This window comes from Chryseobacterium sp. CCNWLW53, from assembly GCF_037083525.1.
Classification (GTDB): Bacteria; Bacteroidota; Bacteroidia; order Flavobacteriales; family Weeksellaceae; genus Chryseobacterium; species Chryseobacterium lathyri.
In genome coordinates this window covers 664,481-779,823 of the sequence record NZ_JBAOJR010000003.1, presented here as the reverse complement: position 1 = coordinate 779,823, position 115,343 = coordinate 664,481, and the positions used below count along the sequence as shown (strand labels likewise).

Annotated in this window: 112 protein-coding genes and 1 riboswitch (2 of these 113 running past the window's edge); of the genes, 48 read left to right on the top strand and 64 right to left on the bottom strand. The window is 38.0% G+C overall.

Annotated elements, in window-relative coordinates:
- On the top strand, positions 1-755 hold the 3' portion of the coding sequence (locus tag V6R96_RS12690; protein ID WP_111956864.1) for a dicarboxylate/amino acid:cation symporter. The gene continues 445 nt to the left of window position 1, outside the view; the window shows 755 of its 1,200 coding nt (coding positions 446-1,200); the start codon falls outside the window, past its left edge; the stop codon is at positions 753-755.
- A gap of 202 nt (positions 756-957) precedes the next feature.
- Here the strand turns inward: V6R96_RS12690 and V6R96_RS12685 are convergent, their stop codons facing one another.
- Both V6R96_RS12685 and V6R96_RS12680 read right to left on the bottom strand, forming a co-directional pair.
- A complete protein-coding gene (locus V6R96_RS12685; protein ID WP_111956862.1) occupies positions 958-1,341 on the bottom strand; it encodes a DUF779 domain-containing protein in 384 nt (127 codons plus the stop codon).
- 432 nt (positions 1,342-1,773) lie between these two features.
- Positions 1,774-3,303 carry an aldehyde dehydrogenase family protein gene (locus V6R96_RS12680; protein WP_336378744.1) on the bottom strand — a complete coding sequence of 510 codons (1,530 nt, stop codon included), beginning with the start codon at positions 3,301-3,303 and terminating at the stop codon, positions 1,774-1,776.
- Positions 3,304-3,483: 180 nt separating this feature from the next.
- On the opposite strand from V6R96_RS12680, the gene V6R96_RS12675 reads away from it, so the two are divergent.
- Positions 3,484-4,416, top strand: a complete 933-nt coding sequence (locus V6R96_RS12675; RefSeq protein ID WP_336378745.1) for a helix-turn-helix domain-containing protein — start codon at positions 3,484-3,486, stop codon at positions 4,414-4,416.
- A gap of 70 nt (positions 4,417-4,486) precedes the next feature.
- On the opposite strand, the gene V6R96_RS12670 is transcribed toward V6R96_RS12675, so the two are convergent.
- From V6R96_RS12670 to V6R96_RS12625, 10 genes are all read right to left on the bottom strand, one after another.
- Entirely contained in the window at positions 4,487-5,815 is a 1,329-nt protein-coding gene (locus tag V6R96_RS12670) for a hydroxymethylglutaryl-CoA synthase (protein WP_336378746.1), read from the bottom strand.
- Between the two features lie 149 nt (positions 5,816-5,964).
- Entirely contained in the window at positions 5,965-8,475 is a 2,511-nt protein-coding gene (locus tag V6R96_RS12665) for a M1 family metallopeptidase (protein WP_336378747.1), read from the bottom strand.
- 11 nt (positions 8,476-8,486) lie between these two features.
- Positions 8,487-8,717, bottom strand: coding sequence for a hypothetical protein (locus V6R96_RS12660; protein WP_111956852.1), 231 nt, complete (start codon positions 8,715-8,717; stop codon positions 8,487-8,489).
- A 1-nt stretch (position 8,718) separates the two neighbouring features.
- Positions 8,719-10,041 carry a serine hydrolase domain-containing protein gene (locus tag V6R96_RS12655; RefSeq protein ID WP_336378748.1) on the bottom strand — a complete coding sequence of 441 codons (1,323 nt, stop codon included), beginning with the start codon at positions 10,039-10,041 and terminating at the stop codon, positions 8,719-8,721.
- A 197-nt stretch (positions 10,042-10,238) separates the two neighbouring features.
- Positions 10,239-11,033 carry a thymidylate synthase gene (locus V6R96_RS12650; RefSeq protein WP_336378749.1) on the bottom strand — a complete coding sequence of 265 codons (795 nt, stop codon included), beginning with the start codon at positions 11,031-11,033 and terminating at the stop codon, positions 10,239-10,241.
- Positions 11,034-11,197: 164 nt separating this feature from the next.
- On the bottom strand, positions 11,198-11,638 hold the full coding sequence (locus V6R96_RS12645; RefSeq protein WP_336378750.1) for a hypothetical protein: 441 nt from the start codon (positions 11,636-11,638) through the stop codon (positions 11,198-11,200).
- Between the two features lie 159 nt (positions 11,639-11,797).
- Complete coding sequence (locus V6R96_RS12640; protein WP_336378751.1) at positions 11,798-13,144, bottom strand: alpha-amylase family glycosyl hydrolase; 1,347 nt, start codon at positions 13,142-13,144, stop codon at positions 11,798-11,800.
- Between the two features lie 423 nt (positions 13,145-13,567).
- Positions 13,568-14,158, bottom strand: a complete 591-nt coding sequence (locus tag V6R96_RS12635; protein ID WP_111956848.1) for an IS1096 element passenger TnpR family protein — start codon at positions 14,156-14,158, stop codon at positions 13,568-13,570.
- A 134-nt stretch (positions 14,159-14,292) separates the two neighbouring features.
- A complete protein-coding gene (locus tag V6R96_RS12630) occupies positions 14,293-15,324 on the bottom strand; it encodes a cell wall metabolism sensor histidine kinase WalK (RefSeq protein ID WP_111956847.1) in 1,032 nt (343 codons plus the stop codon).
- Between the two features lie 46 nt (positions 15,325-15,370).
- Positions 15,371-16,048: a response regulator transcription factor gene (locus tag V6R96_RS12625; protein ID WP_336378752.1), complete on the bottom strand. Its 678-nt coding sequence runs from the start codon at positions 16,046-16,048 to the stop codon at positions 15,371-15,373.
- A gap of 197 nt (positions 16,049-16,245) precedes the next feature.
- Here V6R96_RS12625 and V6R96_RS12620 point away from each other — a divergent pair, with 197 nt between their 5' ends.
- A complete protein-coding gene (locus V6R96_RS12620) occupies positions 16,246-18,885 on the top strand; it encodes a TonB-dependent receptor plug domain-containing protein (RefSeq protein WP_336378753.1) in 2,640 nt (879 codons plus the stop codon).
- Positions 18,886-18,920: 35 nt separating this feature from the next.
- The gene (locus tag V6R96_RS12615) at positions 18,921-20,144 is read left to right on the top strand and encodes a hypothetical protein (RefSeq protein WP_336378754.1); all 1,224 of its coding nucleotides are present in this window, start codon (positions 18,921-18,923) and stop codon (positions 20,142-20,144) included.
- 142 nt (positions 20,145-20,286) lie between these two features.
- Here the strand turns inward: V6R96_RS12615 and V6R96_RS12610 are convergent, their stop codons facing one another.
- From V6R96_RS12610 to V6R96_RS12580, 7 genes are all read right to left on the bottom strand, one after another.
- Positions 20,287-21,525: an amidohydrolase gene (locus tag V6R96_RS12610; RefSeq protein ID WP_336378755.1), complete on the bottom strand. Its 1,239-nt coding sequence runs from the start codon at positions 21,523-21,525 to the stop codon at positions 20,287-20,289.
- A gap of 84 nt (positions 21,526-21,609) precedes the next feature.
- Positions 21,610-22,521, bottom strand: a complete 912-nt coding sequence (locus tag V6R96_RS12605) for a helix-turn-helix transcriptional regulator (RefSeq protein ID WP_336378756.1) — start codon at positions 22,519-22,521, stop codon at positions 21,610-21,612.
- 199 nt (positions 22,522-22,720) lie between these two features.
- A complete protein-coding gene (locus tag V6R96_RS12600) occupies positions 22,721-24,055 on the bottom strand; it encodes an amidohydrolase (RefSeq protein ID WP_336378757.1) in 1,335 nt (444 codons plus the stop codon).
- A gap of 374 nt (positions 24,056-24,429) precedes the next feature.
- Positions 24,430-25,716 (bottom strand): glutamate-1-semialdehyde 2,1-aminomutase, encoded by a 1,287-nt coding sequence (hemL, locus tag V6R96_RS12595; RefSeq protein ID WP_111956835.1) that lies wholly within the window; start codon positions 25,714-25,716, stop codon positions 24,430-24,432.
- 73 nt (positions 25,717-25,789) lie between these two features.
- Positions 25,790-26,851 (bottom strand): glucosaminidase domain-containing protein, encoded by a 1,062-nt coding sequence (locus tag V6R96_RS12590; protein ID WP_111956833.1) that lies wholly within the window; start codon positions 26,849-26,851, stop codon positions 25,790-25,792.
- 16 nt (positions 26,852-26,867) lie between these two features.
- Positions 26,868-27,776, bottom strand: coding sequence for a pyridoxal-phosphate dependent enzyme (locus V6R96_RS12585; RefSeq protein ID WP_336378758.1), 909 nt, complete (start codon positions 27,774-27,776; stop codon positions 26,868-26,870).
- A gap of 359 nt (positions 27,777-28,135) precedes the next feature.
- Complete coding sequence (locus V6R96_RS12580; RefSeq protein ID WP_223559932.1) at positions 28,136-28,462, bottom strand: hypothetical protein; 327 nt, start codon at positions 28,460-28,462, stop codon at positions 28,136-28,138.
- 40 nt (positions 28,463-28,502) lie between these two features.
- On the opposite strand from V6R96_RS12580, the gene V6R96_RS12575 reads away from it, so the two are divergent.
- From V6R96_RS12575 to V6R96_RS12565, 3 genes are all read left to right on the top strand, one after another.
- Positions 28,503-28,685, top strand: coding sequence for a DUF5522 domain-containing protein (locus V6R96_RS12575; protein ID WP_048502239.1), 183 nt, complete (start codon positions 28,503-28,505; stop codon positions 28,683-28,685).
- Position 28,686: 1 nt separating this feature from the next.
- Positions 28,687-29,214, top strand: a complete 528-nt coding sequence (locus tag V6R96_RS12570; RefSeq protein WP_111956827.1) for a DUF4136 domain-containing protein — start codon at positions 28,687-28,689, stop codon at positions 29,212-29,214.
- A gap of 325 nt (positions 29,215-29,539) precedes the next feature.
- A complete protein-coding gene (locus V6R96_RS12565) occupies positions 29,540-31,066 on the top strand; it encodes an endonuclease (protein ID WP_336378759.1) in 1,527 nt (508 codons plus the stop codon).
- 74 nt (positions 31,067-31,140) lie between these two features.
- On the opposite strand, the gene V6R96_RS12560 is transcribed toward V6R96_RS12565, so the two are convergent.
- From V6R96_RS12560 to namA, 14 genes are all read right to left on the bottom strand, one after another.
- On the bottom strand, positions 31,141-31,794 hold the full coding sequence (locus V6R96_RS12560; protein ID WP_111956823.1) for a hypothetical protein: 654 nt from the start codon (positions 31,792-31,794) through the stop codon (positions 31,141-31,143).
- 64 nt (positions 31,795-31,858) lie between these two features.
- Positions 31,859-32,515, bottom strand: a complete 657-nt coding sequence (locus V6R96_RS12555; RefSeq protein ID WP_336378760.1) for a hypothetical protein — start codon at positions 32,513-32,515, stop codon at positions 31,859-31,861.
- Positions 32,516-32,527: 12 nt separating this feature from the next.
- Complete coding sequence (locus V6R96_RS12550; protein WP_336378761.1) at positions 32,528-33,343, bottom strand: hypothetical protein; 816 nt, start codon at positions 33,341-33,343, stop codon at positions 32,528-32,530.
- Positions 33,344-33,351: 8 nt separating this feature from the next.
- Positions 33,352-36,015 (bottom strand): OmpA family protein, encoded by a 2,664-nt coding sequence (locus V6R96_RS12545; protein ID WP_336378762.1) that lies wholly within the window; start codon positions 36,013-36,015, stop codon positions 33,352-33,354.
- Between the two features lie 11 nt (positions 36,016-36,026).
- Entirely contained in the window at positions 36,027-36,515 is a 489-nt protein-coding gene (locus tag V6R96_RS12540) for a DUF4280 domain-containing protein (RefSeq protein ID WP_111956815.1), read from the bottom strand.
- Positions 36,516-36,517: 2 nt separating this feature from the next.
- Positions 36,518-37,558: a hypothetical protein gene (locus V6R96_RS12535; protein ID WP_336378763.1), complete on the bottom strand. Its 1,041-nt coding sequence runs from the start codon at positions 37,556-37,558 to the stop codon at positions 36,518-36,520.
- 17 nt (positions 37,559-37,575) lie between these two features.
- On the bottom strand, positions 37,576-38,616 hold the full coding sequence (locus tag V6R96_RS12530) for a hypothetical protein (protein ID WP_336378764.1): 1,041 nt from the start codon (positions 38,614-38,616) through the stop codon (positions 37,576-37,578).
- A gap of 55 nt (positions 38,617-38,671) precedes the next feature.
- A complete protein-coding gene (locus V6R96_RS12525; RefSeq protein ID WP_336378765.1) occupies positions 38,672-40,090 on the bottom strand; it encodes a DUF2235 domain-containing protein in 1,419 nt (472 codons plus the stop codon).
- Between the two features lie 51 nt (positions 40,091-40,141).
- The gene (locus V6R96_RS12520; RefSeq protein WP_336378766.1) at positions 40,142-41,116 is read right to left on the bottom strand and encodes a DUF2931 family protein; all 975 of its coding nucleotides are present in this window, start codon (positions 41,114-41,116) and stop codon (positions 40,142-40,144) included.
- A 64-nt stretch (positions 41,117-41,180) separates the two neighbouring features.
- On the bottom strand, positions 41,181-41,351 hold the full coding sequence (locus V6R96_RS12515; RefSeq protein WP_157963379.1) for a hypothetical protein: 171 nt from the start codon (positions 41,349-41,351) through the stop codon (positions 41,181-41,183).
- Between the two features lies 1 nt (position 41,352).
- The gene (locus V6R96_RS12510) at positions 41,353-43,284 is read right to left on the bottom strand and encodes a phage baseplate assembly protein V (protein ID WP_336378767.1); all 1,932 of its coding nucleotides are present in this window, start codon (positions 43,282-43,284) and stop codon (positions 41,353-41,355) included.
- A gap of 153 nt (positions 43,285-43,437) precedes the next feature.
- Positions 43,438-43,842, bottom strand: a complete 405-nt coding sequence (tssD, locus tag V6R96_RS12505) for a type VI secretion system tube protein TssD (protein WP_111956803.1) — start codon at positions 43,840-43,842, stop codon at positions 43,438-43,440.
- 184 nt (positions 43,843-44,026) lie between these two features.
- The gene (locus V6R96_RS12500) at positions 44,027-44,320 is read right to left on the bottom strand and encodes a DUF2752 domain-containing protein (protein WP_336378768.1); all 294 of its coding nucleotides are present in this window, start codon (positions 44,318-44,320) and stop codon (positions 44,027-44,029) included.
- Between the two features lie 8 nt (positions 44,321-44,328).
- Positions 44,329-45,381: an NADPH dehydrogenase NamA gene (namA, locus tag V6R96_RS12495; protein ID WP_336378769.1), complete on the bottom strand. Its 1,053-nt coding sequence runs from the start codon at positions 45,379-45,381 to the stop codon at positions 44,329-44,331.
- A 98-nt stretch (positions 45,382-45,479) separates the two neighbouring features.
- On the opposite strand from namA, the gene V6R96_RS12490 reads away from it, so the two are divergent.
- From V6R96_RS12490 to V6R96_RS12480, 3 genes are all read left to right on the top strand, one after another.
- Positions 45,480-45,962 (top strand): cytidine deaminase, encoded by a 483-nt coding sequence (locus V6R96_RS12490; protein WP_111956797.1) that lies wholly within the window; start codon positions 45,480-45,482, stop codon positions 45,960-45,962.
- Positions 45,963-46,295: 333 nt separating this feature from the next.
- Positions 46,296-46,471: riboswitch (cobalamin riboswitch) on the top strand.
- Positions 46,472-46,501: 30 nt separating this feature from the next.
- Positions 46,502-48,343 carry a TonB-dependent receptor domain-containing protein gene (locus tag V6R96_RS12485; RefSeq protein ID WP_336378770.1) on the top strand — a complete coding sequence of 614 codons (1,842 nt, stop codon included), beginning with the start codon at positions 46,502-46,504 and terminating at the stop codon, positions 48,341-48,343.
- Positions 48,344-48,356: 13 nt separating this feature from the next.
- Positions 48,357-49,400, top strand: a complete 1,044-nt coding sequence (locus V6R96_RS12480) for a hypothetical protein (RefSeq protein ID WP_336378771.1) — start codon at positions 48,357-48,359, stop codon at positions 49,398-49,400.
- A gap of 155 nt (positions 49,401-49,555) precedes the next feature.
- Here the strand turns inward: V6R96_RS12480 and V6R96_RS12475 are convergent, their stop codons facing one another.
- From V6R96_RS12475 to V6R96_RS12425, 11 genes are all read right to left on the bottom strand, one after another.
- Positions 49,556-50,977 carry an HD domain-containing protein gene (locus V6R96_RS12475; protein ID WP_336378772.1) on the bottom strand — a complete coding sequence of 474 codons (1,422 nt, stop codon included), beginning with the start codon at positions 50,975-50,977 and terminating at the stop codon, positions 49,556-49,558.
- Positions 50,978-51,022: 45 nt separating this feature from the next.
- Positions 51,023-51,367, bottom strand: coding sequence for a nuclear transport factor 2 family protein (locus V6R96_RS12470; RefSeq protein WP_336378773.1), 345 nt, complete (start codon positions 51,365-51,367; stop codon positions 51,023-51,025).
- 107 nt (positions 51,368-51,474) lie between these two features.
- Positions 51,475-52,023 (bottom strand): L-threonylcarbamoyladenylate synthase, encoded by a 549-nt coding sequence (locus V6R96_RS12465; protein WP_111956789.1) that lies wholly within the window; start codon positions 52,021-52,023, stop codon positions 51,475-51,477.
- Positions 52,024-52,308: 285 nt separating this feature from the next.
- Positions 52,309-52,659, bottom strand: a complete 351-nt coding sequence (locus tag V6R96_RS12460; RefSeq protein WP_336378774.1) for a transposase — start codon at positions 52,657-52,659, stop codon at positions 52,309-52,311.
- 260 nt (positions 52,660-52,919) lie between these two features.
- Complete coding sequence (locus V6R96_RS12455; RefSeq protein ID WP_336378775.1) at positions 52,920-53,426, bottom strand: DinB family protein; 507 nt, start codon at positions 53,424-53,426, stop codon at positions 52,920-52,922.
- 99 nt (positions 53,427-53,525) lie between these two features.
- Complete coding sequence (locus tag V6R96_RS12450) at positions 53,526-53,987, bottom strand: GNAT family N-acetyltransferase (RefSeq protein ID WP_336378776.1); 462 nt, start codon at positions 53,985-53,987, stop codon at positions 53,526-53,528.
- Between the two features lie 4 nt (positions 53,988-53,991).
- Positions 53,992-54,474: a DUF4440 domain-containing protein gene (locus V6R96_RS12445; protein WP_111956781.1), complete on the bottom strand. Its 483-nt coding sequence runs from the start codon at positions 54,472-54,474 to the stop codon at positions 53,992-53,994.
- 19 nt (positions 54,475-54,493) lie between these two features.
- Positions 54,494-55,636, bottom strand: a complete 1,143-nt coding sequence (locus tag V6R96_RS12440; RefSeq protein WP_262484397.1) for a cystathionine gamma-synthase — start codon at positions 55,634-55,636, stop codon at positions 54,494-54,496.
- Between the two features lie 11 nt (positions 55,637-55,647).
- Positions 55,648-56,208, bottom strand: coding sequence for a hypothetical protein (locus tag V6R96_RS12435; protein WP_336378777.1), 561 nt, complete (start codon positions 56,206-56,208; stop codon positions 55,648-55,650).
- Positions 56,209-56,239: 31 nt separating this feature from the next.
- Positions 56,240-56,566, bottom strand: a complete 327-nt coding sequence (gene gldC / locus V6R96_RS12430) for a gliding motility protein GldC (RefSeq protein WP_111956777.1) — start codon at positions 56,564-56,566, stop codon at positions 56,240-56,242.
- A 195-nt stretch (positions 56,567-56,761) separates the two neighbouring features.
- Positions 56,762-57,745: a gliding motility protein GldB gene (locus V6R96_RS12425; RefSeq protein ID WP_336378778.1), complete on the bottom strand. Its 984-nt coding sequence runs from the start codon at positions 57,743-57,745 to the stop codon at positions 56,762-56,764.
- Positions 57,746-57,797: 52 nt separating this feature from the next.
- Between V6R96_RS12425 and V6R96_RS12420 the strand changes: the two genes are divergently transcribed.
- The 6 genes from V6R96_RS12420 (at position 57,798) to V6R96_RS12395 (ending at position 61,215) form a co-directional block, all read left to right on the top strand.
- Positions 57,798-58,439 carry a leucine-rich repeat domain-containing protein gene (locus V6R96_RS12420; protein WP_111956773.1) on the top strand — a complete coding sequence of 214 codons (642 nt, stop codon included), beginning with the start codon at positions 57,798-57,800 and terminating at the stop codon, positions 58,437-58,439.
- A gap of 8 nt (positions 58,440-58,447) precedes the next feature.
- Positions 58,448-58,975 carry a GNAT family N-acetyltransferase gene (locus V6R96_RS12415; protein WP_336378779.1) on the top strand — a complete coding sequence of 176 codons (528 nt, stop codon included), beginning with the start codon at positions 58,448-58,450 and terminating at the stop codon, positions 58,973-58,975.
- A gap of 154 nt (positions 58,976-59,129) precedes the next feature.
- Positions 59,130-59,924 (top strand): NAD(+) synthase, encoded by a 795-nt coding sequence (nadE, locus tag V6R96_RS12410; protein WP_111956769.1) that lies wholly within the window; start codon positions 59,130-59,132, stop codon positions 59,922-59,924.
- A gap of 22 nt (positions 59,925-59,946) precedes the next feature.
- On the top strand, positions 59,947-60,462 hold the full coding sequence (locus tag V6R96_RS12405; protein WP_336378780.1) for a ribonuclease domain-containing protein: 516 nt from the start codon (positions 59,947-59,949) through the stop codon (positions 60,460-60,462).
- A gap of 65 nt (positions 60,463-60,527) precedes the next feature.
- On the top strand, positions 60,528-60,836 hold the full coding sequence (locus tag V6R96_RS12400; protein ID WP_336378781.1) for a GIY-YIG nuclease family protein: 309 nt from the start codon (positions 60,528-60,530) through the stop codon (positions 60,834-60,836).
- A gap of 64 nt (positions 60,837-60,900) precedes the next feature.
- Complete coding sequence (locus V6R96_RS12395) at positions 60,901-61,215, top strand: barstar family protein (RefSeq protein ID WP_336378782.1); 315 nt, start codon at positions 60,901-60,903, stop codon at positions 61,213-61,215.
- Between the two features lie 184 nt (positions 61,216-61,399).
- On the opposite strand, the gene pafA is transcribed toward V6R96_RS12395, so the two are convergent.
- Positions 61,400-63,046 carry an alkaline phosphatase PafA gene (pafA, locus tag V6R96_RS12390; RefSeq protein ID WP_223559959.1) on the bottom strand — a complete coding sequence of 549 codons (1,647 nt, stop codon included), beginning with the start codon at positions 63,044-63,046 and terminating at the stop codon, positions 61,400-61,402.
- 103 nt (positions 63,047-63,149) lie between these two features.
- On the opposite strand from pafA, the gene V6R96_RS12385 reads away from it, so the two are divergent.
- The 11 genes from V6R96_RS12385 to V6R96_RS12335 all read left to right on the top strand — a co-directional run bounded on the left by V6R96_RS12385 (position 63,150) and on the right by V6R96_RS12335 (position 70,830).
- Positions 63,150-63,929: a hypothetical protein gene (locus tag V6R96_RS12385; protein ID WP_336378783.1), complete on the top strand. Its 780-nt coding sequence runs from the start codon at positions 63,150-63,152 to the stop codon at positions 63,927-63,929.
- A 9-nt stretch (positions 63,930-63,938) separates the two neighbouring features.
- Complete coding sequence (locus V6R96_RS12380) at positions 63,939-64,331, top strand: VOC family protein (protein ID WP_336378784.1); 393 nt, start codon at positions 63,939-63,941, stop codon at positions 64,329-64,331.
- A 22-nt stretch (positions 64,332-64,353) separates the two neighbouring features.
- Positions 64,354-64,887 carry a GNAT family N-acetyltransferase gene (locus V6R96_RS12375; RefSeq protein WP_336378785.1) on the top strand — a complete coding sequence of 178 codons (534 nt, stop codon included), beginning with the start codon at positions 64,354-64,356 and terminating at the stop codon, positions 64,885-64,887.
- 118 nt (positions 64,888-65,005) lie between these two features.
- A complete protein-coding gene (locus V6R96_RS12370; RefSeq protein WP_336378786.1) occupies positions 65,006-65,590 on the top strand; it encodes a TetR/AcrR family transcriptional regulator in 585 nt (194 codons plus the stop codon).
- A gap of 69 nt (positions 65,591-65,659) precedes the next feature.
- Positions 65,660-66,397, top strand: coding sequence for an SDR family NAD(P)-dependent oxidoreductase (locus tag V6R96_RS12365; RefSeq protein ID WP_336378787.1), 738 nt, complete (start codon positions 65,660-65,662; stop codon positions 66,395-66,397).
- Between the two features lie 169 nt (positions 66,398-66,566).
- Positions 66,567-66,800 carry a bacteriocin-like protein gene (locus V6R96_RS12360; RefSeq protein ID WP_111956751.1) on the top strand — a complete coding sequence of 78 codons (234 nt, stop codon included), beginning with the start codon at positions 66,567-66,569 and terminating at the stop codon, positions 66,798-66,800.
- Between the two features lie 153 nt (positions 66,801-66,953).
- Positions 66,954-67,853 carry an NAD(P)H-binding protein gene (locus tag V6R96_RS12355; protein ID WP_336378788.1) on the top strand — a complete coding sequence of 300 codons (900 nt, stop codon included), beginning with the start codon at positions 66,954-66,956 and terminating at the stop codon, positions 67,851-67,853.
- Between the two features lie 16 nt (positions 67,854-67,869).
- Positions 67,870-68,784: a helix-turn-helix transcriptional regulator gene (locus tag V6R96_RS12350; protein WP_336378789.1), complete on the top strand. Its 915-nt coding sequence runs from the start codon at positions 67,870-67,872 to the stop codon at positions 68,782-68,784.
- A 103-nt stretch (positions 68,785-68,887) separates the two neighbouring features.
- Positions 68,888-69,484, top strand: a complete 597-nt coding sequence (locus V6R96_RS12345; RefSeq protein WP_111956745.1) for a hypothetical protein — start codon at positions 68,888-68,890, stop codon at positions 69,482-69,484.
- A 1-nt stretch (position 69,485) separates the two neighbouring features.
- Positions 69,486-69,734, top strand: coding sequence for a redox-active disulfide protein 2 (locus tag V6R96_RS12340; protein WP_111956743.1), 249 nt, complete (start codon positions 69,486-69,488; stop codon positions 69,732-69,734).
- A 160-nt stretch (positions 69,735-69,894) separates the two neighbouring features.
- Positions 69,895-70,830 carry an alpha/beta hydrolase gene (locus tag V6R96_RS12335; RefSeq protein ID WP_336378790.1) on the top strand — a complete coding sequence of 312 codons (936 nt, stop codon included), beginning with the start codon at positions 69,895-69,897 and terminating at the stop codon, positions 70,828-70,830.
- Between the two features lie 83 nt (positions 70,831-70,913).
- Here V6R96_RS12335 and V6R96_RS12330 read toward each other — a convergent pair whose 3' ends face one another.
- The 3 genes from V6R96_RS12330 to V6R96_RS12320 all read right to left on the bottom strand — a co-directional run bounded on the left by V6R96_RS12330 (position 70,914) and on the right by V6R96_RS12320 (position 74,724).
- Entirely contained in the window at positions 70,914-71,840 is a 927-nt protein-coding gene (locus tag V6R96_RS12330; protein ID WP_111956739.1) for a malate dehydrogenase, read from the bottom strand.
- A gap of 116 nt (positions 71,841-71,956) precedes the next feature.
- Positions 71,957-72,508, bottom strand: a complete 552-nt coding sequence (locus tag V6R96_RS12325) for a biliverdin-producing heme oxygenase (RefSeq protein ID WP_336378791.1) — start codon at positions 72,506-72,508, stop codon at positions 71,957-71,959.
- 26 nt (positions 72,509-72,534) lie between these two features.
- On the bottom strand, positions 72,535-74,724 hold the full coding sequence (locus V6R96_RS12320) for an ATP-binding protein (protein WP_336378792.1): 2,190 nt from the start codon (positions 74,722-74,724) through the stop codon (positions 72,535-72,537).
- Positions 74,725-75,295: 571 nt separating this feature from the next.
- Between V6R96_RS12320 and V6R96_RS12315 the strand changes: the two genes are divergently transcribed.
- The 5 genes from V6R96_RS12315 to V6R96_RS12295 are packed head-to-tail and all read left to right on the top strand — an operon-like array spanning position 75,296 to position 81,277.
- On the top strand, positions 75,296-76,456 hold the full coding sequence (locus V6R96_RS12315) for a porin (protein ID WP_336378793.1): 1,161 nt from the start codon (positions 75,296-75,298) through the stop codon (positions 76,454-76,456).
- Between the two features lie 21 nt (positions 76,457-76,477).
- Positions 76,478-77,908, top strand: coding sequence for an anion permease (locus V6R96_RS12310; RefSeq protein WP_223559973.1), 1,431 nt, complete (start codon positions 76,478-76,480; stop codon positions 77,906-77,908).
- Between the two features lie 16 nt (positions 77,909-77,924).
- The gene (locus V6R96_RS12305) at positions 77,925-78,581 is read left to right on the top strand and encodes a succinate dehydrogenase cytochrome b subunit (protein ID WP_336378794.1); all 657 of its coding nucleotides are present in this window, start codon (positions 77,925-77,927) and stop codon (positions 78,579-78,581) included.
- Between the two features lie 11 nt (positions 78,582-78,592).
- A complete protein-coding gene (locus V6R96_RS12300; RefSeq protein WP_336378795.1) occupies positions 78,593-80,509 on the top strand; it encodes a fumarate reductase/succinate dehydrogenase flavoprotein subunit in 1,917 nt (638 codons plus the stop codon).
- 12 nt (positions 80,510-80,521) lie between these two features.
- The gene (locus V6R96_RS12295; RefSeq protein WP_336378796.1) at positions 80,522-81,277 is read left to right on the top strand and encodes a succinate dehydrogenase/fumarate reductase iron-sulfur subunit; all 756 of its coding nucleotides are present in this window, start codon (positions 80,522-80,524) and stop codon (positions 81,275-81,277) included.
- Between the two features lie 87 nt (positions 81,278-81,364).
- On the opposite strand, the gene V6R96_RS12290 is transcribed toward V6R96_RS12295, so the two are convergent.
- Positions 81,365-82,324 (bottom strand): hypothetical protein, encoded by a 960-nt coding sequence (locus V6R96_RS12290; RefSeq protein ID WP_336378797.1) that lies wholly within the window; start codon positions 82,322-82,324, stop codon positions 81,365-81,367.
- A gap of 63 nt (positions 82,325-82,387) precedes the next feature.
- Positions 82,388-83,401: a nucleoid-associated protein gene (locus V6R96_RS12285; protein WP_111956908.1), complete on the bottom strand. Its 1,014-nt coding sequence runs from the start codon at positions 83,399-83,401 to the stop codon at positions 82,388-82,390.
- A gap of 386 nt (positions 83,402-83,787) precedes the next feature.
- On the opposite strand from V6R96_RS12285, the gene V6R96_RS12280 reads away from it, so the two are divergent.
- The 4 genes from V6R96_RS12280 (at position 83,788) to V6R96_RS12265 (ending at position 84,965) form a co-directional block, all read left to right on the top strand.
- Positions 83,788-83,949 (top strand): hypothetical protein, encoded by a 162-nt coding sequence (locus V6R96_RS12280; RefSeq protein WP_223559978.1) that lies wholly within the window; start codon positions 83,788-83,790, stop codon positions 83,947-83,949.
- A 4-nt stretch (positions 83,950-83,953) separates the two neighbouring features.
- Positions 83,954-84,310 (top strand): hypothetical protein, encoded by a 357-nt coding sequence (locus V6R96_RS12275; protein WP_336378798.1) that lies wholly within the window; start codon positions 83,954-83,956, stop codon positions 84,308-84,310.
- Positions 84,311-84,389: 79 nt separating this feature from the next.
- A complete protein-coding gene (locus V6R96_RS12270; RefSeq protein WP_336378799.1) occupies positions 84,390-84,521 on the top strand; it encodes a hypothetical protein in 132 nt (43 codons plus the stop codon).
- A 48-nt stretch (positions 84,522-84,569) separates the two neighbouring features.
- A complete protein-coding gene (locus V6R96_RS12265) occupies positions 84,570-84,965 on the top strand; it encodes a hypothetical protein (protein WP_111956717.1) in 396 nt (131 codons plus the stop codon).
- A gap of 340 nt (positions 84,966-85,305) precedes the next feature.
- On the opposite strand, the gene V6R96_RS12260 is transcribed toward V6R96_RS12265, so the two are convergent.
- A complete protein-coding gene (locus V6R96_RS12260) occupies positions 85,306-85,824 on the bottom strand; it encodes a thioredoxin family protein (RefSeq protein WP_336378800.1) in 519 nt (172 codons plus the stop codon).
- A 346-nt stretch (positions 85,825-86,170) separates the two neighbouring features.
- Here V6R96_RS12260 and V6R96_RS12255 point away from each other — a divergent pair, with 346 nt between their 5' ends.
- Positions 86,171-86,521 (top strand): SH3 domain-containing protein, encoded by a 351-nt coding sequence (locus tag V6R96_RS12255; protein WP_336378801.1) that lies wholly within the window; start codon positions 86,171-86,173, stop codon positions 86,519-86,521.
- Positions 86,522-86,603: 82 nt separating this feature from the next.
- Here the strand turns inward: V6R96_RS12255 and dnaK are convergent, their stop codons facing one another.
- Positions 86,604-88,502 carry a molecular chaperone DnaK gene (gene dnaK / locus V6R96_RS12250; RefSeq protein WP_111956710.1) on the bottom strand — a complete coding sequence of 633 codons (1,899 nt, stop codon included), beginning with the start codon at positions 88,500-88,502 and terminating at the stop codon, positions 86,604-86,606.
- A gap of 257 nt (positions 88,503-88,759) precedes the next feature.
- On the opposite strand from dnaK, the gene ppk1 reads away from it, so the two are divergent.
- The 5 genes from ppk1 to V6R96_RS12225 all read left to right on the top strand — a co-directional run bounded on the left by ppk1 (position 88,760) and on the right by V6R96_RS12225 (position 96,019).
- Positions 88,760-90,832: a polyphosphate kinase 1 gene (gene ppk1 / locus V6R96_RS12245; protein ID WP_336378802.1), complete on the top strand. Its 2,073-nt coding sequence runs from the start codon at positions 88,760-88,762 to the stop codon at positions 90,830-90,832.
- The gene (locus V6R96_RS12240; protein WP_111956706.1) at positions 90,829-91,713 is read left to right on the top strand and encodes an exopolyphosphatase; all 885 of its coding nucleotides are present in this window, start codon (positions 90,829-90,831) and stop codon (positions 91,711-91,713) included. The genes ppk1 and V6R96_RS12240 overlap by 4 nt, the downstream gene beginning before the upstream one ends.
- A gap of 270 nt (positions 91,714-91,983) precedes the next feature.
- Positions 91,984-92,637 carry an NAD-dependent epimerase/dehydratase family protein gene (locus tag V6R96_RS12235; protein ID WP_336378803.1) on the top strand — a complete coding sequence of 218 codons (654 nt, stop codon included), beginning with the start codon at positions 91,984-91,986 and terminating at the stop codon, positions 92,635-92,637.
- Positions 92,638-92,642: 5 nt separating this feature from the next.
- A complete protein-coding gene (locus V6R96_RS12230) occupies positions 92,643-92,789 on the top strand; it encodes a hypothetical protein (RefSeq protein WP_336378804.1) in 147 nt (48 codons plus the stop codon).
- Positions 92,790-92,980: 191 nt separating this feature from the next.
- Positions 92,981-96,019: a choice-of-anchor I family protein gene (locus V6R96_RS12225; RefSeq protein ID WP_336378805.1), complete on the top strand. Its 3,039-nt coding sequence runs from the start codon at positions 92,981-92,983 to the stop codon at positions 96,017-96,019.
- Positions 96,020-96,223: 204 nt separating this feature from the next.
- Here the strand turns inward: V6R96_RS12225 and V6R96_RS12220 are convergent, their stop codons facing one another.
- The 4 genes from V6R96_RS12220 to V6R96_RS12205 form a co-directional block, all read right to left on the bottom strand.
- Complete coding sequence (locus V6R96_RS12220; protein WP_336378806.1) at positions 96,224-97,792, bottom strand: SPFH domain-containing protein; 1,569 nt, start codon at positions 97,790-97,792, stop codon at positions 96,224-96,226.
- 30 nt (positions 97,793-97,822) lie between these two features.
- Positions 97,823-98,389, bottom strand: coding sequence for an NfeD family protein (locus V6R96_RS12215; RefSeq protein ID WP_111956696.1), 567 nt, complete (start codon positions 98,387-98,389; stop codon positions 97,823-97,825).
- A 200-nt stretch (positions 98,390-98,589) separates the two neighbouring features.
- Positions 98,590-98,838, bottom strand: a complete 249-nt coding sequence (locus V6R96_RS12210) for a NifU family protein (RefSeq protein ID WP_002977212.1) — start codon at positions 98,836-98,838, stop codon at positions 98,590-98,592.
- A gap of 45 nt (positions 98,839-98,883) precedes the next feature.
- Complete coding sequence (locus tag V6R96_RS12205; RefSeq protein ID WP_111956694.1) at positions 98,884-99,993, bottom strand: Mrp/NBP35 family ATP-binding protein; 1,110 nt, start codon at positions 99,991-99,993, stop codon at positions 98,884-98,886.
- Between the two features lie 156 nt (positions 99,994-100,149).
- Between V6R96_RS12205 and V6R96_RS12200 the strand changes: the two genes are divergently transcribed.
- Both V6R96_RS12200 and V6R96_RS12195 read left to right on the top strand, forming a co-directional pair.
- Positions 100,150-100,605: a hypothetical protein gene (locus V6R96_RS12200; protein WP_336378807.1), complete on the top strand. Its 456-nt coding sequence runs from the start codon at positions 100,150-100,152 to the stop codon at positions 100,603-100,605.
- Between the two features lie 216 nt (positions 100,606-100,821).
- Complete coding sequence (locus V6R96_RS12195; protein WP_336378808.1) at positions 100,822-103,623, top strand: GH92 family glycosyl hydrolase; 2,802 nt, start codon at positions 100,822-100,824, stop codon at positions 103,621-103,623.
- 119 nt (positions 103,624-103,742) lie between these two features.
- Here V6R96_RS12195 and V6R96_RS12190 read toward each other — a convergent pair whose 3' ends face one another.
- The 3 genes from V6R96_RS12190 to V6R96_RS12180 are packed head-to-tail and all read right to left on the bottom strand — an operon-like array spanning position 103,743 to position 106,335.
- Positions 103,743-104,342: a hypothetical protein gene (locus V6R96_RS12190; protein ID WP_336378809.1), complete on the bottom strand. Its 600-nt coding sequence runs from the start codon at positions 104,340-104,342 to the stop codon at positions 103,743-103,745.
- A gap of 13 nt (positions 104,343-104,355) precedes the next feature.
- Positions 104,356-105,078, bottom strand: coding sequence for a phytanoyl-CoA dioxygenase family protein (locus tag V6R96_RS12185; RefSeq protein WP_336378810.1), 723 nt, complete (start codon positions 105,076-105,078; stop codon positions 104,356-104,358).
- A 6-nt stretch (positions 105,079-105,084) separates the two neighbouring features.
- Positions 105,085-106,335, bottom strand: a complete 1,251-nt coding sequence (locus V6R96_RS12180) for a dicarboxylate/amino acid:cation symporter (protein WP_111956684.1) — start codon at positions 106,333-106,335, stop codon at positions 105,085-105,087.
- Positions 106,336-106,557: 222 nt separating this feature from the next.
- Between V6R96_RS12180 and V6R96_RS12175 the strand changes: the two genes are divergently transcribed.
- The 3 genes from V6R96_RS12175 to V6R96_RS12165 all read left to right on the top strand — a co-directional run bounded on the left by V6R96_RS12175 (position 106,558) and on the right by V6R96_RS12165 (position 109,537).
- Positions 106,558-107,046 (top strand): BON domain-containing protein, encoded by a 489-nt coding sequence (locus V6R96_RS12175; RefSeq protein WP_111956682.1) that lies wholly within the window; start codon positions 106,558-106,560, stop codon positions 107,044-107,046.
- 7 nt (positions 107,047-107,053) lie between these two features.
- Complete coding sequence (locus V6R96_RS12170) at positions 107,054-107,473, top strand: SH3 domain-containing protein (RefSeq protein WP_111956680.1); 420 nt, start codon at positions 107,054-107,056, stop codon at positions 107,471-107,473.
- Positions 107,474-107,677: 204 nt separating this feature from the next.
- Positions 107,678-109,537, top strand: coding sequence for a CocE/NonD family hydrolase (locus tag V6R96_RS12165; RefSeq protein WP_336378811.1), 1,860 nt, complete (start codon positions 107,678-107,680; stop codon positions 109,535-109,537).
- Between the two features lie 204 nt (positions 109,538-109,741).
- On the opposite strand, the gene V6R96_RS12160 is transcribed toward V6R96_RS12165, so the two are convergent.
- The 3 genes from V6R96_RS12160 to speB form a co-directional block, all read right to left on the bottom strand.
- Positions 109,742-110,353 (bottom strand): alpha-ketoglutarate-dependent dioxygenase AlkB, encoded by a 612-nt coding sequence (locus V6R96_RS12160; RefSeq protein WP_336378812.1) that lies wholly within the window; start codon positions 110,351-110,353, stop codon positions 109,742-109,744.
- Positions 110,354-110,639: 286 nt separating this feature from the next.
- On the bottom strand, positions 110,640-111,488 hold the full coding sequence (locus V6R96_RS12155; protein WP_336378813.1) for a methylated-DNA--[protein]-cysteine S-methyltransferase: 849 nt from the start codon (positions 111,486-111,488) through the stop codon (positions 110,640-110,642).
- A gap of 69 nt (positions 111,489-111,557) precedes the next feature.
- Positions 111,558-112,415, bottom strand: coding sequence for an agmatinase (gene speB, locus V6R96_RS12150; RefSeq protein WP_111956672.1), 858 nt, complete (start codon positions 112,413-112,415; stop codon positions 111,558-111,560).
- A 159-nt stretch (positions 112,416-112,574) separates the two neighbouring features.
- On the opposite strand from speB, the gene V6R96_RS12145 reads away from it, so the two are divergent.
- Positions 112,575-113,234, top strand: a complete 660-nt coding sequence (locus tag V6R96_RS12145; RefSeq protein WP_336378814.1) for an HAD-IA family hydrolase — start codon at positions 112,575-112,577, stop codon at positions 113,232-113,234.
- 137 nt (positions 113,235-113,371) lie between these two features.
- Here V6R96_RS12145 and V6R96_RS12140 read toward each other — a convergent pair whose 3' ends face one another.
- A complete protein-coding gene (locus V6R96_RS12140; RefSeq protein WP_111956668.1) occupies positions 113,372-114,763 on the bottom strand; it encodes an arginine decarboxylase in 1,392 nt (463 codons plus the stop codon).
- Positions 114,764-114,873: 110 nt separating this feature from the next.
- Positions 114,874-115,343, bottom strand: partial view of a tyrosine-protein phosphatase gene (locus V6R96_RS12135; RefSeq protein ID WP_111956666.1) — the 3' portion only. The gene runs 406 nt beyond the window's last position; the window shows 470 of its 876 coding nt (coding positions 407-876); the start codon falls outside the window, past its right edge; the stop codon is at positions 114,874-114,876.

Sequence of the window (115,343 nt, the reverse complement as noted above, 5' to 3'; positions counted from 1 at the left end):
TTGCTTTTATGACCGGATTTGCAGCCCGCAAGGCCGGAGAAAAAGGACAGCCATTCAGGGTTTTTATCGCTTCCGGATATGAGGTAATGAAAGAGCTTCTTTTATTGATCATGAAGCTTGCGCCTATTGGTCTTGGAGCTTATTTTGCCTATCAGGTAGCCACTTTGGGACCTCAGCTTTTTGGCTTTTATGCTAAACCTTTAGGACTTTATTATATTGCAGGAATCGTTTATTTCTTTGTCTTTTTTTCCCTGTATGCTTTTATGGCGAACGGGCAAAAGGGGATCAAAAGTTTCTGGACAAATGCAGTCTACCCCACTCTAACTGCTCTGAGTACCTGCAGCAGTTTTGCGACCATGCCGGCGAATCTTCAGGCTGCCTCGAAAATAGGTATTCCGAATTCCATTGCCAACCTGGTTATTCCAATTGGAACCACATTGCATAAGAACGGATCTTCCATGTCATCCATTATCAAGATATATGTTGCTTTTCTGATCATTGGGAAAGACTTTTTTGACCCTGCAAATTTATTGCTGGCACTAGGAATCACTGTTTTTGTAAGCATTGTAGCCGGTGGAATTCCGAACGGCGGGTATATTGGTGAAATGCTGATGATTTCGGTTTATAAACTGCCACAGGAAGCTATTCCGGCTGTGATGATTATTGGGACGCTGGTGGATCCTTTAGCTACGGTTCTTAATGCTGTGGGAGATATAGTCGCTGCTATGTTTGTGAACCGGTTTGTCAAGGTCTGATGGGATAAAGAGAAAAAGAATAAAGAACAAAGAGAAAAGAATAAAGAGCAGATATAATACATATTTATACGATTGGTTCAAATCTATACTTATAAATCCTCTTGATCTGCGATAGTTTAAATAATTATTTTCTGAGTGATTAAGTTGATCTGATATGTCTTCTCTAGCCGATTGTTTCAAAGGTCAGTTGATAGTCAATATTCTATTCGCTACGTTTTACTGGTTCCAGATGTTCATATTCTTCTTTGGTGAAAAGTCTGTACTGGACTTTGAATGTCTTGCCTAAAGGAGTTTCCAGAGAAAAACCTCCCGGACCGAATCCATCTGTGACATCCAGTGTAAAGTGGGAATATTTCCAATATTCAAATAAATCGCGGTCTATCCAGAATTCATGACCGTTGATGGTTCCTATCATAGCATCATTCATTCTCGGAAAAAATCCGCCTTTCTCAAAGCATTGTGGCTGAGTGCCTTCACAGCATCCGCCGGCCTGATAAAACATCAGGGGGCCGTATTTATCTTCCAGTTGATAAATAACATCAAGCGCTTTTTCTGTTGCTGATAATCTGGATATTGTCGCTTCCATTTCTTTCTTTTTAAACGAGTTGTTTCTATTAAGGTACGAAGATTAATTGATCAACTCTTTCTCTTAATATATTTTTTAATCGCAAAGGCAAAAAAGTTTTTATCTCATGCTGTTTTAGGACGCAAAGATTTTATCTATGATACAATTGTATACTGCTGTCATTTTGAACAATTTTACATGTCAAATCGTAAAAATTATCATCAGCATATGGTCCTCTGCTTTACCTCAAATCTCTGATTTTATTATGTATTAAAATGCAAACTGTAATTCCAGAATAATGGCTAAGTTTTCGCGTGAGGGATTGGAAGGGCGGCGAGGAACGAGCCGGTGCGGAATGAAATGGAGCACCGAAACAAAGTGAAGCCCTGGAAAAGCCCGACCGTTTTGCCCCGGCTCTGCCGGGGCAAACGGGCACGCCCTAATATTTAAAAATTAAAAGAAACCTAATTTGTTTTTGTTGTAGGAGATCAGCATATTTTTGGTCTGACGGTAGTGGTCAAGCATCATTTTATGATTTTCTCTACCGATTCCCGACTGCTTATACCCTCCAAAAGGCGCTCCTGCAGGATAGGAATGATACTGATTCACCCAAACTCTTCCCGCCTGGATCTGGCGCGGAACATTGTACAGCTGGTGTGCATCTCTTGTCCAAACTCCTGCTCCAAGACCATAGATGGTATCATTGGCGATTTTTACAGCTTCTTCTTCATCTTTGAAAGTCGTAAATGCCAGCACAGGACCAAAGATCTCTTCCTGGAAGATTCTCATCCTGTTGTTTCCTTTGAAAATGGTAGGCTGGATATAGAATCCATCTTCTAAGTTTTCTCCTACATTGTTTACGTCACCACCTACAAGAACCTCAGCTCCTTCTTCTTTTCCTAACTGAATGTAAGACAATATTTTATCTTTCTGGATCTGGGAAGCCTGGGCACCCATCATCACGGTTTTATCAAGCGGATTTCCTACTTTGATCGCTTTTACTCTTTCGATTACTTTTGCAATGAATGCGTCTGCTATATCTTCCTGTACCAACAGTCTTGAAGGACATGTACAAATCTCTCCCTGATTAAGGGCAAAAAGAACAGCTCCCTCAATTGCTTTATCAAGAAATTCATCATCAGCATCCATTACGGAACTGAAGAAAACGTTTGGAGATTTTCCGCCTAGCTCAAGGGTTACCGGAATAATATTTTCTGTAGCATACTGCATGACAAGACGTCCTGTAGCTGTAGAACCTGTGAATGCTGCTTTTGAAACTTTAGGATTAGTCACTAAGGCTCTTCCCAGCTCCGCTCCGAAGCCGTTGACAATATTAATAACACCTGCAGGCAGCAGATCGCCTATAATTTCCATTAAAACCAAGATGGAAACCGGAGTACTTTCAGCGGGCTTTAATACAACACAGTTCCCTGCAGCTAAAGCCGGGGCCAATTTCCATACGGCCATCAATATTGGGAAATTCCAAGGGATGATCTGGGCAATTACTCCCAACGGTTCGTGAACGATCAACGAAACAGTGTCTTTATCCAGTTCGTTGTGAGAACCTTCGTCTGCACGGATCACGGAAGCAAAATATCTAAAATGGTCTATAGCAAGAGGTAAATCGGCAGCCAGCGTTTCTCTTACCGCTTTCCCGTTGTCGATGGTTTCAACAATGGCAAGGTATTCAAGGTTCTGCTCGATCCTGTCTGCAATTTTGTTTAATATAACGCTTCTTTCTGTAGATGAAGTGTTTTTCCAGGTTCGGAATGCTTTGTCTGCGGCATTTACGGCCAGCTCCAGATCTTCTTTGGAAGAGTGTGCTACTTGGGTAAAGTTTTTACCATTCACCGGCGAAACTACATTGAAATACTGTCCGTTTACCGGAGGTGTAAATTTACCGTCAATGTAATTATCATATTTGTTTTTGAATTCAGGCCACTGAAAAGCGGTTTCTGATTTCGGTTCTGTCATAGTGCTCATATTAATGTAATTTTATTTTTTTCGTAATGCCAAATTACATTTCCAGATGAAAAAGTGATAGCACAATCGTGTAAAAAAATATCACAATAGTGCAGATGGTTAATTTTATAATTTTATTAACAACAGTCTAGGGCTAAAATTTATATATTTGAGTAATTGGGTCTTACAAAATGTTTAGAAATGAATAACAATAATAAATTTTTATTAAATACTCCTGAATTAAAGAAGGAGAGCCAGTTATTGAACCTTGTTGAAAACCAGACAAAATTCAATCTAAACAACTGTGAATTTAACATTTATGAAACCCACAAAACAGCTTTCGGTGTGAAACTTCACTTTGAAAACATCGCATTTACAGCAATGCTAAGGGGCAAAAAGCATATGAAGCTGGATAATAAAACAAATTATTTTGATTATTTTCCCGGTGAAAGCATTCTCGTTGCACCCGGTGAAACCATGGTCATTGATTTTCCTGAGGCAGACGAATCTCCTACCCAATGTATTTCTTTAAGCCTTAATCCTGAATTTATAGAAAATTCGCTTAATTATTTAAATTACAGTCTTCCCAAAGTGGATGAAACTTCCCAATGGAATATCAAGCTGGATGAATTTTTCCTGTTTAATAACAAATCCTTAGCGTCTGCTACCAACAATATCATGAGGATTGCAATGGACGACAATTCCCAGAAGGATATCATGGCAGATTTTGCTTTGAAAGAACTTTTGATCAGACTTATGCAGACGCAGGCCAGAAGCATGGTTGAAAAAAATATTGCTAAAAATAAATCCAGGATAGGTTTTGCCGTTGATTATATCCGTAAAAACCTGCATCAGAAGCTATCTATCGACAGTATGGCAAAACTGGCTTATGTAAGCAAGTCCAATTTCTTTAAAATGTTCAAAGATGAGCTGGGAACTTCTCCCAACGATTTTATCCTGCAGGAAAGGATCAACAGAGCAAAGGAGTTACTCGCAGGGCAGAACAGCATTAAGGAAACTGCTTATCAGACAGGATTCTCGGATACAAATTATTTTACTAGAGTTTTCAAGCATCTGGTAGGTGTTACACCGAAAAATTATCAAACCTCATCAGTATTTTCTGAACATTATTAGATCATAAAGTAATATTTTAAATAAAAAAGCATTCCCAAAACGGAATGCTTTATACCTTATGAAAATAAGTTTAATCTTTATAATGATAATATCTTGCTCCTTTCAAAACAGGATTATCAGTTTCTACTGAGGTCAGTCCGAAACCTTTATAATTTTTATTAACGGAAGTCTGAAGCTGTTTTCTATGAAGTTTTTCATAGGTTTCAAAATCAACTGCCGTTCTGTTTTTTAAATTTTCAAATAAATTCCATTTGGCAGCCGCAGTTTTCCAGTTTTTGGATATTTTTCCGGCAAAAACTTTGGATTTCGAGCCGCTTCCGTATCCTAAAAAGCCTATTTCTGCACCTGCCAGCTCTTCTCCTTTGTCAAAAGCAACCTGTATTGCAGAAAGGAATGCCATAAAGATGGAAGCTGTATACATATTCCCTATTTCTGAGGAGGCCCGCTGAGACCTTTCGATCTTTTCACTGATAAAATTGAGATAGTCTTCAGATTTCGCAACCGTTTTCTGCTCGTCAGAAGTTTCATAAGGAAGTCCCTTTTCCAGGCTATAAATTTCTGTGAAGACTCTTTTTCCGTGGAAGGCATACGGAAGATGGAAAATAAGGTATTTCCAGGCTTCATAAGGCTTATCTTTTCCTGTAATTTCTTTATAATGCTGGTAAGCTTCCCTGATCCTGTCCTGATAGCATTGGTTTGAATACTGCCCGTCAAAAACCGGCTCATCCGTAAAGATCTCAATTTTATCCGGGAAAGTTTCGGGAGCTGAATTCAGATCTTCTTTGCTGTAGCCTCTTCTTGGTTTAAAAAAGTCAAAAACACCTTCGGTAGCTACTCCCCAGTTATTTTCAATCTCCAAAAGATCCGGTTTTGATGAAACAAGCAGGGCCACTGCACCTCCTCCCTGGGTATATTCACCAGAAGAAGCCAGCTCGTATTTGGCATAATCGCTGGCGATAACTACTGCTTTTTTATCGGGATTCACCCTTACAAAGTCAAGGGAATTATGAAGGGCATCTACCGCTCCGATACAGGCGAAAGTCATATCCACCACATCGCAGTTCCTGAAACATCTTTCGCCAAATTCTTTTTCCAGAACTTTCTCTATCATCTGCATGGCATAGGAAGCCGTAGGTTTTGCAGCATCCAGGGCACTTTCAGTTCCCAGATAAATCCTGGCTATATCTTTAGGATTGAGATTATGATCTCTGATCAGTTTCAACAAAGCTTCTGCTGCAAAGGTAGCGGCATCTTCATGAACATCAGGAAATCCCATTTTATGCAGTCCTAATCCTTTTTCCAGTTTTGCGGGTTCAATTCCTCTTTTTTCCGCCAGGTCTTTGATTTCTAAGTACAAAGACGGCACATAATAGCCCGCAGCCTCAATTCCAAAAGTCATTTTATTCTTAATTTTTATACGAATTTATAAAATGATGTTTGAATAAGCCCTCATTTCTAAGGCATAATTTGTCTTTTAAATACAAAAATCATAAAAAAACCGCTGTTCGATACAGCGGTTTTATATTCTTGTCAATTTTAATGATCTGTTTATTTAAAATCTTCAATCGCTTTATTGATGGCATCAATCTGTTTGTTGATGCTTGCAGCATTCTGAGGATTCTGTCTCAAAAGTTCCATTTTTTTACTTAAACCGTCTTTCAGCATCTGGGAAATCATCATTTTTACCTGAGGATTATCTCCCATTTCACCTTTTGCATGGCTGATTATTTTGGTAATGTTCTCAGTAGCTTTTAGATTATCTGAGCTCATAATCCAGTTATATCCTTCTTCTGCAGATTTACCCAATTCCGGATTCTGGAACTTAATAAATGGATAAAAGGCTACAAGCGGAGTGATATTGGACATCTGTGAAGTTACTTTATTCTTTACAATCACCGGAAGCAACTGGCTCAATAATTCGTCTGAAGCCCCTTCAAGGTCAATTTTATCCGCCAGTGTATTAGCTTTTGACGGGTCAATAGCTACAACAGCGCTTAATGAAGTTCCTTTTACAGCATTGGAGACAGCGTTTACTCCTTTTTCAAAAATTGGAAGATATTTTTTATCCTTAGTTTTAGCCAATGCGGAAATGGCAGCAGCCTGAACTAATGTTTTCGGGTCGTTAGAGGCTAATTTTTCAACATCTGCCCCCAAAGCCTTCATCTGTTCAGGATTTGAAAGATCCATCAACTGGAGCGCTTTGATTCTTGTTCTGAAGTAAGGATCTTTTAACGCAGCAGCCAGTAATTTTGTAGCAGCAGGGTTTTTGCCTACCTGATCTTTTATAGCGGATAAAGCTTTATATCTGCTCTTAAATTCTTTGGAGTTGGTGAACTGCAACAGGTTCTGCTCCGGAGTTTTGGTGTCTGTGATATCTGCCAGTAAAATTCCGTCTGCGTTGATGTTCACAAGATCAGGAGTTTTGGAAACATCAAAGTTAAATGTATTCTTCGCTTCAGCATTTACCCATACGTTATATCTTTTCGGCTTCCCGTTGTCATACACATCGATAGCAAGAGGAAACTCAAAAGGCTGCTCCTGTGTCTGGTTGATCGTTACGGCCACCTGCTTTTTTACCGGCTCGAAAGTAAATGAGTAATTGATCTTTGGGTTTCCGCTTCCGAAATACCATTGATTGAAGAACCAGTTCAGGTCTTTCCCTGAAACTTTTTCAAAGGAAAGTCTTAATTGGTGTGCTTCTCCATTCTGATACTCATTGGTTTTCAGATAGTCGTTCATTCCGGCAAAGAAAGCATCATCACCGAGATAATTTCTCAGCATGTGAAGAATTCCACCTCCTTTCTGATAGGTCACAAGATCAAAAACATCTTCACGGGAATCGTAATTGAATCTCACGAGGTTTTTCTTGAAATCAGCAGGATTGTGGATATACATATTCACATCGGTCATCTGGTGGTAGTCTGCCTGGTCTTTTCCATATTTATATTCATTCCAAAGGTATTCGGAATAATTCGCGAAAGATTCGTTTACGGTAAGGTTGCTCCAGCTTTCTGCCGTCACAAGATCCCCGAACCAATGGTGAAATAATTCATGGGCAATGGTATCTTCCCATTTGTTTTCATCGATCAGCTGCCCCGGCTTCTGAAGGATATCGCTTCCATGTAGGGTTGCTGTTGTATTTTCCATGGCACCACTCACATAGTCTCTTCCTGAGATCTGTGCATATTTTGCCCAAGGATAATCATAACCCATCTTTTTGGAGAAAAACTCGATCATTTCCGGAGTATTTCCGTAGATCTGTTTAGCATAAGGTTCGTATTCTTTTTCGATATAATAATCTACCGGAATATTTTTCCATTTATCTTTAACGATGGCATATTCTCCTACGCCCATGAAGAACAGATAAGTGGCATGTCTTTTATCCATTACCCAATGGTCTGTTCTTAAATTATTTCCTTCTTTCTGTGAATCTTTTAGAATTCCGTTGGAAAGCGTTACATATTTATCAGGAACGGTCATATAGATCTCCTGGGTAGTCTTCTGATTCGGTTTATCGATTGTTGGGAACCATGCAGAAGAAGATTCTGTTTCCCCTTGTGTCCAGATTTGTGTAGGCATATCCGGATCCTGTCTCTGTGCATTGACGAAATAAAGACCTTTGGCATCATTGATGGCCATACTTCCTTTCTGTTTTACTTCATTAGGTCGTGCGGTATATTTGATGTACACCGTATATTCCTGATTTTTCTGATAGGTTTTGTCCAGATTGATTTTCAGGATGTCATCTTTATATTCATATTTCAGAGGTGATCTTTTTCCGTTGTTGTCAAGAGCTACTTCATGAATCAGCATTCCTTTTGCATCAAGTGTCAACTCATTGGAAGGGTAGAAATACGGAGAGGCTGTCAGCCATTCTTCCCCTCCCATCTGTTCTTTCTGATAATCAAAATTGACTTTAAGCTTAGTATGTTTAAGTTCCGTTACTTTCGTGTGTGTGGCTCTGTAAGCCTTTTCCCTTCCTGAAGTTTCGGTCTGTGCTGATACGTTCGCGGAAAAGAAAATTCCGAGTATAGCAATGGACAAAATCGCCTTTTTCATGTATTACTGTATTATTTTTTAGAATTATTTTTTGTTATTATATCAAAAATATCATTAACTAAGGTCTCGTAGTCTCCTTTTTTGAGCTGTTCCTTGGTTTTGGCAAAAGCTTTTTTCAGTTCACTTTCGGGGTTTTCATCATCAACGATCTCTGCCGAAGCTACACCTTTCAGTTGTAGAACTGCATTTTGAAGTGCTGCAAGGTCTGCATTGTCTTCTGTATTGATTTTTAAATATTTCATTTTATTGTTTCTTAAAGGTAAAATTATTGGCTCCTTGTGAGAAGTCCATAGTTCCTTTCTCAGCATTGAACTTCATTTTAATGCCTGCCATTTCAAACTTAAATTCGCTTTCAGAGACTGCTTCCAGTGGAAATGCGCCCTGTCCTGTAGCCTGCCCCATCAGCTTTCCTTCTTGCTGAAATATTTTTATATCCAATGGAAAGCCTTCTGTCTTGTAAAGCCCTTCATATTTTTTCAGAATTTCAGCTGCTACAGAAACTTCTTTAAAATTAGGCATTTTAAAATCTTTTCCAATAGCTGTCTGGATCATTTTGATCGAAATATCGTTATTATCATAGTCTGATTGATTGGTGATGGCACTCACTGCTACTTTCAGCTCAGGAAAATAATACAGTACTGATCGGAACTGATCAATTCCCCCGTTATGTCCATACCCCGAATATTTTTCAAAAGGTACCTGTGCAATTCCATAGCCATAGCCGTCGATAAAATTTTTCATCCGGGAAAGGCTGGTTTTATTGATGAGCTTTCCGTTTTCCAGAGCAGTGATAAACTTCAGAAGTTCTGTAGGGGTAGAAATGATATTTCCTGCACCAACAGGAATGCTCATATCTGTTTCCTGCCACGGCTGATAACTTCCACCGGAGTAGGTATAAGAAAGGGCCTGGTTTTTGGAAGGATCAATCTTTCCGCCCACTTCCGTCAGTGTTAACTTCAGAGGATTTGTAATTTTAGCCTTAAGCAACTGTGCATAAGTTTTTTTATAGACCTTTTCCAGTATAAAGCCCAGCAGAATATAATTTGAATTGCTGTATTCATATTTTGTTCCCGGAGAAAAGTCGCTTTTATATTTTTTGATGATTGACACCAGGGATTGTTCTGTCTGAGCTGTTGTATTATAGCTCCAGTACTCCTGTTCATCCGTTAGATTATGAATTCCGCTTCGGTGCTGTAAAAGATTTTCGAGGGTAATTTTATCTGCATTTTCTATTTCCGGATACCAGGTGGAAAGTTTAACATCGAGGGATAGTTTTTTTTCTTCAACAGCCTTCATCACAAGTACTGCGGTAAATGTTTTGGAAATAGAACCTATTCTGTATTGGGTATTGATATTGGCTTTCTGCTGTTTTGCAACATCGGAGAATCCTGTAGTTTTCAGAAAAGTAGATTGTCCGTTTTCTGCAATAGCAAAACTTCCCATGACTTTATGATGAACAGAAAGTGAATCAAGATAATCCATTAATTTCTGTTTATTTGCACTTTGAGAAAATGCCATACATGAAATACTTGCTGTCGCCACAAAAAACAGTCTTTTCAGAATCATATTATTAATTTTCCAATCAGTAGTAAAATTAAGGATTCTGTTACAACAGTACGTACCGGAAAGTTATCTATAGTCTTCAGAAGAAATCAAGATTTCTCAGTTGTGACATCATCTTATGTTCATCTTTACACAAACTGTCTTTTTTTGAGATAAAAAAAGTGAAGACCTTGCTTCACTTTTATATTTCATACGATTAATTAAATTGCCACAGGAGCTTTGATTCCCGGATGCGGATCATAATTTTCCAGGGTAAAATCTTCAAAATTAAAACTGAAAATATCTTTTACCTCAGGATTCAGCTTCATAACCGGAAGTGGTCTAGGTTCTCTGGAAAGCTGCTTATTGACCTGTTCAAAATGATTGTTATAAATATGAACATCTCCGAAACTATGAATATAATCTCCTACTTCCAGATCGCAAACCTGAGCCACCATCATCAGCAACAAGGCATAGCTTGCAATATTAAACGGTACTCCAAGAAATACATCAGCGCTTCTCTGATATAACTGCAGCGACAGTTTTCCATCTGCTACATAAAACTGGAACAAAGCGTGACATGGCGCAAGGGCCATATTGGGTATTTCAGCGGCATTCCAAGCGGAAACGATCAGTCTTCTTGAATCGGGATTCTTTTTGATCTGGTCTATTACTTCAGTGATCTGATCTACTATTTTTCCATCGGCTCCCTGCCAGCTTCTCCACTGTGCGCCGTAAACAGGTCCCAGATCACCGTTTTCATCAGCCCATTCGTCCCAGATGCTCACTCCGTTGTCGTTGAGATATTTGACATTAGTATCGCCATTCAAAAACCAAAGCAATTCATAAATAATAGATTTCAGGTGTACTTTTTTTGTGGTCACCATCGGAAAGCCTTTTGACAGATCGTATCTCAGCTGGTACCCGAAAACACTTCTGGTTCCCGTTCCCGTTCTGTCCGTCTTGTCTGTTCCATTGTCTAAAATATGCTGTAAAAGTTCCAGGTAGTTCTGCATTTTGAGAGTGCTTTTTATGGTTCAAATTTAGAAAAATTTAAACGATTTACGGGTATCATGGATCATAAAAAAGCATCCATTTCCATGAATGCTTTGTTTATTAGAGTCTTTGATCTTCAATCAAAAGAAGTAAATTTTACCTTCAAAATTCAAACAGGATAATTCTACCAGATATGCTGAATAGTCTGGACCATGTTATTAATGGCAAAAGTCTCCCCCTTTTTTTTCCCTGACATGGCTTTCACAAGGGGTGATTCTACAGAAACTGTCATCACTTTTTGTTTTTCAGAAGTAATTTCGCCCACAGATACAGCAACATAAAACAAACCTTTATCTGTTTTGACCAAAGCTCCGATCTGAGCTTTATCTGAAGGTTCAACTGATATTTTTTGAATAACAGATTGCTGATTTAAAGATTCATTAAGCTGCCGCTGAAGGTTATTGATTTCCTGCTGAAGCATTTCGCGGCCTGTTTCATATTTGTCGCCCATGGAACTTTTGGTATCATTATTAGAAGCGCGGGTTTCTGCAATCAGGTTTTCAAAAGATTGTATTTTTTCTGTAAGCTTTGCTTTTATGATGTTTAATAATTCCTGTTTGTTCATATCATGAAGTTTCGTGTAAATTTTGGCTAAAACCGGTTACAAATATGCATAAAATAAGCGGGCTAAAGCCCGCCCCTATTGAATATTTTAGAAGATTAATATTCTTTTAAAAATAAAAGGAATATAAATATTTCTGATTTTTAATGTTTAATTTCTGATTTATTTTTCAAAAACTGCATAGTCTGAAACTTTGAATGTGAAATCTTTCCCGCTGTCAAAATCTCTTTTGGTCTTGTCAAAAACATTACGGAAAACTCCTGAAAGATTCTGGTCCTCAATGGTAAAGTTTACAGGTTCTTTTGACATGTTCAGGACTACCAACACTTCATCTTTTCCGTTCTTTCTGACGTAAGCCAGAATTTTGTCGTTGGCTGTGGTATTTAAAAGATAGGTAGATACGTTGCTATCTCCGCCTCTTAATGCAGGATTGGAGGCTTTCAGTTCCAGCAAAGTTTTATAAAATTCTGCCATCTGGTAGGTATTGGTCCATTTGATGACATCTTTTTCAAAAAATTCAAGCCTTTTCATATTGGGAAGTTCCTGGCCTGAATATAACAGGGGAATACCATTCCATGTTGCAGAGAATACAGCCATAGGTTTGGTTATTGCTCCATACTTTTCGTATTCTGTTCCGTTCCAGGAATTTTCATCATGGTTGGCTGTAAACCAGGCTCTCATGGAAGCATCTCCGATATTGGAATATTTTTGCAACAAATCTTTAAGTTCCTGAAGAGGCTCATTTTTCTTATAATAGTCTGCAGATTTATGCATCCATTTCCATGAATAGCTTGCATCAAATACTTTTCCGTATTCGGGGCTCTCGATTTCATCAAATTCTCCCAGCCAGAAAAGAGGCTTTATTTTTTCGACTTCCGGGCGTGCCTGCTGCCAAAAATCCACTTCTACCCAAGAGGCAAGATCGCATCTGAAACCGTCAATTCCCGTTTCCTTTACCCAGAATTTCATGGCATCTATCATCGCCAATCTCATTTCCTGGTTTTTGTAATCCAGCTCAATAATATCATCCATTCCTGAAGCAATATGAAATTTTCCATCAGGATCTTTCAGATAGAATTCCGGGTGTGTTTTTGTCCAGACATGATCCCAGCCGGTATGGTTGGCCACCCAATCTATGATAACTTTAAAACCCAACCGATGGGCCTCGTTCACCATATGTTTGAAATCATTCATGGTTCCAAATTCGGGATTAATGGACGTGTAATCTGAAGCTGCATACTGGCTTCCAAGGCTTCCCTTTTTGTTTTGCTGGGCAATGGGGGTTATGGGCATGAACCACAGGGTTTTGATTCCCATTTTTTTCAGACGTGGCATTTCTTTTTCAAATGCTTTAAATGTCCCTTCCTGTGTATATTGTCTTAGGTTTACTTCGTAAATATTGGTCGTGTGCTTCCATTCCTTCGGCAGATCCATAGTGTTTTGAGTGTTTTGAGTGGCACAGGAAACAATTCCCAGGCCAATTATTGCTAATAGAATTGATTTCTTCATTCATCTATTTTTAGCAAAAGTAAGGAATGTTTTTTTGTTAGAAGCAGAGAACGTGAAGAAGTGAGAAAGGTAAAATGTGAATAGTCAATGGTGAATTTTGCTTCGCAAAGTAATTTAAGTTTGAAAAAGTGAACGATGAATAAGAGGCTGTTTAGATTTTTAAAATCTCGCAGATTTAACAGATTGCGCAGATTTTTATAACTGAAATAAATCTGGTCAATCTGCGAGAGGAATATGTTTCTTTAATAATTATTCTGCACCAGAATTTTTATTGAATAAAATTTAAACAGGTTCTAAGAAATTTTAAAAATTACAGATCTTTAAAATTCATGATTCACTTGCGAAGCAAAATTCACAATTTACCTGCAACAGCTGACATAAAAAAGCCCCGGACAGAATCCGGGGCCTTATATTGTTCAGATGTTATCTTTCATCATCGTTATCATCATCCTCTTCGAAAACATCGTCATCGTAGTTTTCTTCTTCTTCATCATCGAAACTGTCGTCATCCTCATCTTCAAAATTTGTACTTCCTCCAAAGTCATCCTCGAAACTGAAATCATCATCCATCAATGGCATTGCTGATCTTTTCTTGGATCCTCCGCCTTTGCTTGGTGCCTTTAACGGAACGTTTCCAAATCTGTATACCGTGATAGGATAATTAACTCCTTTTGTTTCTTCGATGATTTCTACAAGCTCACAATACAGTTCCCAAAGATCAAGAAGCCCATACTGGAACTGAGCTTTGTCGCCTACATTTCCAAAAGCTTCATCAATGTACACGTCCGACATAATTTCGCCATCACCATCGTCACTCATATCTTCCAGGGGAACGCTTTTAATTATTGTTCCGTCGTCTTCCAACATATTAAAAGTGGAAAGTTCGTCTCCTTGCAGACTGAACGCACTTTTAATTCCCAAATGTAAGTTCCATAGTGATTGTTTTCCCTTTACTTCAATATCACGGAAAATATCCTCTTTCGCATCTAATATTACGCGGATCTTGTAAACCATATCAGTTTCTTAAATTACTTTTTTGCCTTAATTATTATGATAAATCTCTGTTGCAAATATATAATAAATGACATGTGACAAAAAAATATTTCAGGATTTTTTAAAATATTTTTTTTTCTTACATTTTACCAGAATTATTTGCTTTTTTCAAGCATGAAACTGAATTTAGTGCCTTCAAGATAGACACTTTCTACGGTAATATTTTCGTTATGGGCTTCCAGAATATGCTTTACAATAGCCAGCCCAAGGCCGGAACCACCTTCTCTCCTACTTCTGCTGGTTTCGACACGGTAAAATCTTTCAAAGATTCTCGGAAGAGCTTCAGCTTTAATTCCCATTCCGTTGTCGATCACCTCAATCAGTACCTTATTTTTAAGAACACTGGTTTTTACGGCTACTTTTGCTTCCTGCCTGTTGGCATAATGAATGGCATTGGAAATCAGGTTAATGAAAACCTGTGAAATTTTCTGCTTATCGGCATCTACAAAAATCTGTGGATGAAGGGTCTGGATCTGCAGGGTGGCATTATGTTTTTCTGCTTCAAATTCAAGAAGCTCAAAAATTTCTTTGATCAGAAGGTTAACATCAAATCTTGATACCGTAATACTGATTTCTCCTGCCTCAAGGCGGTTGATCATATCCAGGTCTGTAACGATTGCGATCAGCCTTTCTACGGATTTATCTATCCTTTCCAGATATTTATCGCGGATGGTAAGATTGTCAACACCTCCGTCTCTGAGGGTCTCTACATATCCCTGAATGGAAAACAGCGGTGTTTTAAGCTCATGGGAAACATTTCCGATATATTCTTTACGGTAGCTTTCCATTTCCTTCATCATATCGATTTCCGTTATCTGCTGCTGGTTAAGATCGGAAAACCTCTCACCCAGTTCTTTAATGGTAATATTCTCGTTATTGTCATGAACAATTTCCTGCGGAAGCATTTGTGAAAGACCGCGAACCTGCTTTTTCCCGTAATAATTGAAAAGAAGCTCGAGGACCACATAATTGATCATAAAAATGAGGATGAGGCAGGTAAAAAGGCCAATCTTAAAAAAAGGTGTCTGGTAATAGATATCCTTCAGTGAATCAAAGATGATCACTAAAAGAAACATCACCAGTGTCAGAAGACACGAGGCGACGAGTGTAAGTCTGTAAAATTTCAATTTTACAAGTTTTTATAGGTTTATGTAAAGGTAGGAATTTAAAGTATTAAACGATAAGCTTATACCCGATTCCTTTTAATGTCTGGATGGTATTAATTCCCAGTTTTTCTCTCAGTCTTCTGATGTGGACGTCAATTGTTCTTTCTCCTACGATCACATCATTGCCCCATACTTTTTCCAGAATTTCTTCTCTCTTAAATACTTTTTCAGTATTTGAAGCAAGAAGATAAAGCAAATCAAACTCTTTTTTAGGAAGAAGGAACTGCTGTCCGCTTTTGGAAACTCTGAAATTGTCTTTGTCGATCACTAAATCACCAATTTCAATCAGTTTAGCATTATCAGAAACCTGAGAAGTCAGCTTCAATAAAGCATTCACTTTAGAAATCAGAATTTTCGGCTTGATCAGCTTTACGATGTAGTCATTGGCTCCGGCCTGAAATCCTGCCAACTGAGAGAATTCTTCGCTTCTTGCAGAAAGAAAGACAATAAGTGTTTTCTGCAGCTCTTTTACTTTACGGAGTTCCTGGCAGGTTTCGATACCATCTTTTTCGGGCATCATAACATCTAACAGAATAAGATCGGGAATGATCTCTTTGGCTTTATCTATTCCTTCGTTACCGTTTGTGGCTGTATAGATATTATAGCCTTCTTTTTCCAGGTTGTAAGACAGAATCTCTAAAATATCCAGTTCGTCGTCTATTAAGAGTATTTTCTTTTGGTTCATTTTCAATTTTTACAGAGTCAAAGTTAATAAATTTTAAAGCACAGATGAACAAATCTATTATCGTTCATATAAAGTTAACAATAACCTGCTTTTATTAATGTTTAGTTAAAAAAAAATTAAAACAACCTAAACCATTTACCCCACTAATCTTTTATTCCTTTGCACCGAAAGAATCTAGTAATAAAGTAGGTAAAATAATGAAAATTAATAAACTTAGCATTGCAGTCATATTTTTATCCGGATCCATGTTTTACGCTCAGGAAACGAAGCAGGACACGATCATTAAGGAGAAAAAAATTGATGGCGTAGTAATCCAGGGAAGCAGCAACAAGAAAACTGAAACTGCTGTATTAGGAGAACAAAAAAAAGCGGTTATTCAAAAGCAGGCTGTAAGTGCTGAAGAGATTTCCAGAAAAGGGATCTCCAACGTGGAACAGGGACTTACGAAAGTAACGGGAATCACTACAGTAGAAGGAAGAGGTCTTTTCGTAAGGGGTCTTGAGGAACGATACAATTATTTATTGATCAACGGTCTTGGATCACCTTCCAACAACCCATTCCAAAAGATTATTGCCCTGAAGCAGTTCCCAACAGATGTGGTAGGAAAATTAAATATTTATAAAACCTTCAACTCCAACCTTTACGGAGATTTTGCAGGAGCAACTTTTGATATTGAAACACTAACGATCGACAAGCCTTTTACGAAGATAGAATTCAGTGTAGGGGTAAATACTTTAAGTACATTCAGAAATAACTTTAAAGTAGCTGAAGGTGCAGACGGAATGAACGGGTATTTGGGATTGAACTCCAGAGACAGAAGGCTTCCTGACGAAATCAGAAATGCAAGACCGGATAACTATAAATTTACGCCTGATCAGGCTTTAAATTCATTCAAAGATTCATGGAATGTGGACAATGTAAAATCAATGCCAAATACAAGCATTGGATTTACAACCGCCCAAAAAGTGAAAATGGGTGAGACTGGAAATTTAGGAATTTTATTCTCTTTAAACCAGGGTAGCAAATTTGAATATAAGGATGGTGATAATAACCAGTTCAAAGGACAGGGAAAAGGTTCATTCATCGAAAACATGAACTTTCTTAATCGTAAACAGTATAATTACGAGATAGAATCTTCGGTTTTATTAGGTTTAGGATATAAAAATAAAGGAACCAATGTTAATCTAAACGCTATTTACTTACAGAATGTCAATAATATCATAGAAGACAATTATGGTTATAAAGACGGACAGGTTCTTAACAAAACCACTTTCTTTAGAACTAATCAATTAGATGTTTCAAGATTTTTAGATTTACAGTTAACTGCTTCTCAGAAAATAAATGAAAGACATCAAATCAAAGCCGGAGCCAGTTATGTAATCAATAATTATCAGCAGCCGGACAGAAAAATTATAGAGGGTAACCGTATTGATCCTACTACAGGAGCAACTCTTTCTGACGGAAATATCGCCATGCGTTATGGAGGAAATAACATTATCCGTCAGTATTTAGATGTAGATTCCAGGTTCTATGGTTCAGCTTTTGCGGAATATCAATTGTCTTTAGGAGAAAAAGGAGACAGAAAAGATTTTCCTATTCAGATTGCATTAGGGTATAACGGGTTCTCTGACTTCAGAAAAACTTCTTACCGATTTATCTTCGGGCGTACAGCTAATTCTTCAGCTCCTTTTGTGATCAATATTGATACTCCTCAGGACGTTTTTAATGCTTCTCTTAGAAATGGAGATCTATATTACCAGGAAGGTTCTGACGTTTCACAATTCTACTCAAGCTTCTACCAGATTATCAACGGAGGGTATGCCAACGTTAATTTAAAACCTAATGATTCTTGGGATATCTTATTAGGTGCAAGATATGAGAATGACATGACCCTGATCCGTTATTCTGACCAAAGTGCTGACAATAAAATCAACCTGGATAAAAACAAAGACTTCTTCTTACCTTCATTATCGGTAAAAAAAGCTCTTAACAATAAAAACAATTTAAGGTTCTCTTTCAGTAAGACCGTTACGCGCCCTATCCTTATTGAGACAATGCCTATTACCTATATTAACCCGGATAACGTAAATATTGTTGGTAATCCTGAAATTAAAAACAGTGAAAATTACAATTTCGATTTGAAGTGGGAATATTTTCCAACCAATAAAGAAATGTTTGCTGTAAATCTATTTGCGAAAAGAATTGACAATGCCATTGAGCGTTCGTTGGTAGCTTCAGGAAATGCAACAGGTTCTACCATTACTTTCTTCAATGCAAAAAAAGCAGATTTATTCGGGATAGAATTAGAAGGGATCTTCAGTTTAGGCAGAATATCTGATGCTTTAAGAAGCTTTACTTTAGGAGCTAATGCCACTATTATGCATTCGGACGTAGAAAGAAGCCAGGATCAGTTAAATATGGAAAGACCTGACTGGTTTGATATTACTGGAGAGACATTACGCAAAAGAGGTTTACAGGGAGCTTCTCCTTATACCATCAATGCTGATTTGAAATATGAACTGAAAGACCGTAACAACTTAGCCCATACATTCTCTTTGGTTTACAATGTATCAGGAAGCAAAATCTATGCAACAGGAGGTGCCGGTACCGACAACTACTATGAAAAGCCATTCAACCAGGTTGATTTTGTATACCAGGGACAATTAACGAAAAACTGGAATGTGAAATTTGCCGTACAAAATATTTTAGACAGCAAATATAAAATCTTAATTGGTGACAAAAATTATCTCCCTACTAATTTTGAACAGGGTAATAACACACTTACAAACTACTACAGAGGAACTACCTTCAACCTTACCGTAGGGTATACATTCTAAAAATAATTTAATAAAAAATAAAATAAAGTATAAAAATGAAAAGAAGAGTTTTATCATTATTATCGTTAACAGCCGTGTTAACATTAGCCTTAAATTCATGTACTATCGAGGTAAATGATGGCCTAGGAGACGGTACTACAGTTACTACTCCGGGAACTACTGAAAGTGTATTAAGCGGAAGCGGAACATTATCAGGGACTATTTCAAAAGATATCCTTATTAAAAAAGGAAACTATACATTAGACGGAATTGTAAAAATTACGAATAACGCTACAATTACTATTGAGGCAGGAGCTACTTTCAATGTAGTAACTTCCAAAACAAGTGGTTTGGTAATTCTTCAGGACGGAAAGATCAATGCTGTAGGTACAGCTGCTGAACCAATTGTATTCACAACTTCTACTAAAACTCCTGGTGACTGGGGTGGTATCACGATTTACGGAAGAGCTCCTATCAAAGCTGTAAACGGAAATACTCAGGCTCTTTCTGAGGACGGAAACAATGTTTACTACGGAGGAACTGATGCCAATTCAAACTCAGGAACTATGAAGTTTGTAAGAGTGGAATATGCCGGTAAAAAAATTGGTGATGGTACTTCTGAAACCAACTCTATGACGTTCTACGCTGTAGGAGCAGGTACTACTTTGGAGAACCTTGTAACGTATAAAGGAACAGATGACGGTTATGAATTCTTTGGAGGTACTGTAAGTGCCAAGAATATCGTTTCTTATGGAAACTATGATGATTCTTTTGACTGGCAGGATGCATGGAGCGGGCAGAACAATACCAACTGGTATGCTTTCCAGACAGGTACCGGTAACTTCGGAATGGAGATTGAAGCTTCTGGTAATGCTGACAATGTAGCACCAAAAATATCAAACATCACCCTGATCAGAGATGCGAATACGCTTCCGGAAACAGCCAACTCTCCTGAAATTACTGCTATCCAGTTTAAAAAGCAGGGAACAGGAATTTTCTCAAACGTTTATATCAGCGGGTATAAAAATGTTGGAACTCAGAAAGCGTACAGCGTACTGATCCAAGATGCAGCTACAGAAACAAGCCAAGTAAACACAGGGAAAGTGGTGGTTGCACCTCTTACTTACTTAAACTCTGACAATGCTGGGGTTTGGGGATATGCATTCACTCCAAACGGTGGAAAAACTTTCACGAACACCGCTACCGTTACCAAAGTGTCTCTAACTCCTGGAGCTTGGGCTACTGTAGACGGAGTAAACCTTTTAGCAGGATTACAATAATAAGTAACTAGTTTCTTCATATCAAATCTAAAGGCCATCAGAATTCTTTCTGGTGGCTTTTGATTGTTCAAATAAATCAAAGAAAAGCCATCAGAAAATCCAATGGCTTTATTACAAAAAACAAGTATATTAAAAAATATATTTAATGTCTCCAAAATAAGTTCCCGTCATTCATCAGGGCTTCTATTTTGGATATTCTGGAAACAGATTCTGCAGAACATGAGGCATCAGTAAATACAACGGATGCATCGTCGCCTGGTTTGGGCCATTGCTGTTTTCCTTTTTCATCCAGCGGAAGAATACTTTGAGTTGCAAACTGAAGTGTTCTTGACAATTCAAATTCGGTTTCATATCCGTACAGTTCCGCAATCAGATTCGCTTTCTGAAGCATATTTCCTGATCCGAAGGTACTCCAGTAATCCTGCACATTATCATTTCCGATCACAACCTTCACTCCATACTTTTTCAGCATTGGAATGGGCATTACCGTTCCTCTAAAGGGTACAGAAGAGGCAATTCCCACTTTTCCTTCAGCCAGTCTTTCTGCAATCTTTTCCGTTTCTTTTGGTGAAAGGTGGGCTAAAGCAAAGGCGTGACTTACAAATGTTTTTCCCTGAAGCTGTGGATTTTCAATAGCTTTATCGATAAGATAATTGATGGTCTTCATCCCGGACTCTCCTACTTCATGCAGGTGGATATCAATTCCTTTTTTATGGTCTAAAGCCAGTTGTATTGTGAAATCAATTACTTTTTCAATATTCCCGTCAATACTTAACGGATCAAGACCTCCGATAAAACCTACACTTTTCAGCTGTGCCGCTTCTTTCATCAAAGGAAGCGTATCTGTATAATACAGGCCATGCTGCGGGAAAGCAACAAGTTCAGCTTTAAAAGAATCTTTTTTATGTTCTAATGCTTTTTCCAGATTCTCAAGTGAGTGCAAACCAGAAGTAGAATCAATATTAAAATGGGCTCTTGCAAAATGAGTCCCGTAATGCTGAAGCAGGCTGATCAGCTGCTCTGCTCTCTCCACAGAAGTTTTTAAAAGTTCAGGGATAATTTCCTGCTCATAGGCAATCATATCCTTCACCGTTCTCCGTTTCGGTGAAAGTGCCTGCCACGGAAGTCCGTATAATGTCTTGTCCAGATGAATATGCATATCTCTGAAGGCAGGAAGCATCAGAAAACCTTTACCATCCAAAGCATCAGAAGCAGGATCATTCGGTTTTATGGATTTGATCTTTCCGTCTTCTATTTCAATACTGAAAAGACCGGTTTTCGTCCTGATTACTTCTTCATCATCATATTCAAATCCCGTTTCGAGACGGACATTTTTGAGTGAATAGGTTCCTTTTGCGGCCAATTGATAGGGAAACTGCATGACTTATCTTTTTTAACAGGACAAAGCTACGACCACCCCGTTGCAAAACCGGTGTATCAATTATGCTTTGTGTTGTACAGATTATTATTTGAACTGTGACGGAGTCATTCCCGTCTGTGCTTTGAAAAATTTGGAAAAACTGGCATGATCATAAAAACCGAGATCGTACAAAATATCTTTTACAGACATTTCCGATACTTTTAAAAGGCGTTTTGCTTCCAACAGAATCCTGTCCTGGATGAGGGAGGAAGCAGAAGCATTCAGATTTTTTTTGCAGACAATATTTAAATAATTGGCCGAAATATTAAGCTTTTCCGCGTAAAAAGAAACCGATCTTTCCGTTCTGAAATGTTCATCAATAAGATGTAGAAACTTGGAAATAATAGGATTGGAATGATACATTTCAAAATCTTTAAAAGTCCCCTTCACCGATTTACTAACCAACAGCCCGATGAGCTCGCTCCGTTTCTGAATGACTTCCCAAAAAACATTCTTTTCATTTACTTCTTTCCGGATAGCCTGAAATTCATACAGAAAAGTCTGAAAGGCTTCTTTGGAAAGATTAATGACCGGATGATTCTGGTAATACGAAGCAGAAAACCTCAGCGAAGGCAGAAAACTCTCAAACCAGTCTCTGCTGATCATCAGTTGATAGCCCACAGTTTCCTTCTCAATCACCCATTGATGTACCTGATCCGGAAAAACAAGATGGATCTGGCAATTTTCTACTTCATATTCTGTGAAATCAATGGTATGAGTCCCTTTTCCATGCTCAAAAAGATTAATGATAAAAAAATCATGCTTGTGAGGTTCATCAATAGAACGTTCCCCGTGCAGTTCATTGAACAGCAGATGACAGCCCTGAAGCTGATTTTCGCTGAACTCCTGAATTCCCAGGATTGGAAAATGATCGGTATGATGCCCCACGTACTCTGATTTTCTCTTAAAATTAGTAAAATTTATGTGAGAAACCTGAACGGATGGAGATATTTTCATTTTTAAACAGATATGATTGCTTTTAACCATAAAAAGCTACTATATGGATTTTCAATATTTTTAATTTCCTACAGAGCAGAATAATTTTTAAGACATTAAGATAAATGAAGTAAATAAGGAAAGTTAAGCTCTACTTAGTATTCTTAAAAACGGAATGAATCTTCATGGTTTTATTATTTTCGTAGAAGAAAAGATCATTTTAATAAACTGTATTTCCCTGATGAACTAAAGATTTCACCTCTGAAATTCTTGAAACCGCTTCTGCCGAGCAGCTTGCATTTATCAGGACAAAATCTGCCTGATCTCCGGCTTTTGGCCATTGCTGAATTCCTTTATCATCCAGCGGGAGGACATTCGCTGTTGCCAGTTTCAGGCTTCTTGATAATAAAAACTCCGTAGAATATCCGTACAGCTGAGCCATCAGATTGGCTTTCTGAAGTACACTTCCGGTCCCAAAAGTATTCCAGTGGTCCACAATACTGTCATTACCTGTCAGGACGGTTACATTATGTTTGTACAGAGTAGGAATCGGCATTACAAGACTCCCAAAAGGGATGGTGGAAACAATTCCGATTTGGGCCTCAGCCAGTTTTTCTGCTGTTTCTTCCTGTTTTACTTTGTCCAATTTTGCTAAAACAAAACAGTGGCTCAGATAGGTTTTTCCTTTCAGGGAAGGATTCTCATTGACTTTTTTAATAAGGTACTCTGCCGTATTCAACCCGGACTCACCAGATTCATGAAGGTGGATATCAATTCCTTTTTTATGATCTAAAGCCAACTGAACGGTAAAATCAATTGTTTTTTCAATAGCTCCATCAATCGTAAACGGATCTACTCCACCGATAAAATCAATATCCATCCGGGCCGCTTCTTTAAGATAAGGCACCGAATCCGTATAAAAGACACCATGCTGAGGAAAAGCAACCAGTTCGGCTCCAAAACCTTTCTTTTTATTTTCCAAAGCCTTTTGAAGGTTCTTTAATGAGTCCAGTTTTGAAGTAGGCTCAATATTAACATGACTTCTCGCAAAAGATGTTCCCTTTGACTGCAACAGTTCAATCATCCTTTCTGCTTTGAACGTTGAGTTTTTCAGCATTTTGGGAAGCATTTTCTGCTCGAGCGCGATCATTCCTTTTACACCGCCCGTTCTTTTTCTGGCCGCCTGCCATTTATTGCCGTAAAACGTTTTATCCAGATGAATATGCATATCCTTAAACGCAGGAAGCATCAGCATTTCTTTGGCATCAACAGCTTTTGCATTCGGCTGGTTCGGAGCTATATTTTTGATTTTTCCGTTTTCGATTTCAATATAAAACAGATCGGTTTTAGTAGAAACAACCTCTCCTTCTTCATACTCAAAACCGGTTTCCAGACGGACATTTTTAAGGCTTAATTTTCCTTTTCCTGAAACATTCTGATCATCAAAAAATGGTGATGCTGCCATAATATTAGGTATTAAAGTAAGCCCGGCGGCGGCCAGCGCTGAATTTCTTATAAAATCTTTACGGGATATCGAATTGTCAGAGGTCTTCATTCCAAACTATTTATACAAAAGTAGAAAGAACGCGAATGATCAAGGTGTATGGTTTATTACAATATCTGTATGATTTATTGGATGGCTTAATTTCTTTTGTCTTGAAACAAAAGAAACAAAAATTCAAGACTGGAATTCTCGGCTAAAAATGAATTCTATTCTCTAAAAATTCTAAAACTCGTGCGGTTACTATCTATGTTTAGAATCAAGATTTGTCCCGCACTTAAACAGTAGAATTTTTTTAACGTTCATAGAAATCATTTTCTTAACGCCTCCACTTCCTATGTCGTTTCTAAATACTTAATACTTTTCTGGTGGATATAAAAAAGGCCGGATTCTAAAACCCAGTCTTTTTATAATTTATTTTTTAACCCTTAAGAAGAATATTCAAATTTTCTTACGGCTTCCAGTGTCATGTCAATTTCTTTATCCTTGATGGCATCACTGATAAAATATGTTTCATACCCACTTGGCGGAAGATATATTCCGTTCTTCAGCATCTGGTGAAAGAAATTATTGAACAGAGAATGGTTGGAAGCCTCTGCCTCATCAAAATTGGAAACCCTGTTCGTATGGAAAAACACAGACATCATGGATCCTTTTCTGTTAATTTTGTGAGGAATTCCTTTTTCATTTAAAATTTTCCCGATTCCGAAATCCAATGTTTCTGCAGTTTTATTGATTCTGCTAAAAAATTCCGGATCATTTTTGATAAGCTGTAAAGTTTTCAGTCCGGCTCTCATTGCCAGTGGATTTCCACTTAAGGTTCCGGCCTGATAAACACCTCCTTTCGGGGCCAGATGATCCATAATTTCGTTTCTTCCTGCAAAAGCTCCTACCGGAAGGCCTCCACCAATTACTTTTCCGTAAGTAACCAGGTCGGCTTTTACATTGTACAGCTCCTGCGCTCCTCCGAAAGCCAGCCTGAAACCGGTCATCACTTCATCAAAAATCAATAAAGCTCCGTTTTCATCACAGATCCTTCTCAAGTTCTGAAGGAAATTATTTTCAGGAAGCACACAGCCCATGTTTCCGGCAACCGGTTCAATGATAACGGCAGCAATTTGACCCTGGTTGTGACGGAACAGATCTTCTACCTGCTCAAAATCGTTATAACGGGCCAGAAGAGTATCTTTAGCTGTTCCTTCCGTTACTCCCGGAGAATTGGGGTTTCCGAAAGTAGCTGCACCGCTTCCTGCCTTGATCAGAAATGAATCTGAATGGCCATGGTAGCAACCTTCAAATTTAACGATCTTGTCTCTTTTTGTAAAACCTCTTGCCAGTCTTACGGCACTCATACAGGCTTCTGTACCTGAAGATACCATTCTGATCTGGTCGATATTAGGAACATTTTCTACGATGAATTTGGCAATTTCTGTTTCCAGCTCTGTAGGTGCTCCGAAAGAAAAGCCTTTTTCAGCCTGTATTTTCAGCTCTTCAAGCACTTCAGGATGGGTGTGTCCTAAAATCGCAGGACCCCATGAATTGATGTAATCGATGTATGTATTATCATCTGCATCGGTAAGGTAGGCGCCTTTTGCAGATTTCATAAATACAGGAACACCTCCTACTGATTTGAATGCACGTACCGGAGAATTTACACCTCCCGGAATGTATTGGTATGCTTCATCGAATAAAGCTGAACTTCTTTGGTATTTCATATTTTAGTTGAACGTTGATGGCTTATAATCGACAGTCAGATAGCAGCTGGCAATGAGAAACCGGCAACAAAAATTAGTTTCTGGGTTTTTTATCAATTAAATAAATCAGCTGACCGGCAGACGGTTTCTGTCCTTCGTCCATTCTGTTTTTTGCATATAATTTATTTAATTTGATTCCGAATTTTTGAGCAATATCATGCATATCCTCACCAGATTCAGCTTTATAAATGGCTGTATTTCCCGCAGAATTTTTAGATTCAAGAAATACGATATCATTTTTCTTTAAAACATCACTATTAAGCTCATTCCACTTAATCAGTCTGCTTTCGCTTACCTTGAATTTGTCTGCAATGAATTTAACGTTAGTATCTTCGGGAATGACAATGTATTTTAAGCCCTCATTCGGATGGCTTTTGATAAGAATTGAATTTAAAATTTCAGCTTTTGTTTTGATCTTTTCAACTCTTTTCTGCTGCTGGGCATACGAGGTTTGTTTATAAGGAACTTCTACTGTAACAGGATCTTTAGCTTTCTTCACTGTCATTTTTGAAGGTTCCAGCTGGGCCATGAATGTTCTGTCGTCTTTCAGGTCCGGATACATTTTAAGAACGGCATACAGCACTTCTCTGGAGTTGGTATCGTCATACTCGTAAAGTCTGTATCTTTCAATTTTACCGATTAAAATTGAAGCGTAGCGGGGATTAGTTGCATAGCCTGCTTTTTTAAGTCCATGTGCCCACGCTTTGTAATCTTTCATATCCAGATTGAAAAGATTGGTGTAATATTTTCTTGTGGATAAAAATATGGAATGGTCTTCATAAGACTGTCTGGGATCGTCATAAACCCTGAAACATTCATTGGGAGCATCATCGGTATGCCTCATGGTTTTTCCTGTCCAGTCTTCCTTACATTTTATTCCGAAGTGATTTTTACCTTCCTGAGCCAGTCTGCTCTGTCCGCCTCCAGTCTCTAAGAGACCTTGAGCCAATGTAATAGAAGCCGGAATTTTATATTTTTCCATTTCTTCTACTGCATATTTCGCAAATTTTTGAATGTACTGGTCTTCAGTCGCCCAAGTTTGGGCTGAGAATGTTGATAAAACTAAAAGGCTTATGATTGAGAAAAGTCTTTTCATGTTTTTCAATTTTTACTTATATAATTAAATTTCTATTCTGTTTTTCCAAAAGCAGATTGGCTCCTTCAATACCCTGCAGTCCGCCGGTATGAAAGCACAAGATCCTGCTGTTCTCAGGAAAATATCCGTCATCAATCAGTTCGAAAACTTTCTGCATCATTTTTCCTGTATACACCGGCTCCAAAGGAATGCCGTACTTCTCTTTAAAATCATTGATAAAACGGATGTTTTCATCTTTTATTTTACCATAACCCCCAAAACATGAATCTATTAGATTAAAATTCTGTCTTGAGGTTAATTCTAAAATTTTATTCTCCAGTGAAGCATCGTCAACGACATTAAATCCTATAACTTTCTGATCTTCTTCACAAAACTTTGTCATTCCCGCAACTGTACCTCCGGTTCCAACCGCGGTGCAAAGATAGTCAAAATCTTTTGTTTGGTCATTGAGCATCATTTTAACGCCTTCTACAGCATCTTTATTGGTACCGCCTTCCGGAACAATTAAAGCGTCGGGGAATTCTTTATGCAGAAATTCGGTTAATTTTTCTTTATGTCTGTACTCTTCCCGGGTTACAAATTTCAGGTTCATCCCGTTTCTTTTTGCTAAAAGAAGTGTAGGATTATCCCTCCATTTATTTTGTAGTTCTTCCCCTCGTATTATTCCCAACGTAGGAATTCCGGACAGGTTCCCTGCAGCAGAAACGGCAGCAATATGATTGGAAAATGCTCCTCCAAAAGTGATGATATAGGGATTTTCAGGATTTCTTTCCAGGTAGCTGTTGATATTGTAAAAAAGCTTCCAGTATTTATTTCCTGAGATTTGAGGATGGATAAGGTCTTCCCTTTTTATAAAGAGCTTTACATTTTTATAAATAGGTATTTCCTGAATGGGAATAGGCTCTGCCGGAGGTTTTAATAGCATTTCTGTTGTTTAACTATTATCTGCAAAATTAGTAAAAGATTGCTTTGTATGATTTATAACAACATGAATCATTTTGTTTTTTACATTTAAAGAGCACAGAAAAATTTATGCCTATTTTTTTGACTACAGATGACACAGATTTTCACAGATGATAGACTGTTTATTTATAAGTTGCTTTTGTGATTATTTGTGGGAATATTTGTGAAATTTGTGCTTTAATTTTAGGTTTTGGCTAAAGCCGGGTAAAGGCAGTTTATTTTTTGAAGGCAAGCTAAAGCTCATCCCTATTGAATTTTAAGGTAAACATTTTACATTTTACATTTTACATTTTACATTTTACATTTTACATTTTACATTAACTACAAATACTTCCTGAAATTCCAGATTTTTCTTGTTTTCAGGTAATTCAGATTGCTTTCATTTGCATATGCTTCCTTTTCAAATGAGATTCTTTTATAAGCAAGAAAGCCATCTTTCAGTTTAAAAAACCAGTAATAATATTCGATGACATAAAAAACATAAAAGAAAATAATAAGCATTTCCAACTGCTGTCTCAAATGGATTTTTTCGTGATTGATAAGTACTTTATTTTCCTTATCTTCGGGTTTCCTAATGAAGATAAAGGGAAAGAGAGCAATGCCGTTAATTTTTAATTTTTTTAATGGCTTTTGGCATATAATTATCATACTAACAAATATAAAGTTTTTTGACTTAGAGATTTAACTTATGGCCCAATATGACATCAAAGAAGGTGAAGACTTCTACTATAATGAGCAGGGGTACAAGGTTTTTACGGAAAAATTCCATCTGAAAAGAGGATATTGCTGTAAAAGCGGATGCAGACACTGTCCTTACGGGTACGATAAAAAGACTGATACATTCATTAAAAACGATAAAAAAAATAAATAAAATGAAAAAATATATTTTTATTTTGTTAGCATCGGCTGCATTAGGCCTTACATCGTGCAGCCCGTTCCAGGTACGTTCGGATTATGCTGAAACAGCTAATTTTACGACTTACAAGACCTACAAAATTAGAATTGACGATCTGAAACTGAATGACATTGATAAAGACAGAGTTTTAAACGAATTATCGAGACAGCTTCAAAGCAAGGGACTTCAGTCGGGAGAAAATCCTGATCTGATCGTTAACGTAAAGGCCAATCATAAAAAAATCACGGACATCAACAATAGTTCTCCTTACGGAATGTGGGGATGGGGCGGACCTTTCGGATGGGGTGTTGGCATGAGCAGAACATGGACAAGCAATTATAATGAAGGTGCACTGATTGTTGACCTCATTGATTCTAAAACCAATAAACTGGTTTGGCAGGGTATCGGAAGCGGAATCTCCGTGGATTCTCCAAGAGCTAAACAGAAACAGATTCCTGAGATCATGGCTGAGATTATGAAAAATTATCCTCCTCAGAGAAAGTAAGATATTTAAATCAATTTTATATATAATCCGGTGCAGTTTTTCTGTGCCGGTTTTTTTCATCCAAAATAACTGAAAGCTTCAACATCATTAAATTTCTTTTTACCTGTTCTTTTGTCTTGAAACAAAAGAACGAAAAGTTCAAGACTGGAATCTTCCTAGGTCGGTTAGATTCCCTCTTTAAATAAATCGTCTGCCATTGAAATGAGTCTACAATCATTTGAAGTAATTCTGGTCTTCATAAACTGCATGCGCTACATCTTAAAATTAACACTAATGTAATTTTTTATTCGCAAAAATATAGTATTCTTACAGAAATTTTATCTGTATGAAAAAAATTATCTTATTTACTGCAATAGCGGGGCTTGCCAATGCCCAGGCTCCTGCAGGATACTACAATTCAGCGAACGGACTGAGTGGTGCAGCGTTAAAAACGGAATTAAGTTCTATCATCACAAACGGACACCAGGACAAAGGCTACAGCGGACTCTGGACAGGTTATAAAACGACTGATATTGATAAGAACTATGAAAATGATGGCTCTATCATGGATATTTATTCGGAAAGACCTTCCGGGACTGATCCTTACAAATATACCCCCGGTACGAACCAATGCGGAACATATTCTACGGAGGGTAACTGCTATAACAGGGAACATATTGTTCCACAGAGTTTATTCAGTGAGGCTGCTCCTATGGTTTCGGACATTCATTTTATCCGGGCTACCGACGGAAAGGTAAACGGAATGAGAAGCAATTATCCTTTCGGAAAGGTAGGTTCAGCTACATTTACCTCTCAAAACGGCTCAAAACTGGGCAGTTCTTCGTCTTCAGGATATGCAGGAACTGTTTTTGAACCGATTGACGAGTTTAAAGGTGATGTGGCAAGGATGATCTTTTACTTTGTAACCCGCTATCAGAGCAAACTTTCTTCTTTTTCTTCAGGAAATATGTTGGGCAGCTCAACATTCCCGGGGCTTCAGACCTGGGAGCTGAATGTTCTTCTGGCATGGCATGCTCAGGATCCTGTTTCACAAGCTGAAATTAATAGAAATAACGCCTCTTATACTTTTCAGGGGAATAGAAACCCGTTTATCGACAATCCTAGTTATGTAGGTCAGATCTGGGGCTCCAGTCCTGGAACCACGGATCCCGGAACTCCTACTCCTGGAACAGAATGCATCAATGAAACATTCGGAACAATTCCTACCGCCAGCAGTGCTTCTTATCTAACAAGAACCTGGACGGGCAGCGGTATTTCATGGACGGCTACAGATGCAAGAACTGACCAGACCATCAACGGCCAGACTATTACGGTAAGAAACGGTTCTTTAACTTCGGGAAGCTCGGCCAACGGTATCGGATCACTGACGGTAACAACTCAGCTTAAGTTTTCGGGAACAAGCGGAACTTTTGATGTAAAAGTAAACGGTACAACAGTAGGAACAGTGCCTTACAGTGCCACTGCTACCACTACAACCATCAATAATATCAATATCACCGGGAATGTTACGGTAAGCCTTACTAACAGCTCATCGAGCAACAGAGTGGCTATTGATGATCTTAAATGGACGTGTTATTCAGGAACTGCAAGAATGGCTCAAAAAGTCTCAGCAAATGAAATCACAGTTCAGGAACTTCAGATATCTCCTAACCCAATTTCAGGACAGGAAATTTTTGTACAAGGTGACACCCGGAATATTAAAAAGGCAGAGATCGTTAATCTTCAGGGAAAAACGCTTGAGACCATTAACAGTCCTTTTAAAAACGGAAACTCTATTAAGATCAAAAATCTTGAGCAGGGTGTTTATATTTTAAAGCTTGACCAGTCTGCTTTGAAATTCATTGTAAAATAATCTGTTGATTAAAATAATATAGCCGGCTCAATGTTTTGAGCCGGCTTTTTTTTATTTAAAAAATAGTGTTTCTACTATTTCATATACTGATACCAAGGAGATCCCTGCGGAGTAGGATATTTTAATCCGAAAACCACATCATTTCTGTAGGCATCTTTGGTTACGGTTACATATTTATTTCTGATTCTTCCATCGTCCTCAATAGAAATACTCAGTATGGAATAGTTTTTCCCGTCGTCCCAGAAAAAAGAAGTAGGATAGGTAAATGAGTTTTTCTCACCCTGGTTCCATGATACCTTATCCGGTGCCACTTTCTTCAGCTTTTCAAAAATCTGCTTTACCATTTTAGCATCTACAGTTGCTTTATCTGTCACTGTAGCGGTAGGTTTTCCATGTTTTCCTGCAATTTTTTCAACAAACTCCAAAGAGTTTTTTTCAGCGGCATTTGTGTCGATTGCACTTACTTTACCTTTGAATACGGTAATTCTTGTTCCCATGGTATTGTCCAGAAGAATTCCGCCATACGTCAATCCTTTATTTTCATCTGCATAGTATTGTATAACATCCGGTTTGCTGCCTTTATCTTTCAGAAATATATCTTTATTTTCAAGATCATATTTTTTCGCATCTTCCCCTAAAGAGACAGATGAAAGGTCAAATGATTTATTTCCGCAGCAGATATTGATCAATACAATGAAAATTAATGCCAAGAATTTTCCTTTTTTCATAATACTTTATATTTGATTTATTAATGTCATTCACAAATTCTTGCAGAGAAACAGGTCAACTATTTTACTGTTTTAAATAGATGAACAGAATGCAGCATACATTGATCAAAGTAAGTGCCAGCCCTACACCCAGAGACCATTTTACTCTTTTTTTCATGTTATATGATGTACCGTAAGTAGCAAGCAGTGCCGCAAAAAAAGCGGCAACTCCTGTAAAAACACCTCCACCAGCCAACACTATCCAATCCAGTTCCACAGCATTTGTACTGTCCTGATTTTCCGCATCTGTAATTTTTATTTTCTCTCCCAGTTCGGGTGGATTATTGCTTGTAATATCAAGTGTTTTCACCACTTTTTTGCCTTCCATATCAATATATTCTACTTTCGGAAAAAAAATAGCTCTGTCACTGTAGGTAGAGGAACTTGGAAAGTTTTTAGCTTTTGTGATTTCTTTCTTATATCCTATCACTGTTGCAGTGTATTGGGGTTCATCAAAAGTTCTGTAGGCCTTCTCCCAAAAAAATGAGTAGGATAAAATGAACGTTAAAGCATTGATGGAAATCATTATTAACGAAATAAAAAACAAAAGAAAGGCCTTCTCAAGAAAACCTCCTGTTTTTCCGGAATCATGCTTTCTATCCGAAATTTTTGAAAAAATCCTGTATCCTAAGAATACGGAAAACAGAACAACCACCGCTACGAAACCTCCAAAAAAAGTCATGATCCGGATAATTTAAATAATACTAAATCCTTTTTCTTTCGTTCTCATGTGAAGCTTGACCTCCATTTCAATATTGCCTTGCTTTTCAAGGTCGGGGCTTTTAAACTGGAGCGGCTGAGATCCGTCTTTTCTCATGAGTCTTACCAATTTACCATAGCCCATGATTTCCAAGTGCAGATCGGCTTCATTAAGTTCTTCAACTGCTAAATTCTGTCCAAACAATTGACCGGCACTGTCTAAAAATCTTTTTTTCCGATCTTCAGTATAATATAAAGCCTGCTCCTGAAGCTGCATTTTGTCATGAGACATTTCCAGGTATTTTCCGACATCATGTTCAACCAATACTGCGCGTATCTGCTTATAGTATCTGAAAACATCGCTGAAGAGGTCTTCTTTTTTCATGTCTTTAAAATCTACTGAATGCTGCCAACCATCCAGTACAAAAGGAAGTTCCACTTCTATTTCGCCGGCAACATTAAAAGTCGGGTGTTGGACATTCTCTGTCAGTCCGTCCCATGGGGATTCCATTTTAGGGCGAAATTCAGCACGGGATGCTTTCCAGTTATCAAAATCTGCACAAAAGAAATCTACCGACAGGGTATCATCCTCATCCAAAACATTTTTACCCAATCGCGGATACATTTTCCCAACTACCTGATATTTCCCGCTCTGAAGCAGTGCCTGGTTGATCATGGTATCTCCTCCAAACCCGCCTTCTTTTGTCTCATCTCCGTACCAGTCTATGACAGGAACATCATTCACATAAATAGTTCCCGAACAATACATTCTGGGATAAACGGAATATAATGGTTTTTTAAAATTATGCATACCTGAATTTAAGTTAAATATTTTTTATCCATATAGTAAGTCTCTTCTTTCATCACCTTTTCTTCTACTTTGAAATTACTTTTCCACCAACCTACTTCCCCTTCTATCTCTACGGAAAGAACAACTCCTGAAAACTTCAAAATGGGCTGGATAAATAATCCTGTGGTATCTGAATCTATGACGAAGTCACCTCCAAAATAAGAATCAGCTTTAGCCGCCGCTTTAAATGTAGCGATAGGTTTCACTTTGGTTCCTTTTACGGTTCCTACTTCAATGCTGATACTGAGTTCTATTGTAGCACCCATTTTCCCGCCGATCGTGGTTTTACCCTGCATATTGATCCCGTTGATACTGTCAATTTTCAGGGCATCCACCATAATTTCAAGCTCACCATAAAATGTAGCTGTAAAGGTAACTGAAGCTCCAAGTTTTTCTAATCCGCCTCTAAATTTATTAATAATTTTCGCAGCGGCGGGGTTACCTGTTGCTCCATAAGACGCTACGGCAATAGCTGCACCGATGATATCGATAACAACTTCTGCCCCTATCAGAGGTTTGAAGCCAAATCCTACTTCTCCGATTACACTTAAAGCAGCTCTCTCATTGATTCTTTCCAGATACCATTTTCCTACAACAGTAAATTTGGGATATCTGAGATTAAAACCAACAGGAATAGCAGTTTCTTTTGCGGCACTCTGTGCATAATTTATGGCATTCTGAACGATATTGACAGCGGTAGCAATCATTTTTGCGACCAGCTCTATCTTATCGGCAAATTCGTTGGTGAAACTTCTTTTTTCCCTGCCGGCGTCCCATTCTGCGGATAATCCTACTCCTATGTTAATCGGGACTTTTCCGGTTTCATTCATCCTCCATCTTTTGTAGCCTGCCTGCCTGGATTTTTCCTGATGTTTGGCAAATATGTTTCCTGCCGGCATATTGGCCGCTTTGTAGTTGGATACATTGACCTGAAATTCCAGTGCCAGTTCCCATTTAATATCCGGATATGCTTTGATTAAAACCGTTGTTCTCTTATCATTGCTGAAATACCTGCAGCTGTGAATGTGCATGTGAAACTGGTTCGGATTGGTCGCTATAGGCCAGATATACTGTATGGGAGCAGCATTTAACCTGGATATATTCGAATACACTTTATAATTAAAGGATGATGGAGCGAAAGTCTGTTTGGTATCTCCTTTATCTATTGCCTGACCGACATCAACCATCAGGATCTGCTTTTTATGTTTACCTTTACTGTCGCGATAGCATTCAGTGGTATCAAATCCTGTGATATCAATAGTGATATCTTTTTTTGTTGACTCTGTAGGAGCCACCACTTCGTAATTAACAGTCTGGGCATCGTGGGCATTAAATACAAAAGAGATGTCTACTCTACGGTTGTTTTCGTAGTCTTTCTCATTTTTGTATTTGATATTATCCCTGCCCATTTTATCATCGGTAGGATCTACTTCTCCTTTACCAACGGAAATGATTCTTCCCGGATCAAGGCCTCCGTCTGCAAAAAATTTCTTTACAACGTCAGCTCTCCTTTGGGACAGTCCTTTATTGTGATTCTGTTTCCCAATAACGCAGGCATAACCGCTGAGATTCATGGTAGAGTCTTTATGCTCAAGAAGAAACTTAAGCACATTGTTAAGTATAGCTTCCCCGTTTTTATCTATTACCGTGGAATCGAATTTATAATAAATCGTTCTCTCGATACGTTCCTGCAAGGCTGCAGATTGTGCCTTTTTTATTCCTTTACCATTATCAAAAACCATCACGGTTGTACTACTGGCTTTTCCGTCTTTCACTTCGGTTTCGGTGATCTTTATCACTTCAAACCTGCAGGGTTCCTGACGGACGGAATTTACATCCGGCTTGTATACTTTTGTAGGGGTCTGATTTTTACTGACATTGGCGTTGGTGGTAACGACTTTATTTTTCACATTCAGGTAGATGGCATGAAGATCATCACCCAGATTATCTTTGATGTACTTTTTGGAAGCGGAATCTTTTACTTTGACATAAAACTCTTCTACGTTCTGGATGTTATCTACATGTGCCATCCATGAGTAGGTATTTTCTATTTTTAAATTGACTTCACCATCTATAACCTGTACATTATTGTATACATGAACCAGCTTGTCATCTTTTGCAGACTGTTGGTTCCAAAGTTCAATAGTCAGCGTATTTCCATTAAGACCTTCTGTGGTCAGGTTAAGATATACGATATGACCGTAGGAAATATGATTGACTTTATTCTGGTTTTTAATGCTGGTCTTGCTTCCTCTCTGGGTAGTCCATTTACTGGTAACAATTTTGGGTTCGCACCACCCTTTCACATAAAGTCCCACATTATTTTTGGTATCTCTCTTTCCTGAAAAACTTGCCTCAATGTAGAATTGATAACTTCCGCAGTACTGTTTATCAATACTGAATTTATAGCCTGTGGTAGATGGAGCCTGATAGATAATAATTTTGCGGTCGTTGGTCTGCCTCATCCAAATCACGGGTTTCTTTTTATCTTCAGCCGTTGTATCCGGCAGCCATTCTTCTACCTGGAAAGTGACATCCTGATTGGGCATAATTGTAACTCTCTGACCCGGAACAGACATTTTCGGATAATACCTGCCTTTTGTAATCTTTATTTTTTTTACTCCTTTTGCCATTTCTTTATCGTTTAGATTACACCATCCTGCCCGCCATATTCAGGCTGTTCTTTATACATTTCTTCGGAATTCACCAACGGATTGATCTGCTGCTGTACATCCGGATCAGCATTTTTAAAGTTCTGCGGGCTACCCTCTGTTCTCTGTCCGTGGTCTATGATCTCAATACACGGTGTCCCGGCAATGGCACAGATGGCTTTGCTGGTTTCTACGATAATATAGCCGCCGTTATTAAGCTGCACTTTTTCATAAAAATCTTTCCACTCTGTTACCATGATTTTGCATGGTGGCGGCGGAACTCCCATTTTTATACAGTTTCCGAAGGTATTTTTTTCAAATGTAGCCGCACCTATTTCTTTCGTGGTTACGATAAGTTTTTTGGAAGCATTTTTATCATTAGCGTATTCTTTCTGGTGTGATAGCACTTTGAGTTTGTCCGGAAGCTGTCCGAACTGGCATTTGCAGATAGCACCCTGTACTACAATATGTTTTTCTGCCATGGCTAAAATTCTTTATTTGAAATTACTATTCTGGTTAAATATTCATTCCCGAATTCCAGGCGGACAAAGGAGGAATTCATCTTGAAAGTAACAACGGTTAGAGCTTTTTCTGAATTTTCATTTGTATCTCCTACGGTCTGATAAAGCTTTGCGTTATACCTTGAAAATTTCTGCTTACATTCTGATGGTGAGCTGTCATTGAATACCAGTCCATGAGGTAATCCTGAAACCATATCCTCCCCGTAATATTGAATGGCATAATATTCCAGGCCAGTGCTCATATTTGCGTAGATCATATTGAAATCATCAAAATCCCAGTTGGAATATTTTCCACCTTTGCAGTCTTTGCATTCCAATTCACTTGGACTTACGTGTAACAGTTTTGTGAAGGTATCGGACGTGGTCGGTAACGCTATAAACTGTTTTTTCCCGAACAGAGTCTGTAGTTTTTTTGACACTTTTTTCTGCTTCGGATTTTCTTCAATCATATCCGTTGTAGTTACTGCAGTAGTATAGGTTGTGGCAGCTACGCTGTCAGTTAATGATGCATCATAATCATTTGAAGGTTCTTTGCGTTTGTAGGTTAAAAGAAATTCTTTAATCTCTTTCTCCACTTTCCCAGTAGATTTGGTCAGTTTTGTATCTACCTCTTTCTTCGACCAGCTGTCCGGAATTACTTTTTCAAGAAAAACGGTGACTTTCGTGCTTTTTGCGGAGATCTTTTTCAAATTGACATTCCATACCGCCTGCTGGATAAACTGTTTAGGCTTCGAACCGCTTTTTAATGCCAGATCCAGATAAGGATTTTTGGTATCTGCATCATATTTCAGATTATAAAGATCGACAGTGGTTGAAAAATCTCTGTCGGATGCTGCGGCAGCTTTAGCTTCATCTTTGGTGAAGTCATTCTGGAAATAAAAAATAGAGTTTTGTAAGGTCTCGATATCTTGCGGGACATTAAATTCCACTTTTTGCCCGAAATACAGGCTAAAACTCAATATAAAAACAAATATGGAAAATTTATGATTTGGTTTAATTTTCATTTTGGTAGTTTTTTTAATTATTCAGTCAGCATCGCAATGACTACTGCTATTTTCTTTTTCTTCTCAAGTTGGATATCACATTCTAAATACATGGATTTTACAAGTAAATTTTGCCCGTTCAGATAATACACTATCCTGAAATTCCCTTCATGATTCATCTCCGGATTATCTTCAATGATCATGGAAAAAGGAGCTTTATTTACGAAATCATATATGCTTCTTTCATCGTTTAATCTGCCTTCGCCTTCTACATTAACCAAGCCTGATTCTCCTTTCAGCGGATCAATCTCCAGTTTTATTTCATACTTCGGCTCTACCGGATTATCTACCACAGGGAAACTTTCCATTAGCTTTGTCTCATAATTCTGTCCGAAGCTCTGATAAACCCCGAAAAACAATGTTCTGATGAAATAATCATTTTTAAGATAAAGACTGATCACATCAGGCTCATCTATTATTTTTTCTATCTTTTCACAGTAGGTGTCTACCGTTTCGCCTTCAAACTCTTTATAAACTTCCTCTTTTACAGCTGCCCACCTTTCTTTAAAGACTGAAAAACTTTCCACTGCATTAAATTTCCCCTGCTCATCGACACTGATCTGTAAGGGATACAAAACTTTGGATGTTTTATATGCCAGGAGATCAGCTATTTCATTTACTTCCTCTTCGTTCAGATACAGATTGGAAGTTCTGTCTATTTCAAAAAAATGAAGCTTATTTTCCTTTTTCAGCCAGCGTACCGATGTTTCGTATTTCAGTTCATTTTTATGATCATTATTTTCAATAGTCACCGTAACTCCATATCTGCTGAATGAGCTCTCCGGCTGAAAGATCAGGCTGTTTGCCTGGCCGAACTTTACCAGTCTGTTTTTATCCGTTACAGCCGTCCTGGGAAGAAAAATTTCTTTCTGCCCCGTGAGCTCAATCAGAATCATATCTTTTACGTTGCAGTGGTTATTATGAAATAACTTTAAAGCACCTGCGTCTAAATTGTACAGCAGACTTATGCTTTTTAAGCTTTCTCCTTTCTGAACAGTATGTATATTAAATTTCTGCATAAAAATAATCCGGCTTCGTATTCTCTTTCTTATTTTGCTTGTTTATGATAAGCCATTAATGGAGCACTCTTACTCTGTCCGGTGTCGGATCCATTCCTATCCCTTCTCTTCTTGCTGACCTGTGAAGGTACGTGTTTCTTAATGTTCTCAAGTCATCCTGTTCTTTCATCTCTTTCTGATAGTCAGCATATTTATGTTCCGGTATAGGTATTCCGCCGTATGCTCTTTCAAGATCTTTATACCGCTTAAAGATGTACTGTTTTCCATCTCCCATTGCATAAGGTCTTAAGCGGTTTTTTATTCTTACCAGCAGGGCATCTGATGAAATGGAATACTTTTCGTCAGTAATTTTCTTTAAAGTCAGGGGAACTGTTTTCTGAACACCATATTCTGCCATAAAATGTAACGGAATATAGCTGTATGTTTTTTTTATAAGCTTACGTTCTCCCCTTAACGACAGATAAAAGCCCGGAGTAATGGTAAGTTCTTCTTCTTTATACCAGGATTCTGCTATAAGCTCGCTTCTAAAGGCCTTTAATTTTGTGCTGGTTGTCCAGGATGTTTCAAGTTCTTCCCATATTTCCGGGCCGTTTTCGTAAGCTCCTCCTACATCACAATGAACGCCGGGAAATATTTTTTCTATTCCTACATGCACATTCGTAAGGTCGAAATTTTCCCTGTGTTCATTTTCTGCCACAAAATGAATTACGCTCTGTGCTCTACCGATATCATTCAGGCTCAGTTCTTCTACGTCATTATGAAAGTTCGGCGTGGCAGAAAAGTTTTTTGAATAGGAGGAAACGGTATCATAAATACCCAGAAACCTCACTTTCAGCACATCCACTGTAATTCCGGCCTCCTGCAGCTTAAGTCCCAGATGGCCCCATTTCGGAAGCTCTTCACTTTGTATTCCTCCGGTACCGTCGCTGTCGTAACGGGCAGTTACCGTGACACCTTGATGTGAAACAGTAGTGGTGGTCGCTTTATATTTGGATTTACCTATTTCATGGACGAAATTACGGGCGGCAGCAGCACCTCTGCTGAAACCGAAAACATCAAAAGTAAGGACTGCAATTTTATCTGCTTTTTTTGCATTCTTTATATTTTTTACTTTTTTTACGATCTCTTCGCAGCCTTTTCTCACCTTCCCACGGATCCCGGTAGCACCTGTTCCGAAGGCATAGCCAAGCATAGAATCTTCTTCTTTATCTTCTGTACCGATACCTTCAATGTAAATGCCAAAATTTTTATCATAATTGTCCCATAAACGCGCCACATTGCTCCAGTCGTTATTATAACTGTTGTTATCGGTGGGTGAGCCTCCATTTTTCTTGTAGTCGGCAGTTTTGCTTCTTCTTTCTATGGTATTGGTTTTATTATTCAAAGTTCCGTCAAAAAACATCCCAAGAGTAATGTCTAACACTTCCTCTTTGGATATTTCCGGTGTATAATCTCCAAATTTATTATTGTGCATCGTTCTTATTTTATTTTTGTTGACAGACTGATTATAATTTTATGAAGGATATTATTCTATTGCACGCGAAAGCCTGATTTTTGCTTTTGTAACCGGAAGTTCTTCTTTCTCGCTCTTTAATGATAGATTAGCTCCTGTATTATCTGCATTGACTTTAATGATTAAGTCTATATTTTTTTCATTTCCGAGTTTCCTGAATAATTCAAAAATTTCTTTTTCATCAAAAGAGTCTACCCATACGCCGTATCTTTTTTTATTCTTATCCCTCCAGTAAAAACCGCAGAATTTTGGGGCAGCCCGTTTTTTATAAGTATCAGCTGTCAGGCTTTCCCCGAAGAGGTTTTCCTGTTCCCCATTGTAATTAGTGAATCCGAAATCAATCCACTCACCGCCTTCCGGCAAAGTAACTGAGGGTTTCCAGTTATATTTTTCTCTGTATACTTCATAGAGATCCGAGGCTGGATACCCTTCTTTTTCTATTTTAGCTCTGATCTCAGGTTTAAATGTTTCATAAGACGGATCTTTCAGCATTCTGTCTGCGAAACCTTCTTTCAGCATATACTGTGCGTTTTCGTATGCTTTTTCTTTGGTAATAATGGTATCATGAGCCTGAAAAGCGCCTACTTCTTTCTGGTTTCCCGGACCGTTGATCCATAAAACCACCCGTCCTTTTGGGGCAAGACCAACAATGAAATTACTGTATGTGGTCTTTTTACCATTATCCTGATCTATAAAACCTTTATCGAAAAGATCTTTTATTTTTTCTTTATCCAGGTCCCATTTTCCGGTATAGAATTTATTTTCCACCAGAGAATACCAGGTAAATTCCAGCTTGTGGGGAATATCCATCTGGCTGGTTTCTACACTCATTGTTCCGCCTTCATTTCCCCAGCCTGTATTCTGTGTACCCCAGATGGCATCGAAGCCGTAGGTAAAATCATCTGCGATGAGGGCTCCTTTGTAAATTTCCATCGGATATTCCTGCGGTGCCGAAAGGGTTCCCAACCAGCTGTATTTTTGTTCCATTTTTTTATTTTGACAATTGATTAACGAGAAACTACTTACAATAAAAAGAATCAGAATTCTTAATTTACTTGTTTCCATGAGACATTATTTTCTTATTGCTTGCCAAAACAAGATTGTTTTTCTGTGCTTCCACATTAATTTTCTGGGCAATTTTTTCAACCTTTTTGCCAACATTCAGATGATAAGAGTCTGTGACTTTTATCTGTATATTTTTAGCTGTTTTAATGATCGCCATATCAGAAAAGTTTTGATTTTTCAGCACTGTTGAATTCTACGATTTTACCGCTCTGCATCGTCATGTTTTCAAGCTCGCTGAACATGGATATTTCTCCGGCTATTTCATTGGATGTTTCGGATTGTCTTTTGAATTCTTTTTCTACCATTTCGGTTCTGGTGTCCGAAGATTCACGGATATCACCGGACGCTGTCTGTACAATATCTTTTCCGGCTGTAGAAATAATACTGTTGTTGGCAGAACTGTTGATTCCTTCTCCCGCACTGATCGAAATTTCTTTTCCGGCCGTAATGTTGATATTATCCCCCGCATTCAGGGTGAAATTTTTAGGAGCCTTCATGCTGATATTTCCGGCACCATCCATATAGTAAATATTTCCGCTAGGGTCCATAATCTTTACACTTCCTTCTTCATCATTCATCAGAATTCTGATTCCGCTTCTGGTCTGGATGGATTTCAAATGGTTATTGACTCCTCCGCCCAGGGCTATTCCTCCATGAAACATACCTCCCATCACGAAAGGTCTGTCCGGATGACTGTGAACAAAATTCACCATCACCTGGTCTCCCACTTCCGGAATGGCAACATATCCTCTGTTCTGCGTAATCTGATCTGTTCCTCCTGCATCAGGACTCATCATCCTGATAAAATGGGTTGTATCGCTCGTCTGCCAGTCAAACTGCACCTGTATCCTGCCCTGTCCTTCCGGATCGGTATTGGATATAACGACTGCAGTCTGCGGTTCAGCTTTAGGAATCTTATATTCCGGTCTTGGAAGAAATCCCGTATCTGCAGCTATCCCTGAAAAGCTTCCTTTATAGTGCCCTATGGTGTCGATCTCATGTTCAGCTTCCGTGATCATAATTCTTGTAAAATAGGAGGTTTCATTGGAATCCTGTTTCCGCATCTGAACATCGGCTATGCATCCCGGATGAAGGAATGGAACGGTTGTATTTCCTGAAATGGAAAAAACGTTCACTGCTGCACTTCCCGAAGCACTTTTCTGTGAATATTCTACATCCAGATGGGTTGTTGCCTTAATAGGGGCTATCTGAAGCGCGGGGGTTTTATAAATACTGTTGTTGTGATCGTAAGCTGTCTTTGCAATATCACTTACATGCTGAATAGGCGTAGAACCTGAAGTAAGTTTTTCATTTTTATTGCTGTTATACCCATAAAACTGGGGCTTGGTATGGATTGCTTTCAGCTCAACTTTAATATCGTTGGCGCTGCTTCCATAGGTGAGAATAATAGGTTTGTTCTGAGGCGGCAGTTTCCCAAAATGCAGGACTTCACCGTCATAAAAAAACTGTTCACCATATGCTTCTGCCATTCTTGCCAGATAGTTGTAATGGGTTTCGTCATACTGGCTACTATAGATGATCTGGGAAAAATTATTGGCATCTATCCTTACGTCAAAGCGGCCTTTATCAATCCCTTGTTTAATCACTTCTTCAGCAATAATTCCTATATTGACCGGCTGACTTCCTCCAAAGCTTTGGATATGGGAAGCTCCGTCTAAAAGAATGGTTGGGCTGTATCCTGTAAGCACAATATTCCCCAGACTCATTTTTTCCTGGCTGAATGCTACTCCTGTAATGATTCCTACAAAGGTTCTTTCAGGACTGTTGTCTATGCCTTTATAAGAAATGACTGCCGTGAGGCGTTTTCCCAGGAATTTATTGGCTTCTTCCAGCGAATGGGTCTGGCGGTCTCCCAAGGTATCATGAGCCAGGGTAAGTGTAAACTCATGATGACGCTGAGCACTCTGTTTAAGTTTGAAATGTTTATAAAATTTGATGATTTTTCCTTCTATGACTAAGGAAAGCTTAACCAGACGGTTGATACCGGTATGATGATTTTCGGATACCCCGTCTGCATTCTGTGCCGGGCGAAAACTCGTTCCCTTTGATTTTTCAGGTGTAGTAGACATATTTTATAAAGTGATTTGTGTTAAAATATATATTATTCATCCAATCGGGAATTTTTGAAAATAAACAAAGATCCCCTGCCAGAAAATAGTGTTCACAGGTAAAAAAAGACCGTCTTGAGGGACAGTCTCTTTATATTTTGTACTACTCCGGACCTAGCTTAATGGCCAGAATCCGTCGTATAATGAATTTCCATATGTAATGCTTTCTGCACTTACCACAAAGCTTACCAGCATATTGTTGCTGTCGATAGCATCAAAATCCATTTCGTGCTGAATTACATATCCGTTTTCCCACTTCAGGGTAATTAAAGTTCCTTCTTCATGTGATTTATTGAATGTAACTTCACCACTTGTGGGCTTATATTTACCATTCAGTAAGCTTTCCAGAATATCAGACTTTTCAGTTGCTTCAATTGTTACTTTAATCAAAGCGTTCGACGGATCTGATGCTACACGTCCTGAAACATCTGTAGACCTTGATACGCTGTAATTAAGCTTTAACAACTTTTGTCCTTCACCTCCATTGAATTTTAAGATTCCTCTTGAATTTCCTGCCATATTCTTCTATTTTAATCATTAATGATTATACTATTCATAAAGTTTATCTAACAAAGATAGACTTCATGGTCTAATTTAAAAAGTTTTTAGTGAACAGATTTACATTTTGTAGTAATTCTACGACTTTTTTTCTACTTATATTAATTTAGCATTAAAAAAATACAGTTCTTAGCTTTGTTTTTTATCAATGAGAATGCATGTAAAAATGTTTATCATAATAAGATATGATCATGATGACCAAGTTTACCGTGACCATGATCATGAGAATGTTACTGTATTTCCTTTTCTTATCTACAAAACTCAGACCCAGGGTAAAAAGGAACAGGAGCAATGTATAAACAGCCGGATACAGATGAAAGGCTTCTGAAAATCTGCCTTCAAATACTAATACGACAGCTCTCTGGGCACCACATCCCAAACATTCTATTCCCAGAAATTTCTTACTGGGACAGGTTAGCATAAAGTCTTCAATGTTCATTCCGGATGTTATGATGAAATTTTCGCTCTTGTATATTGGTGTGGAAAGAAACAGTCTTCCTTCATTTCAAATGATCCCTGAACGGCAATATACGGATTCCTTAAAATTTCTCTTGCTACAAATATGAGGTCTGCGTCTCCTTTTTCCAGAATTTCTTCAGCTTGTTCCACCCTTGTGATTAACCCGACTGTTCCGGTTTTTACCCCGGCTTCTTTTCTGATCTGGGATGAAAAAGGAACCTGATAGCCATCAAATACAGCTATTTTAGCGCCGTGGATATTTCCTCCGCTTGAAACATCTACCAGGTCTACGGAATGTTCTTTTAAAACTTTAGCAAGCTTTACACTGTCGGTGATATTCCATCCGTTTTCGGCATATTCGGTTCCGGAAATTCTTACGAAAAGGGCTGTATTTTCGTCCAGTTCTAAGTTAACAGCGTCAACAATTTCCAAAAGAAAACGGATCCTGTTTTCAAAGCTTCCGCCATATTCATCTGTCCTGATATTGGAAAGCGGTGATAAAAACTGGTGGATAAGGTATCCGTGTGCACCGTGAATTTCTATCATATCAAAACCGGCTTTTACAGCTCTTTTTGCTGCTTCTTTAAAATTCTGTACCTGTTCCTTAATCTCGTCAGCAGTCAGAACATGCGGAATCCTTTCAGTAGGATGATAAGGAATAGGACTAGGTGCAACGGTTTCCCAACCTTCTTCAACAGGAATCTGCAGGTTATTCCATGTGGAACCTTTTCTTCCGGCGTGGGCAAGCTGGATCCCTATTTTACTTTCTGAACGGGAATGGACAAAATCAACAATTTTCTTAAGTTCTTCTGCCTGTTTATCATTCCAGATACCCATACAGTGGTTGGTAATTCTTCCACGAGGCTCTACTCCGGTGGCTTCAACCATGATAAGTCCGGTTCCGCCCTGAGATCTGCTTCCGTAGTGTACAAAATGGAAATCATTAGCCAATCCATTTTCGCATGAATACATACACATGGGAGACATTACCCATCTATTTTTCAATTCTATATTTCTAAATTTTACTGGTGTGTATAACATTTTACTTTTTGATTTTCAATTTAATGATGAATAAAAAAAACATTGTCGAAGTGATGAAAAAGAAGTAAATTTGGCCCCCTTTTTAGTCTTACTAATATATGAAAAAAGACATACAGATCAGTTACGAGCATTTTAAAAACAGCAGTGAACTGAACGATATAGAAAAAACCTTATTTGAAAGAGCAATACAAGCCCGTGAAAATGCTTATGCGCCCTATTCGAATTTCCTTGTAGGATGTGCTGTCTTACTGGAAAACGGTGAAATTTATTCCGGTAACAACCAGGAGAATGCAGCCTATCCATCGGGGTTATGTGCAGAAAGAACGACTCTTTTCTGGGTGGCAGCCAATTTTCCGGATGTCAAGGTGAAAAAGATCTTTGTCGTTGGGGGGCCTAAGGAATTTCATGAGAAAAATCCTCCGATTCCACCTTGTGGAGCCTGCAGGCAAAGCCTGATAGAATATGAAACGAAACAGAACGAAAACATCATCCTTTATTTTTCAAGCATGAATGATGAAGTGGTAAAGGTTCATTCTATTAAGGATTTGCTGCCTTTCTATTTTGATTCATCGTTTTTGTAAAGGTGAAATTTTGCGAATAGTGAATTTTGGTTGATGTGAATAGTGAGTTTTGCTTCGCAAGTGAATGGTGAATTAAAGTTTTAAGAATCAAAAACCAAGAACCAAGAATCAAGATTTCAAATACCATACTTTTGTCAATGGTCAATTTTATTTTACAAGTGAATTGTTAATTTAAGGATTATTTTCAATTTTGTAGTGTCATGTTCATTAATAATCATTTATACTTTTTAAAAATTTCCCTGCGAAGCAAAATTCACTATTCACCATTCACTATTCACAATTGACCACTCACAATTGACTTTTTGTCTTTTTTGCGCAATAATTTTAAAAAGTTATCTTTGCAAAAATTTTGGTTTCCAGCATTTTGGAAATAATAGGGAATTGGGTGTAACTCCCAGACTGTCCCCGCAACTGTAAATCGCAATAAGATTTCTGTAAAAAACCACTGTTCAGACGGGAAGGTGCAGAAAGCGAAAGTCAGGAGACCTGCCAAAATTATAACTAAAAACGTATTACTTTCGGAGGAAAAGTAAAATAGTATGGATATAAAAAGGTCTTTATTACTACTTTGTTCGTCTTACGGCAGCTTTCTCTTCGGACAGGAGAAGGCGGTTGACACCATTTATATTTTCGACAGCCAGATGAGCAAGGTAAAGCTTTTCCATCCGGTACGTACGATCACTCCAAAAGATCTCGAGAAAAACTCAGCCAATCTTTCTGAACTTTTACGCTTTCAGTCTTCTATTTATGTGAAAGAAAATGGCCGTGGGGCGGTTTCTTCTCCTTCATTCAGGGGAACAACAGCTCAGCAGACTGCTTTTGTGTGGAACGGAATCAACATAAATTCCAGCTTTTTGGGGCAGGGAGATGTGAATAATATTCCACTTTTCGGATATGATCAGATTGATATAAAAGCGGGTGGCGGAAGTGTTGTTTATGGCAGCGGAGCTATTGGAGGAAGTATTCATTTAAATAATATTTTGGATTTCAACAGGGGCTTCAAAGGTTCTGTTTATTCGGAGGCGGGCTCTTTTGATACTTATAATAATTTTCTGCAGGCTTCATTCAGCAATGATAAATTAAGCGTTAAGGTTTCCGGGAGCTATTTAACGAGTCAGAATGATTATAAAGTTCCTGAATTTGTTGTAGGAAGTACGGGATTTTATAATGTTAACGGCAGATATTACAATACTTCAGTTAACATCGGAGCTTCTTATAAAATTGCTAATCACCAGACTATTTCATGGCAGAACCAGATGTTCGATGCATCACAGCATTATCCTGTTTTTGAACAAATCGGAAACAGAACAAAATATAACGCGCAGACTTTAAGAAGCCTGATCGCATGGGATATCAATAAAAGTAATCTTTCAAACAGCTTAAAAGCAGCTTATACGGAAGATAATTTCCAGTATTTTTCGGATCTTAACCAGCCTAAAGCAAGCGGTGCAGAAGGAAAGAATTATATTTTCAAAAATGATTTCAACTATTTCATCACTCCAAAGATCAACATCAATGCTATCGGGGAATTTCAGGTGAATAAAGGGGAAGGTTATCAATCCGGAATTGGAGTCATCAGCAGAAATGTAGGTTCCCTATCCGGCTTAATCAGGTATTTTACCACGAAGGAGCTTCGTTTTGAAGCCGGGATCAAGAAGGATTTTGTGGAAGATATCTCTTCTCCGCTTCTGTATTCTTTTTCGGGAAAATGGGATGCTTTACAATGGTATCATATGGGAGCTAGTTTTTCAAGAAACTTCAGATATCCTTCTTTTAATGATCTTTACTGGCAGCCGGGAGGAAATCTGAATTTGCTTCCTGAAACATCCACGAATATTGACATGAGCCATGAGTTCAGCTTAGGAGATTTTAAAATTACATTGAGTCCTTATTATATGGACATCAAAAACCTCATCAACTGGCTTCCTACACCTTATGGATACTGGGCACCTGTGAATACGTATAAAGTTGAATCTTACGGATTGGAATCACAGGTTAAATGGAACAAAAAATTCGGGAAACATGCTCTGAAGCTGGATGCAGGGTACACATATTCGAAATCTGTCAACAAGAATACTGAAATGCAGATGATGTATGTTCCGATCCATAAAGCTGTCGGAAATATTGAGTATGGCTATTCATTCCTTAAGCTATACGCACAGGGACTTTTCAACGGTCTTACCTATACGACTACGGATGAGCAAAGGTCTACAGCTATTGATCCTTATTTTATTTTAAATACAGGAATTTCGGCCTCACTTTTCAAGAAATACACTTTGGGATTTAAAGTGAACAATGTTACCAATACGGTTTATCAGACGGTATCTTTGTATCCGATGCCGAAAAGGAATTACAGTATGTATGCAACTATTAATTTTTAAACTTAAAAATATTATGAAACTGAACAAACTTCTACCTCTTCTTTTTGCTTTTACACTCCTTTTAGGCATCGTGTCTTGTAGCAGTGATAATAATGATGAGCAGGAAATATTCTATGGCAATGGCTTTCTAATTGCTAATGAAGGTACTTTCGGAAAACCTGAAGGTGACGTAACGTTTGTAAGTGCAGACCTAAACCTTAAACAGGATAATGTTTTTACCCTTAATAACGGAGGAGCAAAACTAGGTGATGTTTTACAAATGGTTGCTTTCAATGGTGAAAATGCTTATCTGTTATTGAATAATTCTAATAAGATCCAAATCGCAAACCGTTACAATTTTAAGGCGAATGGCGAGATTACCGCTGAACTTAATTCTCCGCGATATATGGCTTTTGCCAACAACAATATTTATGTAACAAACGATAAATATTTAGGTGCCAAGTATGTAAGCATCTATAAAGTTTCAGACCGTTCTTTCATCAAAAAAATCACTTTCACAGATGCTGCTGAAAGAATTGTAGAAGCCGGAAACAATATCTTTGTCCAGAATGCTTCATTTGGCTTTGGAAATAAGATCTCTTACATCAATACTTCTACCAACAATGTTCAGTCTACGATTACGTTACCGGCAGGAAATATCAACAAGATCATTTCAAGTAATCAGAATGTATATGCTATTGCTGCGGGAACAGCAGATTCTTATATCTACGAGATCTCAAGCACAGGAAGCATTACAAAAACAACTACTTTAACAGGTATTGCTAACGCTACGAATCTTGAAATTGCCAATGGTAAGTTTTATTTCACTTCTGGGAAAAACGTTTACAAGATGGATATGAGCGCTACAACAGCACCTACATCGCCGCTGTTTACTGTAGCAAATAGTGTTGATGCGTATTCTGCTTTATACGGATTCAGCGTGATCAATGACAAAATTTTCACTTCGGATTCCAATGGATTTACCCAGGCCAGCAAAATTGTAGTTTACAATACTTCAGGAGCTATCATCAGATCATTTACAACGGGTATAGGCTCAAATTCAGTCTATGCAAACTAAGATATTAATACTTCGGTATTATTTATAAATTTTATTTTTTTTCATCATTTGTGTTTTTTTTCAGGCCGCTTCTCCGAAGCGGCCTGATTTTGTTTTTACTGATAAAAAGGCTTCGGCGGGACAAAGTCCCGCCGAAGCCTTTTTTATATTTAAGTTTAATTACACTTCAATCCCAGCTTCTCAGCTTCTGCAATCACAAACTTTTCAGCTTCTTCCTTATCATTGGGAATCTCACCTTCCAAAATGGCTTCTTTTACTTTTTCTTTAAGGATTCCAATCTCTTTTCCGGGTTTAAGACCAAACATCTGCATAATCTCTTCTCCTGTGATTGGCGGCTGGAAATTGCGCACCTGATCTTTCTCCTCCACTTCTTTGATCTTCACTGCTACATACTCAAAATTCTTCTTGAATCTGTCCTGCTTTTTGGAGTTTTTGGTGGTAATATCTGCTTTACACAAGGTAAACAGATCTTCCAGGTCTTCGCCGGCATCAAATAAAAGTCTTCTCAATGCAGAGTCTGAAGCATCATCGGTGATCAGGGCAATTGGGCGGGATGAAAGCTTTACCATTTTCTGAACATATTTCATATCGCTTCCCAACGGCTGTTTTAGTCGGTGGAAAAGAGTCTTCACCATTTTTGAGCCTAAAAACTCGTGACCATGGAAAGTCCATCCTGTTCCTTCAACAAATTTTTTGGTTGGCGCTTTACCTACATCATGCAGCAAAGCGGACCAGCGTAACCAAAGATTATCTGTATTTTGAGAAATATTGTCCACCACTTCTAAGGTATGGTAGAAATTGTCTTTATGGGTCTGCCCTTCTACTTCTTCTACTCCTTTCAGCTCAATCAATTCGGGAATGATCAGCTTTAAAAGGCCTGTTTCTTCCATTAATCCCAATCCTACAGAAGGTTTTTTGGACATCATAATTTTATTGAATTCAACCATGATCCTTTCCATAGAAACGATCTTGATTCTTTCTGCTTCCTGTTTTATAGCGTTCAGCGATTTTTCTTCAATGACAAAATTTAACGTTGAAGCAAAACGAACGGCTCTCATCATCCTCAATGGATCATCAGAATAGGTTTGTGCCGGTTCCAAAGGAGTTCTCAAAATTCCTTTTTCCAGATCTTCAACACCATTGAAAGGGTCTATCAGTTCTCCGAAATTAGTTTTATTTAAAGAAATCGCCATGGCATTGATGGTAAAATCTCTTCTTTTCTGATCATCTTCAAGTGTCCCGCCTTCTACTTCAGGTTTTCGGCTATTCTCGGTATAACTTTCTTTTCTGGCTCCAACAAATTCAAGCTCAAGATCTTTGTATTTGATCATGGCTGTTCCGTACGTTTTGAAGACAGAAACTTTTAATTTAGGATCAATATCATTCGCAACAGTCTGGGCAAGCTCAATACCGCTTTGCTCCGTCACAAAATCTATATCTGTAGATGCAGTCCTCTTCATCAGGAGGTCACGGACATAACCACCGACAATGTATACGGATTGATTATTCTTTTCCGCAGCATCGGCAATGATCTTAAATAGTTTTAAATTTTTATTTTGGGTAAGATTAATTTTCATCGTTAATAAATAGATCGTCTTTTTTCTGTCAATGTATCTTTTCCATTAATCATAATGGGCATACATTCTATTAATTTTTCCTCCACCGTCAAAAAACATGACTTCCACAGCATGTTTGTCCATAATAGATTTGTAGAACAATGCCACCGAATTGACGCCTGCTGTTGATCTTATTAATTCAAAATGCAAATCGGGAAATTTGTCCAGTGCTTTTCTCCAGTATTTACGGACCGCTTCTTTTCCCCTCAATGTATTCTCTTTTCCTCCTGTAGCCAAGGCAATAATTGGTGTTGTCACCTCTATATCTTCGGCATAATGAGACAGTATATTTTCAAGATCATGAGAATTCCAGGCACGGATCCATTCTTCAGCAAAATTTTGGTGGTTCATGGCACTTCTTTTATCAGTTGAAGAATGCAAAGATAGAAATTAAAAAAAAGAAATCCTGCCGATATACATGGACAAGATTTTAAAATGAAGGAATTATTATAGAATTTTTACTCACGAAGAACCTTAATTCTGTTATCACTCCATATTTTTATCACGGAAGAACCCGAATATTTTGAAACTTTTTCTCTGTCTTCCTCTACCGCGTAATCTACCAGCTTAATTATTTCCGGAGAAATATCGGAAAACTTCAAAGGACTTTTATCCCCACTGAAATTGGCGGAAGTGGAAACCAAAGGTCTGTTTAGCTTGGTGATCAGTTTTTTACAGAAATCAGTTTTTACCAGCCTTATTCCTATGCTTCCGTCTTCAGCAAGGAGTTCTTTCGGAAGCCCGCGTGGATTTTCATAAACAATGGTGACCGGTTTTTCGCTTAGGTCAATAATTTCCCAAGCCATTTCCGGAACATCCACAAGATCCTGAAGTCTCTTTTCAGATTCCACCAGAATGATCATGGATTTGTTTTTTTCCCTTTTTTTGATGTCAAAAATCTTATTGACAGCTTCTATATTGGTGGCGTCGCAACCTATTCCCCAAATGGTATCTGTAGGGTAAAGAATCGTTCCGCCGGATTTTAATATTTCGATAATGTTTTCCATAATTTAAAAGGGTACTAAACCCGTGGATAAAGGTAAAAAAACGGGAAGGTCCGGCCAAAAAATATGGGATAAATGTTTTTGTTTAGATGAATGTTTTAAATTGGGCTAAAACCTGAATAATAGGTCTTCTTTTGTTGAATGGGCTAAAGCCCATTTCTATTGAATATATTGGTCTCTTAAAAGTAATGTACAAGCTTTTGACAAAATATGTATACAAAAATTCAATAGGGACGGGCTTTAGCCCGTTTAAAATAAGGTTCCATAACATTTGGCTTTAGCCAAAACCTATAAGAAATTATCCCTTTCAAGAAATTCCTGATATTCTTCTCTAAAACTTTTTCTCTGATGATGTTTCTCCTGATTCTTAATATATTCTCTCACAGTCTCAACCTTTGACTCCGAAACAGAAACGGCAAAATATTCATCCTGCCATGAAAATTTTTCCCGAGTAAGTTGATTTTTATTAATCCAAAAAGAAGATTCTCCCTTTAGCAATTGTACTATTTTTTCCATATTCTGACCTGATCCTAGTGAAATCAGACAATGGCAATGATCTGAATAGCCGTTAACCATATCTAAATAAATTCCTTTTTGAGAAGCATTTTCCTTGATATGTTTCCAGACTTTAACCCTCAAATCAAATGTATCCAGATGTGGAACTCTGTTTTTTGTGGAAAAACAAGATGAATATAAATTTTAATAAATGACATTTGTGTTGTTTTAACCAAAAATAATATTTTTTAATCTATATTTTGGCTAAAGTCATATTTGACTGATTATCCAAAAAAAACAGGCTAAAGCCCGTTCCTATTGAATTTAAATATCATTCACGAATTATCATGGATCATAGATCTTATCTCTTTGTTCCTGATTGTTCATTCTACAAATCCCAAACCCTATTTCAAGCCTGGCAAATACCTCTCTTTAATAATATTTAAATGATGATAATTGTGTCCCACGATCAGTTTCCCGATTGTTTCCACAGCCAGTTTATTTCCATTAGCTATGCCTGTATTATTTAAAATACCGGATTCAAGGGTTTCAATGAGGATTTGTGAAGACTTTCTTACAAGTTTGTATTCTTCCAGCAGGGATTCCAATGATCTGTTATTGGCAAAAGAGGCCGCAGCATATTCTTCTTCATCAAAGCCGGGCAATTGGGCTTTTTCTCCTCTGGCAAAAGCCAGAATTCTGTACTGAAATATTCTTTCGGCATCAGACAGGTGGAGTAAAAGTTCTTTCAGGGTCCATTTTCCGTCTGCATAGGCAAAAAGAGACTGTCCTTCTGTAAGGGCTGCATATATTTCTACTGTTTTTTCTCCTGATAATTTTAATTCTCCGATCCAGTCCTCTGAAGGAATCTGGTCCAGATATCTTTGTACGTATTTTTGAAAATCAGACATGCTTTTTCGAGTTATAAGTTATTAATGATAAGTGATAAATTATAATTGATGAATGATATGTAAAGTGAAATTCACAATTGACTATTGATCATTCACAATTTACTTTTGTTCCATTCCCCTGTTCGTCCATTCATAAAAATTCACAGAGTCATAGAGTTCAAATCCGCAGGCGGGATACAACTGGTTTCCCACATCGTTGTTTTTTCCTGTTTCCAGGAGAACTCCGCAGGCATTGGATGATCTGCACAACCCTTTGGCTTCTTCGATCAGCTCTTTGGAATAGCCTTTGCCTCTATGGTTTTCATTAACATAAAGGTCATTCAACAGCCAGTATCGCTGCATTCTTGTGGATGAAAATATTGGATACAGCTGAACAAATCCTGTTAGTTTTCCGTCTTCTTCTGCCACAAAAATTTCGGAATCTTTGTTTTCTATTCTATCTCTGAGAAAATGTTCCGCTGCAGGAATATCAGATTCTTTGTGATAAAAGACTCTGTATTGGTCAAATAATTCTGCCAATTGATTCACATCTTCAAAGGTTGCCTTTCTGGTGTTTTTCATATAATTATAAATGATGATCGTAGCTCAATACCCTTTTCATCTTCCACTGCTTATCTTCCAGAATCCACAAAATAGTAAATTTCGCCCTACTCCCCTGATTCCATTTGCCATTGGAAAATTCGAAAAATTCATGTTCTCCTTCTTCTATGAAAGCGTACAGAACATTATTGTTGTATAAAGGATAGACTTTCATACTATTAGGCACGAGATCACGCTTTACTTTGTTTCGGTTACCACAGATATTGTTTTTAATAGAAGCGGTAAAAGCAGGCTCACCGGAAGTAATTCCTCCTTTATCGTGATAAAATTCCAGATCCTTACTGACTATAGATTTATAATGAGAAAGATCACATTTATTAAATCCGACATCAAATACCAGACTGTCCAGCTTTTTAGCTGTCTTATACAATTCGTCGGTAGTTTTTACCTGTGAGTATACCATCTGACTGACAAAACTTAAGATCAAAAAAAACTGAATCTTTCTCATTATATTTTATTTTAAAGTGTTAAGAGAAAGCTTTCTCAAGATCTGCAATCAGATCTTCTGCATCTTCGATACCCACACTCAAACGAACTAAGTCGTCTGTAATACCTAATTCTTCACGTTTATCGGCAGGAATGGAAGCGTGCGTCATCAATGCAGGGTGATTCGCTAAAGACTCTACCCCTCCTAAAGATTCAGCCAGAGTAAACACTCTTACTTTCTCAAGGAATTTTACAGCATCTTCTTTTTTCCCGGATTTGAACGTAAAAGAAACCATTCCTCCTGATTCTTTCATTTGGGATTTGGCAAGCTCATATTGAGGATGAGATTCCAGTCCCGGATAAATTACTTTATCTACTGCAGGATGCGTTTCAAGGTACTTCGCTACAGCAAGTCCGTTGTCTGAATGACGTTGCATTCTTAATGCTAATGTTTTGATTCCTCTTAAAACAAGGTAAGAATCGTGAGGTCCTAAAATACCACCGCTCGCAAACTGAATAAAGTGAAGCTTCTCTCCCAGTTCAGCATCTTTTGCGATCAGTGCTCCGGCGATAACATCTGAATGTCCGCCTAAATATTTTGTAGCCGAGTGCATAACGATATCTGCTCCCAGATCAATAGGTCTCTGAATATATGGTGTTGCAAAAGTATTGTCCACAGCAACCAGGATATCTTTTCCTTTTGCCATTTCCACTACCGCTTTGATGTCTACCAGCTTCATCAAAGGATTGGTAGGGGTTTCTACCCAGATCAGTTTTGTTTTGTCCGTGATTACATCAGCAATCTTCGAAACATCATCAAAGTTCACGAAAGTAAATTTAAGCTGATATTTTTCGAAAAGTCTTGTAAACATTCTGTAAGTACCTCCGTAAAGGTCATCTACCGCTACTACCTCATCACCCGGATTCAGTAGTTTCAAAACACAGTCGATGGCAGCCAATCCTGAACCGAAAGCAAGTCCTCTTGCCCCGTTCTCAATGCTTGCCAGAGAGTCTTCCAAAGCCTGTCTTGTAGGGTTGGCAGCTCTTGAATATTCATATCCGGAATGTACTCCCGGGCTTTTTTGAGCGAATGTAGAAGTTAAAAATACAGGAACATTAACAGAACCTGTTGCAGACTCGTGATGCTGCCCTCCGTGAATTACTTTTGTATTAAAATTCATAATATTTTTATTTTTTATAAGCCTCCCATGAAAAAATCAAGGCTCTTTGAAACGTTATCAGATTTTCTTTTCACTTCCAGTTTTCCGTTAAAAGCATACGCAAGAACGTCTATTTCTTCCGGAACTTTATCGGGAACTGTGGTTGTAAAAGAAACCAGATATTCACTATTTTCGTATTTATCTTTACCTGTTTCTTTCAGCTGCTCAAATTTCCCGTTGATTTTGAGAATTATTTTTTTCAGGGAATCATCTATATAAGCAATATCCGAGCCGTTTCCTTTAATGAAATCGTCCATGCTGGGAACAAGCTCCATGACAGATTCGCCTTCCATATCATGTGGGTGAAGGCTTCCCTTTAGCATGTCTGCAGGGATTTCCTTTTCTTTGAATAAGGTGATCTCCATATCCGCATTTTCAGAAACCTTCTCCGTACCGGAAAGATCTTTGTTTTCAGAAGCCGGAAGTTTTTCAGCCGTTACAACAGAATCTGTTGTTTTGGTTTCTTTGAGTTCGGTTTTTTTATTGCACGCGGCCAACAATACCGCTGTACTGATGAGTAAAAGTGCTTTTTTCATATAATTTTGTGATTGGTGCGTAGTTTGGATATTACATTCTGATGGCTGATTTTATAGCAAACTCATCTGCAATCTGCTCCAGCCATTGTGCTACATCCTCTTCCCCGGTAGCTCTCTGGTACGTACTGCCTAAAGATACCAAAATCTGGTGAATAAACATCTTCATCTGGTCTACCGGCATTTCTTTTGTCCAAAGATCGATTCTTAAAGCTTCCATTGTTTTATCATCCCAAACAGAGATCATTGTTGCTTTTGTTTCCTCTTTTTCCACACCGCCGTCCTGGGCGTTCCATGTTATATTTTCAGGAATGTGGTTTTCATCCAACTCTACATCTATTGTAATCTGAGTTTTTCTCATATCAATCTAAAATTTTTCCGCAAAGTTACTACTTCTTCAGCTTATCTAAAATTTCTACGAACTTATCTTCATCTGAAAATGCTGATTAATGTAAAAAAAATTTCGCTTTATTAAGATGCAAAAACCCTGAGTTTTCAAATCAAAAAAATAACCTCCAAATTACTTTGAAGGTTTATATTATTTTGACTATTACTATTACGGGGTTTTAGGTTTGTAAACAGCTTCATTAAAGATGTTGGTAGCATCAAGCTTTAAAAAATCAACAAGTTTAGTTTCAGGTTTTTGTCTGAAATAGGCTTTACAGATCTGCCATCCGGTAAAAATTCCGATCTGAGGTGAAGATTCATTATCGATTTCCGTATAAAATTTTGAGAATGGTCCCGGAGAAATGAAACGTTCTACCAGTCTTGGATCATCGCCAAAGATCAGGTTACTTTCTACGAAATAATTCCAGATATTAGCTTCATTAGCAACAGCCCAGTCGTATTGTTTCTTGGTATAGTTCATTTTCAGGTAATCCAGTGTATCCGGAAGAAAAGCATCCTGCAAAATCATGATCTTTCCGTTCAAAATAACTTTGTCTATGAATTTCTGATGATCAGGGGATTCCGTCACAATACTTTCGGCGAAAATCTGTGAAACTTTCGGAATAATATTCTGCGGGTTCATCGATTTCTGAAAATATAGTTCAAGTCCTTTGTAATTGGCATTGCCATCTCCCATAAAGCCGGTAATATCTATGAACAGAAGATTCCCTTTTGAGTCGTAAAAAATAGGATCCTGAACCATCTGAAGTGCTGATGAAAAAAGGTAAACCTTAGGACTTTTAAACTGTGGAAAATAGTATTTGATATGAGAAAACAGATCCTGAAGCTCCTTCTGAAGTTTCGCCTGATCTATTTTAGCAGCTGCTTCTTTATAGATCTTAATCTCTTCTGCATCTGATTTTCTTTTTCCAAAATCCGCATCGGAAACCGTTCCCTGAAACCAGGGAAACTTAGCTTTGAATTGGTCCAGAGGAATATCCTGATTATAGAATTCTTTGGAAATATCCGTCATCTCAACTTTTTCGGCAGGTGCTTTTACTTCTATTTTCCATTGGTTCTCAGGTTCTTTTTTACAGGAATACAAAGCGAGAACCAAAATAGAAGAAAGGGCAATAATTCTAAAAATCTTCATTATTTTTACATGAAATTTAAGTGTACAAAAATAAGGATTAAAAACACATTCGATGATGAAAATTAAAATATTTGCAACTTTCAGCCTTATTATTTCAGGATTTTTTCTTTTCCGTGCCCAAAAACTTAATTTTAAGGATCCGAACTTTGAAAAAGCTGTCCTTGAAAATTTTGATCTCAATAAAAACGGCTCACTGGAGAAACTGGAAGCTGATATGATCACCAATTTATTTCTGGTTCAGAAAGGCATTACATCAGCTGATGATATGCTCCTTTTTAGCAATGCCAAGATGATCGTGCTTGATGATAATACCATTCCGAATGTTTCGATTATGGGACTACCACAGCTCGAGCTGTTTTCCTGTACAGGATGCAAGATTTCTTCTTTTAGGGCAGAAGGTCTTAAAAGCTTGGCTTCCTTGTATCTTGACAACAACCTTCTGGAGAATATTTCGTTAAAGGAAACCCCAAGAATTGATCAATTAACATTATCTTTAAATCAATTAAAAGCAGTTGATATCACTCCGCTCAAAAATTTAAGAAAATTAAACGTAGAGCACAATAAGATCCAGAAACTTGACATTTCAAAAAATCCAGCCCTTCAAACACTGAATATAGGCGGGAATCCAATGAAGGAATCAGACATCAAGAAAGGAGTGAAAACTGATATAACCATTTTCGGAGCTGAACAATAATTATGACCATGAAACTAGAAACAGAAAGACTTATTTTAAGAAAATTTGAAGAATCAGACGTTGAACGGATGTTTCTGCTGGATTCTAATCCGGAAGTGATGAAATATATCGGCGTTCCGGTACTCACAGAACAAAGTGAATCATTAGCTGTAATCAGAATGATTCAGAAGCAATATCAAGAAAACCGCATAGGAAGGCTTGCTGTTATTGAAAAAGAAACCGGGCTGCTGATTGGCTGGAGCGGGCTGAAATTACTGACCGAAGAGATCAATGGTTATAAAAACATACTCGATCTTGGCTACCGTTATTTACCTGAATTCTGGGGGAAAGGTTATGCACTGGAAGCTGCAAAAGCATCCCTGGAGCTTGGTTTTAATGACATGAAAGCTGATGTGATCTATGCACATGCCCATTCCGGAAATGAAGGATCCAATCATATTTTAAAGAAATTAGGCTTTGAAAAAACCGATGAATTCACAGAACCTGATGGAGTCTGTAACTGGTATGAACTCAGACGTGAAAAATATTTACCATAGTATGGTTACAAAAAAACCATTAATTTTGGATTTCTTTTCCGTTTGAAATTCGTGAAGTGAATGCAATGGCTGTGGAAATGATAAAAGACGGATTAAAAAATGTAAAAGGCGTAGAAATGCCTAAAGAATTTGTAATAGACTAAAAAAATAAATAATGCAGACTCAAAAAGTAATAGATCATATTGTAGCATGGTTAAAGGATTATGCTGTAAAAGCTAATGTAAAAGGATATGTAATAGGTGTTTCCGGGGGTGTAGATTCTGGAGTAGTTTCCACGCTTTGTGCAATGACCGGACTTGAAGTATTGCTTCTCGAAATGCCGATACGTCAGAAACAGGACCAGGTCAACCGTGCTCAGGATCATATTGAAGATCTAAAAAAAAGATTTCCAAACGTTCAGGGTAAAACCATCAATCTAACTCCTGTTTTTGAAACTTTTGAAGATGTCGTTGAAGATCATATTGAAGGAAGATGGAGTAACAATCTTGCTCTTGCCAATACCAGATCCCGTTTCAGAATGTTGACATTGTATTACTTTGGACAACTTCACGGGCTTTTGGTCTGCGGAACCGGAAACAAAGTGGAGGATTTCGGAATCGGATTTTATACCAAATACGGGGACGGTGGTGTAGATGTTTCTCCAATTGCTGATCTATATAAAACTGAGATTTATAAGTTGGCAAAAGGATTAAACCTTATCGAAAGTATTCAAAATGCAATTCCGACAGACGGACTTTGGGACGCAGACAGAACCGACGAAGATCAAATCGGAGCAACATATCCGGAACTGGAGGAAATTCAAAAAGAATACGGAACTAAAACTGCAGATGATTATGAGGGTCGCGATAAAGAGGTATTTTTAATTTTTGACCGAATGCATAAAGCAGCTCAGCATAAAATAAATCCTATTCCGGTTTGTGATATTCCTGAGGAATGGAGAAACGATTAGTTTTGAATGATAAGATGTATATATGAACGGTAAAATAAGGTCAGTATTTTTTATTTGTCTGGGGCTTCTTTTCGGAATGTCCGCGATGTATATTTACAATAACTTTATTGCAGACAAAAAGGGGAATACAGAGACTGTAAAAACAGAGGCTACAAGCTATGGAAGTGAATCTCCACATTCCCAAAGTAATAATGCAAACCATCCCTCGCAGCCTATTGACCGGCTCACAGAGGAGAAAACGGTCATTAATTATGTAAAGCAGAATCACAGACTTCCTGATTATTATATCACTAAAAATGAGGCTAGAAAACAGGGTTGGAATGCTTCAAAAGGTAACCTCTGCGATGTATTGCCAGGCAAGGCTATAGGCGGAGATAAGTTCGGAAACCGCGAAAAGAAACTTCCTCAGGGTGAAAGATATTATGAAGCTGATGTGAATTACAGCTGTGGAAACCGAAATGCAGACCGGATTATCTTTACGGAAAATGGTGATGTTTATCTGACTAAAAACCATTATAAAAGTTTTGAGAAGCAATAGTTGAATATGTCATTGCGAGGAGCGTAGCGACGAAGCAATCTTTAAATCAATAAGATTACATTCCTATGAAACCAGGATTTGTTTATATTATGACCAATAAGAATCATACAACTCTTTACACAGGAGTTACTTCAAACCTGTCCAAACGCATACAACAGCATAAAGAAGCGTATTACGAACAAAGTTTCACATCAAGATATAAATTATACATACTTGTCTATTGGGAATCTTTTCAGGAAATAGGAGATGCTATTTTTCGGGAAAAGCAAATCAAGGCAGGCTCAAGACAGAAAAAATTAGATTTGATAAATTCAATAAACCCTGAGTGGAGAGATTTAACCGACGATATTGAAAATATCATGGATGTTTTTTAAGATTGCTTCGTCGCTACGCTCCTCGCAATGACCAATATTAAATTAATAAGAAAAAGAAAGGAATATGAAGACAATATATATCGATTTTACAGACATAGGAGACTATGAAGATTTTTATACCCAATTAAAGGAAAAAGTTAGTCTTCCAGAACATTTTGGAGATAATCTTGATGCTCTTTCCGACATTATTACCGGAGGATTGGAGCTGCCGCTTCACATTGAATTTGTGAATATGACGGTAGACCAGCTTGAGATCTTTGAAGATCTTCTGACAACTCTTGAAGATGCAGAAGATGAAACAGAAGATTTCAGCTTCACTTATTACCTCGAACAGTATGAGGATGAAGAAGATGAAGATAATCCTGAAGATGAAGAATAATTCTAATTCAATAAAACAAAACTCGCAGAAAATCCTGCGAGTTTTTTGGTTATTTTTTTATTTTCACTTTTCAATCTGTTAAATAGAATCTACTGAAGAATAGATTCAAGGGGCTGATAAGGTCAAATGATCAGCTATGAATGATAATAAAAAAAGCATCCTTTTCAGAATGCTTTTTGTGATTTTATCTTCCAATAACTTCTGTGATTGGGTTTCCTATATTTCCACTCGGGAACTGAATTTTCAGTAATGATGAAACGGTAGGTGCAATATCCGTCATATTATAAGGCTTATTACTTTCTCCTTTCTGGATTCCCCATCCCATAAAGATCAATGGTATGTGTGCATCATAAGAATTCCATACGCTGTGGGTAGTTCCTGTTTTAGAATATGGAGGAAGCATGGAATCGTGAGAAATCAGCTGAATATCTCCGCTTCTCTGTCTGTTGATCCCGTTGATGATTCTCTGTTTGATAGGCTCCGGAATAGTAGCTTCCTGAACTTCATCCACAGAAACAGCATATAAAACAGTAGGATCTTTCTGAAGCTCTTTTATCGTAAAGTCTCTCAGATCATCCAGTTCAATTTTATTATCCTGCATCAGCTTTCTGTCAAAATAGATCTGATAGTTGTCTACTGCATTAATAAGCTTATCGACTCCGAATTTATCCTTCAGCTTCTGATTGATATCTTTTTCCATTCCTTCACCAAAGAATCCTGTAGTAATTTTATGTTCTTTCAGGAATCCTACAGAATGAGCTCCACCGTGGTCAGCAGAAAGGAAAACAGTATACTCTCCTTTTCCTACTTTTGAATCCAGGTAGCTGAAAAACTGAGCCAGATCCTGGTCAAGTCTTAAATAAACATCTTCCACTTCTATAGAATTAGGACCGAATTTATGTCCTGCATAATCTGTAGAAGCCAGGTTGATTGCTAAAAAGTCGGTAATCTGATCACTTCCTAATTTTTCACCTTCCACAGAAGCTTCAGCCAATTTAAGCGTCAGCGTATTTCCGAAAGGTGTATAGCGGATATTATCTTTTTTTGCCTGGTAATCCTGTGCTAAATTACTGTAAGGGAAAACAGGAGTTTTTGCACTTCCCAACAGCCCCTCCCAAGAAGAATTGTCAGGAGAACTTTCTGTATACTGATTAATCGGGAGCAAAGTATTCCATCCGTTTGCCACTAATTTTTCAGGCAGGTTCTGCGAATTGAAAGATTTAACCCATTGAGGCAAATCGTTCATATACCATGTACTCGTAATAAAGCTTCCGGTACTGTCATCAAACCAGAAAGCTCCGTTCGGAGTATGTCCCGCTGGAAGAATGGAAGCACGGTCTTTTAACGAAACCCCGATCACTTTTCCCTGGAAATTGGTAGCCAGTCTCAATTCATCCGTTACGGTTGTAGACCAAAGGTTTTTTGGAGAATGGCTTCCTATTTTTGTATTGGTTGTTCCTACCGGCTGAACGTTTTCATCTGTTGTACAGTAAACATTTTTCCCTGTTTCTTTATCCGTCCAGTCATTTCCGGCAATACCATGAATCGCAGGTACAGAACCTGTATAGATGCTGGTATGTCCCAAAGCCGTAACAGTAGGTACATAGTTGATATGAACATTATTTAAAGAATATCCGGTATTCAGGAGTCTTTTGAAACCGTCATTTCCGTATTTACTGTAAAAACGGTACAGATAGTCCCACCTCATCTGATCTACCACTAATCCTACGACTAATTTGGGTCTTTCTAATTGAGAATTTTTGTTCTTCTGAGCATTGATTGTAATCACGGACAATAAAGCTGCTGCCGCAATTGAAATTTTCCTAAGCATCTAGTAAATTTTTGTTGACCACAAATTTACGGGTTTTGAAAGTTTTGGAGTGTGAAATTTTCTTTAAATTTGAGAACCGTCTATTAAACCAATAAGTGCAGAAATGATTTTAGGAGTATATTGGTATTTTAAATTTCCGGAAAATGTATACAATTTCCAATTTTTCAGGTTTTTCAAAGGCTTTGGAGGGCATGCTGACAATCCGGCTGAGTTAGAAGCCCGGGTTTCAGTAGATCATCCCGAAAATCTCATCACAAAACTGGGGGAATTGCATTTCCGTTTTAAAAGATTGTATTTAGATATTAAGATCAATGAAAGCCAATTATTGATTTCCACAGGCGATTATACTCTTTTTGATGAGCATTTTCAGTTTGTTTCGGAAATAGAACAGTTGCTGATTCATCACAATGCAGTTCTGGCTGATCTGCCTTTTGAAGTAAAATCAAGCAGAAAGTTCAGTCCGGAAAGGAAAAATTTTGAAACTATAGAGCATAGTTTTCTGCAAATCATCAGTTCCGATTTCAAGAAAAACAATGCTGAAAACCTTTCTGTCAGGATTGATTGTAATTTGCCTTCAGCAAACAAAAAAGATCTGGTCAATGATTTGACCCGGATATGTACTGAAGAAAATATTCACGTGTTCTATTATTATCATTGCAATTTTAAACAGCATTCCAATCTGATGCTTTTTTTCTCCAACGGAAGACAGCTGGAAAATGCAGTTCAAAATGTCGATGTAAATACTTTTGGAAACAAAATGCGTCAACTGGAACAGAAATATCAGCTTCACTTCGGGCATTTCGGAGGAATGGAATATTATCCGCGGAACGGTCCTTTTGTAGAACTGATTACTGACGAAGAATATATTTTAAATAAAAAATAAGCTATTACTATGATCAAATTCAAATACGTCATTTTATATGTTGAAGATGTGGAAAAATCAATGAATTTTTATCACCAAACATTTGATATGCCTATTAAATTCATCACTCCTGAAAAAGATTACGGAGAACTTCTTACCGGGGAAACGAGTCTTTCTTTCGCATCTATAAGTCTGGCCAGTTCCAATATAAAACAAGGATTTCTGTTTTCCAAATCTGAAGAAAAACCTTTCGGAATTGAATTGGGTTTTACAACAGATAATGTTGAGAAACTGGTAGAAAAAGCAGTTAAAAACGGAGCCGTTCTTTATGAAGGTATTGCAGTAAAACCTTGGGGACAGAAAGTAGCCTATATCAAAGATCCTGATCATTATTTAGTAGAAATCTGTACAGAAATTCAATAAACCAATCACATTCCGCATTTCCATGGAAATAAAAAAATTAGAAAAACTGACTGAAAACCCTACCCTACACTGGGGACTTAACGGATACACCACAGATAAGATCTTATCCATTTCTTTTGTTGAATATGGCGGTTCTTTTGAATTTGTATTAAAAGAAAAATCTATGCCCTACTCTAAGATTTGGGAAACCCATTCGGATGAGCTTGAAGAACTTAATGAAATCATTGAAAAAGGACATTCTTTCGGAGCTTTTGAAGATAATGAACTGATAGGCTGGATCATCTGTGAGCACCGGACATGGAACAACAGCTTTTACATTGAGAATATTCTGATCAATGAAAAATTCAGAAGAAATGGAACCGGGGCGCAGCTGATCAAAAATGCTGTCCGGGAAGCCAGACATTTAAACTGCAGAATCATTGAACTTGAAACGCAAAATACCAATTATCCGGCCATGCAGTTTTACAGAAGAATGGGCTTCAGCATCACAGGAATTAATACAAGACTCTATAAAAACCCGGAGGAAACTGCTGTTTTTATGACTTTAGATCTATAGGATGATGCAGTTTTACTCTGTTCATTAGTTTATATCGACAGAAACTATAAAACATATTGAAAATATTATTTTGTACCAAACAGTACAATAAAATACCTTTGTCTCAGAAATAATCCCAATGGCAGGAAGACCTAAAATATTTGACGAACAAGAAGCTGTTGCAAAGGCAACTGAAGTTTTCAGGGACAAAGGCTATGATACAGCTTCTGCTGATGAGTTATTATGCGCTATGGGTATCGGAAAAGGCAGTTTTTATCTTGCTTTTAAAGGTGGAAAGCGGGAACTTTATATCCGGTCGATCACCCAGTTTTCAGAATATTTTTATCAAAAGCTTTCAGACGGCATTGCCGAGTCTGAAGACAAAGTACAATTCATCAGACAGTTTTTCCTGAATCTTGCTGACGCTTCTGATTGCGATAAAGAACGTGGCTGCTATTTAGGAAATGCCTTGGTTCAGCTTTCTGAAAAAGATCATGAAATAAAAAAAATAACAGTCCAATTGCTGAAAAAACTGCAGACTCTGTTTGCAGAAACTATCAAAAATGCACAGGCAAACGGGCAGATCACCAGTACCGAAGATCCCGAAATGACCGGGTGGTACCTGAGCAATTTATGGAACGGGATTCATGTTACGAGAAGAATGGAAGGCTCACCGGAAATTCTTAAAAGCATTATTGAAATGAATCTTAAAATACTCAGTTAAAATTTTTTATTCAATTATGTACCATTTAGTACAATTTAAAATACCTATTAATTTAATACCAAAAATGTTATGAACATTACCAACAACACGATTTTAATTACTGGCGGAGGCTCAGGAATCGGATTAGAAATTGCAAAAGCACTGAGCACAACAAACAAAATTATTATTGCAGGAAGAAATAAAGAAAAGCTTGATGCAGCAGCAAAAGGTCTTGAAAATGTCTTTACTATTCAGGCAGATATTACCAATGAACAAGATGTAAACCATCTGATCGAGGAAATTAAAGTGAATTTCGGAGGGCTGAATATTCTGATCAACAATGCCGGACATGCCTATGCTTATACAATCTCTGATACATCAGACACGTATAGCAAGGCTGTTGCTGAATTTGAAACCAATTATTTTGCTCCCATTCGTCTGACCGAAAAGTTACTTCCTTTACTGAAACAACAGGAAAACGCTGCAGTTGTAAATGTTTCTTCTATTGTAGCATTTGCTCCGGGTTCCCACGTTCCTACTTATTCCGATTCTAAAGCAGCACTCCATTCTTACACTAAAATATTAAGGCATGAGCTGGCAAAAGACACTTCTGTTAAAGTTTTTGAATTGATGCCACCTCTTGTTAATACAGATTTTTCAGCAGAAATCGGAGGTAGAGAGAATGGTATCCCTGCGTCAGAGGTAGCAGAAAGCTTTGTAAATGCCCTTATTAATGATACTTACGAAATCCGTGTAGGAATTACTGAAGTTCTCTACAACAACTTTTTTGCAAATTCCGAAGGAGCTTTTAGCATGATAAATGCATAATTTTTAACGTACCGGTTATTCACTGCGGGAAAAGGAAAAACTTTCTCCCGCAGTTTTGTTACTATCCTTTCTACTTTTTCTTTTAATTTAAAACAATGCATTTAAATCACATCCACGTGTATTAAAATTTTTATATCTTAGTAATCAACAAACTAAAATATTAACTGCTATGAAAAATCTAAAGAAATTAACAAGAAAAGAGTTGGGAATTATCAGCGGGGGTGATACTGCCTATGCATTGTGTGATATGGATGGAAACTGCCCTCCTACCAGTGGATCTTACTATTGCAGCAACGGAACCTGCTACAGATCTGACGGTGGTGGAAATCCTGGCGGTGGCTGCGATGAACCACAACGCTTATGTCAGCCTTGGGAAACCGGATGCGGATGCGTTTATTTTTAGAAAGAAATTATTGTTAGATAAATGAGGGGCGGTTTTTACCGCTCTTTTTTATTTAGAATTATTACTACCAGATTTGACTACGCGAAAAGCAGATTCGGATACAAATATCTTTTAACAATTATGGAATTTTGCTTCAACAAAAAAAAAGTCAAAATGAAAATTATCGTAACAGGTTCATTAGGAAATATCAGCAAACCGCTGACAAAAGAATTGGCAGGCAGAGGACATTCTGTAACCGTTATCAGCAGAAGCAGTGAAAGACAACCCGAAATTGAGGCTTTAGGAGCAAAAGCCGCAATCGGATCCATGGAAGATGTTGATTTTTTAGCAGAAACCTTTAAAGGTGCAGATGTTGTGTATGCTATGGAGGCCTTGAATGTCAGCGTATTCTTTGATCATACTATTGATTTTATAGAGGCCAATATCCAGATCGCAAGAAACTACAAAGAGGCTTTTGAAAGATCAGGCGTAAAGAATATTGTTCATTTAAGCAGTATCGGAGCACATATGAGTGAGGGAAACGGGATTCTTAGATCTCATTATAATGTAGAAAAAATACTGAATGAGCTTCCGGATGATGTTTCCATTAAATTTATGCGCCCGGTCGGGTTTTATTACAATATGTTCTCATTCATTCCTACAATCAAATCACAAGGTTTAATCATTCAAAATTATGGTGGAGATCAAAAAGAACCCTGGGTATCGCCACTGGATATTGCCAGTACCATTGCGGAAGAGATTGAAAAACCATTCAGCGGAAGAGAAATCCGTTATATTGCTAGCGAAGAAATCTCGCCCAACGAAATTGCCCAAACATTGGGTGAAGCTATTGGTAAAACAGATCTTAAATGGCTAACTGTTTCTGATGAAGACCTTCTAAAAGGTATGGTGAACGCAGGAATGAATCCGAAAACAGCTAAAGGTTTTGTAGAGATGAATGCAGCAAGAGGAAACAGCGTTTTATACGAAGATTATTATCTGTACAAGCCTGTTTTAGGAAAAGTAAAGCTGAAAGAATTTGCAAAAGAATTTGCAGCAGCTTATCATCAATAATAATTAATTTTGTGATATGAAGCAGCCCATCAGAATCAAAACAATCAGTGAATTTCACCAGTTCCGTGGCCTTGCAAAGCCTGGGCATCCGCTCATCAGTGTTGTGGATTACAGTACGATTAAGGATGATACAAATGAAGCTGAACTGAGCTGGATCCTTGACTTCTACTCTATTTCTGTTAAGCGAACATCTCTCACAAAGATAAAATATGGTCAGCAGCAGTATGATTTTGATGAAGGATTCATGTTTTTTATGGCTCCGGGACAGGTTTTCAGCATTAAAAGAGATCCGGATTCAATTACAAAACATACGGGATGGATACTGCTCATTCATCCCGATTTTCTTTGGCACACTCCTTTGGCAAAGACTATACAAAATTATGAATTCTTTGATTATTCTGTGAACGAAGCGTTGTTTCTATCCGAGAAAGAGGAAAATATCATTGATAATATTGTTCAGAATATTCACCAGGAATATCGTTCCAATATTGATACATTCAGTCAGAATATTATTATTTCACAGATTGAGACGCTGCTCAATTATTCGGAACGTTTTTATCAGCGTCAATTTATTACCCGCAAAATTTCCAGCCATAAAATCCTGGATTCTCTGGAGACATTGCTTGCTGATTATTTCAACAGCGAAGATCTTATCACCAAAGGGCTACCAAGTGTACAGCATATTGCTGATGAACTGAATGTGTCTCCAGGTTATTTAACCGGTTTGCTAAAAGTTCTTACCGGCCAGAATACCCAACAGCACATCCACGAAAGACTGATCGGAAAGGCAAAAGAAAAATTATCCACCACCCAGCTGTCGATCAGTGAGATTGCTTATGAATTAGGTTTTGAGCACTCTCAATCATTCAGCAAGCTATTCAAAAGTAAAACCAGTCTTTCTCCCTTGGAATTCAGAAAGTCTTTTAGCTGATATTTTCATGCAATCTTTTTCCCATAATGATAATAAAAATGCATCCCGTAATATGTTTTCTATAAGATACTGCAATATCAGTATAAAATAATATATTAGTACGATGAAATATTTAGAAAAAATTCAGGGATTACTGCCTTTGGGATATTTATATCTTATCATTCTTGGACTTTTAAAGGAAAGTATTCTTTTTTATCAGTTGGATGTAAATATTTTGAAATATTCATCGATCACGGATATCCTGATCAGCCCGCTTGCAGATATGACTTCGAGTCCTATTCTGATCATCGTGGTAATCTCTGTCATTCTTTTTTTCTTTATTATTCAGACTATTATCTTCAGAAACAGTCATACAAACTGGGGTAAGAAATTGCTGGGAAGCTACAAAATAGACAGTGAAGTTGATAAGAAAGGCCTTCGAAAAGCGATGATTCCAATATTTGGCTTACTGGTGGCGATAGAACTTCTCGCTTTATTTGTGGGTTTAGGTATCGGACAGGGCAACATCATCAAAAAAAGAATTGAAAGCCAGGATTTAAAATATAATTATAAAATAACTTCCGGCTCAGGAGCACCTGCAGATATTTATTTGATTGATATCAACAGTACATATTATTTTTATGTATCAAAGGGAAATAAAAACATCATCATTGCACCTGTCGGGAACATAGGAACCCTGGAAGTCATCAAAAAAAACTAATATGAGAAGTAAACCGATATCCGAATACACCGATGAAGAACTGATCAGTAATGAAAAAAAACTGAAGATACTTACTGTTATGCTTGGTGTATCAATAACTCTTCTTTTTCTTGCCTCTATGGCCCTGATGCTTAAGAAAGGCTTCAGCCCAATCATGATCATTCCCATCTGCTTATTCCCTTTAGTGGTCGTCAATATCATTAACTGGCAAAATCTCAAAAAAGAAAAGCAAAGAAGAAATCTACAGTAAATTTTAAAATTCAACATTTTGAAATCTGTAAAGTTCATTTTAAAAAGTGAAAGTACAGAGCCCTATAGCTGTATAAGGATTTTTTATACAATAATCGATGCAGATGATTGAACTTAAAAGCAGAAAAAAATAACCTGCCATGAAGTAATAAATCTTCTCCATGAACTGTTATTATGATATGAAAAACATCCACTTTCTCCTGTTATTATTCCTTGCTGCAATTGGTGTTTCAGCACAGAAAAACAGTACAGAACAATCTTTTGAAACCTCTGATCATGTTAAGATCAGATATAAAGTTTCCGGAAAAGGAGAAGCCTGCATTTATGTTCCGGGAGGACCTGGGCAGGGATTTCCGTCATTTGAACTTTTAGGTGGAAACAACCTTGAAAAAAACATGCAGATGGTTTATATGGATCAGCGGGGATCCGGTGAATCCGGGAAATCGGAGAATTATCACCTGGATGCAATGGTTCAGGATATTGAAGAACTGAGGCAACACCTGAAGCTTGATAAAGTTTTTCTATTGGCTCATTCTTTCGGAGGAATTATAGCGGTTAATTATGCAAAAAAATATCCTCAGCACACAAAGGGATTAATTTTGGCTAATATCACGCTTCATTTCCTCAATGATGAAACCCTGAAAGAGCAAATAGAATATGGAAACAATCTTCTTCAGCAGCCCAACAAAGCTGTTCCTGAAGACAGTCTTTCTGCGGAACTTTCGAAAATAAGTGCTGCCTTAAGAAAGAAAAGAATCGGATATAAATTCCTTACCGAAGATATTGAAACCATCAGAAAAACCGATAAAATAGATTCTCTTCACCCAAGGATCATAGATTTTGGGATGGCCGTGATTTCAAAACCAAAAGAGTTTCCTGAACATTATACTGATTATGCACCGATCACAAAAGATATTCATGTTCCAGTCTTAGTTATCACTGGAAAAATGGACAAAGCCGTAGGAACCATGCATTATAAAACATTCCGGTTTCCAGATCAAAAGGTGGTTGCCATTGATGGGGGACATCTTTTGTATTATGAGAAAAATAGAGAATTTGTGAATGCAGTTTGGCATTTCATAAACAAACACAAGTAATAAATGAGGAATTGGCCTCTGGAATAAAAAAGCCTCAGCGCGGCCTTTGGCCGCGCTGAGGCTTTATATAAAGCTTAAGTCAATTAAAACTTAAGATCTCCATTCACTTCTCTTACAGCATTAGCTGCTTCGGCAAACTTCAACTGCTCATCTGCAGTAAGCGTTACATTTACAATTTTCTCTACTCCGTTTTTCCCGATAATAGCAGGAACACCTAAGCAGATATCATTTTGTCCGTATTCACCTTCAAGCATTAAAGAGCAAGGGATCATTTTCTTCTGGTCGCAAGCGATTGCCTGAACCATTACAGAAACTGCTGCACCTGGTGCATACCAAGCTGAAGTTCCTAACAATTTAGTCAATGTAGCCCCTCCTACTTTAGTTTCTTCAATTACATATTTTTGTTGCTCATCACTTAAGAATTCAGTTACTGGAACACCGTTTCTTGTAGCTTTGCTCAATAACGGAAGCATTCCTGTATCACTGTGTGCAGCGATTACCATACCGTCTACATCAGAGATAGGGCTTTCCAATGCTTCAGCCAATCTGTATTTGAATCTTGCAGAATCCAATGCACCACCCATTCCGATGATCTTGTGCTTAGGAAGACCTGAAGTTTTGTGTACCAGATAAGCCATAGTATCCATTGGGTTAGAAACTACGATGATAATAACTTCCGGAGAATTCTTTACTAAGTTTTCAGTAACTTCTTTCACAATACCGGCGTTGATACCAATCAGTTCCTCTCTTGTCATTCCAGGTTTTCTTGGAATACCTGAAGTGATTACTGCCACATGAGAACCTGCAGTTTTGCTGTAATCTCCTGTTGTTCCGGTAATTTTTGTATCGAATCCGTTAAGCGATGCAGTCTGCATCAAATCCATTGCTTTACCTTCAGCAAATCCTTCTTTAATGTCTACTAAAACTACTTCTGAACAGAAGTTTTTCATTGCGATGTATTCTGCACAGCTTGCTCCTACAGCGCCTGCACCTACTACAGTTACTTTCATATTGTATACTTTTTTTAAATTATTTTTTAGTTTAGTCTAAAAATTGAAACGCCCAAATTTAACAATTCCTGAAAATGTGGGCAATTTTTCAGGAATTTAATTAGGGTTCGTTGAAATTAATTGACGTTCAGTAAAAACGTATATAGCTTTTTTGCTCCCGAAAGGACCTCATTGTAATGTTCCTCGGTAACTTCAGTATCTAAAACCTCTTTGAAGCTCTTCCACATGGAGCCCGTATTTTCCTGGTAGCATCCGAAAAAATTGAAGGTCACCTCATCAAAACCCTCTGTTTTAGAAAGCTGTTTGGCAATTACATTTCCACCTAAAGTAGAACCTTCAATCACGTACATTGCTCCCAAAGCTTCATGTTCATTATTAAACTCAAGATTGTGGGAAGCATTCTGATTTTCAAGAGAAAGACTTTCAAGATCCTTTTCGATAAGAGAAAGCTTTTTCCTGTTGCTGAGCTGAAGTTTTTCGGAGTACTTATCGGAAAGACTTTTGAATATTTTATCTTCACTGTGAAGAAGCATAAGATAATTCGTATTGATGATCTTTTTGTAATCTTCTAAGGTAAAGGTTTTATTGAAAATTTTTTCAGAATTGAAAAGTTTCTCTGCTGCATCGTGATATTCCGCTGTATTTTGCTTAAGATATTCTGATACCATAAATAAGGATTTAAAGTTTCCCAAATTTAGGGTTTTTTAAACGTTAAAATAAAACAAGTTCCTCCTTTATTGCTCTCGTAATCCACATTTCCTCCGATACGCTTCATAATCCTGTGCACAATAGACAATCCTATCCCATTTCCTTTGAAGGTTTTAGCATTATCCATCCTGTTAAATATCTTGAACATTTTATGTTTTTCCTGTTCGGGAATTCCAATACCATTATCTGAAATCCTGTACACGACAGTCCCGTTTTCTTCAGTTCCCCGGATTTCCACTTTCGGCTCTTCCTGATGAGAAGAATATTTCACAGCATTATTGATGATATTTAAAAATACCTGATGAAGCATCGTTTTATCCGAAAGTACATCGGGACACTCCTTAATCGTGATTACACTTTTCGGGCTATCGAAGGTGATCTTTGCATTTTCCGATATCTTCTGGATCGTATTCAGAGGCTGCAGGCGTTCCAGTTCTATCTCGCTGTGTTTGGCGCGACTGAGCTGCAGTACATCATGCATCATTTCCGCCATATTGTCGATTTCTTCAACAATGGAATTCAGCTTATTTTTATTTTTTTCTGTTTTTTCAAAGTTAGAAAGCAACATCTGTGCATTCAGCTTCATCACGGTCAAAGGTGTCCCCAGATCATGAGAGATCGTGTAAGAAAAACTGTCAAGCTCTTCATTTACCTTTCTCAGTTCATTATTCAGCGCTTTGATCGCATTGTACTGCTTGTGCGAGGTTTCAAGGATCACATCGCGGACAGCCTGCACCGAAACAATATCTCTGGAATTCCATCTCTTTGAATTTCCTTTAATATTTTCTGTAAAAATCTGGAAAGAGGTTCTTGGTGAAACAACCTGTATTTCCTTACCGTCCTGCAGCAATACTTCTACTTTCTTCTCAGGATTTCCGGCCCAGTCGATATGTTCATCAAACTCTTTACGGAACCAGATCAGCATTTCCTTTTTATTTCTCTCAATAAAATAAATAATGATTCCGGCTGCATTTTCGTCCAGTCCCAGCTCCTTTCCATAATCTTTAAGGAAGCTTCTGCTCACAAAAATACTGTCAGCAGTATTCTCAAGAGCCCAATGTGCAATGGCATCAATAATCCTGTTTTCAGGAACCACTCCAACAGTCACTGTATTTCCTTCCGAAATAATAGCTAAACCGTCTGCCTCAGGCAGCTTTCTTATCTTTCCTTTATTGTCTGCTAGTGAATCAAAAAGATTATTATGTTTCAAAAACTCCGCTTTCAGCTGTGACGATTTTTCGTTCAGCTCCAGACGGTATTTCAGTTCATTTTTAGACTTGAACGAAGAATAGGCATTGGAAGCCAGAGCCGTAAAAATTCCCGCCTGTACCCTATCTTCAAGATCAATATGCTTTGCCTCCGAGTTCTGGCAGGTAACCAAACCCCAAAGATGATCCTCAATAATAATAGATACACTGAAACTGGAAGAAGCTCCGGAATTTTTTATGTACTGGCCATGAATAGGCGACATTCCTCTTGAAGCCACAAAAGTAAGATCAATATTTTCATCCGTTCTGCTTATCAGCGGAACCGTTTCAGCATATACATTACTGAATATTCTTTTTCTTTTCTTTAAATAAAGCTCTCTGGCCTGTCTTGGAATATCAGATTCAGGGTAATAAAGTCCCAGATAGCTCTCCATATTATCATTCCTTCTTTCTGCAATCACTTTTCCCGAGCCGTCCATCATAAATTTATAAACCATCATCCGGTCATAATTCACAATTTTAGAAAGCGTGCTTAGCAATTGCTCCCACAGCTCCTTTTCATTATCTATGACATAAAAATTGTCGTACTTATTAGAAATGCGCTTGTTGGGATTTTTCAGTACCGCCTCAAATTCAAGGAAAATATGTTTACCGCTTCTGAAAACGGAAAAATGATATTCCTTATCACCGATAAATACTTTATCGAAATGGGTCTCATTTTCTCTTCTTGTAAAGTCCTGCAGGGAAGTATAAAGATCGGAATCAATAACGGTCCGGAAGATTTCAGGAAAATCCATAAGGCCTCTTCCAAAAAGCAGCTCCGCATTTCCGACTTTAAATATATCCGTAATATTCCGGCTGAAAAAAGTGATGGATTGAGATTCTGCATCAATGCCAATCAGGTATCCAAAACTTTGTATATACCCAGGAATATGGATAGGTTCCTCATGACACTCTACAAAATTCATATATTTCTTTGATCTATCAAAGATAACGATTTTTTTAACGGCATATTACTTTGTGGTATTAAATCACGAAGTTCCTGAAACATCATTATTCCTATAATTAATAAGCTGAAACTTCCTGAATTCCAGCGCAAATACTCCCGCTTTTTTAATATAATAATGGACTTTATTCATAATATATTAAAAATTTTGAAACAAATCAAGTTAAATTTTCTGATCATGATTCATTGCATGAATTTCGGATTAACACCTGAAATAATTATGTTAATTAAGCAAAATTTATTAAATTTATATCACCAAACAATGAATACGTTTAAAAATTGTTGATTTTTTTCACATTATCTCCAATTAAATTCTCATTTAAATTCAAATAACACGACTATGAAAAAGTTCCCTTTAATAATCGTCATCTCTATTTGCATATTAGGAATCGGAGGAACCAGTTATAATGCCAGTATAAACGAAATTACAAAGGCTCAAAAAAATAGGATAATCGATACTCATCCTATGAATTGGAGTCAATGCCTTTCAAATTTCCGGAACTTTTAAATAATAATCCATTAACACAAATACTATGACCCTTTTTTCACCAAAAAAGAGAAGCCTGTTACTATGCATTTTACTGGCCGCTTTTTCAGCCAATGCACAGATTCAGGACTCACTCCGCCCCGATAAACAGGAAGAAGACCATGTGAAATACCCTGTAATTCAGATAAAAGGACTTTTTCAGGCACGCTATCTTGTAGGTATGGCCGAAGATGTCGATGTGAACGGCCTGCATCACACAGACGGATCAGGAACCAGCAACAATTTTATGCTCAAGTATATGAGGGTTCAGGTACGTGCACAAATCAGCAAAAGAACAGAAGTCGTAGCACTCGCCAATTTCGCTGACTTTAAAAACGACCCTAAAAGCAGGGTCCTTGAAAATGCTTACCTGAAATATACTTTCAACCCTAAGTTAGCATTTACCGTGGGTCAGTTCAGACCCTGGTTCGGAATTGAAGAAACGTATCCTATCGACATCATCAAATCTTTGGATTGGTCCAATCAGTATACAGAATTCGGGAAACTGGGCTGGACAAGCTTTCAGATCGGACTTTCTGCAACCGGACAGCTTCAACTGGGACAAATACCTTTCCAGTATGCTGTTTCAGTTGTTAATGGAAATGGTAAAAACCAGGTGAATGATAACGACAACGGAAAACAGTATTCCACAAGACTCGTTTTCGGTCTTTCAAAAAAGTATAATTTCAATGTCGGACTGAACGGTGGTGTCGGTGAAGTTTTAAGTAAAAAAGTATATGCAGTAGGAATTGACCTCAGCTCGCTGATCCAGTTTGATCCGAAATGGAGTCTGGACATGCAGTTGGAAGCCAAACAGGCAACCAATCATGTTCTTTACAACACGATCGATCCTGAGCTCAGACCTTCGAATCCTGACCAGTATCTGATCCGTGGCGCTTACTTCCTTCCGAACGTAAGATACGAGATCAATCACAAAAACCTCAGCGCCTTCGAGCTGTCATGCCGGTATGAATATCTGGATACCAATTTCAGGCTGAACTCCAATCCAAGACAGACCATTACACCTATGTTCGGACTGGAATTCCTGAAAAACTATGGTGCAAGAATCCAGCTGGGTGTACAGTTTGACCGTTACAGGCACCAGATAGAAAACACATCACAATACAATAATAATCTGTTCATTGTTCAGGTACAAAGTAGATTTTAACCGCTTAAAGATTTATAGATCATGAAAGAAATTAATATCAGAAATATCGCGATAACGTTTGCCGTTGCGCTGATCATATGGTTTATTCCCGCTCCGGAAGGCGTTGCCGAAAACGCATGGCATCTGTTTGCTATTTTTGCAGCAACCATATTAGGTATCATCCTTAAAGCAGCACCTATGGGCACCATGTGTATGATGGCCATTGCATTTACAGCACTTACACAGGTTGTAGCTCCCGGAGATGCAGGAAAATCCATCACAAAAGCACTTTCCGGATTCGGAGATAAAGTAATTTGGCTTATCGGGATCTCATTCTTTATTGCCAGAGGATTTATCAAAACCGGATTGGGAAACCGGATTGCCTTTTTATTCATCAGAATATTCGGTAAAAGCTCATTGGGACTGGCTTATGGGCTTGGACTTGCAGATGTTTGTTTAGCTCCAGCCATTCCGAGTAACACTGCAAGAGGTGGCGGAATCATCTATCCGATTATGAAATCTATGGCTATCAGTTTCGATTCTGTTCCTGAAAAGCCGGAAACCCATAGAAAACTGGGCTCTTTCCTTACCCTGAACAGTTACTATATGAACCTCATCGCGTCATCTATGTTTCTTACCGGAACCGCGAGTAATCCAATGTGTCAGAAATTTGCAGCCAATTTAGGAATCAATATTACGTGGATGTCATGGGCTGCAGCTGGTTTTGTTCCGGGATTGGTTGCATTCTTTGTCGTTCCTTTAGTTTTATACAAATTATATCCGCCTGAATTGAAAAAAACAGGTGATGCCCCGAGAATGGCGGCTCAGAAATTAAAAGAAATGGGGCCTATTTCCAGAAATGAATGGCTCATGTTATTAGCATTCTTCATTCTTTTAGCACTTTGGATATTTGGAGGAGCACTTTCTATCGATGCTACTACAACAGCTTTCATTGGATTGACGATGTTGCTTCTTACTTCTGTATTGACCTGGGAAGATATCAAAGGTGAAAAAGGAGCCTGGGACACGATTGTATGGTTCGCTGTTCTGGTGATGATGGCCAGTTCTTTAAATGAACTTGGTTTTATTGGCTGGTTCAGTGATTTGATCAAAGTAAAAATCGGTGGATTAAGCTGGCAGGTTGCCTTTCCGGTAATTATTGTCGTATACTTTTTCAGCCACTATATTTTTGCGAGTGCAACGGCTCACGTAGCTGCTATGTATGCAGCGTTATTGGGAGTTGGTGTTTCTCTAGGAATCCCGCCTATGCTATTGGCGATGATGCTTGGTTTCTTAGGCTCAATTTACGGGGTGCTTACCCATTACGGCCATGGTCCTGCTCCGGTATTCTACGGAAGCGGTTATGTCGAACTGAAAGCCTGGTGGCTGAGAGGTCTTGAAATCGGAATCGTGTTACTTATCATCTATATGGTAGTCGGAGGACTGTGGATGAAAGTTTTAGGATATTATTAATCATTAAATCAAAAATATGCTGTCAACCTTGTCAAGAAAAATGCTGATGTGCCTTACAGGATTATTCCTGAGCTTCTTTCTGTTGATCCATTTCTTGGGAAACCTCCAGCTGTTTCTTCCGCCGGAGCAGGCGCACTTACAGTTTAATGCCTATTCACATTTTCTGTCCGGAAATATTCTGATCAAAATGGTTTCGTACGTTCTGTATGCAAGTATTATTCTACATGCTCTGGACGGACTGGTCATCACTTTAAAAAATAAAAAATCGGGAGGCAGTTACCAGTCGGAAAGACGTGGAAGAGCAAGTAAATGGTATTCCCGTAATATGGGAATTCTGGGGACGCTGATTCTGATCTTTTTGGTGATCCACTTCCAGAATTTCTGGTACGTCTACAAATTTGGAAACCCACCACTGGATGACAACGGAAATAAAGACCTGTACATTCTGGTAGTAACGGTTTTCAAAGAATGGTGGTACGTTATCATTTACGTAGTATCAATGGGGGCTTTATGCTATCACCTCATTCATGGGATTCACAGTGCGGCCAGAACGCTGGGATTATACCATCCTAAGTTTGTCAAATGGTTCAAAACTGCCGGAATTGTCTATTCAATAATTATCAGCGTAGGTTTTGCGCTGATGCCAGTTTACGTATTCTTTACTGCCCATTAAAAAGAAAAGTTATGATCTTAAATTCAAAAATACCTCAAGGCCCATTGGAACAAAAATGGGACAACTATAAAAAGAAAGCTAAGCTCGTCAATCCTGCTAACCGTAAAAAGCTGGACATTATTGTTGTGGGAACCGGACTGGCAGGAAGCTCTGTTGCTGCTTCTCTGGGTGAGATGGGATACAATGTGAAATCATTCTGTTTCCAGGACAGCCCGAGAAGAGCCCATTCTGTAGCCGCACAAGGCGGCGTGAATGCCGCTAAAAATTATAAAAATGATGGTGACAGCGTCTACAGAATGTTTGTAGATACGCTGAAAGGAGGAGATTTCAGAGCCCGCGAAGCCAATGTTTACCGCATGGCAGAATGTTCTTTAAACCTCATCGATCAGGCCGTAGCGCAGGGCGTGCCGTTCGGACGTGAATATGGTGGTTATCTCAACAATCGTTCATTCGGTGGCGTTCAGGTGAGCCGGACATTTTATGCAAGAGGACAAACCGGGCAACAGCTGCTTCTGGGGTCCTATCAGGCACTGATGAGACAGGTTGGAAAAGGAACCGTACAACTATATTCCAGACATGAAATGCTTGATCTGGTCGTGATCGATGGCAAAGCAAGGGGAATTATTGTCAGAAATTTAGATACCGGGGAAATTGAAAGACATGCTGCCCATGCAGTAGTTCTTGCAACCGGAGGTTATGGAAAAATTTATTATCTCTCAACCTTAGCTATGGGATGTAACGGTTCTGCGATCTGGCGGGCTCACAAAAAAGGAGCTTTAATGGCTTCCCCCAGCTGGATTCAGGTACACCCTACTTCCCTTCCGCAATCCGGAGATTATCAATCCAAGTTAACCCTAATGTCAGAATCATTGCGTAATGACGGAAGAATCTGGGTTCCTTCAAAAGCTGATGAAACCAGACCGCCCAATGATATTCCGGAAAACGAAAGAGATTATTATCTGGAACGCCGGTATCCTGCTTTTGGAAACCTGGCTCCGAGAGATATTTCTTCCCGTGCCGCCAAAGAAAGAATTGACGCCGGTTTTGGAATCGGGCCCTTGAAAAATGCTGTTTATCTTGATTTTTCCAAAGCGATACGAGAACAGGGAAAAGAAAAGATTCAGGAGAAATATGGCAATTTATTCGATATGTACCTTAAAATCACAGGATACAATGCCTATAATGAACCGATGATGATCTCTCCTTCTGCTCACTTTTCAATGGGTGGGCTTTGGGTAGATTATGAGCTGATGACCACTATTCCCGGATTGTTTGCTTTGGGAGAAGCTAATTTTGCGGATCACGGAGCCAACAGACTGGGAGCCAATTCATTGCTGCAGGCTTCTGTGGACGGCTATTTTATTGCGCCTTATACCATTGCCAATTATCTGGCCGATGAGATTCATACCGGAAAAATTTCACCTGATGCTCCTGAGTTTGATGTGGCAGAAAAAACGGTGAAAGAACAGATCCAGGGTTTCATGGATATTAAAGGAACCAAAACAGTTGATTATTTCCATAAAACTTTGGGGAAACTTTTATATGATTACTGCGGTCTGGCCAGAAATGAAGATGGTTTGAAATACGCGATAGAAGAAATCAGGAAATTAAAACAGGAATTTTACAGAGATGTACGGGTTTCCGGACAGGACAATCAAATGAATTCAGAACTAGAAAAAGCAGGACGTGTAGCCGATTATTTCGAGATCGGTGAGCTCATGTGCTATGATGCTTTAACCCGGAATGAGTCCTGTGGTGCCCACTTCCGCGAAGAATTTCAAACCCCGGACGGAGAAGCGTTAAGAAATGATGCCGAATATCAGTTTATCTCAGCATGGGTATGGAAAGGCGAAAGTGCCGAACCGGAACTAATTAAAGAACCGTTGATATTTGAAGAAATACAGCCGACAGTAAGAAGCTACAAATAAAAAACAGAAATTATGGATTTACATCTTAAGATATGGAGGCAGAAAGACAGAAAGAGCGAAGGGAAACTGGTCAGTTATGACCTGAAAGAACTGAATCCCCATATGTCTTTCCTGGAAATGCTGGATACTTTAAATGAAGAGCTCATTACGGAAGGCGACGAACCTGTAGAATTCGATCACGACTGCCGTGAAGGGATCTGCGGACAGTGCGGTATGATGATCAACGGAATTGCCCATGGTCCTTTAAAAAATACAACGACCTGTCAGCTTCACTTACGGTCTTTTAAAGATGGTGAAACTATTTTAATCGAACCTTTCCGGGCAGAAGCTTTCCCGGTGAAGAAAGACCTTAAAGTAGACCGGTCGGCTTTTGACAGGATTATTTCTTCAGGCGGATTTGTATCGGTGAATACGGGTCAGGCTCCTGATGCAACAGCTATAGCAGTGACTCACCAAACAGCTGAGGAAGCGTTCGATTCTGCAGCCTGCATCGGGTGTGGTGCATGTGTAGCCACCTGCAAAAACGGAAGTGCTGCCTTATTCACTTCAGCAAAAATCACCCACATGGTCCTTCTCCCTCAGGGTAAGGAGGAAAGGAGCGAACGTGTCCTGAGTATGGTTACCCAGATGGATCATGAACTTTTCGGGCACTGCTCCAATACGGAAGCCTGTGAAGTGGAATGTCCTCAGGGAATTTCTGTGCTGAATATTGCCCGGATGAATTATGAGTATGGAAGAGCATTGTTTTTTAAGAAAAGGAATAAATAAAAGGACATAAAAGTAAGCGGAGGAAGCAAATTGCCAATCCGCTTTTTTCTATTTTACCTGAGTTCCGGTTATTTATTTTTCATCATTCTAAATTTCCGGGATCGTTATTTTTTTAGGATCGTTTTCGTTGTACAGAATTTCCACAGTTCCCTGTTTTGGAACAGAAGAAAGATCAAGAAGCCGTACAATCTTTTTGTAGACTGTCATATGTTCAATACCTTTAAAGTCTTTAAATCTAACTTGAAACATGATTTGGGGCTGATCATTCACTGTTAATCCGGTTTGACTGACACTGATGATTTCTGCCTGAGCACTTCTCCCGGCAAACAGGATCTGTTCTTCTTTTTTATTCTTTATAAATTTTCCAACGATCAGCTTATATACCAAAAGGGTTAAAATAAACATGACCCCGCTGAAAATAATTGGATGCATAAAGGTAAGGAACCTCCAGCCGAAATCAAATGATTCCCTGAGGTAAAAATAAGCGTACAGACCTATGACATAAACGATCATAAAAATCACAAATAAGATCCTCAAGATCATATTTTTAACTTTAAATTTAGTCTGTGCCCCGCTTAGAATAAAATAAGGCTCTTTCGAAGGATCAGGATTCAGAAGTATTTTAACCATTTTCCCAACGTCAAATCTTTTTTCCTGGGGTTTTGTATCATAGAACATCATTTCGTGCCGGATCAATGTATTGCGGAGATTCTGAAAAGAAAGCACAATATGGATGAGATTGATATTGGTTCTGGGATTATATTTTACAAGCTTATAGTCTGTAATTTCCGCTTCCCTCGGAAGTCCGTTCTGCAAAATATAGCTGATAGTATTTTTTTCCTTAAAGGTTTTAATAAGAAGATTGTTGATCAGAAAAGCTAAGACATACAGCCATATTAACAAAGAAAAACCGAGATATACATAGCTCACTGCCAATGTATTTCTCGGTTCCGTTGTTATTTCCGAAGTCGTCATATAAATAAAGATCGGAAATGGTATGCAGAAAAAAAGCATATAAAGCGTCCAGAAAATGATCATAAATTTCATAACTGTTTATTTTGCGGTGCGATATAAAGTTATGATATTATTCTTTAATGGGCTTTTCTCTTTTTAAACTTCTTTATCGAAGTAAAGTCTGTAGTATTTTCCTTTGTCATCTTCTCCCATTTCGAGCTTCTGCCTGTCACCGTGAATATAGATATGGAAGTTCTTGTCCAGTTTGATAATACTTTTGAAATGACGCTGGGTTTTCTTTACTGCTGCTTCACTGATCGGGAATTCTTCAGCAATATTCACCTGCATATCCTGTTCATAATCGGTCTTGAAGTTCACGAAACTTTCAATGACGTGCTGGTCTCCCAATACTTCATTGGCAAAATCATCCAGCTTAAATTCTTCTTTTTCCTTGAAGAAATTGATGGATTTATTGAGGAAATCTGCCTGGTCTGCTTTGGAAACTTCAAATTCCTGCGGAAGTTGCTTGGTGATATAATCTTTGTACACCATCAGCGCTTCCTGCGTGTGGAAATATTCATCGTCACGCTGTTTTACTTTCAGGAAATCTTCGAACCAATAGTACATATCTCCGTTTTTGTTATTATCAACTACAGAAAGTACATATCCGGTCTCTTTATTATTGTTATAGATCAAAGCTGCCTTATCAATTTTAGACAAACCGATTCCCTGGTCTTTTTCAATATCAAATGTTTCTTCCTTAGGCGAAATTTTCAGGAAAGATTCTCTCTTTTCGGTTTTAAAGATCCCGATCTTATCTACTTTATCCGGACGGTCACTTTCTTCCTCGAAAAGTACAATAAACAGCTCCCCACCCTGAACTCTTGGATTTTCAGCCGCTTCAAATAGATGTTTTGCAATATTTTCAGATTCCCAAAGAAATTTGGCCTTGTCTTCAAAGATCTCGGATACTGAACTGTATACCGGATTATTGACCAAATACGTGTCACTGTAAAAATTGAAGGTTTCTTCTGATTTAAAAGAACCTAAAAAGTAATCTTCAAGCAATTCTGCCATTCCTTCTTCCAGCTTCAGCTCTTCCTGAGACAGCGTTAAAGATTCTCCGTTGATTTTATTTCCTACTCTGTGTACTATAATTTTTGAAAACATGTCCTGAATAATTTGGAGTGCAAAGATATTCATTCTATTCTTTCCATCATACAAATAAAATAATCCCAAAAACCAAAAATTGATATAACATTAAGTTTTGTCAACTGATAAACTAAGACTAAAAAAATCTGCTCCAAAATCTGTGAGAGATAAAAAAATTAAAATATCAACTGTTTATGTTTTCCCGCAGGTTTGCAGATGAAGCAGATAATCAAATCATAAATAAGTTCCTTCATTTCGTTTTGATAAAAACCTTATCATTTTGACATGTTTTTTAAGATCGAATATTTTTATTAAAATTAAATAATTATTTGATTTTCAATTAATTAAATAAAAAATCATTTCAAAGGAATGCCATTCGCTTCATTATTTTAAAAATATATAATATGGACTTAAATACCTTAAACCGCATCGACAAGCTAAGAAGATTAAAAAGCAGAGGTCCGAAAACTCCGAAATGGCTGAAACCTTACCATATGCTATTCATGGCTTTCCTGACCATTTTCATCTTTGGAGCTATCATTAAAGTCTTAGAACAAAATCATTAATCATATGAACTATTCAGAAGCTGTCCGGGAAATTTCAAAAATTATCCCTGACTTTGAAAACGAACTTACGAAAACGATGCCCCAGAACTCGTACAGTGTGATTCGTACTTTCACAGAACGCATCAAAAATATGGTCCGACAGGATGACAGGAGTATTCTATTTAAAAGTCTTCAGAAAATGGACAAAATTTATACAGAAGGAGATATTGCATTAAAAAACGCAGTAGAAGGAATTTTCATTTATTCTCTGGACAATTTTACAGCTTTCTGCACCCTAGAATATAGAAAAGTGATCTTTAGTCACATTTCAAAAAATTTACAGCAGAGCTATTCAAGACAGATTTACAATCATGGCACATAAATTTTGTTACATATTTCATGTGTTTCATTACAAAAGCATTTTTTATTCAAAAATTAAAACCATTCAAAATCAATACGTTATGAAAACAAAAATCAGAAAAATTTCAGACTGGAAAACATTGAAAACCACGACTAACAGACACAATGTAGAGGTATTGGCTACTCACATCGCAGTGATTATAGGAGTTTTTATTTTTGCTGCCATGCTGTAAATTTTGGTATACATTTCGCTGAAAGATAAGTACTGAAAAATATTAGTTATGATGAAAGTACAAATGCAGGCTATTAATAAGAAAATAGCCGTTGAATACTTAAAATTTTTCTATCCGCCACTTCGAAATGAAATTACACAGTTATCTGTTCAGGAAAACTTTGCCGGCGTTATTCAGGCTACCATCAATTATTTGAAGGATATGCTGCAGGAATCAAAGATCTACATTGTAGCCCATCACATCAAACTGATGGACTGGATCTACAGAAACGGCGATTCTTATGTAAGAACCGTCATTGAAAACCTGTTTGTGAGATCTTTGGAGAGCTTTAAAAAACATGCAAAGATCCAGCACTGGAAGCTTCTTTATCAGAATATGCCTGATAATTTTCAGCTTATTTATCATGAGCAGCAGAAACAGGACGAGATCTTTTTCGGTAAGTAAAATAATTTAATTTGTAAATAGGCTCTTCAGGCATCTTGTCTGAGGAGCTTTTTATTTAAGTTTTTTGAAATATTGGGCAAAACGGAGACTTAACAAAATATTATTATGCTTTACAGATATTTTACTGAATTATATTTCACCATATGGTGCAAAATACATACTTTTACAAAATGATCCGATGCTGTTGATAATCATCGGAGATACTGATCTTTAGTCAGCTACTGATTATAAAAATTTACAAATTTTGACGATGTGTAATCAGATCATAGAAATATCCTTTCATACATTTATTTGATCTGAGAACAACCTCCCCCGACTAATTGCCAGGGGAGTTTTCTTTTTATTTATCTTTTTTCACAAAGACTTTCTGGATGATCTGAAGTTCCTCTTTATTCATTTTTGAACTCTTTTCCAACTTGGCCAGAAACGAAGAAACTTCTTCAGGAGTTGCGGGTGACCCCAAATTTTCTCCCTTACTGTCGAATGAATCGGCAAGCACTTCTCCTTTCGGATTTAATATCAGCCAGAAAGGAAGTCCGGCATTTTCTCCTTTATAGGTATTCATCAGTTCCTGCCCGCCGGGATTTTCAAGCTTTTTCTTTTCTCCTCTTTCCTGAACATCAATATAAGTCGTTACAAATTTCTTGTCGAAAATAGGCTTTGTTTCAGGAAGATTCATATTCTTTTCCATCAGTTTGCACCAGCCACACCATGAAGCGTGAAATACCAGCAAAACATTTTTCTTTTGGGTTTGAGCTTCTGCAAGAGCTTTATTCAATTCTATATCGGCTTTTTCCTGAGCAACATTCAGCTGAAACAGGAATAAAGATGCTACGATGATTACTTTAAAAAATTTCATTTAAATTTTGGTTTGGTTTTACTGACATTAATTTACATAAAAGTGGATACCCATATCCCATTTATTCAGAAAAAATGTATATTTGAAATAACTCATCATTTGTTGAATAAAAATAAACTCAATGGCATATTGTTATAGTTGTGGCCGTTCAGGAGCTTATCATCGCAGGAATGTTGTCACCGGCCACTCTTCATCCAGCCGTACCAACGTAACTTACACTGGTCCAAGGTTTCTGTGTGACGAATGTTCACTGAACATGGACAAAGCGGCTCTGGAGAAAAAAATTTCCACTAAATATATTATCATTATAATATTAGTGATATTAATTTATTCTATTAAAAGATAAATGGCACATTCAGATAATTTAAAATCACTCAGAACTCATTCAAATATATTGAGCCTGGTTATTATCGGGCTTATACTTTTTCTGTTAATGGCTCCGGAAAACTTCTTTGGAGATAATTCAGTTGAAGACAGCAATTCAGTTTCAGCTAAAATAATAGCTAAAAAGGGAGCTTCAATTAGGGATAAACCTTCAAAGAATGGTAAAATTTTAATTATTGCTCCTGCAAACTCGGAAGTAAAGATCATTCAGAGAAAAGTACAAAACGACATCGTTGACAATAAACAAGGAAGCTGGGTAAAAGTGCGATACCTAGGTAAAACAGGATATGTCTGGGAATATCTGATTGATTAAATCATGGTTCCAATTACATACAAATAAAAAAAATCCCCGAACTCACGTTCGGGGATTTTCTATAGTCTGGGATTATTAATCCTTATTTTACTTCTTCGAAGTCTGCATCCTGTACATCATCAGCACTTCCTGCATTACCTCCAGGATTCTGCGCTCCTGCATCTGCACCTTGAGCCTGCTGTCCTGCTGCATACAGTTCTTCTGAAGCAGCCATCCATGCTGCATCTAAAGCTTCAGTTTTAGCCTTCACATCGTCTGCATTTTTAGCTTCGAAAGCTGTTTTCAATTCTCCGTGAGCTGCTTCAATAGCTGCTTTTTTGTCAGCAGACAGCTTTTCTCCGAATTCTTTTAACTGCTTTTCAGTCTGGAAGATCAATCCGTCAGCTTTGTTGAAGATTTCAACTTCTTCTTTTTTCTTAGCATCTGCTGCAGAGTTTTCCTGAGCTTCTTTCTTCATTCTTTCGATTTCTTCGTCAGAAAGACCTGAAGAAGCCTGGATCTTAATTGTCTGCTCTTTTCCGGTACCTTTATCCTTCGCAGAAACGCTCAGGATACCGTTGGCATCAATATCGAAAGTTACTTCGATCTGAGGAACTCCTCTTGGTGCAGGTGGAATATCTGCAAGATCAAATCTTCCGATTTCTTTATTATCGTTGAACATTGGTCTTTCTCCCTGTCCTACTCTGATGCTTACAGCCGGCTGGTTATCAGAAGCTGTAGAGAATACTTCAGATTTTTTAGTTGGGATCGTAGTGTTCGCTTCAATTAATTTCGTGAATACAGAACCCATTGTTTCAATACCTAGAGAAAGTGGTGTAACGTCAAGAAGCAATACATCTTTTACGTCTCCTGTCAATACTCCCCCTTGGATTGCAGCTCCAACAGCTACTACCTCATCCGGGTTAACTCCTTTTGAAGGTTTTTTACCAAAGAATTTTTCCACTTCTTCCTGAATGATCGGGATTCTTGTAGAACCACCTACCAGGATTACCTCATCGATATCAGAAGTTGATAAACCTGCATCTTTCAATGCTTTTGCTACCGGCTCCATAGATCTTCTTACTAAATCTGAAGCCAATTGCTCGAATTTAGCTTTAGTTAAAGTCTTTACCAAGTGCTTAGGACCTGTCGCTGTCGCTGTGATATAAGGTAAGTTGATCTCTGTCTGAGCAGAAGAAGATAACTCGATTTTTGCTTTTTCAGCAGCTTCTTTTAATCTCTGAAGTGCAATAGCATCAGATTTAAGGTCTACTCCTTCTTCAGCCTTGAATTCATCTGCCATCCAGTTGATGATCACATCATCAAAGTCATCACCTCCTAAGTGTGTATCACCATTAGTAGATAACACTTCGAATACTCCGTCACCTAAATCAAGGATAGAGATATCAAAAGTACCTCCACCAAGGTCATATACAGCAATCTTCTGGTCTTTATGGTTTTTATCCAAACCGTAAGCCAATGCAGCAGCTGTAGGCTCGTTGATAATTCTTTCTACTTTAAGACCTGCAATTTCTCCTGCTTCCTTAGTAGCCTGTCTCTGTGCATCGTTAAAATATGCAGGAACCGTGATTACCGCTCTTGTTACTTCCTGTCCAAGATAATCTTCAGCTGTCTTCTTCATTTTCTGAAGTATCATTGCTGAAATTTCCTGTGGTGTATATTCTCTGTCGTCGATTTTTACTTTTGCCGTATCGTTTGGTCCGGATACTACTTCATAAGGTACTCTTGAAATTTCTTTAGCATCTTCCTTAAAATGAGTTCCGATAAATCTTTTGATAGAGTATACAGTTTTCTTTGGATTCGTTACAGCCTGTCTTTTTGCAGGATCCCCTACTTTTCTCTCACCATCTTCTGTAAATGCTACGATAGATGGAGTCGTTCTTTTACCTTCCGCGTTAGGGATAACAACAGGGTCTTTGCCCTCCATTACAGCAACACATGAGTTGGTTGTTCCTAAGTCAATTCCAATTATTTTACTCATAATATTTATATTTTTTCTAATTTTTATATTTTAATTTACACTCTCAATTTCTCAATATCTGTACCATATCCTATTTTGTGACAAAATGACAGAATCAAAAATGGTCAAAGTAAACAACATTCGCCAGATTATGTTAAATTGTACTATTCAAGACAGTTTGAACATTGAGAATATTAAAAAATTAATCAAAGTTTAACCTTAGAAATATCAGATTAAACTGTACGAATTGCTATTTTTGATAAAATATAAACTTTAGAATGTCAGTACACTTCAATCCGCGAGATATTACATGGCTTGCTTTCAATGAAAGGGTTTTACAGGAAGCTATGGATGAAAATGTCCCCTTACATTTAAGAATACGCTTCCTGGGAATTTTCTCCAACAATTTAGATGAATTTTTCAGAGTACGTGTGGCAGGATTAAAGCGGGCAATGGATTTTAAAGAAAAAGTGATCGCTGAATCTTTCTATCAGCCACCATCAAAGATTCTTCAGCGTATTAACGAAATTGTGATCAGACAACAGCAGAATTTTGATAAAACCTGGAAGCATATTCAAGCTGAAATGGCGGGGCTTAAGGTTTCTATTAAAACCTCTAAGAACCTGACCGCCAAACAGAAGGAATTCGTGAGACAATATTTTGATGAAATAGTAGAATCCAATGTGATCCCTATCCTGCTTCATGAAAATACTCCGATGCCCTATCTGAGGGATAAAAGCCTCTATCTGGGTGTCGCCATGAGAAAAAAAGACTGGCAGTATTCCAGCAATTATGCAATTATTGAAATTCCGTCACGTTTTGTAGGAAGATTTGTCCTGCTGCCTACGGAAGATCCGGAAGAAAAAAACGTTATGCTGCTTGAAGATGTTATTACATTCAACCTTCCGCATATTTTTTCTTATTTTGGCTATGACGAATTTTCTGCCAATGCCTTTAAAGTAACGAAAGATGCTGAACTGGATCTTGACAATGATATCCGGACCAATTTTGCAGAAAAAATAGAAAAGGGACTTAAAAACAGAAGAAAGGGAAAACCTACCCGTTTTGTTTTTGATAAGGATATGGACAAGGCTTTACTGGAACTTCTTATCCGAAAATTGAATTTAACAAAAAAAGACAGCATTATTCCGGGAGGAAAAATTCATAATTTCAAACATTTTATGGATTTTCCTGATGTTTTTGAAACGTATGAAAGACCAGAGGAAAGATCTTCTTTTACCCATCAGGCTTTTGAAAACGGAGAAAGAGTGACTGATGTTATCTTAAAAAAAGATGTTCTGCTTACTTTTCCTTATCACAAATATAATCCTGTAATCGATCTTTTACGCGAAGCTGCCATGGACCCGGATGTAAAATCTATCCAGATCACTGCTTATCGCCTTGCCAGCAACTCAAAGATTAGCAATGCCCTGATCTACGCCGCCAGAAATGGTAAAGAAGTAACGGTCATGCTGGAACTTCAGGCAAGGTTTGATGAAGAATCCAATCTTAAGTGGAAAGAAATGTTTGAGCCTGAGGGAATTACCGTGTTGGTAGGCCTCCCGAATAAAAAAGTACACGCTAAGCTTTGTGTAATCAAAAAAAGAGCACACAATAAAACACTCCAGTATGGTTTTGTAAGCACCGGGAACTTCAATGAAAAAACGGCAAAAATATATGGTGATCATTTATTGATGACTTCAGACCGTGGCATCATGGCGGATATCAATAAAGTATTTAATGTCCTGAAAAAACCAAAAGATGATTTTCTTCCGGTTCTGAAAACCTGTAAAAATTTAATGATCTGTCCACAGTTCATGCGCGAAAAGATCGTTCACCAGATAGATAAGGAAATCGAAGAAGCCAAAGCAGGAAGAAGAGCAGAGATCATCGTTAAGGCCAATTCCATGAGTGACAGAGCCCTTATTGAAAAGCTTTACGAAGCTGCAAAAGCCGGAGTCATTACAAAAACGATCGTAAGAGGAATTTACTGCCCCGTCAATCAAAAAGAGTTTAAAGAAAAAATAAAGGCAATAAGTATTGTCGACGAATACCTGGAGCATGCAAGGGTTATGTATTTTTATAATAAAGGTGCAGAAGACATTTACATCTCATCTGCCGACTGGATGACCCGAAATCTGGACTACAGAATTGAAGCGGCTGCAAAGATCACAGACAAGGAACTGAAGAAGGAATTGAAAGATATTCTCGACATTCAGTTAAGAGATAACGTAAAAGCTCGTATTTTAGACAAAAAATTGAGCAACGAGTATGTGAGGAATGATAAAAAGGAATGCCGTTCTCAAATAGAAACCTACAAATATTTAAAAGCTAAAACAAGCAAAAAATGAAGATTGCAGCGATAGATATAGGAAGCAACGCCGCCAGACTTCTGATCAATGAAGTAAAGATCAGCAACAGGAAACCTGAATTTATAAAACTAAATCTTTTAAGAATTCCTTTGAGGTTGGGTATGGATGTCTTCACCATGGGAATGATTGGTGAGGAAAGAGAAAAAATGGTCGTCGATTCTATGAAAATTTTCAGCGACCTTATGAAGATCTATAAAGTAGAGCATTACCGTGCCTGCGCCACCAGTGCCATGCGTGATGCCTCCAATGGAAATGAAATCATCAGACGGGTTCAGGAAACTTCGGGAATCAATATAGAAATTATTTCCGGTGACGAGGAAGCTACCCTTATCTATGAAAACCATGTTGCTGAAGGTCTTGATAAAGAGTTTGCCTATCTGTACATTGACGTGGGAGGAGGTTCCACGGAACTTACTTTTTACGAAAACGGAAAAATGGTCTACGAAAAATCCTTCAATATCGGAACCATCCGTCTTCTAAACAATCTGGTAACACCGGAAAACTGGCAGGAAATGAAGGATGAGATCAAAAAGAATATAGTCAGTAAAAAGCCTGTTGTAGCTATCGGTTCCGGAGGAAATATCAATAAGGTTTTCTCGATGAGTAAGACTAAAGACGGCAAACCGATGACACTTTCCCATCTTAAAAAGGTTTATAAGGAGTTTAATGAGCTTTCTGTAGAGGAAAGGATGACCAAGCATACCCTCAGAGAAGACAGAGCCGATGTTCTGGTTCATGCTCTCAGGATCTTCAATAACGTCATGTCCTGGTCGGATATCAACAGGATATTTGTTCCCAAAATTTCTGTAGCTGATGGGCTTATCCACAATATCTATAGCCAGTTGCACGAAAAAAAGTAAATTTCTACTCTATATTATTTGAAAACCAGCTATCATTTGGCTGGTTTTATTTTTATGTCATTGAAGCAATCTCAATCTTTAAATTTTTAAAACATTAAAAGTATCCCAGTGATTAAGATTATTAAAAAGATTGCTCACATCATTCACAATGACGGAAGGTTTCATCCTATAAAGCTGCTCTTTAGTATTATCTTTCAAATTGTAAAATTTTTACTGTACATTTAAAGTAAAACTAAACGTAGTACGTCATACATAATATCAACAGAAAAAATGAATCCGATTAAAATAATTCTTACAGGTGCGACCGGTATGGTAGGTGAAGGTGTTCTAATGGAATGCCTTGAAAATCCTAATGTTTCCGAAATATTAAGTGTAAGCAGAAAGCCTTCCGGAAAAACACATGCTAAACTCAAAGAATATTTAGTTCCGGACTTCCTGTCCATATCTCTGAATGATGAAAATCTTAAAGGCTATGATGCCTGTTTCTTCTGTGCAGGAATCAGCAGCGTGGGAATGAGCGAAGAAGATTACACGAAAATCACCTACGATACTACGATTCATTTTGCCAAAGCAGTTCTGAACCAAAATCCGGAAATGGTCTTCAACTATGTTTCAGGAGCATCTACGGACAGTACAGAAAGCGGAAAGCTCATGTGGGCAAGGGTAAAAGGCAGGACAGAAAATGCTTTGAAAAAAATGGGTTTCAGAAACGCCTTCAATTTCCGCCCCGGATTCATGAAACCCGTTGAAGGTCAGATTAATGTGAAATGGTTCTTTAAACCATTTATTTGGGTTTTTCCTGTTTTATTACCTTCAAAATCATTAACTTTACACGAAGTAGGTAGAGCAATGATCAATGCCGTACATAGAGGCTATCCTACATCTACTTTGGAAATTAGGGACATTAAAAATTTAGCAATATGAGGGATATGTTAAAAAGAATAGTTCTTGTTGTTTTTATACTTTTGGTTCTGATGGCTGCTTCAGGATTTTTATATATGCAGAAACATCCTCTGGAAGGGAAAAATTCTGCGGATAAAACACTGAATCTTTCAGGAAGCAAGGTAACTGAGTAAACAGTAAAAATAAAAGAAACCTAGAAAGCAGATCAGTTGGTTTGCAAATTTGCCTTTTTTTCATATACCTTTCTTTCCATTTTGACTTTTCACAATAACTGTTACCTTTTTATTAAACATTTCTTAAAACTCCATTAAAATACTTGCCGTATATAAAGTTCATTTTTGCATACATCTAATGCAAGTAAAAAATGACCCACAATTACCTATTAAAAGGATCTGTCATTGCCGCATTTTTCCTTCAGGGCGGACTTTTCGGACAGACACTTATCCATTACTGGAATTTCAACAACAATGTTTCAGCTACATCTATTACAACTCCCTCTTCCACTCTGGTCAGCGGATCTCTTACTGCTGTAGCAGGCGGGACCAGCGAAATCGATTTTGCAGGTGGGACAGGACAAAATTTCAGTATTGCCAATTTAAATACAAGAAACGGCGATCCTTCCGGAACCCATTTACGATTCAACAATCCAATCGGGGGAGCTTTACAGTTTAATCTTCCTACAACAGGGTATCAAAATGCTATTGTAAAATTCACAACAAGAAGATCCGGTCAGGGGGCAGGAACTCAAACCTGGTCTTATTCGACAGATGGAACTACTTTTGTTCCGTATCAGACTGTTAATCCTCAAGATACCGATCCTCAACTGATCACTTTTGATTTTTCTTCAGTTTCAGGAGTTTCCAACAATCCGAATTTTAAATTAAAAGTAGAATTTTCCGCCACAGGAGGTGGAACGGGAGGAAATAACCGTTTTGACAATTTTACAGTAGATGGCACCGCTACCGGAGGAATAGATACTACACCTCCAACGACTGCCTATTTTCCTGCTCACAACACAAATAATGCTTCCATTTCGGTAAACCCAACTATTTCTTTCAATGAAAATGTAAGACTTACTGATAATTCCGCGATCAACGATTCTAATGCACAAAGCCTTGTAGAGTTCCGTATTGGAAATGCTTCAGGCACCCAGGTTCCCTTCACTACAACTTTTAACAGTAATAAGATTACAGTAATTCCGACAACGGCACTTACTCCCGGACAGACCTATTACCTGGCTTTAAAACCCAATACGGTTGAGGATATAAGTGACAATGGAGTAACAACAATAACTTCCAGTACCTTTGCTACAGCGGTAACAACGGTTTCTCTGGATAAAAACTTCATTAAGGTTAATGAAAATGCAGGAACTCTCGCGTTCAAGATCAATGTAATCAATCCTTCCGCAGCTACAGTCAATCTTGTGGTAAAGCCGGCACCGTTCAGTACGGCAGACAGCAATGACTTCACTTTAGCCAATCAGACGATCAATATTACATCTTCTACAGCAAGTTACACAGTCAATATCCCGATCATTGATGATACGATGGAAGAACAGCAGGCAGAATATTTCGTGGTAAGCCTTGAAAATCCAACTGGAACGGCTATTTCCGGAGATAATACAGCCACTGTTTATATTGTGGATAATGATAAGCCTGCACCGGTTCCTTCAGGGCAGATTCAGCTGAACTATGTCGGAAGTTTTGATCCTTCAGGAAATAACAACAGTTCTACGGAGATTGTCGTTCATGACCCGGCCAGCCAGAAATTATTTACCATCAGTTCGATCACGGATGTTTTTGATATTATTGATTTCACTAATCCTAATGCTCTTTCTGTAGTTAGAACGGTGAATATGGCCCCTTATGGAGGAATCACAAGTATCGCTGTTAAAAACGGAATCATTGCAACGGCTTCCCCGAATGCAGATCCACAACAGAACGGTTCCGTGGTCTTTTTTGATATTAACGGAAACTTCCTGAAACAAGTCACTGTAGGTGCTCTTCCTGATATGATCACTTTCACTCCGGACGGAACAAAAGTGATCACGGCTAATGAGGGTGAGCCCAATGATGCCTATACCACAGATCCTGAGGGAACGATCAGCATCATTGATATCTCGGGTGGTATCGGAAATCTTACGCAAAGTAATGTTACAACCCTTAATTTTAACAGTTTCGATTCTCAGACAGTCGCTTTGATGGCAACGGGGCTGAGAAAAGTGAGAACAAACAATACTCTTTCCCAGGATCTGGAACCTGAATATGTCACGGTAAGTTCAGACAGCCAGAAAGCATGGGTAACGCTACAGGAAAATAATGCAATCGCCGAAATCAATTTAGCCACAAAAGCAATTACAGGAATCTGGGGATTAGGTAAGAAAGATATGAGCCTTCCGGGTAATGGTTTTGATGCTTCGGATAATAATGGTGAGGTACTGATCGCCAACTGGCCTGTAAAAGCCTACTACATTCCTGATGCAGTGCAGAATTACAAAATAGGAGCCACCAATTATATCGTCACAGCCAATGAAGGGGATGAAAAAGATCTTTCCGGATACAGTGAAAGAACAACAGTTGGGGCTAATACTTATACTTTAGATCCTGTGTTGTTTCCCCAGGCATCTGTTCTAAAGGCTTCCTATAATTTAGGAAGATTCAGGGTTTCCAGCGCGACAGGAAATACAGATGCAGACTCAGAATTTGAAGAGATCTCAGCTTTGGGAGCACGTTCATTCTCTATTTTCAATGCAGATACAAAACAGTTGGTGTATGACAGCGGTGACCATTTTGAAAGATACATTTTCGCAAAGCATCCACTTATTTTTAATGCTGATAATGAAAGCAACAGTGTTAAAAACAGAAGCCGTGCCAAAGGTCCTGAACCGGAAGGGGTTGCCTTGGGCACCATCAATGGACAGACTTATGCTTTTATCACTTTAGAAAGAACCGGAGGAGTAATGGTTTATAATATTACTGATCCCAATAATCCTACGTTTACGGATTACAAGCATTCCCGTTCTACCTCAGCTTACGGTGGTGATAATGGACCTGAAGGCATTACTTACATCGCTCCGGGAAATACAACAACCGGAAAAGGCTATGTGATTATTGCCAACGAAATCAGCGGAACATTATCCATGTACGAAGTTGCTTCTCCTATAACATTAGGAACCGGAGAAATAAAAACAGATAGAGCGACATTCAATGTATTTCCTAATCCTGTAACGAAAGGAAATACATTATACTTCAACAGGGCACAGGATTATGAGCTGTACGATATGTCCGGGAAAATGCTCGGAAAAGAGAAAAATGCTTTAACAATAGATAGTTCAAAGCTTTCTGCAGGCGTTTACCTTGTGAAAACATCAGAAGGTCACATCAAGAGAGTTATTGTAAAATAGAATATCTGATTGAGTTGATTGAAAGGCCCTGGATTTCCGGGGCTTTTTTTTGACGCTTAAATTCAGTAGTTTTGAAGCTACTAATGTCCTGAAATAATTAAAACTTAAAATCTTTGCAGATCACCACGTAAAAGTTATTTTAAAATAAAAAGCCTCGGGCGGAAAGCTTTGCTTTCCGCCCGAGGCATATCCATTATCTTAATGTTACGCTTTCGGAGTTTCAGGCCCCGGATTCATATCGTCGAAATTCTTTTTCTCTTTCTTCTCGGGAACCAGTACAATTTCTTTCTGTACCTCATCTGGCTTTCCTTTTAAATATTCGGGTAAATTAAGACCGGCCATATTAAACAGATCGTTCAGCGGCGGTACTGTTTTCATCATTCCTGAAACAAAATTAGCGGTAGAACCATTTCCGTCCTGTCCGTTTCCACTGTCCCAAACCGTAATTTTATCGATTTTAATATTCTTAACGGCTTCCACCTGGGTTTTAACCAATTCAGGAAGTTTTTCAATTAACAGTAACTGGAAGGCACTGTTGGTATCCCCCCCTGCAGCCTGTACTATTTTATCGTAACCTTCAGCCTGCTTGGTCAGGATTTCGTAAAGACCTTTTGCTTCCGCTTCCATTTTAGCAAAAATAGCATCTGCTTCCCCTTTTGCCTGTAATCTGATTTTCTCAGCTTCAGCCTGCGCATCAATAATGGCTTTCTGTTTTGCAATTTCTGCATGGACTACAATATTGGCCTGTTGCGTAGAACGTTCTCTTTCTGCTCTTGCGGCTTCCGCTTTCTGTTCTGCAAGGTAAGATTCTTCCAAAGATCTTGCGGCCTGTACTTTTTCTGCTGCAGTGGCAATTCTTAATGCTTCCGCCTCTTTTTCTCTTCTTTCAGCATCGGAGTTGGCTATGGTAATTTTAGCTTCATTCTCCCCTTTTACTGCAATAGAATTTGCTAGTGAGGTGGCAATTCTGGATTCTTTTTCCGCTTCCGCCTTACCGATAGATTCATCTTTTATGGCCGCTGCAATACTGATCTCTTTATCTTTTTGCGTGATGGCAATTTTTACATCTCTGTCTCTTTGGGTTTCTGCAATCTGAGTATCTTTTTCCCTGTCGGCAATTGCTTTTCCGGTTTCCCCGATCTTCGTTTGCTCGGCAACACTGATAATCGCTTCGTTAATAGCTTTTGCCGCTGCTTCTTTACCCAAAGCTTCAATATATCCGGACTCGTCTCTGATATCCGTTACGTTCACGTTGATCAGCTTTAAACCGATTTTCTTTAATTCTGTATCTACGTTTTTAGAAATATTGTCTAAAAATTTATCTCTGTCTGAGTTGATTTCTTCAATCGTCATCGTAGCAATCACCAAACGAAGCTGCCCGAACAGGATATCTTTGGAAAGCTCCTGGATTTGTTCCTGAGCCAGTCCCAATAATCTTTCTGCTGCATTTCCCATAGAATCCGGTTCTGTAGAAATGGCGATGGTAAATCTACATGGTACATCTACACGGATATTCTGTCTGGACAGGGCATTGGTAAGATTGGCCTCTATAGAAATGGGTTTCAGATCAAGGTAAGCAAAATCCTGAATAACGGGCCAAACAAAAGCACCACCTCCATGGATACATTTTGCTGAGGTACCGCCTGTTTTACCGTAAATAACCAAAATTTTATCCGAAGGACATCTTTTGTACCTAGAGATAAGGGCCAAAAATGTGACGAATAGTACAAGTACAATAACTAATGTTAAAATAAGACTTCCTGGTATTGCCATAAATAGTTTTTATAAAATGGTTGATAATAATTAAATTTTTGAAACGACAAGAATCTTGTCATAGATGTAAGTGACCCTCACAGAATCACCGGACGGAATATTTTCTTTTGCTTCCGTCATTGCAGGAAGTTCGTGGCTGGTTCCGTTCACAGAAATGGTGATCTTGCCTTTTCCGCTCATATCTGCAGGAATGGTAAGATAAACTTCTCCTGCCCTTCCAATCAGATTTTCCATCTTGAACGTATTGTCTTCCGTAAGTTTAAGGATCTGCATGATAAGAATAAAGAACAGAAATATAAATCCGGCTCCTACAAGCACTGCAACAAAGATCAACAGTGACTTGTTGCCTATTGAACCGTAGAATGCTACACCACTCCATCCAAATCCTAAAAGGAAATTGATCAGGTTTCTGAAAGAAAATAACTGAAAAGGACTGTCAGCATGGCTGTCGCCGCTAAAATCAGCATGAATTGTATCTCCGTGGCCGCCTCCGACAAAAGTAAGAACCGTTTGAATTAGAAAGATAAGGCTAGCTGCTATGGCTGTATACCAGAACCCCTGTTGCAGTGGTTCTAAGTTTTGCAGAAATTCAAACATAAGATGCGTTTTTAACAAATATAATTAAAAAAAATAAATAAAGCCAATAAAAATCAGTATAAAATACAGCTATAAGTGTAAATCGTGGAACGTTAAAATGCTCATCAAACATAACCCTTAAAAATAGTATCAGGAAATGGGAGCACAAAAAAAAGACAGGCTGAAAAAACCTGTCTTAAAAAAATATTTCGTGTAATTTTTTACTCTACATTGATTACTTTTTCAATTTCCGGGGCATGTTGCTTAATGGTATTTTCTACGCCCAGTTTCAGGGTTGAAAAATTCAGCGAACACCCGGAACAGTTACCCAAAAGTTTTACAAAAACCTGGTTATCCTTCACGTCAATAAGCTCGATATCGCCTCCATCCTTATTCAGGAACGGTCTGATGCTTTCCAGAGCTTCCATTACTCTCGTTACTGTATCTTCGTGTGTTATATTTGTTTCCATATTTCTTTAGTTCAATTCGGTTTTTTCAAACTTAATTGAAAATCATTATTTTTTAGCTTTCGGCGAGCATCCTGCCATAGTGGTAATCTTTACTGCTTCTGTAGGCGGAAGGTTTTTATTTCTTTCCACAAGACTTTCCACCATATTTCTTGCCGTTTCGGTGTAGATCTCTGCAATCTTAGACCCTTCCTGAAGCGCAGCCGGTCTTCCGACATCCCCCGCTTCTCTGATACTCTGGATCAATGGAATCTCTCCCAATACCGGAATCCCCAGATCTTCAGCAAGATACTGAGCTCCCTGTTGTCCAAAGATGTAATACTTGTTATCAGGAAGTTCTGCCGGCGTAAAATACGCCATATTTTCGATTAATCCAAGAACCGGAATGTTAATACTTTCCATCTGGAACATTGCGATCCCCTTTCTTACGTCTGCCAATGCTACATGCTGAGGGGTACTCACAATTACAGCACCGGTTACAGGTACTTCCTGGATGATGGATAAGTGAATATCTCCCGTTCCCGGAGGAAGGTCAATCAATAAAAAGTCAAGTTCACCCCATGCTGCATCTCTGATCATCTGGTTCAAAGCTTTGGAAGCCATAGGGCCTCTCCAAACTACAGCCTGATTGGCTCCTGAGAAATATCCTATAGACAGCATTTTCACCCCGTAATTTTCTACAGGCTTCATCATACTTTTACCGTTAACTTCTACAGAGATCGGCTTTTCACCTTCCGTATCGAACATCGTAGGAACAGACGGTCCATAGATATCGGCATCCAGTAATCCTACTTTGAAACCCATTTTAGCTAAAGTAACTGCCATATTTGCAGCCACTGTAGATTTTCCTACACCTCCTTTTCCGGAAGCAATAGCTATAATATTCTGAATTCCTGCAATCTGCTTACCTTTAATCTGGCTCTGCTGAATCTCGCTGGGCTCCGGAGAAACAATTTTTAATTTCAGATTAATATCTTCTCCAAACTCACTGGCAAAAGCCTGCTTCATAGCTGCCTCCAGCTTTTTCTTTTCGTGCATTGCCGGTGAATGGGCAGTCATGTCAATATAAACATCATTACCCATGATTTGAAAGTTATTCACCAAATCGTCTACTTCTATCTCTTTAAGGAAATCTTGAACCTTTTCTTTCGTCAACATACTAAATATAAATTGTTCACAAATTTACGTATTTTTTCGACAATTTAGAATCAATAAAATCTATAACCCGATGTGATAAATAAGATTACAAAAATTCTACCGTTATATTTATTATCCTCACTCTTACAATATAATTTATTACCATAAAAATAACCTATGAATACCAACAGTTATCCTTCTAAATATGCATCTCCCAAAGGTATTTTTGTGCCAGGAAAGACAAGATTCAAATGGTATGACCTTGCCGAAGATCCGTCTGCAGTTTCTGCTCAAGATATTATCAATGCAAAGACCTGCATCGAAAATGCTGAGGAAAATTTCCAGAATAAAGATGACCTGGGTTTTGTCATTATGCACAGATGTGGTGAGCATTATCTGTTATTGGTCTGCACATGGAGGAGCGAAAACGAACTATGGGAAAGCGTTTATTATGATGGTTCAGGAAAATTAGAAGTTTGGAACAGGAACAAAATTCATCTTCCCACGTATTGTGTTTGGGAAATGGGCATTGTATATCATGAGTCCAGAGCCTGGAAAAAATTTTTGGGGACAGACCGAACGGAAGTTGATCAGCAGAATTATTTAGATGATCTTTTTGAAGGAGAAGTTTAGGTCTTAAGATTAAAAGGTGTAAACAATCCATATAAATTCAAAAGGAATAGGCTTTAGCCCATTAACCACTATATTTTTACCGTTCATCCGGCTTTAGCCAAAACTTAATCCTGCGAAATATGCACAGGTTTTATTCCTGCTTCTCACAATTCCGGTCTTCTTTTATTACATTCCGGTCTAATGTTTTTAATATATTCGTTGATATAAAATTATGATATGAAAAAAAGCCTGGCAGTTTTCTCACTATGTATTGCCCAGATTATCTATTCCCAGAATTATTCGCAGTATGTAAATCCTTTTATAGGAACCGGAGGTCATGGCCACACCTTTCCCGGAGCCGTTGTTCCGTTCGGAATGGTTCAGCTTTCTCCGGATACAAGGATAGACGGGAGTTGGGACGGATGCAGCGGTTATCATTATTCAGATTCTGTAATCTATGGTTTTTCGCATACGCATCTCAACGGAACAGGGGTTTCGGATTACGGAGATATTATGCTGATGCCTACGATGGGAAATGCAAGCCTTAATTACAAAGATTATTCTTCAAAATTTTCGCACAAAAATGAAAAGGCTTCTGCGGGATTTTATTCCGTCAAGTTAGATAAAAACAATATTGATGTTCGCCTGACCACCACCAAAAGGGTTGGTTACCATGAATATATTTTTAATAATTCGGGGAAGGCTAATATTATTCTGGACCTCAACCACAGGGATAAACTGCTGGAAGGTGAAGTAAAGATTATTGATGACAAAACTATTGAAGTTTTCAGAAGAAGTGAAGCTTGGGCAGCCAATCAGTATATCTACGCCAGAATTGAATTTTCAAAACCAATGAAAATCTCAAAAAAAGAGGTTAACGGAAAGCAGGAAGACAAGCTTTTCACAGGAACAAAACTGGCTCTGGCATTTTCGGGAGATGTTAAAAAAGGAGAAAAGATTAGTGTAAAAGTGGCTATTTCCCCCACAGGTTATGAAGGAACGGAAAAAAATATGATGGCAGAAGGAAAATCCAATGATTTTGAAACCGTAAAAAAGCAGGCCGAAACTGATTGGAATAAGGAACTGTCAAAAATTGAAGTAAAATCTGATGATAAGGATAAACTCTCTGTCTTTTATACAGCTCTTTACCATGTTTTTACCCAACCGAATATCAATATGGATGTGGATGGAAAATACAGAGGCAGAGACAATAAGCTATATACAACAGCACGCTTTGATTATTATTCTGTATTCTCGCTTTGGGATACTTTCAGAGCTGCTCATCCGCTGATGACACTGATCGACAGAAAGAGAACAGCCGATTTCATCAATACTTTTATCAAGCAGTATGAGCAGGGCGGAAAACTTCCGGTTTGGGAACTGGCTTCCAATGAAACGGAATGCATGATTGGTTACCATTCTGTTTCTGTAATTGCAGATGCGATGGCGAAAGGCATTCAGGGATTTGATTATGAACAAGCATTCAATGCGTCTAAAAATTCTGCCATGCTGGATATTTTTGGCTTAAATGCTTATAAACAGAATAATTACATCAGTATTGATGATGAACACGAGAGTGTTTCAAAAACGGTAGAATATGCCTACGACGACTGGTGTATTGCACAAATGGCCAAGATTTTAGGCAAAAAAGAAGATTATCAGTATTTCATGAAGCGTTCCCAGAGCTGGAAAAATCTTTACAATCCGAACAACGGCTTTATGCAGCCAAGAAAGAACGGAAACTGGTATGAACCTTTTGATCCGGCGGAAGTCAACAATAATTACACAGAGGGAAATTCATGGCATTATTCCTATTCGGTACAACAGGATATTCCGGGACTGATCGCAGCTCATGGCGGAAAGGAAAAATTTGAACAGTTCATTGATGCTATTTTTGCGGCACCGGATAAAACAACGGGAAGAGAGCAGGCAGACATCACAGGATTGATGGGGCAGTATGCTCAGGGAAATGAACCAAGCCACCACATTGCTTATTTATACAACTATGTGGGGAAACCGGAAAAAACAGATGCCAAGATTAAATATATCCTTGATCATTTTTATAAAAATACGCCGGACGGGCTTATCGGAAATGAAGACTGTGGCCAGATGAGCGCCTGGTATATTTTAAGCTCACTGGGAATTTATGCTGTAACACCGGGATTGCCCGAATGGCAGACAACTACACCTTATTTTGATGAGGTTAAAATTCATCTGGAAGACGGCAGTACAAAAGTGATCAGCAAGAACACCAGCAGATCCGAACTGCAGAAATTAGGTTTTGAAAACAGCAAGCCATCAAAAGATTTTAAATATACACAGCTGACTCCAGCACCGGTTATTGCCTCCGACAGGATCTTTGACTTTTCTGCAAAAGTACAGATCACTCCACTGAACCCTGCTGATAAAGTCTATTATATGACCCTAAGCGAAAGCGATGCTAACGTAAGAAAAACCTTCATAGCCTATAAAGGACCTTTCACCATCAGCAAAACCACTCAGGTTCTTGCCTATTCGGAAAGAAATGGAGAAAAAAGCTCTGTTACTGTAGCCAATTTCAACAGAAGACCCAATTATTGGGATATTACTATCAATTCAAAAGTTAATCCACAATATACCGCCAATGGGAAACTGGCTCTGATCGATGGCATCAATGGTGATGTGAACTGGAGAAAGGGTGAATGGCACGGCTATCAGGGACAGGATTTTGAAGCAGTGATCGATTTAAAATCTCCACAACAGATTACTAAATTATCATCCACTTATCTTCAGGACAGCAGAGCCTGGATCCTGATGCCTAAAAAAGTGGAATATTATGCTTCCATGAACGGAAAAGACTTTGTCCTTCTGAAAAACATCGACCATACGATTGATGCTAGAGACGAAAAAGTACAGATTAAGGATTTCTCCGCTGAAATCCTTCCTACTGAAGCCAGGTACATCAAAGTAAAAGCGTATTACTTCGGAAAGCTTCCGGAATGGCATCAGGGAGCTGGCGGTGAGTCTTATATTTTTATTGATGAGATTTCTGTTAAATAATTAATGGTAAAGAAACTGGAAAACAGCAATCTAAGATGGCTGAATTTCAATTTTATTAATTCTATCTTTACTAATCAAAAAAATGCACTTCAATTTCGAAGTGCATTTTTTATAGGTGTCTATAAGTTTTTCTTTAGATTATACAAATCCAGGACACCGGGCGCAATTTTCAAATCAGGCCTGAACAGACTAATTCCTTTTAGGAAATGTTTTTTTAATGAGTTTCCATTAATAATTACAATATCTCCTTCTATGAATAATGCTTTCCTTACCACTTTATTTACTGCATCATCGAATACATAAAAACACAAATCCATATCAGTATCGCTCTGGTCAAGATATATAAAAATATCATATTCTCCGTTTTCAGGATTTGGCATCAGTTGACTATACTGTATTGATTTTACTAAGCCCTGATTACTATAATGATGAATTCCTGTTTTGTCAACCGTTGCCCGAATTATTTTGGTGGTTGATTTTTCTCTTATTTGTACCATCAAAAGCCATACAAATAAACCAATAACTAATATCGCTAATACAACAATTAAAATTTTTATTTCAAACTTAATGCTGTTTGAAGCTAAGGTAAACCATACCATTAAAATCATCATCAGCGGTGTCAATATGGCGAATATTGAAAAAAAAACTTTAATAGCCAAAGTCAAGCCTTTAGAAGTTTTTGAATCAATGGCCGGAAATTGATTTTCGTCTGATACCATTTTATAGCTGATTTTAATTTAATTTTTCAGACCATTTTAGTCCCTGTGGCAGCTCCATATCAGAAAATTCTATGTGGATCACTCTTCTTCTCCTGCCATCGGTAGTTCTGTTGGAACCGTGAAGCGTAAGAGGTTTCATAATCATGACCCCACCCTTCTGTACATCACAGAATCTTTCCGTTTCCTCACTCCAGTCTATCGTTTCCGGTCTGTAGATTCCTTTGGTGTGAGATCCCGGAATAACTTTCAATGCTCCGTTATATTCATTCGTATCATCCAGATGGATCCTGATGGTACATATGTTCTCAAGAAACGACAGAGGCGGCTGTACAGCAAACTGATCTTTTTTAGTGGTCCAAGGTCCGAAGCCCTCCATTTCCAGCTTTTTATCTACTGAAATTGTCAGATCCTGATGATACGCCACATACCAGTTTGAGGTTTCCGGTTTGTCAAAATAAATGCTTTTTACAGCAAAATACTTTTCTCCGAAAAGTTTTCTTACAATGGTTTTAATGGTATCGTTAAATATCAGATCTTTAACCTCCGGAATTTCTTTCAGGAACTGTCTTACAGCAAAAAGGTCATCGGATTTTCTGAAATTCTCTCTCGATTTATCAGCATTTCGAATGCTCTTTGCGATCTTTTCAATCTCATCATCAGAAAAGACCGAATTGATTACGGTAAGGCCTTTTGTAAGGAAATATTGTCTATGATTCTCTATATATTGTTTTGTCATGTGCGATTAAACTTCCTGAGGTGTATTTTCAAGCTGTCCTTCCCATTTGGAAACAGCGGAAGTGGCCAATGCATTTCCTAATACATTTGTCATACTTCTTCCCATATCACAGAAATGGTCGATCGGCAGGATCAAAGCGATACCTTCCGGCGGAATTCCGAACATGGAACATGTTGCCACGATAATCACCAAAGAAGCTCTCGGAACTCCTGCAATTCCTTTCGACGTAAGCATCAGAACTAAAAGCATTGTGATCTGCTGCCCAATTTCCATTTCAATACCATAAATCTGGGCAATGAAAATGGAGGCGAACGTCATATACATCATACTTCCGTCAAGGTTGAATGAATATCCTAAAGGCAGGATGAAAGATACAACTCTATTGTTACATCCAAATCTTTCAAGCTCTTCCACTAGTTTTGGAAATACAGCTTCTGAACTTGTTGTTGAAAAAGCAATCAGTAACGGGGCTTTTATTCTTTTAAGGAGTTCGAAAAGACGGTTTCCTAAGATCAGATAGCCTACCAATAAAAGAACAAGCCAAAGTACACCCAATGCAAAGAAAAAGTCTCTCAGGTAAATTGCATAAACTTTGAATATTTCAAACCCGTTCATGGCCACTACGGCAGCAATAGCTCCCAAAACTCCAAGTGGTGCAAACCACATGATATAGCCTACCATTTTAAGAATAGCATGGGCAATAATATCAAAAAGTTTAACTACCGGCTTTGAATATTCTTCCCCTAAATTAGCAAGGGCTACTCCAAACATAATGGAAAAGACAACAATCTGAAGCACCTCATTGGTAGCAAAAGCTTCAAATAAACTTTTAGGGATCATATGCTTTACGAAGTCTTCCAGGGAAAACCCTTTACTGCTTTTTAAAAGATCTTCTGCGGCAGCTGCATCCTGGATAGGCAGTTTGGTTACATGTCCCGGCTCCAGCCAGTTGACCAATACCAGTCCTATAAAAAGAGAAACCAAGGAAGCACTGATAAACCACAGCATGGCTTTTGTCCCTACTCTCCCGATCATTTTGATATCACTCATTTTGGCAATTCCAACGACGAGCGTAGTAAAAACCAACGGTGCAATAATCATCTGTACGAGCCTGATAAAAATGGTTCCCAACAGTTTGATGTTTTTGGAAAACGGTTCGGCACTTTCAGGATACTGTACGTGTACCAGACCTCCGATCCCTACTCCCAGGATAAGCGCAATGATAATGGCAATAAAAAGTTTATTCTGTCCTTTCATATAAATAGTTCAATTCCCACAAATATAATAGTTTTTCAATTGGTACAAGATTTTGTCTGAATTCGGTTAAGATTGGGTTAAGTTTATAATACATTAAAATTAAATCACTGATTCCGAAAATATTGTAAAAAAATTAAGAAACATTTATTAAGCTTTTATTATTTTGGTACAAATTTTATTATTACATTTGATTGTATTAACAACATTAATAAATATACAACTATGAAAAAAACTATCGCAATGGCTGCATTAGCTGTAGCTATATCTTTTGGAGCGGTGTCTTGCAAAAAGAAAATTTCAGATGCCGATCTTCAGACTCAGGCTACAACTGTGGTAACTTCTAATCCCAATGCTTCTGTAGAAGTAAAAGAAGGAGTAGCTCATTTAAGCGGAACTTTCGAAGATCAGCAGTCTAAAGATGCTATGATTGCAAAATTAAAAGCAATTAATGGTGTAAAAGAAGTGATGGATATGTCTACTGTAGCTGCTCCGGTTACAGCTGCACCAGTGGAAACAGCATCTGCTGTAGATCCGGCGGTTCAGAAAAAAGTTCAGGATGCTGTTAAAGATTTCCCATCTGTAAAAGTAGAGGTTGTAAACGGACAACTTACGCTTACAGGAAATGTTTCAGGCCCTCAGGCAAGAAAAATCAAAGAATCTGTAGATGCTTTGAAAATCGGAAAGTATAACAATAACCTAGTGGTAAAATAATTTTAAGATGAGCACATTACAAGATAAATATTCAAGTGTAGTTTCAGCAGCTCAGTCTGCAGGAATTTCTAACCTTCAGGTTCAGGAGCAGGATGGTATTCTTTATGTTACTGGAAATGCTTCCAGCACAGCAGCGAAAGATGCAGTCTGGAATGCTTTAGGAACTATTGATTCTACTTATTCGGCTTCAGATATCAATATTGATGTACAGGTAGCAGGATTAACTTCAGGAGCTTCTTTAACGGTAGCTACGGAAGATTCTAATCTGAACATCAGACAGGAGCCTTCTACTGAGGCTGCTGTAGTAGGAAAAGCTGCAAAAGGATCATCGGTAACTTTGATTGAGCAGACTTCTGATGACTGGTGGAAAGTGAAAACTGATGACGGTCAGGAAGGTTATGCTTATTCAAGATATTTAAAAGCTTAATTTTTCAAATAGTTAATCTTCAATAAATATTTACGAAACATCCCCAAATGGGGATGTTTTTTTTATAATTTCCCACAGATCCAGCAGGTGTTTATACTTTGAGAGCTTTATAGTTTTTTATTTCCTTCTATTTTCCATTGAAAGATTGTGGCTATAAGGTATATTAAAGCCATTTTATTTCTAAATTAGCGGTAAATTTTATTTATGAAGATCCATATTTCAATTTTATTTATTTTCTTTTTTATCCTTGGAATTGCACAGAGTACAGACCAGAAGGATACTTTCGTAAAAGATAATTTCACCAAAAAGGAATTCTATATCCCAATGCGTGACGGAGTAAAGCTTTTCACAGCGGTATATATTCCGAAAGATATTTCAAATAAGAACAAATATCCTTTCCTGATGCAGAGAACCTGCTACAGCATTGCTCCTTACGGAGAAAATGAATACAGAACCAAACTGGGGCCTAACCAGTTCCTGATGAAGGATAAGTATATTTTTGTCTTCCAGGATGTCCGCGGAAGATACATGAGTGAAGGTACTTTTACCAATATGACCCCTCAGGTGGACCGCAAAACCAAAAAAGATGTGGACGAAAGCACGGATACTTATGATACCATAGAATGGCTTTTAAAGAATATCAAAGACAATAATGGTAAGGCAGGACAATACGGAACTTCATATCCGGGATTTTATACTGCGGCAGGCATACTGGCACAGCACCCGGCTTTGGTAGCTTCATCTCCCCAGGCTCCTATTTCGGACTTCTGGAATGATGATTTTCTTCACAACGGCAGATTCATGCTGGGCTATTTCAGAACATTCCCTGTTTTTGGAGTTCAGAAAACAAAGCCTGAAAACAAGGCCTGGTATATGGATACTTTTGTAAAGCAAACTTCGGAAGACGGTCTGAAGTTTTACCGAGACATGGGTACTTTGAAAGATGGCTATGAAAAATATTATCAGAACAATTTCTTCATGACCGAAATCATGAACCATCCCAACTATGATGAATTCTGGCAGAAAAGAAGCCTGCTTCCCCATTTGAAAAATGTAAACCATGCCGTAATGACGGTTGGAGGGTGGTTTGATGCCGAAGACCTTTCAGGACCTCTGAATATTTACAAAACCATAGAAAAAACAAGTCCGAAAGCCAAAAATACCATTGTCATGGGACCTTTCTCTCACGGAGCATGGGCTCAGGAGCAGGGAAAACATTTCCACAACCAGATCTATTTCGGAGACAGCATTGCAACGTATTACCAAAAAAATATTGAAACTAAGTTTTTTAATCATTATTTAAAAGGAAACACGAAAGAAGATACCGGACTTCCGGAAGCCCTGATGTATGATACAGGTTCTAAAGAATGGAGAGAATTTGCCTCTTATCCCCCAAAAAATGCCCAGAAAGTTAATTTCTACCTGGCAGGCGGCACTTTAAAAAATGCAGCAGGCCAAGGGTTTTCAGAATATTACAGCGACCCGAACAATCCGGTTTTAAGTTCTGATAACCTGAAAGATTTCAATGGATTTACTCCTAAAAATTATATGTCTGAAGATCAGAGATTTGCAGTGGGAAGACCTGATGTTTTAACGTTTACAACAGATGTTTTAACGGAAGACATCAGTTTTGCGGGAGAGATTATGGCTAAACTGAATATTGCTTCCACTTCTACAGATGCAGATTTTGCAGTAAAGCTAATTGATGTTTACCCTGAAGATTTTAAACCTGCAGAGAAGAAAGACGGTGTGATTTATCCAAACTACCATCAAATGGTAAGAAGCGAGATCATGCCTGCCAGATTCAGAAATTCAAGAGAAAAGGGAGAAGCATTGGTTCCCAACCAGAAAACTGCAGTGAATTTCAGGCTGCAGGATGTGATGCATACTTTCAAAAAAGGACACAAGATCCAGATCCAGATCAGCAGCACCTGGTGGCCGCTTTTTGCAATCAACCCTCAGAAATTTATGGAGAATCCAAATTTTGCAACGAAAGACGACTATACAAAAGCCTTCATCAAGGTGTATAATGACAGCTCTATTGAAGCTGAAGTATTGAAATAGAAAGAAATGGTAGCTTCGAGAACCTCAGTCACCAGCCAAGTATAGATATATATCAGAAAACATAAAAATCCGGTCGTTTGGGAAACCTCAGCGACCGGATTTTTTTATTATGGACCGGCTGACTTCAAGAACCTCAGTCAACAGACGTTAATAATTTCTGTACAAAAAGATGGTGGCTGAGGCTCCCGAAACTATCATCTTTTTTTATTCCTCAATCGTTCTGAACGTAAGATTCACCCGTGGCGTTTTCACTTTGGTGGTCGGCGGCAGTCTGTGCAGCCAGTTTTCCTGAGTTGTTCCTTTCATGATCAGAAGGCTTCCGTTTTCAAGAAATATTTCTACTTTCTCTTTGGTTGTTTTATGCTTAAATAAAAACTTTCTTTCCGCCCCAAAAGTCAGAGAAGCAATAGCACCGTGTTTCTTAAGATCGGTTTCGCCATCGCTGTGATAAGCCATTCCCTCACTTCCGTCGTGATATAAATTAAGAAGACAGGAATTATAAGTCTCGCCTGAAACCTCTTCACATTTTTTCTTCAATTCTAACAGTTCCGGAGTCCAAAATTTCGCCAGTTTTGTCCGCTTTGAATAGGTATATTCAAAGGCTTTTTCTCCAAACCAGGCTACTTTTCTTTTTGTTAAAATTAATTTTCCGAAGATCATCGCCTCATCGTTTTCCCATGGAATCTGATTCAATAGATAATTATAGAAAAAATCTGATTTTTCCTTACTAAAAACTTTTCCATAATAATGGACGGTTCCGTCATGCGGAAGAATATTCAAAGGATATTCTGATATTTCTTCAAACAGGCTGTTCATGATTTTGATTTGTAAAAAGTATAATGGATTAGTAACTTTTAATTAATTCTTTAACCATAAAAGTCGTAATTTTTTTTAACACTTTAGTTTTTAAGCTATTATTAAAACATTGAATAAATTGCACTTAAGTTTTTGAAAAAAACTAAGATTTTTATTCTGTAATAATATTTTAAATATATGATTTACAGTATTTACATCAAAAGGAACGGACTTTAGTCCGTTTTATAAATAAAAACATCAATCTGGCTTTAGCCAAAACTTAAATCAGATTAAGGCAACACGGAATCTAATCTCCAGCGTAAACCTGCGAGCTTTCCCACCCCACGATCAGTTGCTTTCTTCCGCTACCCCATCGGTAACCTCCAATATTTCCGGTAGACTGGATCACACGGTGGCATGGAATAAGAAAAGCTACAGGGTTGCTGCCAATCGCTGTTCCAACAGCTCTTGAGGCATTCGGGTTTCCTATTTTTTCAGCAAGATTTCCATAGGTGGAAAGTTTTCCCATTGGAATAGAAAGAAGACTTTCCCATACTTTAAGCTGAAAATCTGTTCCTTTTAGATGAAGTTTAATCGTGTTCAGCTTCGTCCAGTCTTTATCAAATATGGAGAGGGCATTTTTCTGCAGGGCATCCTGTTTTTCAAAAAAAGAAGCATTGGGAAATTTAGCATATAAATTCCCCAATGCTGTTTCTTTATCGTCTTCAAAAGCCATATAGCAGATCCCTTTTTCCGTAGATGCTGCCATTACATATCCAAAAGGACTTTTGGAAAAACTGTAATTGATGTTCAGGCTTTTTCCGCCGTTTTTATATTCCGCCGGAGACATTCCTTCTATGTTCACAAACAGGTCATGAAGCCTGCTTGTGCTGGAAAGTCCCGTCTCGTAAGCGGTATCAAATAAAGTCGCTTTCTCTTCCTTCAGCAAATTTTTAGCATGTTCAAGACTGATGAACTGTAAAAATTTCTTAGGACTTGTTCCTGCCCATTCTGTAAATATCTTTTGGAAATGAGCCGGACTCAAGTGAATATTCTCTGCCACTTCCTCCAAACTTGGCTGAAGCCTGAAATTGCTCTGGATATATTCTATCGCTTTGGCAATTCTGTTATAATCTATCTGACTTTGTGCGGACATACTATTTCTTTTTTACCTCACAAATTTCCAAAGAATATAGGGCAGAAAAAATCTGATTCTTGCGGAATTTTAGTTATTGTTATAAATATGGTTGTAAGCAAGCATTTTATAATATAATTTAGCTGCTAAGAAAGCTGTTGGCTTAGCCATCGGAGAATCCATTAATTCTACAATATCGAACGCTACTACATTACATTTTTCAAATACTTTTCTCAACAATTCCAGAGTTGGGTACCACTGAAGTCCACCTGGTTCCGGAGTACCTGTAGAAGGAGCAATTGACGGATCAAAAGCATCAAGGTCGATGGTGATATATACGTTTCCTGAAACTTTTTCTAAAACATCATTGATCCAGTTGTCATTGTTCGCAATCTCATGGGCAAAAAATACTCTTCCTTCCGGCAGATATTGAGCTTCTTCAGCATCCATGGAACGGATTCCCACCTGAACCAGGTTATGCTTCTGATTCGCTTCAAAAACCGCACATGCGTGGTTAGAAGTAGATCCATGGAATTCAGGACGCAGGTCGGTATGAGCATCCAGCTGAAGAACAGTAAGATTTTCAAACTTCTCTCCTACCGCACGGATAGAACCGATAGAAACCGAGTGCTCCCCGCCGAAAAGTGTAAATACTTTTCCTTCGTTGTTCAAAAGCTCTTTTGTTTTTTGGTAAACGGCTTCTGTCATTGCTTCAGGACTTGAATTTTCAGAAATTTCTCCTGCCAGATATACACCGTCAAGGAAAGGCTCAGTTCCTGTTTCAATATCATAAAGCTCCATGTTTTCTGAAGCATCTAAGAATAATTCAGGGCCTTTATCAGCTCCTTTTCCCCATGTTGAAGTTCCATCGTAAGGAACAGTTACCAGCATTACTTTAGAGTTCTCTAACGTTGCATTTTCTTCAGGAATTCCTGCGTATGTTCTCATGTTTTATTTAAAAATTTAAATGATTTAAAGATTAAATGATTTCACAAAGATACAAATAGTCGTTGAGTTATAAATCAAGAGTGATGAGCTCCGAATTTTTTAATTCTAAAATCTTTTTAATGTTTAAATTTTAAAAGTTATTTTTGTAAAAAACAAAATATGTCCTTAAAAGCTGTTCTTTTCGATATGGACGGGGTTATTGTAGATACGGAACCACTGCACAGAAAAGCTTATTTTGCCACCTTCAACAAACTGGAAATTGCTGTTTCCGAAGATCTTTACACTTCTTTCACAGGAGCTTCCACAAAAAGAGTCTGTGAAACGCTGATTCAGAAATATGGTTTAAACCAAACTCACGAAGCCATTGCCGGCATTAAAAGATCATACTTCAAAGATTATTTTGATAATGATGAGGAATTTGATCTGATTCCGGGAGTAAGGGAATTGATCCAACATTATCATGAAAACGACATTAAACTTATCCTCGCTTCTTCGGCTACAATGACGACCATCAATATGGTTTTTGAGAAATTCGGGCTTGAAGATTATTTCAGCGGGAAAATAAGCGGTGCCGCTCTAAAGGAATCCAAACCTCATCCTGAAGTATTTCTTCTCGCGGCGCAAATGGCAGAAGAACCGGTAGAAAACTGCATGGTTATTGAAGATTCCACCAACGGGATCCTTGCCGCGAACAGGGCGAAAATTTTCTGCGCTGCCTACAGAAGCCCGCATTCCAAAAATCAGGATTATACTTTAGCGGATATCGTAGTTACAGATTATGAAGAACTGGAGCTGGATAAGCTTTCAAAATATTTTTAAAAGAAAAAGCTCTCAAATGTTGAGAGCTTTATTTTTCACAAAAATCTTAATGATTAAAATTGAAACATTAAGAAGCAATTTAAATTGTTAAGAGTATTAAGATGAGATTGCTTTATCACTCCCGTTCTTCGTTATAACTAGTAACCCAGAATTTTCAGAATATCTTCAGGTTCCTGTTTTTCACGGAAAATTTCGTACTGAAGCTCTCCGTTTTCGTCTTTCTGGATCAGGACGTGTCTCGGCTGAGGCATCAGACAGTGGTGAACTCCACCATATCCTCCAATTGTTTCCTGATACGCTCCTGTATGGAAAAATCCGATATACAGAGGCTTTGTATCGCTGAAAACCGGCAGATAGATTGCATTCGTATGCTGTTCAGAATTATAATAATCATCTGAATCACAGGTTAGTCCTCCTAAGAATACTCTTTCATAAGTATCTTCCCATCTGTTCAATGGAAGCATAATAAAGTGTCTTGAAATTGCCCATGTATCAGGAAGTGTGGTCATGAATGAAGAATCAATCATATTCCACTTTTCTCTGTCATTCTGACGCTTCTGAGAAATGATTTTGTAAAGGTTGGCGCCACTTTCCCCTACGGTAAAGCTTCCGAATTCCGTATAGATATTAGGTTCTTCCACTCCTTCTTCTTCACAGAACTTTTTGATCTGAGAAACGATTTCCTCTACCATATACTGATAATCGTACTCGAAGTTTAAAGATGTTTTGATCGGGAAACCACCACCAATGTTCAGTGAATCCACTTCCGGAGCAATCTTCTTCAAACGTGCATATACACGGAGACATTTATATAATTCGTTCCAGTAATAGGCTGTGTCCTTGATCCCTGTATTAATGAAGAAGTGAAGCATTTTCAGTCTTGCATTCGGATGCTCAGCGATTTTCTGGCTGTAGTAAGGGATAATATCTCTATACCCGATTCCTAATCTTGAGGTATAGAATTCGAATTTAGGTTCTTCCTCTGAAGCAATTCTGATCCCGATATCGAAAGTGGTATCTATACTTTCGGTAAGCTTATCCAGCTCACGGTAGTTATCCAGGATTGGGGTAATATTTTCAAAGCCACTGTTGATCATTTCTGAAATTTTCACCAGATAATCATCGGTTTTGAATCCATTACAAATGACTTCAATATTTTTATCTACTTTTCCTTTCTCATAAAGAGATTTTACAATGTCCATATCATATGCTGAAGAAGTTTCGATAGAGATATCGTTCTTAAGAGCTTCTTCAAGCACAAAATTGAAATGACTGGATTTTGTACAGTAGCAGTAGGTATAATTCTTTTTATATTCGGCTTTCTCAAAAGCTTCCTTAAACCAGCTTTTCGCCTTCTGGATATTTTGAGAAATTCTTGGCAGGTAGCTAATTTTTAGCGGGGTGCCAAATTTTTCAACGACTTCCATTAAAGGAACATCGTGAAATAACAAATTGTTCTCAGAAACATTAAATTCTTCCGTAGGAAAATATAATGTCTGATCAATAAGTTCCGAGTACTTTATTTTCATTTCTTGACAAGTGAATTACGAAATGCAAAATTGCTAAAAAAGTTTGATTTTTAAGCGTTAAATTTATTATAAATTTCAAAACAGGATCAGGCAAAAACCTGAACAGATTATTAATTTGTAAACTTCTTAATGTATTCTTCCCTCTTATCTGCCGAAATTCCCAATACCTGTTGAATATAAGTGTCGGTGGAGCCATATTTCTTATTGATTTCATCAAAAGCTGCATCGAGATAAGCGATTTCTACCCAGCTCAGTTTTTCAAGGACCTTCACATCCATCTTGGGATATAGAAAATGTAGATTATTTGCTAGATTTAGTCTTTTCAGGACCAATTTCTCTCTGTAATTATTGGATAAAAGATAATCATTGTAAATTGTTTCTTTATCAAACTTTAGAATAGTCAGAATTAAAGCCGTTGTGATTCCTGTTCTGTCCTTTCCTGCGGTACAGTGATAGAGAACCGGCTGATCGGATTCCAGGATTTCAGTGATGATTTTTTTGATCACTTCCGGGTTTTCCGTTATATATTCACGGTAGAAATCAATCATTCTTTTATCAGCATCGGAACCATTAACTTTTC

Coding starts and splice junctions, on each gene's coding strand:
- V6R96_RS12685 (WP_111956862.1), bottom strand. CDS start 1,341: ATGGAAGCGACAATATCCAGATTATCAGCAACAGAAAAAGCGCTTGAT.
- V6R96_RS12680 (WP_336378744.1), bottom strand. CDS start 3,303: ATGAGCACTATGACAGAACCGAAATCAGAAACCGCTTTTCAGTGGCCT.
- V6R96_RS12675 (WP_336378745.1), top strand. CDS start 3,484: ATGAATAACAATAATAAATTTTTATTAAATACTCCTGAATTAAAGAAG.
- V6R96_RS12670 (WP_336378746.1), bottom strand. CDS start 5,815: ATGACTTTTGGAATTGAGGCTGCGGGCTATTATGTGCCGTCTTTGTAC.
- V6R96_RS12665 (WP_336378747.1), bottom strand. CDS start 8,475: ATGAAAAAGGCGATTTTGTCCATTGCTATACTCGGAATTTTCTTTTCC.
- V6R96_RS12660 (WP_111956852.1), bottom strand. CDS start 8,717: ATGAAATATTTAAAAATCAATACAGAAGACAATGCAGACCTTGCAGCA.
- V6R96_RS12655 (WP_336378748.1), bottom strand. CDS start 10,041: ATGATTCTGAAAAGACTGTTTTTTGTGGCGACAGCAAGTATTTCATGT.
- V6R96_RS12650 (WP_336378749.1), bottom strand. CDS start 11,033: ATGCAGAACTACCTGGAACTTTTACAGCATATTTTAGACAATGGAACA.
- V6R96_RS12645 (WP_336378750.1), bottom strand. CDS start 11,638: ATGAACAAACAGGAATTATTAAACATCATAAAAGCAAAGCTTACAGAA.
- V6R96_RS12640 (WP_336378751.1), bottom strand. CDS start 13,144: ATGAAGAAATCAATTCTATTAGCAATAATTGGCCTGGGAATTGTTTCC.
- V6R96_RS12635 (WP_111956848.1), bottom strand. CDS start 14,158: ATGGTTTACAAGATCCGCGTAATATTAGATGCGAAAGAGGATATTTTC.
- V6R96_RS12625 (WP_336378752.1), bottom strand. CDS start 16,048: ATGAACCAAAAGAAAATACTCTTAATAGACGACGAACTGGATATTTTA.
- V6R96_RS12620 (WP_336378753.1), top strand. CDS start 16,246: ATGAAAATTAATAAACTTAGCATTGCAGTCATATTTTTATCCGGATCC.
- V6R96_RS12615 (WP_336378754.1), top strand. CDS start 18,921: ATGAAAAGAAGAGTTTTATCATTATTATCGTTAACAGCCGTGTTAACA.
- V6R96_RS12610 (WP_336378755.1), bottom strand. CDS start 21,525: ATGCAGTTTCCCTATCAATTGGCCGCAAAAGGAACCTATTCACTCAAA.
- V6R96_RS12605 (WP_336378756.1), bottom strand. CDS start 22,521: ATGAAAATATCTCCATCCGTTCAGGTTTCTCACATAAATTTTACTAAT.
- V6R96_RS12600 (WP_336378757.1), bottom strand. CDS start 24,055: ATGAAGACCTCTGACAATTCGATATCCCGTAAAGATTTTATAAGAAAT.
- hemL (WP_111956835.1), bottom strand. CDS start 25,716: ATGAAATACCAAAGAAGTTCAGCTTTATTCGATGAAGCATACCAATAC.
- V6R96_RS12590 (WP_111956833.1), bottom strand. CDS start 26,851: ATGAAAAGACTTTTCTCAATCATAAGCCTTTTAGTTTTATCAACATTC.
- V6R96_RS12585 (WP_336378758.1), bottom strand. CDS start 27,776: ATGCTATTAAAACCTCCGGCAGAGCCTATTCCCATTCAGGAAATACCT.
- V6R96_RS12580 (WP_223559932.1), bottom strand. CDS start 28,462: ATGATAATTATATGCCAAAAGCCATTAAAAAAATTAAAAATTAACGGC.
- V6R96_RS12575 (WP_048502239.1), top strand. CDS start 28,503: ATGGCCCAATATGACATCAAAGAAGGTGAAGACTTCTACTATAATGAG.
- V6R96_RS12570 (WP_111956827.1), top strand. CDS start 28,687: ATGAAAAAATATATTTTTATTTTGTTAGCATCGGCTGCATTAGGCCTT.
- V6R96_RS12565 (WP_336378759.1), top strand. CDS start 29,540: ATGAAAAAAATTATCTTATTTACTGCAATAGCGGGGCTTGCCAATGCC.
- V6R96_RS12560 (WP_111956823.1), bottom strand. CDS start 31,794: ATGAAAAAAGGAAAATTCTTGGCATTAATTTTCATTGTATTGATCAAT.
- V6R96_RS12555 (WP_336378760.1), bottom strand. CDS start 32,515: ATGACTTTTTTTGGAGGTTTCGTAGCGGTGGTTGTTCTGTTTTCCGTA.
- V6R96_RS12550 (WP_336378761.1), bottom strand. CDS start 33,343: ATGCATAATTTTAAAAAACCATTATATTCCGTTTATCCCAGAATGTAT.
- V6R96_RS12545 (WP_336378762.1), bottom strand. CDS start 36,015: ATGGCAAAAGGAGTAAAAAAAATAAAGATTACAAAAGGCAGGTATTAT.
- V6R96_RS12540 (WP_111956815.1), bottom strand. CDS start 36,515: ATGGCAGAAAAACATATTGTAGTACAGGGTGCTATCTGCAAATGCCAG.
- V6R96_RS12535 (WP_336378763.1), bottom strand. CDS start 37,558: ATGAAAATTAAACCAAATCATAAATTTTCCATATTTGTTTTTATATTG.
- V6R96_RS12530 (WP_336378764.1), bottom strand. CDS start 38,616: ATGCAGAAATTTAATATACATACTGTTCAGAAAGGAGAAAGCTTAAAA.
- V6R96_RS12525 (WP_336378765.1), bottom strand. CDS start 40,090: ATGCACAATAATAAATTTGGAGATTATACACCGGAAATATCCAAAGAG.
- V6R96_RS12520 (WP_336378766.1), bottom strand. CDS start 41,116: ATGGAACAAAAATACAGCTGGTTGGGAACCCTTTCGGCACCGCAGGAA.
- V6R96_RS12515 (WP_157963379.1), bottom strand. CDS start 41,351: ATGGCGATCATTAAAACAGCTAAAAATATACAGATAAAAGTCACAGAC.
- V6R96_RS12510 (WP_336378767.1), bottom strand. CDS start 43,284: ATGTCTACTACACCTGAAAAATCAAAGGGAACGAGTTTTCGCCCGGCA.
- tssD (WP_111956803.1), bottom strand. CDS start 43,842: ATGGCAGGAAATTCAAGAGGAATCTTAAAATTCAATGGAGGTGAAGGA.
- V6R96_RS12500 (WP_336378768.1), bottom strand. CDS start 44,320: ATGAACATTGAAGACTTTATGCTAACCTGTCCCAGTAAGAAATTTCTG.
- namA (WP_336378769.1), bottom strand. CDS start 45,381: ATGTTATACACACCAGTAAAATTTAGAAATATAGAATTGAAAAATAGA.
- V6R96_RS12490 (WP_111956797.1), top strand. CDS start 45,480: ATGAAAAAAGACATACAGATCAGTTACGAGCATTTTAAAAACAGCAGT.
- V6R96_RS12485 (WP_336378770.1), top strand. CDS start 46,502: ATGGATATAAAAAGGTCTTTATTACTACTTTGTTCGTCTTACGGCAGC.
- V6R96_RS12480 (WP_336378771.1), top strand. CDS start 48,357: ATGAAACTGAACAAACTTCTACCTCTTCTTTTTGCTTTTACACTCCTT.
- V6R96_RS12475 (WP_336378772.1), bottom strand. CDS start 50,977: ATGAAAATTAATCTTACCCAAAATAAAAATTTAAAACTATTTAAGATC.
- V6R96_RS12470 (WP_336378773.1), bottom strand. CDS start 51,367: ATGAACCACCAAAATTTTGCTGAAGAATGGATCCGTGCCTGGAATTCT.
- V6R96_RS12465 (WP_111956789.1), bottom strand. CDS start 52,023: ATGGAAAACATTATCGAAATATTAAAATCCGGCGGAACGATTCTTTAC.
- V6R96_RS12455 (WP_336378775.1), bottom strand. CDS start 53,426: ATGTCTGATTTTCAAAAATACGTACAAAGATATCTGGACCAGATTCCT.
- V6R96_RS12450 (WP_336378776.1), bottom strand. CDS start 53,987: ATGAAAAACACCAGAAAGGCAACCTTTGAAGATGTGAATCAATTGGCA.
- V6R96_RS12445 (WP_111956781.1), bottom strand. CDS start 54,474: ATGAGAAAGATTCAGTTTTTTTTGATCTTAAGTTTTGTCAGTCAGATG.
- V6R96_RS12435 (WP_336378777.1), bottom strand. CDS start 56,208: ATGAAAAAAGCACTTTTACTCATCAGTACAGCGGTATTGTTGGCCGCG.
- gldC (WP_111956777.1), bottom strand. CDS start 56,566: ATGAGAAAAACTCAGATTACAATAGATGTAGAGTTGGATGAAAACCAC.
- V6R96_RS12425 (WP_336378778.1), bottom strand. CDS start 57,745: ATGAAGATTTTTAGAATTATTGCCCTTTCTTCTATTTTGGTTCTCGCT.
- V6R96_RS12420 (WP_111956773.1), top strand. CDS start 57,798: ATGATGAAAATTAAAATATTTGCAACTTTCAGCCTTATTATTTCAGGA.
- V6R96_RS12415 (WP_336378779.1), top strand. CDS start 58,448: ATGAAACTAGAAACAGAAAGACTTATTTTAAGAAAATTTGAAGAATCA.
- nadE (WP_111956769.1), top strand. CDS start 59,130: ATGCAGACTCAAAAAGTAATAGATCATATTGTAGCATGGTTAAAGGAT.
- V6R96_RS12405 (WP_336378780.1), top strand. CDS start 59,947: ATGAACGGTAAAATAAGGTCAGTATTTTTTATTTGTCTGGGGCTTCTT.
- V6R96_RS12400 (WP_336378781.1), top strand. CDS start 60,528: ATGAAACCAGGATTTGTTTATATTATGACCAATAAGAATCATACAACT.
- V6R96_RS12395 (WP_336378782.1), top strand. CDS start 60,901: ATGAAGACAATATATATCGATTTTACAGACATAGGAGACTATGAAGAT.
- pafA (WP_223559959.1), bottom strand. CDS start 63,046: ATGCTTAGGAAAATTTCAATTGCGGCAGCAGCTTTATTGTCCGTGATT.
- V6R96_RS12385 (WP_336378783.1), top strand. CDS start 63,150: ATGATTTTAGGAGTATATTGGTATTTTAAATTTCCGGAAAATGTATAC.
- V6R96_RS12380 (WP_336378784.1), top strand. CDS start 63,939: ATGATCAAATTCAAATACGTCATTTTATATGTTGAAGATGTGGAAAAA.
- V6R96_RS12375 (WP_336378785.1), top strand. CDS start 64,354: ATGGAAATAAAAAAATTAGAAAAACTGACTGAAAACCCTACCCTACAC.
- V6R96_RS12370 (WP_336378786.1), top strand. CDS start 65,006: ATGGCAGGAAGACCTAAAATATTTGACGAACAAGAAGCTGTTGCAAAG.
- V6R96_RS12365 (WP_336378787.1), top strand. CDS start 65,660: ATGAACATTACCAACAACACGATTTTAATTACTGGCGGAGGCTCAGGA.
- V6R96_RS12360 (WP_111956751.1), top strand. CDS start 66,567: ATGAAAAATCTAAAGAAATTAACAAGAAAAGAGTTGGGAATTATCAGC.
- V6R96_RS12355 (WP_336378788.1), top strand. CDS start 66,954: ATGAAAATTATCGTAACAGGTTCATTAGGAAATATCAGCAAACCGCTG.
- V6R96_RS12350 (WP_336378789.1), top strand. CDS start 67,870: ATGAAGCAGCCCATCAGAATCAAAACAATCAGTGAATTTCACCAGTTC.
- V6R96_RS12345 (WP_111956745.1), top strand. CDS start 68,888: ATGAAATATTTAGAAAAAATTCAGGGATTACTGCCTTTGGGATATTTA.
- V6R96_RS12340 (WP_111956743.1), top strand. CDS start 69,486: ATGAGAAGTAAACCGATATCCGAATACACCGATGAAGAACTGATCAGT.
- V6R96_RS12335 (WP_336378790.1), top strand. CDS start 69,895: ATGAACTGTTATTATGATATGAAAAACATCCACTTTCTCCTGTTATTA.
- V6R96_RS12330 (WP_111956739.1), bottom strand. CDS start 71,840: ATGAAAGTAACTGTAGTAGGTGCAGGCGCTGTAGGAGCAAGCTGTGCA.
- V6R96_RS12325 (WP_336378791.1), bottom strand. CDS start 72,508: ATGGTATCAGAATATCTTAAGCAAAATACAGCGGAATATCACGATGCA.
- V6R96_RS12320 (WP_336378792.1), bottom strand. CDS start 74,724: ATGAATTTTGTAGAGTGTCATGAGGAACCTATCCATATTCCTGGGTAT.
- V6R96_RS12315 (WP_336378793.1), top strand. CDS start 75,296: ATGACCCTTTTTTCACCAAAAAAGAGAAGCCTGTTACTATGCATTTTA.
- V6R96_RS12310 (WP_223559973.1), top strand. CDS start 76,478: ATGAAAGAAATTAATATCAGAAATATCGCGATAACGTTTGCCGTTGCG.
- V6R96_RS12305 (WP_336378794.1), top strand. CDS start 77,925: ATGCTGTCAACCTTGTCAAGAAAAATGCTGATGTGCCTTACAGGATTA.
- V6R96_RS12300 (WP_336378795.1), top strand. CDS start 78,593: ATGATCTTAAATTCAAAAATACCTCAAGGCCCATTGGAACAAAAATGG.
- V6R96_RS12295 (WP_336378796.1), top strand. CDS start 80,522: ATGGATTTACATCTTAAGATATGGAGGCAGAAAGACAGAAAGAGCGAA.
- V6R96_RS12290 (WP_336378797.1), bottom strand. CDS start 82,324: ATGAAATTTATGATCATTTTCTGGACGCTTTATATGCTTTTTTTCTGC.
- V6R96_RS12285 (WP_111956908.1), bottom strand. CDS start 83,401: ATGTTTTCAAAAATTATAGTACACAGAGTAGGAAATAAAATCAACGGA.
- V6R96_RS12280 (WP_223559978.1), top strand. CDS start 83,788: ATGGACTTAAATACCTTAAACCGCATCGACAAGCTAAGAAGATTAAAA.
- V6R96_RS12275 (WP_336378798.1), top strand. CDS start 83,954: ATGAACTATTCAGAAGCTGTCCGGGAAATTTCAAAAATTATCCCTGAC.
- V6R96_RS12270 (WP_336378799.1), top strand. CDS start 84,390: ATGAAAACAAAAATCAGAAAAATTTCAGACTGGAAAACATTGAAAACC.
- V6R96_RS12265 (WP_111956717.1), top strand. CDS start 84,570: ATGATGAAAGTACAAATGCAGGCTATTAATAAGAAAATAGCCGTTGAA.
- V6R96_RS12260 (WP_336378800.1), bottom strand. CDS start 85,824: ATGAAATTTTTTAAAGTAATCATCGTAGCATCTTTATTCCTGTTTCAG.
- V6R96_RS12255 (WP_336378801.1), top strand. CDS start 86,171: ATGGCACATTCAGATAATTTAAAATCACTCAGAACTCATTCAAATATA.
- dnaK (WP_111956710.1), bottom strand. CDS start 88,502: ATGAGTAAAATAATTGGAATTGACTTAGGAACAACCAACTCATGTGTT.
- ppk1 (WP_336378802.1), top strand. CDS start 88,760: ATGTCAGTACACTTCAATCCGCGAGATATTACATGGCTTGCTTTCAAT.
- V6R96_RS12240 (WP_111956706.1), top strand. CDS start 90,829: ATGAAGATTGCAGCGATAGATATAGGAAGCAACGCCGCCAGACTTCTG.
- V6R96_RS12235 (WP_336378803.1), top strand. CDS start 91,984: ATGAATCCGATTAAAATAATTCTTACAGGTGCGACCGGTATGGTAGGT.
- V6R96_RS12230 (WP_336378804.1), top strand. CDS start 92,643: ATGTTAAAAAGAATAGTTCTTGTTGTTTTTATACTTTTGGTTCTGATG.
- V6R96_RS12225 (WP_336378805.1), top strand. CDS start 92,981: ATGACCCACAATTACCTATTAAAAGGATCTGTCATTGCCGCATTTTTC.
- V6R96_RS12220 (WP_336378806.1), bottom strand. CDS start 97,792: ATGGCAATACCAGGAAGTCTTATTTTAACATTAGTTATTGTACTTGTA.
- V6R96_RS12215 (WP_111956696.1), bottom strand. CDS start 98,389: ATGTTTGAATTTCTGCAAAACTTAGAACCACTGCAACAGGGGTTCTGG.
- V6R96_RS12210 (WP_002977212.1), bottom strand. CDS start 98,838: ATGGAAACAAATATAACACACGAAGATACAGTAACGAGAGTAATGGAA.
- V6R96_RS12205 (WP_111956694.1), bottom strand. CDS start 99,993: ATGTTGACGAAAGAAAAGGTTCAAGATTTCCTTAAAGAGATAGAAGTA.
- V6R96_RS12200 (WP_336378807.1), top strand. CDS start 100,150: ATGAATACCAACAGTTATCCTTCTAAATATGCATCTCCCAAAGGTATT.
- V6R96_RS12195 (WP_336378808.1), top strand. CDS start 100,822: ATGAAAAAAAGCCTGGCAGTTTTCTCACTATGTATTGCCCAGATTATC.
- V6R96_RS12190 (WP_336378809.1), bottom strand. CDS start 104,342: ATGGTATCAGACGAAAATCAATTTCCGGCCATTGATTCAAAAACTTCT.
- V6R96_RS12185 (WP_336378810.1), bottom strand. CDS start 105,078: ATGACAAAACAATATATAGAGAATCATAGACAATATTTCCTTACAAAA.
- V6R96_RS12180 (WP_111956684.1), bottom strand. CDS start 106,335: ATGAAAGGACAGAATAAACTTTTTATTGCCATTATCATTGCGCTTATC.
- V6R96_RS12175 (WP_111956682.1), top strand. CDS start 106,558: ATGAAAAAAACTATCGCAATGGCTGCATTAGCTGTAGCTATATCTTTT.
- V6R96_RS12170 (WP_111956680.1), top strand. CDS start 107,054: ATGAGCACATTACAAGATAAATATTCAAGTGTAGTTTCAGCAGCTCAG.
- V6R96_RS12165 (WP_336378811.1), top strand. CDS start 107,678: ATGAAGATCCATATTTCAATTTTATTTATTTTCTTTTTTATCCTTGGA.
- V6R96_RS12160 (WP_336378812.1), bottom strand. CDS start 110,353: ATGAACAGCCTGTTTGAAGAAATATCAGAATATCCTTTGAATATTCTT.
- V6R96_RS12155 (WP_336378813.1), bottom strand. CDS start 111,488: ATGTCCGCACAAAGTCAGATAGATTATAACAGAATTGCCAAAGCGATA.
- speB (WP_111956672.1), bottom strand. CDS start 112,415: ATGAGAACATACGCAGGAATTCCTGAAGAAAATGCAACGTTAGAGAAC.
- V6R96_RS12145 (WP_336378814.1), top strand. CDS start 112,575: ATGTCCTTAAAAGCTGTTCTTTTCGATATGGACGGGGTTATTGTAGAT.
- V6R96_RS12140 (WP_111956668.1), bottom strand. CDS start 114,763: ATGAAAATAAAGTACTCGGAACTTATTGATCAGACATTATATTTTCCT.